The organism is Streptomyces litmocidini (genome assembly GCF_014649755.1).
In the GTDB taxonomy this organism is placed as follows: domain Bacteria; phylum Actinomycetota; class Actinomycetes; order Streptomycetales; family Streptomycetaceae; genus Streptomyces; species Streptomyces litmocidini.
Genome location: NZ_BMTQ01000001.1, coordinates 1 through 115,343 on the forward strand (window position 1 = coordinate 1; position 115,343 = coordinate 115,343).

Sequence of the window (115,343 nt, forward strand, 5' to 3'; positions counted from 1 at the left end):
GTCGACTACTTCGAGAACAGCGGCCTGCCGTTCGTCATCGCCCTCAACGGCTTCGACGGCAACCAGCCCTACCAGCCGGAGGAGGTCCGCGAGGCCCTCCAGATCGGCCCCGACACCCCCATCATCACCACCGACGCCCGCCACCGCGCCGATGCCAAGAGCGCCCTCATCACCCTCGTCGAGCACGCCCTCATGGCCCGCCTGCGGTAGCTGTCCCCGGCGTTTCACGAGGAAGGCCGCGTTCCCCGCCCGGGAACGCGGCCTTCCTCGTGAAACCGCCTCCGCGCCCCGCCGCGTCCACCACGTCGACCGGGGGCGGGAGGCGCCCCGCACGCCCGAGTCCGCCCGGCCCCCGGACGGCCCCTGGCGCGCCGGGACTCCCCGGCCCCAGGAGTCCGGGGGGAAGCCGGAGTCCGGGGGAAGCCGAAGTCCGGGGGGAAGCCGGAGTCCGCGCGGAAGCCGGAGGAGGGCCGACGCCCGGAGGCCAGGGGTTCCGACGGCCGTTCCGGGCCCGACGGGACGCCCGCGCCCGGGACGCGACGCGAGCCCGGCCGGCGGCAGGAGGAGCCGGGGCGGACGGGGCGGTGGGCGCCTCGGCGGGTGCGAAGGCGTCGGTGTCGGCGTCCGCCCCGCACGGCTCGGTACCGCGACCGGGCCCGCCTCCCGGGCCGGGCACGGCGGCCGGTCGGGTAAGCCCGCCGGGGCCGGGGCGCCCGGCACGCCCCGCACGCCCCGCCCGTCCCGCACGCCCCGCCCGTCCCGCACGGCGAGCACGCCCCGCACCGCGAGCACGCCCCGCGCCCCGGGAGCGTCGGCCGGTCCCGCCACCTCCGCGCCCCCGGCCGGTCCGGCTCCCTCCGGCGGTTCCGCCGGGGCGTCGGTTCCGCCTCCTCGGCCCGGCACTCCCCCGACCGCGACGAACCCGTACAACGCCACGTCCTCGGACGACGAGCCCGCCACCCCCGCGACGAAGCCGCTCACCGGGGGGGGAGACCACGCTGGGCTGCGTGGCCGTGCTGATCCTGGTCGGCATCGTGGGCACCGTGATCTGGGGCGTCATCGCGCTGGTCCAGACGATCTGGCCGTAGGCCGCCGTCCGGACGTGACGGAGGGCCGGAACCCGATGACACCGGGTTCCGGCCCTCCGTCACGCGGACTGCCGCGGGATCAGCGCCAGCTGTGCGGCGCGCGGAAGCCGTGTTCGCGCTCCAGGCGGCGCCAGCCGGCCTGGGTGCGGCCGCGGTGGGTCTCCTCGGCGGGCTGGGAGGCGGCGCGGGCGAGCAGCACGGCCGTGATGGCGGCGAGCTCCTCGGGGTCGGCGGTGCCCTTCTCGACGCGGAGAAGGTTGGCGGGCGTGGTCACGTGGATGACTCCTCTTACTGAGGCGGGTTGCCGTGCTTGCGGGACGGCAGGTCGGCGTGCTTGGTGCGGAGCATCGCGAGGGACCTGATGAGCACCTGGCGGGTGTCGGCGGGGTCGATGACGTCGTCGACCAGGCCGCGCTCCGCCGCGTAGTAGGGGTGCATCAGCTCGGCCTTGTACTCCTTGACCATGCGGGCCCGCATGGCGTCGGGGTCCTCGGCCTCCGCGATCTGCTTGCGGAAGATGACGTTGGCGGCGCCCTCGGCGCCCATGACCGCGATTTCGTTGGTGGGCCAGGCGTACGTCAGGTCGGCGCCGATGGACTGGGAGTCCATCACGATGTAGGCGCCGCCGTAGGCCTTGCGCAGGATCAGGGAGATCCGGGGCACGGTCGCGTTGCAGTACGCGTACAGCAGCTTCGCGCCGTGCCTGATGATTCCACCGTGCTCCTGGTCGACGCCGGGCAGGAAGCCGGGTACGTCCAGAAGGGTGACGATCGGGATGTTGAAGGCGTCGCACATCTGGACGAAGCGCGCGGCCTTCTCGGAGGCCTCGATGTCGAGGACGCCGGCCAGCGACTGGGGCTGGTTGGCGACGATGCCGACGACCTGGCCGTCGAGGCGGGCGAGCGCGCAGATGATGTTGCGGGCCCAGCGCTCGTGGACCTCCAGGTAGTCGCCGTCGTCGACGAGCTCCTCGATCACCTTGTGCATGTCGTACGGGCGGTTGCCGTCGGCGGGCACCAGGTCGAGTAGCACGTCCGAGCGGCGGTCGGCCGGGTCCTCGGAGGGGACGGTCGGCGGGTTCTCGCGGTTGTTCTGCGGGAGCATCGACAGGAGGTAGCGGACCTCGGCGATGCAGGTCTCCTCGTCGTCGTACGCGAAGTGCGCGACGCCGGAGGTCTCGGCGTGGACGTCGGCGCCGCCGAGGCCGTTCTGGGTGATCTCCTCGCCGGTGACCGCCTTGACGACGTCCGGGCCGGTGATGAACATCTGCGAGGTCTCGCGGACCATGAAGACGAAGTCGGTCAGCGCGGGGCTGTAGGCGGCGCCGCCGGCGCACGGGCCGAGCATCACCGAGATCTGCGGGATGACGCCCGAGGCCCTGGTGTTGCGCTGGAAGATGCCGCCGTATCCGGCGAGGGCGGAGACGCCCTCCTGGATCCGGGCGCCGGCGCCGTCGTTCAGGGAGACCAGCGGGGCACCGGCCGCGATGGCCATGTCCATGATCTTGTGGATCTTGGTGGCGTGGGCCTCGCCCAGCGCGCCGCCGAAGATCCGGAAGTCGTGCGCGTAGACGAAGACCGTGCGGCCCTCCACCGTGCCCCAGCCGGTGATGACACCGTCGGTGTACGGCTTCTTCGCCTCCAGGCCGAAGCCCTGCGCGCGGTGCCGGCGCAGCTGCTCGACCTCGTTGAAGGAACCAGGGTCGAGCAGCAGCTCGATGCGCTCACGCGCCGTCAGCTTGCCCTTGGCGTGCTGGGCCTCGGTGGCGCGCTCACTCGGGCCACGCAGCGCCTGCTCGCGCAGGACGTGCAGCTCGGCCACTCGGCCACGGGCGTCAGCGGGCTCGCTCGGGATCTGGTCCACAACGGTCATGTACCGACCCTACGAAGTCATGCAAGAAAACCCCGCCGTCGACTCCGTACAGTCTCGCGTGTCGAATCCTGGTGGGGCTGGACAGAACCCGGTCGCGTCCAGCCCGAGTCAACAGCCAGGAACCCCTTGTGTTTGTAGGGTTCCGACATAGACCTAGAGCAGAACCTCGCAACCATGGGTCGCACCCCCGGTACCGGGGGTGATCCGCAGCCGCAGCGAGGACCCGGTGGCGAGGACCTCCACCGAGGGGTCGTGGCGGACCACCCGGCGGACCGGACGGTTCCACACCAGCTCCAGCGGCTGCCCGGTGCGCGGCGGCTCGGAGACCCTCAGGTCCAGGACGGAGCGGCGGCGCCGGACGAGGACGCTCGCGGGCGCGGTGACCGTGAGCGGTCCCACCGTACCGGCCTGCCAGAGGTTCGCGGCGGTCAGTCCGAGCGACGGGACGGCGATCGCCTGCCGCTCGGCGGTGTTGTCGAGAACGTGCAGCCAGTCGGGGTCGGCGGCGCGGGCGGCGAGCGTACGCGGGGAGGCGCCCGGCATCAGGAGGTAGGCGTACGAGGCGGCGACCGGGTCGGTGCCGTGGTCCAGCCAGAGGGTCTGGTAGCGGCGGGTCCGGCGCTCGGTGGAACTGGTGGTGTTGATGTCGCTCCAGGCGCCGGTCCGGTCCTCGCGCAGGGTTCGGAGGTTCCCGGCCCCCTGCGGGAAGACCCAGCCGCCGTGCCCCTCCAGGTGCGCCCAGCCGTCGCCGGTGGTGAGGGCCTGGGTGCCGGACTCCCCCAGGAGGCGGTTGTCGACGACCGTCTCGACGGGCACGCCGTCGGTCGCGGTGATCCCGGCGCCCAGGCAGATGACCGCGTCCGCCGCGCAGAACCAGGACTTGCGGGCCTCCAGGGTGGAGCCGAGGCCCTTGAGGTGCTGGCCGACGGCCGCGTACTCGCCGTCGGTGGTCCCGCCGACCCAGCGGACGGCCGGCCGGGGCGCGCCCCACTCGCCGCCCGCCCGGTCGGCGAGCCGCTTGGTGGAGACGGTGGTGCCGGGGAGCCGGTACGGGTCGACGGTGGGCCAGAACCAGTCGGTGTACTGGTCGCCGAGGTCCGGGGTCCACCAGGAGAGCATCCCGGCGCCGGTGTGCCAGCCGCGCGGGTTCTCGCCGTTCCCGCACTCGTAGTGCGTGATCCGGTTCGAGGCCATGGAGAGGTTGGCGGCCCAGCCGGGGCGGCGGTGGACGGCCCGGTCCATGGCGGGGAACAGCCGGTGGCCGGTGGGCTCGGGGGCGGCCGGTACGGGCGACGCGGCCACGGCGTGCAGCCGGGCCAGGTCGGCGACGCCGAACTGGCGGGCGGCGAGGATCGGGGAGACGGTGTCGCGCTCGATCCACCCCTTCACGCGCGCGTGCCACCGGTCCCGCTCGGCCGGCGACGCCCCGCCCGCGAGGAGGGCGATGGCCGCGATGACGCCCTGGCCGTGGAAGTGGTCGGACCGCATGATCCGCCGGTCGTCGTTCTTGAGGTAGCCGCGGCTGATCGCGCGCCCGTTGACGCTGTCCATCATCAGGCCGTCGTGGATGAAGGGGGCGTAGGCCTTCTCGACGCTGTCGAGGACGATCTGCCGGTTCGGGTCGGTGACGGCCCAGGTGGACCCGGCGAGGAGGGTGAAGAGCCGGCCGAGGCCGTCGAGCATGACCTGCCCGTAGGTGCCGGAGTAGGCGACCCAGGTGTGCTGGACGAAGGAGCCGTCGGCGTAGAGGCCGTCGCCCTGGGTGACGTACGGGAAGACGGGCGAGAGGGCGTCGCGGGCGAGGGCGATCTTGGCGGGGTTCGCGCCGAGGACCCCGCGCAGGGCGACGGAGCGGCAGAGGTCGACGCGGTTGGCGCCGGTGGAGGTGCCGGAGTAGTTCAGGAGGACCGAGTCGGGCACGAAGTGGTCGACGGCGGCGCAGGCGGCGGCGACGCGTTCGGCGCCGAGGCGGGAGTGGAGCGCGGCCACGATGTCCATGAGGAGGCGGGGGCTGCCTATCTGCCACTCCCACCAGTTGCCGTAGCGGGGGGCGCCCGCCCGGTAGACGGTGGCGGAGAGGTGGTCGAGGCCGCGCAGCACGTCGGCGAGCAGGCCCTCGTCGCCGGTGAGGCCGGTGCCGGGCTGGACGTACGCCTGGGTCATGGTCCACAGGCGGCCGTAGCTCTGGGAGATGCCGGCCGGCGGGTCGAAGGGGGCGTCGGGCCAGAGGGAGGCGGTGGTGGCGGCCATGCTCGCGCGGAAGGCACGCGCGAGCGTGCCCGTCTCGGCGAGCCGGCCGGCGTAGGGCTCGGCCCCGGCGTCGAAGCCGGAGCCGAGCTGGAGGTCGAGCCAGCGGAGCCGCAGCGCCTCGAACTCGTCGGCCGGGTCGGCCGCACGGGCGGCGGGGAGCGGGAGCGCGAGGGCCGCGGCGGTGGCGCCGGCCGTGCTCAGGAAGGTGCGGCGGGACCAGAGGGGCAGGGACACGGGAGCCTCCCGGGGGAAGTGGTGGAGACCGGTCGGCGCCCGGTGTAACACCCTGTTTCCGACGCAATCAATGAGCACGGCAAGCGCTTGCTGCCCCTATGGGGCGTCAGCTCCCGCAGTGGAAGCGGGCGCTCCCCCAGTCCGCGTGGTCGTTGCCGTTCCCGTCGTCGCCGTCGCCGGCCACCAGGTCGACGTAGGAGGCGCCGGTGACGTCGGCGGTGAGCGACCAGGCCGGGTCGGCGGCCCTGAGGACCGGGGACCCGGCCTTCTCCGTACCGTCCGCGAGCACGCTGAACCGGACGCTGCCGCGGGTGGTCTGGACGTCGTCCACCCCGACCTCGGCGGTGAACGAGGTGCACCGGCCGCCGAGGTAGTAGCGGACCTTCGCCGGGGCGTGGGTGCCCAGGCCCTTGGCGTACGTCACTCCGCCGATCCGCAGCGGGGAGCCGTCGCCGGCGCCGGTCTCGCCGTTGGAGAGGTCCCGCTCGACGGGTCCCCAGCCGTTGGCGGCCGAGGTCCAGTCGAGGTCGCTCGCCCAGCTGTCGGCGGTGGGCGGCGGGGGCAGGGTGCGGACGGTGGTGGCGGCGGCGAGCTTCCGGGGCTGCCCGTCCAGGCCGTACGCGACGGAGGCGCCCAGCGAGTAGGGCTGGTGGGCCGCGTCCACCGGCGGGGTCACCTGCCAGGTGGCGGTGGTCCGCTCGCCCGGGGCGACCGTGCCGAGGGCGACGGGCGCGGCGGGTTCGGCGGTCCAGCCCTCGGGGAGGGTCAGGACGGCCTGGGCGCCGGTGGCGTCGGAGGCCTCGTCGTTGGCGAAGGTGGCCGTGACCCGGTTCGGCCGGCCGGGCTCCAGCGTCTCGGGCGCGGTGACGGTGAGCGTGCCGCAGGCGGCGCGCTCGGCGGCCGGGCCGAGGTCGGTGACGGTGAAGCCGTCGAGGACGAAGTCGGCGCCGTCGGGGGCGTCCCCGCGCTTGCGCAGCCCGGTCCAGGTGTCGCCGCAGCCGGCGGTGACGGTCTCGGCGAAGTGCCCGGTGGTCCTCTGCTGTCCGAGGGGTGTGCGGCGGGTCTCCACCGGGGTGCCGTTCACGCGGTCGTAGCCGGTGACCCACTCGTACGCGCCCGCGTGGCTGGACTGGTAGTCGTACTCCACGCGGTAGTCGTGGCCGTCCTTCATGGGGACGGTCCAGGGCGCGGTCCGGTAGACGAGTCCGCTGTTCTCGTCGTGGGACTTGAGGCTCTCGGCTCCGCCGACGACGTCGTCGATCGCCTTTCCGTTCCAGCCGGCCCGGGTGTACGGGGCGTGCAGCTGGGCGATGTGGGTGCGGGGGTCGGTCGTGCCGCCGGCGTCGCCCTTGAGGAAGGGGCCCCAGCCCTGGTCGACGGCTTCGAAGTCCTCGTACGCGACCGTGCCCGCCTTCGTCGCCGGGGCGTTGGCGACGATCCGCACGTCGTCGATCCGGACGGTCGCCGCGCTGCCGCTCGCGGCCTGGACGCGCAGCGGGGTGGAGCCGTCGGCGGGGGCGGTGAAGGTGACCTTGGCGCGCTGGAAGCGGGTGCCGTTCCAGTCGGAGGCGGCGACCCGGTCCTCCAGGGCGGAGCGTTCGACGGTGACCGCCCGGCCGCCGACGGACAGGGTGGTGGGGCGGGTCTTCCCGGGCTCGACCTCGATGAGGGCGGAGGCGGTGTACCGCTCGCCGGGGGTGAGGCCGGTGATCTGCTGGCGGACCGAGGCGGTGGCGGTGCCGCTCAACTCGGCGCTGTTGCGGCCCCGGTCGTCGGTGTCGCGGGCGACGGTGCCGGTCTTGGTCCAGGCGCCGAGCCCGGCGTCGTTGAATCCGGGGTCCTTCACCGGGGTGCCCTGACCCCACTGCGGGGCGGCCTGGGCGGGGGCGGCGGCGGGGTAGAGGACGTAGGGCTGTCCGGCGGTGGCGTCGAGGGTGATCCGTCCGCCGGAGGGGCGCACGGTGGCGGTCCTCACGCGCCCGTTGTCGGTGAGCTCGTACACGGTGTACGCGCGCGTGCCGCCGGGGACGGCCCAGCTGGTCGTCCCTCCGGCCCTGTTGTAGTGGTAGAGCTTCTTGCCGCCGTCCCAGGGGAGCAGGTAGCTCTCGCCGTCGAGGACCTTGCGGCCGTTCTCGTAGAAGGTGCGGCGGCCGTTCTCGACGGTGCCGCGGACTCCTCCGGTGAAGGTGATGTCGTCGCCGTTCCAGCGGGTGATCTTCTGGTGCTGGAGGTACTTGGCGGGCAGGTTCCGCTGCCAGACGTTGGCGGAGAAGGCGTTCCAGTCGGTCTCGCCGGTCCAGCCCTCGAAGTCGACGAGGGCGGTCTGGCCGAGGACGGGGTGGTTGTTCCAGACGTCCTTCTCGCCGTTGCGGATGAAGCGGATGATCTGCGAGTTGAGGCCCTTGTTGGTGGCGCCGCCGTAGTCGAGGTCGTTGGCCCAGTGGGACCAGAGGGAGGCCCGCTCGAACTTCTCGGACCACTCGGTGGCGACGTTCCAGCCCTGCGCCCGGACGGCCTGCATCGTCTTGTCGGCGATCCAGCCGTGCGTGTAGTAGACGTCGATGTAGAGCATCGACAGGTTGGGGTCGGTCTCGTCGCGGAGCTGCTGGAAGCGGCGGGCGAGGTCGCCGCTGTTCACGTCCCGGCGCTGGTCGATGTAGTAGCTCTGGTTGAGCCAGTTCCAGCCGGGCTTCGTCCTGTCGACGAGGGTCTCGTCGAAGTGGTGGGCCTCGGGGTACGCCTCGGTGGCGTTGACGTGGACGCCGAAGCCGGCTCCCCACTTCTTGCCCTCGCGCAGGAGGGTGTTGAGGTCGGCGAGGCCGCCGGCCCGCTTGTTGTAGTTGCCGCCGTAGTCGGGGTGGGCGGAGTCGTGGCCCTCGGAGCCGTACCCCTTGAGCAGCGCGAACTGGCCGAGTCCGTCGGTGGAGAGCGAGATCCGCTTGACGTCGTCGAGGGTGCGCAGGAAGGGGTGGGTGGCCTGGGAGGCGAAGTTGAAGGGGATGTGGGCGACGACCCGGTCCGGCGTCCGGTCGCTGCCGGGGGCCTTGACGCCGATCGCGCGGAAGGCGATGGCGCCGTCCTGCCAGTCGGTGGCGCCGTCGCCGTTGGCGTCGGGGGTGACGACGACCTTCGCCCAGGGCAGGCCGTCGCCGCTCTCGGGCCGTGGGGCGCCGGCGCCGCGGTAGGTCCACTGGCCGGACCAGACGCCGACGCGGGTCTCGGTGCCGCTCCTGCGGGCCTGGTGCCAGAAGCGGGCGCCGTCGCGGGCGGAGGCGCCGGAGGGCTTGTCGTAGCTGGAGTTGGACTCGACGGCGGCGGCCAGCCGTCCGGTGTTGACGATCGCGTAGCTCGCGCCGACCGGGGCGGTGTCGGCGGCGGTGGCGGCGGTGACCTCCGCGAAGACGTCGGCGGTACGGGTGGAGTCCGGGTCGAGCCGGGTGAAGGCGGTCGCGGCGCCGGTGTCCGAGGAGCCGACGGAGACCAGGTCGTGGCCGGGGATGTCGATCGTGCCGACGCGGAAGGCCTCGGTGTCGCGGACGGCGGTCACCTCGAAGGTGGTGGTCCGGTCGTCGACGCCGAGCCGGGCGTCGATCTCGACGCCGGGCAGGTCGGGGAAGACGAGGGTGTACGCGGCGGACGTGGCGGTCAGGACGGGTGCGCCCCCGGCCCGGACGGCGTGGGCGGTGCCGTTGAGCACGATCTGCGTCACCGGGGCCGTGCTCCCGAGGAGGCGGGCTCCGCTCGCCCGGTCGGTGTACGACAGGACGCGGGGGAAGTCCTCGGCGACGGCGACGGAGAGCCGGTCGGAGCCGATGACGGCGCCGGCGGTGGGGGTGGCCGTGGCGGTGGCGGTGGTCTCCTCTTCGGCGAGGGCGGGGCCGGACAGGGCGAACACGGTGGCCGACGCGGCGGCGAGCGCGCAGACCGCACGGATCCTTCGCGGGTTTCGCGGGTTTCGCGGGTGAGGGAGGGACATGCGCACTAGTTGGCCCCGCCCCGGGAGCACCGTCAACGAGATCGCGCCGCGCGGGCCCCTCCAGTCCAAGAACCCCCTCCGGTTAGTCCAAGTGACCCCCGGAGGGGGCGCTTCGGCGGTGGTACGGGTCAGCAGCCGCCGCAGTTGTAGAAGGTGACGTCCCAGTGGCTGCCCTCGTCGGCGTAGACGTTGCCCGCGCCGGACTTCCACTGCGGGGCTCCGTCGCCGCGCAGCCCGATGTAGGCGAAGGTGTTCTTGATGTAGCTCCCGAGGCAGGTGTACTTGCTGAAGTCCAGCTTGTAGCCGTTCCAGTGCGAGTACGTGCCGCTCGCGTGGCCGACCTCGGTGCCGCCGGTGATGTTGAGGGCGCAGCCGCTGGCGCTCTTGAGGGTCTGGGCGCCCTGGGCGGTGGCGAGGTTGAGCTGCTCGAAGGACGTGCAGGTGGAGTTGTAGCGGTCCGAGCAGTTGCCGGACGAGGACCAGGTGATTCCGGAGGACCGGAACATCGAGGTCGCGGTGGCGTGGCTGATCTTGGTGACGGCGTGGGCGTCGGTGGTGCTGGTGAGGGCGCCGAAGCCGGGGGCGAAGAGGGCGCCCAGGACGAGGGCGACTGCGGTGAGGACGGAGCGGAGCTTCACGGGGGTTCCTCCTGCGGGTGACCGTGACGGCTGGGGACGGCTGTGCAGGTGGTGCTCGTCGCGCAGGGAGATGGTGCCGCAGTTCTACGCGCGTCCGCCAGAGGGCGTCGGTGACAGCGTGACGCCGTCCGGGTGAACGACTCCCCAGAGATGTTGAATGTTGAACGGAATAGGGCTACAGTCATTCTCGTTGAAGTTTCAACAAACACCGACAAGGAGCACGTCATGGGTCTCTTCGGCCGCAAGAACACCGAGTCCGCCGTCGCCACCGCCACCCTCCCCGTGGACCCGGCCCTCGCCGCCCTCACCGGCGACTACACCATCGACCCGGCGCACAGCAGCATCGGCTTCACCGTCCGTCACGCGATGGTCACCAACGTCCGCGGCGCCTTCGCCGAGCACGAGGGCACGCTGAAGATCGACGGCACGAACCCGGCCGCCTCCACCGCCGCGATCGACGTCAAGATCGCCTCCATCGACACCGGCATCGCGGACCGCGACGGCCACCTGCGCAGCGGCGACTTCTTCGACGCCGAGCGGTTCCCGCTGATGTCCTTCCGCTCCACCGAGGCGGCGCAGCTGGGCGGCGACACGTTCCGGATCACCGGCGACCTGACCATCAAGGACGTCACCAAGCCGCTCTCCATCGACCTGGAGTTCAACGGCACCGCGACGGACGTCTACGGCAACGAGCGCGTCGGCTTCGAGGGCTCGGCCGAGATCCTGCGCTCCGAGTGGGGCCTGACCTGGAACGCGGCCCTGGAGACCGGCGGCGTCATGGTCAGCGACAAGGTCAAGCTGAACTTCGACATCTCCGCGATCAAGAACGCCGCCTGACCCTGCCGCCGGCCCCTCCCCCGGCCCCGTCCGGCCCACCGGACGCACGAGCGCGCCCGCCCTCCGCAGCAGCGGAAGGCGGGCGCTCGGCGTTCTCCGCCTCCCCGGGCGCGGTGGAAGGGGCGAAGGGCGCCCGGTCCCGCCGGTCGACGCCGTTGTCAGTGGCGGCCGTTAGCGTCGTCGGCATGGAATTCCGCATCGACAGCGCCGTGTTGACCGACGCCGTGGCCTGGGCCGCGCGCGTCCTGCCGGCCCGCTCCCCCCTGCCCGTCCTCGGCGGTCTGCTCCTGGAGGCGGCGGACGGCCGGCTGCGCGTCTCGGGCCTGGACCACGAGGCCTCGGCCCGCGTCGAGGTCGAGGCCGACACGGTCGTCGAGGGCCGGGCCCTGGTCCTCGGCCGACGCCTGTCCGACATCTGCAAGGTGCTCCCCCGGGGCGGCGCCGAGCTCGCCGTGGAGGGCGGCCGCCTCTCGGTGACCTCGGGCGACGCCCGCTTCGGCCTCTCGCTGCTGCCCCTCGACGACTACCCCGCCGCGCCCGTCCTGCCCGAGGTGCGCGGGCTCGTCGACGGGGACGCCTTCGCGGCGGCGGTCGGCCAGGTCGCCGTGGCCGCGGGCCGGGACGACTCGCTGCCCGTCCTCACCGGGATACGGCTGGCCCTGGACGGCACCACGATGACGCTGGCCGCCACCGACCGCTACCGGTACGCGGTCCGCACCCTGGAGTGGAAGCCGGAGGCCGGTGCCGAGGCGGAGTGCGCGGACGTGGTCGTCCCGGCCCGCCGACTCACCGAGATCGCCCGCTCCCTCGCGGGCGCGGGCCCGGCCCGCCTCGCCCTCGACTCCGGCTCCCTCGGCTTCGAGAGCGCCGGGACCCGCACCACCACCCGCCTGCTCGACGGCCGGCTCCCCCGCCACGACAAGCTCTTCGCCCTCGGCGAGCACGCCCTCGCGGCCACCGGGCGGGCCCCGCTGACCGAGGCCGTCAAGCGGGTCGCGGTCGTCGCCGAGGGCGACAGCCCGGTCCAGCTGGCCTTCTCCCCCACCGCCCTCCACCTCCAGGCGGGCTACGAGGACGACGTGGCCTCCCAGCGCCTCCCCGCCGCCCTCACGGGCGCGGAGTCCCTGACGGTCGCCTTCAACCCGAACTACCTCCTGGACGCGCTGACCTCCCTGGCCGCCCCCGAGGTCCACTTCCACCTCCTGGGCCCGGGCCAGCGGGCCCTCCTCACCGACGGCCCGGAGGGAACCCACCACCACCTGCTGATGTCGGTGAAGCCGCTGGTCTGAGCCGCCCGGAGGGGCCGCTAGAACCCACCGCCCCCGTCGAACCCGCCTCCGCCGTCGAACCCGCCTCCCCCGTCGAACCCGCCGCCGCCCCCGAAGTCGCCCGAGCCGAAGTCGCCGGCGCTGAAGTCGCCGCCCTGGAAGTCCCCGAAATCGCCGCCGCCGTACTCGGAGGCGTACGCCGGGGTGGCGAGCATGGAGCCGAGCATGGTGCCCACGAGGAGGCCGGGGAGCATGCCGCCGCCGAAGTAGCCGCCGGCCCAGGGGCCGTAGGCGGGGCCCGCCTCCCAGTAGGGGCGGCGCCCGGCGTCGGTGTCGACGGTGCGGGCCACGGGGTCGAGGCCGTCGTCGAGGCGGGCCGCGTCGGCGGCGCAGACCGGGACCTGGCGGGGGGCGCCGCCGGGCGGGATCCAGGCCCGGTCCTCGGTGGCGGGGCCGTGGCGGGGGTCGAAGAAGCACGGGGGCCGGCGCTCGGGGAGCGGGCGGGACTCGCGGCGGGCGGCCAGGACGGCGAGGGAGAAGCGGCCCTCCTCCAGTGCCTGGGTGACGCCGCGGACGTCGTGCGGGCGGACGGCCGAGGCCATGAGGGACTTGGCCTTGTCGTACGAGTCGAGGGCGCGCTCGTAGTCGCCGCGCATGGCGTCGTCGGCGCCGCGCTCGGCGGGGTGGAAGTCGAGGCGTTCGAGTTCCTCGCCGAAGGCGGTGATGTCCTCGTCGACGACGACCCGGAGCCGGTCGAGGGCGGCGCGCTCCTCGGCCTCCTTGCGGCGCCTCTTCTGCCGGACGACGGCGTAGGCGCCCGCGCCGCCCGCGACGACGACCGCGCCGAGGACGGCGAGCCCGGCGACGGGGACCCCGGAGTCCGTGCCGACGACGCCCCAGGAGGCCGGGGCGGAGCCGCGCAGGGCGGGCAGGGCCTGGTCGACGAAGTCGTTGAGTTCGGTGGCGGCGTCGACGCCGGGCTGCCGTACGGAGGCGACGAGGTTGTCCACGGCGGCCGGGGACATCACGGAGCGGTCGACGCCCGCGTCGAAGCGGTCGCCGAGGCGCACCGCGTACAGGCCGGCGATGCCGGTCCGGGCGCGCAGGTCGTCGATGAGGCCCTTGGGCGGGAACTGCGCGTTCGCGGGCAGGACCGCCACGAAGAGCGGCTTGTCCGCGTCCTTGATCTTCTGCGCGAGGGCCTTCGCGTCGGCCGTGGAGAGCTGGCCGGCGGCGCCCGGGTCGACGTAGACCGGGCCCTGTCTCAGGGCGGCGGCCGCGTCGGACACGCCCGTGGCCCTGGCGCCCGCGGTGGGCGCCAGGACCAGGAGCAGGAGCAGGAGCAGCCCGCCGAGGGCCGACCCTGTGGACATCGCCCTGGTCCTCATGGTTCGACGCTACCCGAACCAGACCGAACCAGACATAGGGGGACTATTCTGCGGGGTCGATGCCCGCGCGCAGCAGTCCGTACGTGAAGGCGTCCTCCAGGGCCTGCCAGGAGGCGGCGATGACGTTCTCGCCGACGCCGACCGTGGACCACTCGCCGTCGCCGTCGCTGGTGGTGACGAGGACCCGGGTCGTGGACTCGGTGCCGTGACGGCCCTCCAGGATGCGGACCTTGTAGTCGACCAGCTCGAACTTGGCGAGCGGCGGGTAGATCCGGTCGAGGGCCACCCGCATCGCCCGGTCGAGGGCGTTGACCGGGCCGTTGCCCTCGGCGGTGGCGACGATCCGCTCGCCCTTGGCCCAGAGCTTCACGGTCGCCTCGTTGGCGTGGGTGCCGTCGGGGCGGTCCTCCACGATCGCGCGCCAGGACTCCGTACGGAAGTAGCGGCGGGCCCGGCCCTCGGCCTCCTCGCGGAGCAGCAGCTCGAAGGAGGCGTCGGCGGCCTCGTACGTGTAGCCCTTGAGCTCGCGCTCCTTGACGCGCTCGACGACGCGGGCGACGAGGTCGCGGTCGCCGCCCAGGTCGACGCCGAGCTCCTTGCCCTTGAGCTCGATGGAGGCGCGGCCGGCCATGTCGGAGACGAGCATCCGCATGGTGTTGCCGACCAGCTCGGGGTCGATGTGCTGGTAGAGGTCGGGGTCCACCTTGATCGCGGAGGCGTGCAGTCCCGCCTTGTGGGCGAAGGCGGAGACGCCGACGTACGGCTGGTGGGTGGAGGGCGTGAGGTTGACGACCTCGGCGATGGCGTGCGAGATCCGCGTCATCTCGGCGAGCGCGCCCTCGGGGAGGATCCGCTTGCCGTACTTGAGCTCCAGGGCCGCGACGACGGGGAAGAGGTTGGCGTTGCCGACCCGCTCGCCGTAGCCGTTGGCGGTGCACTGGACGTGGGTGGCGCCCGCGTCGACGGCGGCGAGGGTGTTGGCGACGGCGCAGCCGGTGTCGTCCTGGGCGTGGATGCCGAGGCGGGCGCCGGTGTCGGCGAGGACGGTGGCGACGACGGCCTGGATCTGGGCGGGGAGCATGCCGCCGTTGGTGTCGCAGAGGACGACGACGTCGGCGCCGGCCTCGTGCGCGGCGCGGACGACGGCCTTGGCGTAGTCCGGGTTCGCCTTGTAGCCGTCGAAGAAGTGCTCGCAGTCGACGAAGACCCTGCGGCCCTGGGCGGTCAGGTGGGAGACGGTGTCGCGGACCATCTCCAGGTTCTCGTCGAGGGTGGTGCGCAGGGCGAGCTCGACGTGCCGGTCGTGCGACTTGGCCACCAGGGTGATCACCGGAGCGCCGGAGTCGAGGAGCGCCTTGACCTGCGGGTCCTCGGCGGCGCTGCCGCCGGCCCTGCGGGTGGCGCCGAAGGCGACGAGCTGCGCGTTCTCGAACGCGATCTCCTGCCGGGCGCGGGCGAAGAACTCCGTGTCGCGCGGGTTGGCGCCGGGCCAGCCGCCTTCGATGAAGCCCACGCCGAACTCGTCGAGGTGCCGGGCGATGGTCAGCTTGTCCGCGACGGTGAGGTTGATGCCTTCACGCTGCGCCCCGTCGCGCAGGGTCGTGTCGAAGACATGGAAACTGTCGTCGAGGCGCGATCCCTCGGCGTTCTCCGTGGTCATGGCTGTGTTGGCTCCTGTCGGATGTGGCTCCGGAAGGTATGGATCCACTTGCCCCCATTCTCACGCGCCGTCCGCTTCCGGCGTGGGTGGGGCCGGAAAACGAAAAAACCCCTCGCGGGTGCGAGAGGTCTGCGCGCGGGTCTGGGGCACGGTGTCCACTGCCGCGGGGGTCGTTCCGCGGTTCAGTGGCCACTGCGGACCGGCGCGCTGCTGCCGATAATCATCGTGGTAGCGAGCACGCCGGAAGTCTGGCACAGGTCCGGGGTCAGCGGGACGGCGGTCTCACGATACGGGCAGTTGATCTCGCGGACGCTCGGAGCGGGCGGCGCCCACCCGGCCCAGGTCGATGTCCCGGGTCTCCCGCATCGTGAGGTAGACGACCAGGGAGACGGCCGCGCAGCCCGCGACGTACCAGAAGAAGCCCGACTCGACGCCGGCGTCCTTGAACCAGAGCGCCACGTACTCGGCGGTGCCGCCGAAGAGGGCGTTGGCGACGGCGTACGGCAGGGCGACGCCGAGGGCGCGGATGCCGGTCGGGAAGAGTTCGGCCTTCACGCAGGCGTTGATGGAGGTGTAGCCGGTGACGACGACCAGCGCGAGGAGGGAGAGGCCGAGGGCGGGCCAGAAGGAGCCGGCGTGCTTGAGCATCGTCAGGATCGGGACGGTGAGGAGGGTGGAGCCGAGCGCGAAGGTGATGAGGAGCGGGCGGCGTCCGATCCGGTCGGAGAGCCGGCCGGCGAGCGGCTGCAGGCAGGCGAAGACGATCAGGGCGCAGAAGGAGACCAGGGTGGCGGTCTGCTTGGGCAGCCCGGCGGAGTTGGACAGGTACTTGGTGAGGTACGTGGTGTACGTGTAGTAGGCCACGGTCCCGCCCATGGTGAGCGCGACGACGAGGAAGGCCTCGCGCTTGTGCGCCCACAGGGCCTTGAGGGTGCCCTGCTGTCCCCGGGCGACGCCGGAGTCGGCGGTCTCCTCGTACACCTCGGTCTCCAGCATGGTGCGGCGCAGCCAGAAGACGACGGCCGCGCCGAGGGCGCCGACGACGAACGGGATGCGCCAGCCCCAGGCGTGGAGGGCGTCGGCGGACAGGGTGTGCTGGAGGACGAGCAGCAGGCCGAGGCCGAGGATCTGGCCGGCGGTCATCGACACGTACTGGAAGCTGGAGGCGAAGCCGCGGTGCCGCGGCGCGGAGGCCTCGGTGAGGTAGGTGGCGCTGGCCGCGTACTCGCCGCCGACGGAGAGTCCCTGGAGGAGGCGGGCGACGAGGAGGACGACGGCGCCGCCGTACCCGGCGACCGAGTAGGTCGGCGCGATCGCGATCAGTACGGCGGAGGCGGACATCAGCGTCACGGTGAGGGTGAGCGCCGCCTTGCGGCCCTTGCGGTCGCCGACCCGGCCGAGGAGCCAGCCGCCGACGGGGCGCATGAAGAAGCCGACGGCGAAGATGCCGGCGGTGTTCATGAGCTTGGCGGTGTCGTCGCCCTCGGGGAAGAAGGCTCCCGCGAAGTAGGTGGCGAAGCTCGCGTACACGAACCAGTCGAACCACTCGACCATGTTGCCGGCGGAACCGACCCAGATCTTCTTCCAGTGCTCTCGTCCCATGGGCAGGAACCGTGCCGGAGACCAGGCGGGGGCGACAAGGCCGCGGCCCGCAACGATCGGGTGTACTTACGTGCGTTGCGGTCGCGCGAGCAGGTCCTGCTCGATGAACTCCCGTACGTGCGCGAGGACCTGCTCCCGCCCCGTGCCCGGGATGCCGACGGCGACGTGCACGCTGAAGCCGTCGAGCAGGGCCCGCATCCGGGTGGCGAAGCGGTCCGGGTCGACCGGGCGGAACTCCTCCCGCGAGACCCCCTCGGCGAGGATCGCGACCAGGTCCCGGTGCCAGGCCCCCTCGATGGCGGCCTGCCGGGCGCGGGCGTCGTCGTCGGCGTTCTGCGAGCGGTTCCAGACCTCCAGCCAGAGGGTCCAGTGAGGGTCGCGGGGCCCGTCGGGCACGTACACGTCGACGTACCCGTCGAGCCGGTCGCGTGCCTTCCCCGGCCGGGACAGCAGCGCGCTGCGCTCGGCCCCGAGCCGCCCCTCGCTCCACTCCAGGGTCTGCAGCAGCAGCTCGTCCTTGGTGCGGAAGTAGTAGAGGAGGTGCCCGCTGCTCATCCCCACCTGCCGCCCGAGCCCGGCCATGGTGAGCCCGTCGAGCCCCCGCTCGGCGATGGTGTCCATGGCCGCGGCGAGCACGTCCTCGCGGGGCGGGGCGGCCTGGTTGCGCCGGCGGGGGTGGGACGGGGAGGGGAGGGGGTCGCTGCTCTGACTCACTCGTACGTTCTACCCGATCGGCCCGGTCCCGGTGTCCCGGACCCATGCGTCCCTGCGCGCCCGCAGCTCCCGGATCCGGTCGGGGCCGGGCTCGCCGGCTGCGGCCTCGGCGAATCCCTGCGCGCCGAACGCGCCGTCGGTCACGAGGGCGAGGTCCTCCGCGGAGAGCTCCTCCGCGAGCAGCGCGGAGAGTGCCGGGAGGTCGCCCTCGAAGACCCCGTCGCGGTCCATCTCGCGCAGGCGGCGGACGGTCCGGACGAGGTCGGGCCGCAGGGTCGTCCAGCCGCGGGAGGCGGCGATCTCGCGGTCCACGTGCTCCATGAACCAGCGCACGACCTCGTACGGGACGGGGTGGTGCCCCGACACGGGGTCGACGCACACGGTCGGCCCGCGCTCCGGGTCCTCGTCGGGCACGACGGCCGTCAGCAGGGTCCGCCGGTCGGCGACCCGGCCCAGTTCCAGGTACCAGGCGTCGTCCGGTACGGAGTACAGGATCGTGATCGCGTAGTCGCCGCCCTCGTGGCGCATCACCGGCATGGCCGCAGGCTGTCACACGGCCCGCGGCCCGACCACCGGATTTCAGACCTTCGGCTGCTGCTGCGTGATGCAGTGGATGCCGCCGCCGCCCGCGAAGATCGTCCGGGCGTCGACGAGGACGACCTCTCGCTCAGGGAAGAGGCGGCGGAAGATCTCGGCGGCCAGTTCGTCGTGGGGGTCGTCGAAGGCGCAGAGGACGACGCCGTCGTTGCACAGGTAGTGGTTGATGTACGAGTAGTCGACCCAGTCGCCCTCCTCGTCCTTGAGGACGGTCGGGGCCGGGATCTCGATGACCTCCAGGGCGCGGCCCCGGGCGTCGGTCTGGCCGCGCAGGATGTCGACGTACGTCCGGGAGCGCTCGTAGTCGGGGTGGGCCGGGTCCTGCTGGCTGTGGACGAGGACCGTGCCGGGGCGGGCGAAGGCGGCGACGATGTCGACGTGGCCCTGGGTGCCGTACAGGCCGTAGTCACCGGCGAGGCCGTGGGGCAGCCAGATCGCCTTCGTCGTGCCGAGCTTGGCGTGGACCTCCTGCTCGACCTGCTCGCGGGTCCACTCGGGGTTGCGGCCGGAGCCGAGCTGCACGGTGTCGGTGAGGAGGACGGTGCCCTCGCCGTCGACGTGGATCGCGCCGCCCTCGTTCACCAGCGGAGAGGACAGCACGGGGACCCCCGCCACGTCCGCGACATGGCGGGCGATCTTGGAGTCGTGCTCCCAGCGGGCCCAGTCCTGGGCGCCCCAGCCGTTGAACACCCAGTCGACGGCGGCGAGTTCGGTGCCGTTCGTGACGAAGGTCGGGCCGATGTCCCGCATCCAGGCGTCGTCGAGCTCGCGCTCGACGAGCTCGACGTCCGGGCCGAGGAGGGCCGCTGCCGACTCCGCGTCGCCGGGCGCGACGACCATCGTGACGGGCTCGAAGCGGCGGACGGCGCGGGCCACCGACGCCCAGGCGGTACGGGCCTCGGCGAGCTCCTCCTCGTTGGTGAAGGTGGGGTTGGTGCTGGGCCAGGCCATCCAGGTGCGCTCGTGGGGGGTCCACTCGGCGGGCATGCGGTACGAGGTCATGAGTCGGGTCCTAGAGGAAGTAGAGGCGGTTGAGGGAGACGGACTCGGCCGCCTCGGAGCGGATCGGGGAGCCGTCGAGCGAGACGAGGCCCGTGCGGCCGTCGACCTGGACGTCGCCGACGCGGGAGTTGAGCCGCAGGTCGGCGGGGCCGATGCCGCGGGTGCCGCGCACGGCGACCCGGCGGCGCCGGGTGGGCATCGCGTCGGAGCCGAGGTCGACGGCGGCCTGCGCGACGAACGCGACGGAGATGTCGGCGGGCGTGGCGCCGTGCGCGCCGAACAGCGGTCCGAGGACGAGCGGTTCGCAGGTGTCGGTGGCGGCGTTCGGATCGCCCACGACCCCCCACGCGGGGAAGCCGTTCTTGATGACCATCTGCGGCTTGGCGCCGAAGAACTCCGGCCGCCACAGCACGATGTCGGCCATCTTCCCGACCTCGATCGAACCGATCTCGTGGGCGAGGCCGTGGGCGATCGCCGGGTTGATGGTGAGCTTGGCCATGTAGCGCAGCACGCGCGCGTTGTCGTCGTGCGCGCCGTCGCCCTCCAGGGGTCCGAGCTCGGCCTTCATCTTCCCGGCCATGGCGAAGGTCCGGCGTACGGTCTCGCCGGCCCTTCCCATCCCCTGCGCGTCGGAGGAGGTGATCCCGATCGCGCCGAGGTCGTGCAGGACGTCCTCCGCGCCCATCGTCCCGGCCCTGATCCGGTCGCGGGCCATCGCCGCGTCGCCGGGCAGGTCGGTCTTCAGGTCGTGGACGGAGACGATCATCCCGTAGTGCTCGGCGACGGCGTCGCGGCCGAAGGGGAGCGTGGGGTTGGTGGAGGAGCCGATGACGTTCGGCACGCCCGCCATCTTCAGGACGTTGGGGACGTGTCCGCCGCCGCAGCCCTCGATGTGGAAGGCGTGGATCGTACGACCCTCCAGGACCTTGAGGGTGTCCTCGACCGACAGGCACTCGTTCAGGCCGTCGGAGTGCAGGGCGACCTGGACGTCGTGCTCCTCGGCGACCCGCAGCGCGGTGTCCAGGGCTCGGGTGTGGGCGCCCATGTCCTCGTGGACCTTGAAGCCCGACGCCCCGCCCTCGGCGAGCGCCTCCACCAGCGGCGCCGGGTCCGAGGAGGAGCCGCGGGCGAGGAAGCCGATGTTGACCGGCCAGGCGTCGAAGGCGTTGAAGGCGTGCTTGAGCGCCCACGGCGAGTTGACGCCGACGCCCCAGACGGGGCCGAACTCCTGGCCGATGATCGTGGTGACGCCGCTGGCGAGCGAGGCCTCCATGATCCGCGGGGAGAGCAGGTGGACGTGGGTGTCGACGGCTCCGGCGGTGGCGATCAGGCCCTCGCCGGAGACGATCGAGGTGCCGGTGCCGACGACGACGTCGACCCCGTCGAGGGTGTCGGGGTTGCCGGCCCGCCCGATGGCGTGGATCCGGCCCTCGCGGATGCCGATCGACACCTTGCGGATGCCCTGCACGGCGTCGATGACCAGGACGTTGCTGATGACGACGTCGCAGGTCTCGCGGACGGCGGCGGCCTTCAGGTGGAGTCCGTCGCGGGCGGTCTTGCCGAAGCCGGCCAGGAACTCGTCCCCGGGCTTCTGGGAGTCGGACTCGACGCGGACGACGAGCCCGGAGTCGCCCAGGACGACGCGGTCCCCGGCGCGGGGGCCGTGCACGGATGCGTACTCGTACGGGTCCATCAGTCGTTCTCCTCGTCGGGCAGAACGCCCAGGTAGCCGCAGGCCCGCGCCCTGCGCAGCGCCTCTTCCTTCGCGCCGGGCGCGTCCAGCGGGCCGTCGACCAGCCCCGCGAAGCCGATGGCGACGCGGGCGCCGCCGATCGGGACGAGCCCGACCTCGGCCTCGCCGCCCGGGTCGAAGCGGAAGGAGGCCCCGGCCGGGATGGCGAGGCGCATGCCGTAGGCGGCGGCCCGGTCGAAGTCGAGCCGCGGGTTGACCTCGAAGAAGTGGAAGTGGGAGGTCACGCTCACGGGGACCGTCGCGGTGTTCCGTACGGAGAGGGTGAGCGCCGGTTCGGACCGGGGGTGCCCGGGGCCGGGCAGCAGCGCGCCGGGGGCCTCGGCGCCCAGGCCGCCCCCGCCGATCGGGTCGGAGACGACCGCGAGCCGCGAGCCGTCGTCGAAGACGGCTTCGACGTGGACCTCGGTGACCACGTCGGCGACGCCGGGCAGGACGTCGTCGGGGCCGAGGACGGAGCGGGCCGCCTCGATCGCCTCGGCGAGTCGCTTGCCGTCGCGGGCCGCCTCGCAGACGGTGTCCGCGATGAGGGCGGTCGCCTCGGGCACGTTGAGCCGCAGGCCCCGGGCCCGGCGGGCGCGGGCGAGCTCGGCGGCACCGAAGAGAAGCAGCCGGTCGCGTTCCGTGGGGGTCAGTCTCACGCCCCAAACACCTCCTGCAATTGCGACACGTTTGAGTGACACTCTAAATGTTGAGACGCGTGCTTCCAAGCATTGACGTCGTCGACAGGCGTAGGTCACATTGAGCGCCGCTCTAAAACTGTCCCCGTCCCCCGCAGGGAGTGCTCATGCCGATAGAACAGCGCGGAGTCGACACCATCCCCGAAGCGGAACGCACCAGCGGCCCCCGCGACCTCGTCTCGATCCTCCTCGGCTCCAACCTCTGTCTGGGGGTGATCGTCTTCGGCTGGCTGCCGGTCTCCTTCGGACTCGGCTTCTGGGCCTCGGTGACCTCCGTCGTCACCGGCACCCTCGTCGGCGTCGCGGTCACCGCCCCCCTCGCCCTCGTGTCCCTCCGCACCGCGACCAACCTCTCCACCTCCTCCGGCGCCTTCTTCGGCGTCCGCGGCCGGCTCGTCGGCTCCGTGGTGGGGCTGCTGCTCTCGCTGGGCTACACCGCGCTGACCCTCTGGATCGGCGGCGACGTGATGGTGGGCACGCTCTCCCGCCTCGTCGGCCTGCCGACCGGCGGCGCCGTCCACGCCCTCGTCTACGCGTTCCTCGCCGCCTGCACGGTGGTCGGCGCGGTGTACGGCTACCGGCTGCTGCTCCGGCTGAGCAAGGCGCTCGCGATCGGCATGACGGTGCTCCTCGCCATCGGCCTCGTCGCCTACGCCGGGGACTTCACCACGGCCGCCGTCCCGGACACCCCGTACCTGCTCGGATCCTTCTGGCCGACCTGGCTGCTCTCGGCCGTGGCCGCGGGACTCAGCGGACCGGTCGCCTTCATCACCCTGCTCGGCGACTACACCCGGTACGTCTCCCCCGAGCGGTACAGCGCGAAGACCGTGTGGCGGGCCACCTGCCTGGGTCTGACCGTCGGCCTGCTCGTCCCCCAGCTCTTCGGCACGTTCACGGCCCTGGCGGCGCGCGGCGGCCTGGACTACGCGGGCCCGCTCGTCGGCGCGTCGCCCGTCTGGTACCTCGTACCGCTGCTGATCTCCGCCACCGCCGGCTCCGTCGGCAACGCCGGACTGATGCTGTACTCGATGGGCCTCGACCTCGACGCGATCCTGCCGAAGGCCACGCGCGCGCGTGCCACCCTCGTCGTCGCGGCGGTGGCGACGGCCTTCGTCTTCGCCGGCCACTTCGCCTCGGACGCCCAGACGGCGATGACCTCGTTCGTGCTGCTGCTCACCGCGATCGGGACCCCCTGGGCGGTGATCACCCTGATCGGGCACGCGCGCTGCGGCGGGACGTACGACCCGGAGGCGCTCCAGGTCTTCAACCAGCGCTCGCGCGGCGGGATCTACTGGTACTCGGCGGGCTGGCACCCGCGCGCCACCGTCTCCTGGGCGGTCGGCGCGGCGGTCGGCCTGGCCGCGGTGTCGACGCCGCTCTACGAGGGGCCGCTACTCGCCCTGACCGGCGGGATCGACTGCAGCTTCGTCCTCTCGGGCATCGTGGGCGGAGCGCTGTACGCCGTCCTGACGCCGAACGGGGCTCCCGGGACCGTGACGGCCCCGGAAGCCCTGGCGACGACGGAGTAGCTAACCCCACCGGCTCACTTGCCGAGCTCGTGCATCCAGCCGTGCGTGTCCTCGGCCTTGCCGGTCTGGATGGCGAGCAGCGCCTCGCGCAGCTTCATCGTGACCTCGCCGGGCTCGCCGCCCGACTGCCGCCACTCGCCCCGGGCGGACTTGACCAGACCGACCGGGGTGATGACGGCGGCGGTGCCGCAGGCGAAGACCTCGGTGAGGGTGCCGTTCTCGGTGTCGGCCTGCCACTGGTCGATGGAGACGCGGGCCTCCTCGGACTCGTAGCCGAGGTCCTGGGCGACCTTGAGGAGCGAGTCGCGGGTGATGCCCGCGAGCAGGGAGCCGGTGAGGGTGGGGGTGACGATCTTGTTCCCGTACACGAAGTACAGGTTCATGCCGCCGAGTTCCTCGACCCACTTGTGCTCGACCGCGTCGAGGTAGCAGACCTGGTCGCAGCCCTTGGCCGCCGCCTCGGCCTGCGCGAGCAGGGAGGCCGCGTAGTTGCCGCCGGTCTTGGCGTCGCCGACGCCGCCGGGGACGGCGCGGACGCGGTCCTCCGAGGCCCAGATGGAGACGGGCTTCACGCCGCCCGCGAAGTACGGGCCGGCCGGCGAGGCGATGACGACGAACAGGTACTCGTTGGCCGGGCGGACACCGAGGCCGACCTCGGTGGCGATCATGAACGGACGCAGGTAGAGCGAGTCCTCGCCGCCGTGCGCCGGAACCCAGGCCTCGTCCTGCCGGACGAGCGCGTCACACGCCTCGACGAAGGTCTCGACCGGCAGCTCGGGCATGCCCAGCCGGTGGGCGGAGGCCTGGAAGCGGCGGGCGTTGGCGTCGGGCCGGAAGGTGGCGACGGAGCCGTCGGGGCGGCGGTAGGCCTTCAGGCCCTCGAAGATCTCCTGCGCGTAGTGCAGGACGTTCGTGGCCGGGTCCAGGGAGAGCGGGCCGTACGGCACGAGCTGGCCGTCGTGCCAGCCGCGGCCCTCGGTCCACCGGATGGTGACCATGTGGTCGGTGAAGTGGCGGCCGAATCCCGGGTTGGCCAGGATCGCCTCGCGCTCCGCGTCGGACAGCGGGCTGGAGGAGGGCTTGAGCTCGATCGTGGGCGTCGTCATGAGTGCGTGTCCTTCACCGGTTGTGATGGGGAGGACCGCGCGCACGGCGCCGTCGGGGACTGTCGTCCCTGACGAGTCGGCGTCCGGGCATGCCCGTGTGCCGCGGCCCCACGTTCGATTATCGCTCGCGGGGACCGGTGCGGAAAACGGGTGCGCGCGGTCCGGGGTTCGGGGGGCGCCCCGCGGCCGCGCAAGGAACAGCCGCCGGGCGCTGGTGCGACCCGGCGGCTGCTGTGTGGTGTCAGTCGGCGCGGGTCAGCTCGCTACTCGCGCGGCGAGCGCGTCGCCGATCTCGTCCGTCGTGCGGAAGGAGTCGCCGCGCTCGGTGAGGTCGGCCGCGACGGCCTCCTCGACCCGGGCGGCCTCGGCCTCGTAGCCGAGGTGGCGGAGCAGGAGGGCGACGGAGAGGACGGTGGCCGTGGGGTCGGCCTTGCCCTGGCCCGCGATGTCCGGCGCGGAGCCGTGGACCGGCTCGAACATGGACGGGAACTCGCCGCTCGGGTTGATGTTGCCCGAGGCGGCGACGCCGATGCCGCCGGAGACGGCCGCGGCGAGGTCGGTGATGATGTCGCCGAAGAGGTTGTCGGTGACGATCACGTCGAAGCGGGCCGGGTCGGTGACGAGGAAGATCGTCGCGGCGTCGACGTGCAGGTAGTCGGTGGTGACCTCGGGGTACTCCTGGGCCACCTTGTGGAAGGTGTCCGTCCAGAGGTGGCCGGCGAAGGTCAGCACGTTGTTCTTGTGGACCAGCGTCAGCTTCTTGCGCGGGCGGGCCTGGGCGCGGGCGAAGGCGTCCCGGACCACGCGCTCGACACCGAAGGCGGTGTTGACCGAGACCTCGGTGGCGACCTCGTGCGGGGTGCCCTTGCGGATGGTGCCGCCGTTGCCCGTGTACGGGCCCTCGGTGCCCTCGCGGACCACGACGAAGTCGATCTCGGGCTGCCCGGCGAGCGGGGTGGCCACGCCGGGGAGCAGCTTCGAGGGACGCAGGTTCACGTGGTGGTCGAAGGCGAAGCGGAGCTTCAGCAGGAAGCCGCGCTCCAGGACGCCGGAGGGCACCGACGGGTCGCCGATGGCGCCGAGCAGGATGGCGTCGTGCTTCTTGAGGGAGGCGAGGTCGGCGTCGGTGAGGGTCTCACCGGTGGCGTGGTAGCGCCTGGCGCCGAAGTCGTACTCCTCGGTCTCCAGCTTCACGTCCTGGGGAAGGACGGCCGCGAGGATCTTGAGGCCCTGGGCCACGACCTCCTGGCCGATGCCGTCGCCGGGAATGACTGCGAGATTGATGCTGTGAGACATGTCGGCACCCTACTCTTCGTCCCATCGTCTGACACGTTCCGTCCGCCATGTGGACGAAGCGCCATGTCGCGGGACGGGATCCGGGGCGGGATCAGTGACCGGTGGAGCCGCCGTTGTCGCGGCGGTCGAGGGCCCGCTGGAGGGCGGCGGCGGCGTTCTGGCGGGCCTCGTCGCTGGGACGGTTGGCGGAGTGGCGGACGCGGCGGGCGGTCTGAGCGGCCATGGGGGATCGACTCCTCGAGATCAGTGGTGATCCGGACGTGCGGAGATCAGTGGTGATCGAAGGCGCCGGAAGGGGCGGGGAGCGCCGCCACAGGGATTGCCTGCGCAGGGCGTCGCGCTCTCGGCCGCCATTCGCTTGATGAAGCGAGACGTTCGGCTCCTACAAAGCTAGGGCAGGCTTCCGCATCTGTCTCCACAGTTACTCGGACTTCCTACTATCTGAGACGGCGCCGCACCCTCCGTGCCGCACGGTTCGCCTACCTAGATTGCTTTCCTACCTAGGTAGTGATCTGATGTGCCCATGGCCGCAGACCGCAGATCCAGCTGGCTCAAGGGCGTCCTCGACCTGCTCGTCCTCTCCTGCCTGACCGACGGAGAGAGCTACGGGTACGAGATCGCGAAGGCGCTCGACGGGGCGGGCCTGGGCGAGATCAAGGGCGGGACGCTCTATCCCGTACTGAACCGCCTGGAGCAGGCCGGGCTGGTGGAGGCCGAGTTCCGCGCCGCCGAGCGCGGGCCCGGGCGCCGCTACTACCGGCTCACCGACCCGGGCCGGGCGCACCTCACGGCCGAGAGCGAGGCCTGGTCGGAGTTCCACCGGGCCGTACGGACGCAACTGCACGCAGGGGGAACCGCATCATGACCACCGACGCCTACTTCGCCGAGCTGACCGACGCGCTGCGCGCCGCGGGGGTGCCCGAGGAGCAGATCGCGCGGACGACCGACGAGCTGCGCGGGCACCTCGCGGAGACGGGGACCTCCCCGGAGGAGGAGTTCGGGCCGGCCGAGGGCTTCGCGGCCCGGCTGGGCGGGCCGGTCCCGGCCCCCGGGGAGCCGGACGGGGCGGCGGAGCACTGGACGTGGACCGCCGACCTCTTCAACGACCGCCGGATGCTGGACGTCCACGGCGCCCAGGGCTGGGAGGTGGAGGGCCTGGACTCCCTCGGCCGCTTCGTCTGCCGCCGCGCGCCGGGGGTCGCGCTCGCCTGGGAGTACCGCCGCGAGGTGATCACCGGGCGCAGGCGGGCCCGCGTCCTCGACGAGCTCACGCCGGAGGGCTGGGAGCTGTGCGGCGAGTGGCTGGTGTACGGCTACTTCAAGCGGCCGCGCGCGGCGACGGCCGGGCCGGCGGGCGCCGTGGAGGCGCCGCCGGCAGCCCCGCACCGGTGGCTGTTCCTGAGCCGCCGGGGCAAGGCGGCGCTCGCGGTGTGGTGCGTCCTGGTGGGCGGCGCGCTGACCTCGTTCCTCGCCGGAGGGATCGGGCCCTCCGGGCTCGCGATCGCGGTCGCCGTCGTTTCGTCGCTCTCCGCCGTGTACACCTCCCGCCTGGAGACGGCGGCGGGCGACGCCCGGAAGAAGGCCACCGACCGGCGCTGACGCGTCCTCACGTCACGTCGCCGTCCCGCCGGTCGAAGGCCGGCGGGACGGCGGGGCCCGGCAGGGTTCCTCCACCGGCGGGGCGCAGGAGGACGAAGCCCTCCCCCTCCTCGGCGGGGCGGACGACCCCCGGGCCCGAGCGCTTCGAGGCGTCCCTCGCGGAGCCGCCGGCCGCGCGCCCGGTAGAGCGCGGCCCCCTCGGCGGAGGCGCCGAGCGCCCCGAAGGCGTACGCCCCGTCGGTCACCCGCTCCGGCCCGGCCGTCACCCCGCCGCCGAGCCCCCGCCGTCGGCGGTCCCGCCGTCGGCGGTCCCGCCGGACGGCGACCCCTTCCACGCGTCCGACGCGGTGCGGGCACCCCCGGTGGAGCGCCCGGCGCCGCACGACGGCGCCGTGGGCGGCGATGCCCCCCCCACAGACACCTAACCGCTGAATAACCATTGACAGGTTAGGTTCGCTCCTGATTGAGTCGCCCCATAACCGGTGAGCGACAAATGAGGGGTTAGAACAATGTCCGTGCTGCCGACCCACCACCGCACCGTCACCGTCCGGGGCCACGAGATCGCCTACCGCGAGGCCGGACCGGCCGACGCCCCCGTACTGCTCCTGCTGCACGGCTTCCCCACCAGCTCGCACATGTTCCGCGACCTGATCCCCCTGCTCGCCGGCTCCCACCGGCTCATCGCCCCCGACCACCTGGGCTTCGGCCGCAGCGCCGCACCCTCCGCCGCCGACTTCGACTACACCTTCGCCGGACTGGCCGCGCTCACCGCCGAGTTCACCGAGGCCCTCGGCCTGGACCGGTTCGCGCTCTACATCCAGGACTACGGCGCCCCCATCGGCCTGCGCCTCGCCCTCGCCCACCCCGAGCGGATCACCGCGATCGTCACCCAGAACGGCAACGCCTACGAGGAGGGACTCGGCGCCGAGGCCTGGGCCCCCGTCCTCGCCCTGATCGAGGAGCGCACCCCCGAGACCGAGGGGCCGGTCCGCGCCATCCGCTCCCTGGACGGCATCCGGTGGCAGTACGAGACGGGCGTCCCCGCCGCGTACCGGGACCTGCTCAGCCCCGACGCCTGGCACCACGACGCGGCCCTGATGGCCCGCGAGGGCCAGGACGACATCCAGCTGGGCCTGATCGCCGACTACGGCTCCAACTTCGCCCTCTACCCGGCCTTCCAGGAGTACTTCCGCACCTCCCGGGTCCCCCTCCTCGCCGTCTGGGGCGAGGGCGACCAGGTCTTCGTCCCCGCCGGCGCCGAGGCCTTCCGCCGCGACCTCCCGGACGCCGAGGTCCACCTGCTGCCCACGGGCCACTTCGCCCTGGAGACCCACGCGCCGCAGATCGCCTCACTGATCGGCGACTTCCTGGGGCGCCGCCTGTCCTGACCCGCTCTCCGGCCCGGCGGACGGAGACGGGCCGGGGCCCAGGGCCCCGGCCAGCCGAAGGCACACCCGGACGCGCTCGGAGGGGGCGCAGTCGGACAGCATCGCCCGTACGTGACGGACGATGAGCAGGTCCCGGACGGTCCGGGCCACCGCCGGCAGCACCCCCAGGGCGAGAACCACCAGCGCGAACACCACGTCCCCCCTCACAGGTACCGTCGCAGGTTGGTCGCGGCGATCCGGTCGCGGTCCGCCGCATCGCCGTCGCGGCACCATGACGGGTTCAGACAGCGGAGGACGACGCTGGCGTCCCCCAGGTCGATCCGCTCCTCATGAGGCTCGCGGGCGAAGGCGGGTCGGAAGTCGATCGACTCGGTCCCGGTCTCGATTCCGCTGCCGCGCAGGGCGGCGGCCAGCTCCCCGGCCGGCATGCCGCAGCACCACTCGAGAACGATGTCGTGGTGGTGGTGGGTGTACGTGTTGACCCACCCGTGCGAGGAACCGGCGCGGTTGATCAACAGGGGCCTGCGAAGGACCCTGCTGAAAAGCAGGTCCCGGGCCCCGGGGGTCCAGTGGAGTCCGCCGTCCGTGTTCCAGTCGGCGAGCTCGTCGCTCTCGGCGCGCGAGAGCCGGTCCGGCTCGTCCCGCCAGACCGGGGACAGCCCTTCTCCGACGGCCGGGAGCACCGGCCCGCCCCGGACGTCCAGCCCCTCCAGCCGTAGACGGGCGGAGGACCCGGCGTCAGCCAGGAACCAGTCACCGGCACGACGGCGCACCCGCAGACCGGCCACTCCCCGCAGACCGCCGTAGTCCGCGTCGAACACGGGGAGGAGATCGGCCAGCATCCGCCTCGCCATGACCGGATGGAGACACAACGTGATCCGCTCGCCCTCCAGCCGCACTCCCCGCAGCCCGAGGACGGCACTGTCGAGCTGCCGGTCGCGGAGAGCATCCGCCAGGGTGTGCGCGACACGGGCCTCGAAGCACCTCTGCTCGGCCGTGGCGGCGTCGGGAACAGGCCGACGCAGTGAAACGAGGCCTTCCGCCGCCGAGGTGAGGCAGAGGTTGTACCCCATACCGGTCGCACGACTGCACACGGTGGCCGCGCGCTTCCGATTGCTCTGTCGTTTGGACATACGTCTCCCCGTGACCCTGCCCGGCACGATCACTGAGGGCGCACGTACATCCTGACAACCACGCATCGCCGCAGGTGGGTTCGTGAGAGCCCTTCGCTCCCCTTGGGTGTTGCCGGGACCCCAAGGTCTGGAACGCGTCCCCATGCCGACGCCCCGTCAGGCTAACGCATGAGAACCGCCCCCGTCCTGGATTGGGGGGCCAGGAGGGGGGCGGTGATCAGGAGCCTCCACGAGGCGGGGGCGTCAGCCCATGTGCGGGTAGCCGTACTCGGTCGGCGGGACCAGCGTCTCCTTGATGGCGCGGGTCAGCGTCCAGCGCATCAGGTTCTGCGGGGCGCCGGCCTTGTCGTTGGTGCCGGAGGCGCGACCGCCGCCGAAGGGCTGCTGGCCGACGACGGCGCCGGTCGACTTGTCGTTGATGTAGAAGTTGCCCGCGGCGAAGCGGAGCTTCTCCATCGTGTACGCGGCGGCCGCGCGGTCGCCGGAGATGACCGAGCCGGTGAGGGCGTAGTCCGAGACCGACTCCATCTGGGTCAGCATCTCGTCGTACTTGTCGTCCTCGTAGACGTGGACCGCCAGGATCGGGCCGAAGTACTCGGCCTTGAAGACCTCGTTCTCCGGGTCGTCGCAGACGATGACGGTCGGACGGACGAAGTAGCCCACCGAGTCGTGGTAGGTGCCACCGGCGATGATCGTGCAGCTCGGGTCGGCCGCGGCACGGTCGATCGCCGCCTTGTTCTTGGCGAACGAGCGCTCGTCGATGACGGCGCCGATGAAGTTCGACAGGTCGGTGACGTCACCCATGGCGATGCCGTCGACCTCGGCCGCGAACTCCTCCTTGAAGCCGTCGTTCCAGATCGACGCCGGGACGTAGGCGCGGGAGGACGCGGAGCACTTCTGGCCCTGGAACTCGAAGGAGCCACGGGTCAGCGCCGTCTTCAGGACGGCGCGGTCGGCGCTGGGGTGGGCGACGACGAAGTCCTTGCCGCCGGTCTCGCCGACGATCCGCGGGTACGAGCGGTACTTCTCGATGTTGTTGCCGACCGTCTTCCACAGGTGCTGGAAGGTCTTGGTCGAGCCGGTGAAGTGGATGCCGGCCAGGTCGCGGTGGTTCAGGGCCACCTCGGAGACGGCGATGCCGTCGCCGGTCACCAGGTTGATGACGCCCTTCGGCAGGCCGGCCTCCTCCAGGAGCTCCATGAGGAGCACGGCGGAGTGGGTCTGCGTCGGGGACGGCTTCCAGACCACCACGTTGCCCATGAGGGCGGGGGCGGTGGGCAGGTTGCCCGCGATGGCGGTGAAGTTGAAGGGGGTGATCGCGTAGACGAAGCCCTCCAGCGGGCGGTGGTCCAGACGGTTCCACACACCCGGGGAGTTCGCCGGCGGCTGCTCGGCGAGGATCTGGCGGGCGTACGCCACGTTGAAGCGCCAGAAGTCGACGAGCTCGCACGGGGTGTCGATCTCGGCCTGCTGGGCGGTCTTCGACTGGCCGAGCATGGTGGACGCGGCCAGCGTCTCGCGCCACGGGCCGGCGAGCAGCTCGGCGGCGCGCAGGATGATCGCGGCGCGGTCGTCGAAGGACATCGCGCGCCAGGCCGGGGCGGCGGCCAGGGCGGCGTCGATGGCGTCCTGGGCGTCCTGCTCGGTGGCGCCGCGGAAGGTGCCGATGACGGCCTTGTGGTTGTGCGGCTGGACGACCTTGAACTCCTCGCCGCCACCGAGGCGCTTCACGCCACCGATGGTCATCGGCAGCTCGCGCGGGTTCTCGGCCAGCTCCTTGAGCTTGGTCTCCAGGCGGAGGCGCTCGGGGGAACCGGGGGCGTAGCTGTGCACCGGCTCGTTGACCGGAGCGGGGACCTGGGTGACAGCGTCCATGAGTCTCGATACTCCTTGTGAGAGGTGGGCTCAGCCCTTGGTGAGGATGGAGCGGACGAAGAAGAGGAGGTTGGCCGGCTTCTCCGCGAGGCGGCGCATGAAGTAGCCGTACCAGTCGGTGCCGTACGCGGTGTAGACGCGCATGCGGTGGCCCTCGGCGGCGAGCCGGTTCTGCTCCTCGCTGCGGATGCCGTACAGCATCTGGAACTCGTACTCGTCCAGCTTGCGCCCGGCGCGGCGGGCCAGCTCCTGGCCGATGGAGATCAGGCGCGGGTCGTGCGAGCCGATCATCGGGTAGCCCGTGCCGTCCATCAGGATCTTCATGATCCGGACGTACGCCTTGTCGATCTCGGCCTTGTCCTGGAGGGCGACGGAGGCGGGCTCCTTGTAGGCGCCCTTCACGATCCGGACGCGGGAGCCGTTCGCGGCGAGGCGTCGGGCGTCGTCCTCGGTGCGGAAGAGGTAGGCCTGGATGACGCAGCCGGTCTGCGGGAAGTCCTTCCGCAGCTCCTCGTGGATGGCGAACATCGAGTCGAGGGTGGTGTGGTCCTCGGCGTCCAGGGTGACGGTGGTGCCGATCTCGGCGGCGGCGGCGACGACCGGGCGCACGTTGGCGAGGGCCAGCTCGTGGCCGTTCTCGAGCGACTGGCCGAACATCGACAGCTTCACGGACATCTCGGCGCGGGCGCCGAGGCCCAGCTCCTTGAGGCGGCCGATGAGCTCCAGGTAGGCGTCCCGGGCGGCGTACGACTGCTCGACGGTGGTGATGTCCTCACCGACGACGTCGAGGGTGACCTCCAGGCCGCGGCCGCTCAGCTCGGAGACGATCGGGACGACGTCGTCGACCGTCTCGCCGGCGATGAAGCGGGCGACGACCTGCTTGGTCCCGGGGGCGGCCGAAACGAGACGGCGCATCTTGTCGCTGCGCGACGCGGCGAGGATCACGGGACCCAGCACGGGAACCTCCAGAAGGACAGGGTGACGAAAGGTGCCCTACCCGGTCTTTTGCAAAGAACCGGGAACAGCACGAAGAACCACCGTGAAACCTATGGACCGCTCCGATCGTCCGCCATCTACAGCTGTCACGCATCCGTGCACGGCATCTCATACACATGTCTGAGCGGGTGCGAGAATGGCGCCGTGAAGGGCGATTACCAAGAACTGGTGGACGAGATCTCCGCGCTGCTGGGCGCACCGGCGACGCTGGAGAACCGCGACTTCGGGCTGATCGCCTTCGGCGCCCACGACAGCGACGACGACACCGCGATGGACCCCGTCCGGACGCGGTCGATCCTGACCCGGAAGTCGACCCCGGCGGTCCGCGCCTGGTTCGAGGGCTTCGGCATCACCCGGGCGACGGGCCCCGTCCGCATCCCGGCCGCTCCGGACGCCGGGGTGTTCCGGGACCGCCTCTGCCTGCCCGTACGCCATCGGGGGGTCGTCCTCGGGTACGTCTGGCTGCTGGACGCCGAGCCCGGCCCCACGCCCGCCCAGCTCACGGCCGCGATGGAGGTCGCCACCCGGATCGGCGCGCTCCTCGCCGACGAGGAGCGCGCGGACGCCGACCTCTCGCGCGAGTTCGCCGCGGCCCTGACCGCCGGACGCGGCTGGCAGAGCGACATGGCCGTCGCGGCGCTCAGGGTGGCCCTGGGCCCCGGCGCGGACGGTCTGCACACCGTCGTCTGCGTGACCCCCTGGCGGGGCGAGGCCCCTTCGATCCGGGCGGTCCCGGGCGCGGCGGCGGTCGCCGTGCTCCCCGAGGGCGAGTCCCTCGCCGTCCTCGTACGGCTGCGCACGGTCGAGGACCTCTCCCCCGCCCACACGGCCGCCGACCGGCTGCGCGCCGCCGCTCCCGCCGGCGTCGCCACCCCCCGCCGGGGCCTCGCGGAGCTCCCGGCGGCCTGGCGCGAGGCCAACACGGCGGCCCGCGCCGCCACGGCCCAGCCGACGCTCGGCCCGGTCGCGGAGTGGGCCGGGATCGGCCCGTACCGCCTGCTGGCGGCGCTGTACCACCCGGAGGTCGACCCCGTCGTCGCACCGCTGATCACCCCCGCCCACGCCGAACTGGCCCGCACCGCCGAGGCGTTCCTCGACAACGCGGGCCAGGCGGGCCGCACGGCGGCGGCCCTGGGCATCCACCGCCAGACCCTCTACTACCGGCTGTCCCGGGTCGAACAGCTCACGGGCCTGGACCTGGACAACGGCGAGGACCGCCTCCTGCTGCACATGTCCCTGAAGTCGGCCCGGCTCTGAACGTCGCGGCGACCCGCCTCCGAGCGCCGGTGCCAGGCCCCTACCGGCCCTCCATCAGCACCTTGAGCCCCTCGGTGAGGTCGTCGGCGCTGGGGGCCGTCTCCGGGTCGACCATCCACTGGATCATGACGCCGGTCGCCAGGGCCTGGAGCAGCAGTCCGGCCGCCCGGGCCCCCTCCGGGTCCGCCTCCGGGTCGATGCCGAGCATGCCCTCGGCGATGCCGAGCCGGCCCTCCCGCTGCGGCTCCTTGATCGCCTCGCGCAGCTTCTCGTCGTCGTCGAGGCGGGTGACGACCTCGGTCTGGAGCTTCCAGACCGGGCGGCTGGCCTCGGCGGCGCCGATGAGCTGCGCCCACATCGCGCGGAAGCGCTCGTACGGGTCGGCCGGAGGGCGTTCGGCTTCCCGCCGCCCGTCCGGGACGGCGACCCGCTCGCCCCACTCCTCGGTGAGGCTCAGGAAGGCCTGCTGGAGCAGGGCGTCCTTGGAGCCGTAGTGGTAGCCGATGGAGGCGAGGTTGGTTCCCGAGGCGGCGACGATGTCGCGCGCCGTGGTGCGCCCGTACCCCTTCTCCAGGAGGCAGCGCTTGGCGCCTTCGAGCAGGTCTTCCTTGTGTCCCATGACAGCACTGTACCCGGCCGCTAGACGCTTGTGTAAGACGAGCGTCTAGCGACCGGGTACGCGTCGGGCGTGCGTCAGATCAGGTTGACCGAGCGGGCCGAGGTCGCGCCGATCTCCTCCGCGATCTCCGCGAGGACCGGGGCCGGCAGCGTGTCGTCGACGGTGAGCACGACGAGCGCCTCGCCGCCCTCCTCCGCGCGGGAGACCTGCATGCCGGCGATGTTCAGGCCGGCCTCGCCGAGGATCCGGCCGACCGTGCCGACGACGCCCGGGCGGTCCTCGTAGCGCAGCACCACCATGTGGTCCGCGAGCGCGAGGTCCACGTCGTAGTCGCCGACCGCGACGATCTTCTGCAGGTGCTTCGGGCCCGCGAGCGTGCCGGAGACCGAGACCTCCTGGCCGTCGGAGAGCGTGCCGCGCACGGTGACCATGTTGCGGTGGTCGGGCGACTCGGAGCTGGTGGTCAGACGCACCTCGACACCGCGCTCCTGCGCGAACAGCGGGGCGTTGACGTACGACACGGTCTCGTCGACCACGTCCTCGAACACGCCCTTGAGCGCGGAGAGTTCGAGCACCTTCACGTCGTGCTGGGTGATCTCGCCGTAGACCTCGACGTCGAGGCGGGCCGCGACCTCGCCCGCGAGGGCGGTGAAGATCCGGCCGAGCTTCTCGGCGAGCGGCAGACCCGGCTTCACGTCCTCCGCGATGACACCGCCCTGGACGTTGACCGCGTCCGGGACCAGCTCGCCCGCGAGCGCCAGGCGCACCGACTTGGCGACGGCGATGCCGGCCTTCTCCTGGGCCTCGTCCGTGGAGGCGCCGAGGTGCGGGGTGCAGACGACCTGGTCGAGCTCGAAGAGCGGGGAGTCCGTGCAGGGCTCCTTCGCGTACACGTCGAGGCCGGCGCCGGCGACCCGGCCCTCCTTGATCGCCGAGTACAGCGCGGCCTCGTCCACGATCCCGCCGCGCGCGGCGTTGACGATGCGGACGGAGGGCTTGACCTTGTGCAGCGCCTCGTCGCCGATGAGACCGAGGGTCTCCGGGGTCTTCGGCAGGTGGACGGTGATGAAGTCGGCGACCTCCAGGAGCTCGTCCAGGGCCAGCAGCTTCACCCCCATCTGGGCGGCGCGGGCCGGCTGCACGTAGGGGTCGTACGCGACGATCTTCATGCCGAAGGCGGACATGCGCTGGGCGACCAGGACGCCGATGCGGCCGAGGCCGACGACACCGAGGGTCTTCTCGCTCAGCTCGACGCCCGTGTACTTCGAGCGCTTCCACTCGCCGTTCTTGAGCGCGGTGTTGGCCTGCGGGATGTTGCGCGCGGTGGCGACGAGCAGGCCGCACGCGAGCTCGGCCGCGGTCACGATGTTCGACGTGGGGGCGTTGACGACCATCACGCCGGCCTTGGTGGCGGCGGAGACGTCGACGTTGTCCAGTCCGACACCGGCGCGGGCGACGACCCGCAGCTTCCCGGCGGCGGCGATGGCCTCGGCGTCGACCTTGGTCGCGGAGCGGACCAGGATCGCGTCCACATCGGCGATGGCGGGGATCAGCTCGGCCCGGTCGGCGCCGTTGCAGTGCCGGATCTCGAAGTCCGGGCCCAGGGCGTCGACGGTGGCGGGCGACAGCTCTTCAGCGATGAGTACGACAGGTTTCGAGCTCACGTGAGTCCTCACAGAGGCAGTGCGGACGGCCGTCCCGACGGCCGCAGGCGGTGGAGGGGGCTTGCCGCGTGAAAGCGCACGACGCTGTGGGCCAGACGCGATGTTGTTGAGAAGTGTAGTGGTGCGCGGGCGCCGTTCATGCGCCTCGTTGGAAGGATCACCCGTCCGTGGTTGGACGGGGTGTCCAACGATGCGGCAAGGGGCCGGACACGATGTCCGGCCCCCGCCGTGAAGGCTTACGCCTCCTCGTCGTTCACCCAGCTCATGAGCTTGCGCAGCTCCTTGCCGGTGGTCTCCAGGAGGTGGTTGGCGTCCTGGGTCTTGTACTCGTTGTACTTCTTCAGACCGCCGTGGTACTCGGCCATCCACTCCTTGGCGAAGGTGCCGTCCTGGATCTCCGCGAGGACCTTCTTCATCTCGGCCTTGGTGGCGTCGGTGATGATCCGCGGGCCGGTGACGTAGTCGCCCCACTCGGCGGTCTCGGAGACCGACCAGCGCATCTTCTCCAGACCGCCCTCGTACATGAGGTCGACGATGAGCTTCAGCTCGTGCAGGCACTCGAAGTAGGCGATCTCCGGCTGGTAGCCGGCCTCGGTCAGGGTCTCGAAGCCCGCCTTGACCAGGGCCGCGGTGCCACCGCAGAGGACGGCCTGCTCACCGAACAGGTCGGTCTCGGTCTCCTCGGTGAAGGTCGTCTTGATGACGCCGGCGCGGGTGCCGCCGATGCCCTTGGCGTACGAGAGCGCCAGCGCGAAGGCGTTGCCGGTGGCGTCCTGCTCGACGGCCGCGATGCACGGGACGCCGCGGCCCTCCTCGTACTGACGGCGGACCAGGTGGCCCGGGCCCTTCGGGGCGACCAGGGCGACGTCGATGCCCTCGGGCACCTTGATGAAGCCGTAGCGGACGTTCAGGCCGTGGCCGAAGAAGAGCGCGTCGCCCTCCTTCAGGTGGTCCTTGATGGACTCCTCGTAGACCTGGGCCTGGATCGGGTCCGGCGTCAGGATCATGATGAGGTCGGCCTCTTCGGCCGCCTGGGCGACGGAGACGACCCGCAGGCCCTGCTCCTCGGCCTTGGCCTTGGACTTCGAGCCCTCCTGCAGACCGACGCGGACGTCGACACCGGAGTCACGGAGCGACAGCGCGTGGGCGTGGCCCTGGCTGCCGTAACCGATCACCGCGACCTTGCGGCCCTGGATGATGGACAGGTCGGCGTCGTCGTCGTAGAACAGCTCGGCCACTGGATTCTCCTTGAGGTGCTGGTGTTGCGTCCCACCGTACGGCGGGGAGCGGGAGGAAAGTTTTCGGGTCTCGTCAGTCGGACCGCCGGGCGGACCGGCGGTCTCGCGCGGTCGACGTCAGGCGCTGCGGTCGAGGGCCCGCAGGGACCGGTCCGTGATGGACCGGGCGCCACGCCCTATGGCGATCGTGCCGGACTGCACGAGCTCCTTGACGCCGAACTGCTCCAGCATCTTGAGCATGGCGTCGAGCTTGTCACTCGAACCGGTGGCCTCGATGGTGACCGCCTCGGGCGAGACGTCCACGGTCTTGGCGCGGAACAGCTGCACGATCTCGACGATCTGGGAGCGGGTCTCGTTGTCGGCCCGGACCTTCACCAGGACGAGCTCGCGCTGGATCGCGGCGCTGGGCTCGAGTTCGACGATCTTCAGGACGTTGACCAGCTTGTTGAGCTGCTTGGTCACCTGCTCCAGGGGCAGGTCCTCGACATTGACCACGATGGTGATGCGGGAGATGTCGGGGTGCTCGGTGACGCCCACGGCGAGCGAGTCGATGTTGAAGCCGCGGCGGGAGAACAGGGCGGCGATCCGGGCGAGGATGCCGGGCGTGTTCTCGACGAGAACGGAGAGCGTGTGCTTGGTGGACATGTCTGGGTCTCTTCCTTTTCGCTCTGCGCGCTCAGTCGTCTTCGCCGTCGCCGAAGTCGGGGCGGACGCCCCGCGCGGCCATGACCTCGTCATTGGAGGTGCCGGCGGCGACCATCGGCCAGACCTGGGCGTCCTCGTGGACGATGAAGTCGATCACGACCGGACGGTCGTTGATCGCGTTGGCCTCGGCGATGACCCTGTCCAGGTCGGCCGGGTCCTCACAGCGCAGGGCGACGCAGCCCATGGCCTCGGAGAGCTTGACGAAGTCGGGGACGCGGGTGCCCTTGTTCGCCTGGACGTCGTCCGGGCCGGAGTGCAGGACCGTGTTGGAGTAGCGCTGGTTGTAGAACAGCGTCTGCCACTGCCGGACCATGCCCAGGGCGCCGTTGTTGATGATGGCGACCTTGATCGGGATGTTGTTCAGGGCGCAGGTGACCAGTTCCTGGTTGGTCATCTGGAAGCAGCCGTCGCCGTCGACCGCCCACACCGTGCGGTCCGGCATGCCGGCCTTGGCGCCCATCGCGGCGGGGACCGCGTAGCCCATCGTGCCCGCGCCGCCGGAGTTCAGCCAGGTGGCCGGCTGCTCGTAGTCGATGAAGTGCGCGGCCCACATCTGGTGCTGGCCGACGCCCGCGGCGAAGATCGTGCCCTCGGGGGCGAGCTGGCCGATCCGCTGGATGACCTGCTGCGGCGAGAGGCTGCCGTCCTCCGGCAGGTCGTAGCCGAGCGGGTAGGTCTCGCGCCAGCGGTTCAGGTCCGACCACCAGGCGCTGTAGTCGCCCCGGTTGCCCTCGCTGTGCTCGGCCTGGACGGCCTGGACCAGGTCGGCGATGACCTCGCGGGCGTCACCGACGATCGGGACGTCGGCGGCGCGGTTCTTGCCGATCTCGGCCGGGTCGATGTCCGCGTGGACGATCTTGGCGTACGGGGCGAAGCTGTCGAGCTTGCCGGTGACGCGGTCGTCGAAGCGGGCGCCGAGGGCGACGATCAGGTCGGCCTTCTGCAGGGCGGTGACGGCGGTGACCGCCCCGTGCATGCCCGGCATGCCGACGTGCAGCGGGTGGCTGTCCGGGAAGGCGCCGAGCGCCATCAGGGTGGTGGTGACCGGGGCGCCGGTCAGCTCGGCGAGGATCTTCAGCTCGGCGGTGGCGCCGGCCTTGATGACGCCGCCGCCGACGTACAGGACCGGCCGCTTGGCGGCGGTGATCAGCTTCGCGGCCTCGCGGATCTGCTTGGCGTGCGGCTTGGTCACCGGGCGGTAGCCGGGCAGGTCGGTGTGCGGCGGCCAGGTGAAGGTGGTCTTCGCCTGGAGGGCGTCCTTGGCGATGTCGACCAGGACCGGGCCCGGGCGGCCGGTGGAGGCGATGTGGAAGGCCTCCGCGATCGTCCGCGGGATGTCCTCGGCCTTGGTGACCAGGAAGTTGTGCTTGGTGATCGGCATCGTGATGCCGCAGATGTCCGCCTCCTGGAAGGCGTCCGTGCCGATCGCCTTCGAGGCGACCTGGCCGGTGATCGCGACGAGCGGGACCGAGTCCATGTGCGCGTCGGCGATCGGGGTGACCAGGTTGGTCGCGCCGGGGCCGGAGGTCGCCATGCAGACGCCGACCTTGCCGGTGGCCTGGGCGTAGCCGGTGGCGGCGTGGCCCGCCCCCTGCTCGTGGCGGACGAGGATGTGACGCACCCGCTGCGAGTCCATCATCGGGTCGTAGGCGGGGAGGATCGCGCCGCCGGGGATGCCGAAGACGGTGTCGGCGCCCACTTCCTCGAGAGAACGAATGAGGGACTGCGCACCCGTGACGTGCTCGACGGTGGTGGCGGGCGTCGCGCCGTTGCGGGGCCGCGGCTGCGGATGGTGCCCGGTGGCCTGCTCGGTCATCAGCATCTCTTCTCGAGGCAGAGGGTTTTTGCGAGGTGTTTTGCGGGGTTTTGCTGCGTTTTTGGGGGGAGCCGGTGCAACAAAAAACCCCTCGTGCCGTGAGGCAAGCGAGGGGAGCGCGTCGGGTGCGTTCTCAGCGGGACCTGCGGGGGTCCTGCCTCAGCCGACGCGCTTTCCAAGTACGAGAATTCGGGTGCGCATGGCACTGACCCTCCCTCTCCGCCCTCGCCACTGTCAAGTGGGTGGGACAGGCGTCTCAGTATGTGGTCGGATCGGGGGACGGTTTCCGACACGGACGGGGACCGCTCCGGGCAGCGGGTACTCGTCCCGCACGAGGGCCCTGCGCAGGCGGTACTCGTCGAGCGGGCCCGAGAAGGCCATGCCCTGGGCGTGGCTGCAGCCCATCGCGCGCAGGGCGACGACCTGCTCCGGGACGTCGACGCCCTCGGCGACGGTCTGCAGGCCGAGCTCGTCGGCGATGCGCAGCACCCCGCGCGTGATCTTGCGGAGCCGGGCCGACTCGACCACGCCCTCGACGAGGCCCCGGTCCAGCTTCAGTATGTCCACGGGGAGCCTCCGCAGGGCGTGGATCGCCATGTGTCCGCTGCCGAATCCGTCGAGCGCGATCCGCACCCCGAGCCGGCGCAGCGTGATCAGTCGCTGTTCCAGCTCGTCGAGCGAGGTCCGGGGGTCGCTGTCGGCGAGTTCGACGATCAGCGAGCCGGACGGCAGCCCGTGCCGGGTGAGCAGCGACTCGATCGAGCCGGGCGACAGCGAGTGGTCCAGGAGGCGCCGGGCGGAGATCCGGATGGAGACGGGCGCGCGGTGACCGATTCCCACGCGTTCGGCGGCCTGCTGCACGGCCTCCTCCAGGAGCCAGCGGCCGAGCTCCGCGGTGCGCTCGCCGTCGTCGGTGACGCGGAGGTACTCGGCCGGGGTGAAGAGGATGCCCTGGCTGGAGCGCCAGCGCGCCTGGGCGCTGACGGCGGAGATCCGGCCGGTGGCGAGGTCGACGACCGGCTGGTGGAGCAGGGCGAACTCGCCGTCGTGGAGGGCGGTGCGCAGCCGGGCGGCCAGCTCGGTCCGCCGGACCACCTCGGCCTGCATCTGCGGGGCGTAGAGCTCGACGCGGTCCTTGCCGGCGGCCTTGGCGCGGTACATGGCCAGGTCGGCGTTGCGCAGCAGCTCACCGGCCTCGATGCCCGGCTCGGCGAAGGCGACGCCGATGGAGGCGGCGACCCGCACCTCGTTGCCCCCGTCGACGCGGTAGGGCTGGGAGAGGGTGAGCCGGAGCCGGTCGGCGATCTCCTGGACCTGGCTGCGGCGGGCCGCCCGGTCGCGGCCGCCGTCGCCGAGGATGAGGGCGGCGAACTCGTCGCCGCCGAGCCGGGCGGCGGTGTCCCCGGCCCGTACGGAGTCGTGGAGGCGGCGGGCGGCCTGGACGAGGAGGTCGTCCCCGGCCTGGTGGCCGAGGCGGTCGTTGACCCCCTTGAAGCCGTCGAGGTCGATGAAGAGCACGGCGGTGCCGTGGTCGGAGGAGCGGCGGCCGCCGAGCGCCTGGCGGACCTTGCGGGTGAACAGGGCCCGGTTGGGCAGGTCGGTGAGCGGGTCGTGCTCGGCGTTGTGCTGCAACTGGGCCTGGAGGCGGACGCGTTCGGTGACGTCCCGGCTGTTGAAGATCAGGCCGCCCTGGTGCCGGTTGACGGTCGATTCGACGTTGAGCCAGTCCCCGCGGCCCGAGCGGAAGCGGCACTCGATCCGGGTGGTGGGCTCCTCGGCCGGTGAGGCGGCCAGGAAGCGCCGCACCTCGTGGACGACGGCGCCGAGGTCCTCGGGGTGGATGAGGGAGGCGAGTTCGGTGCCGATGAGCTCGTCGGCGTCGCGTCCGTACACGCCGGAGGCGGCCGGGCTGACGTAGCGGAGCATCCCGGTGGGCGCGGCGATCATGATGACGTCGCTGGAGCCCTGCACGAGCGACCGGAAGTGGTTCTCCTTCTGGGCCAGCTCGTGGGTGAGGGCGATGTTGTCGAGGAGCATGATGCCCTGCCGCACGACGAGGGCGAGGACGACCGCGCAGCCGGTGAGGACGACGACGCGGTCGACCCGGCGCCCCTCGACGACGTTGTAGAGGATGCCGAGGGTGCAGACCGCCGCGGCGAGGTAGGGGGTGAGGGCGGCGAGCGAGCCGGCGACCGGACGGCTGTGGAGCCGGGGACCGCGCGCGGCGGCCGCGCCGTCCGGCGGGCGGCGCACGCCCCAGGGCGCGTAGGCGAGCAGCAGCGAGCCGGCGAACCAGCCGGCGTCGAGGAGCTGGCCGGAGGCATAGTTCTCGCGGAGCAGCGGCGAGGTGAACAGGGCGTCGCACAGCACGGTCAGGGCGAGCGCGGCGATCGCGGTGTTCGTCGCGGAGCGGTTCGCCTGCGAGCGCCGGAAGTGCAGGACAAGGACCATGCTGACGAGCACGATGTCGAGCAGCGGGTACGCCAGCGACAGCGCGGCCTGGGCGACGGACTCGCCCTCGAAGTGCGCGGTGCGGGCGAGGGCGAGGCTCCAGGAGAGCGTGAGCAGGGAGCCGCCGATGAGCCAGGCGTCGAGTCCCAGGCACACCCAGCCGGCCCGGGTGACGGGCTTCTTGGCGAGGACGAGGAGGCCCACGATGGCGGGCGGCGCGAAGAGCAAGAAGCAGAGGTCGGCGACGGAGGAGTCCGGCACGTCGGTGCGGAGCACGACCTCGTACCAGCCCCATACGGCGTTCCCCGCGGCCGCCATGAAGGAGGAGAACGCGAAGAGCAGCCAGGCGGGGCGGGCGCCGTCGCGGTGCGCGCGCCCGTAGAGGAAGCAGGAGACGGCGGCGGCGAGGGCGGCGGCGCTGAGCCCGAAGTCGCCCATGAAGAAGGCCAGTCGGGGGGAGCCCCAGCCGAGGGACGCGCCGGTGGTGTAGCCCGCGCAGACGAGTCCGAGGGCGATCTGGGCGGCGGTCCCGCCGAGGCGGGGGCGCTCGGGGTCCGGGTGGCCGGGGCCGCCACCGACGGGGTGGCGCGTGATGACCGCCCCGGGCGCGCTCACGGGACCCTCCGGTGCCGCGCCGCCGCACCCGGCCGCGTCGTGCGACCGCGCCGACGGTTCGCCGGTGTCCCCGGGGGCGTGCCCGTCACGGCCCCGGGCGTCGCGGTCGTGGGCCTCGTGCCCGTGCGCGTCCCGCGGCGCGGCGGGGCGTGGCACCCGGTGCGGCGCCGCCTGGTCCGGCACCGGGGGCACGAGGCCTGCGGTGAGGCGTGGCAGGATCGCCGGCGGCGGCGTCGCCGCGTCGGATCGTCGGTCCTCCGGCCGTGCTTCACCCGTCGCCCCCCTCGGAATCTGATGACCCGTCACTTCGCTCCCCAGCGTCAGCCCGTTCTCGACGCAGTCCCCCGCCACGGGACGATACACCAGGACCGTCACTCAGGGACAGGGCCGCAGTACTCTCCGTGACGATCACCGGACTCGTGCGCGGCGCGTGTCGGGGCGCACGCCACCCGGTCGGCCGAACGCGGCCCTCCGGTCAGCCGGTGGTGAGGAGGACGTTGGCCAGTTCCTCGCCCGCCGCGAACCGCCGCAACTGTCCCGCGATCAGCCGCTTCGCCCTCGGCATGAAGGCCGAAGTGGAACCTCCCACATGGGGACTGATCAGGACACCGGGAGCGTGCCACAGCGGGTGCCCGGCCGGCAGCGGTTCGGGGTCGGTGACGTCGAGCGCCGCCGTGATCCTGCCGCTCTCGACCTCCTTGAGCAGCGCGTTCGTGTCGACGACCGGGCCCCGGGCGACGTTCACGAGGAGCGCGCCGTCCTTCATCCGCCCCAGGAACCCGGCGTCGGCGAGGTGCGTGGTCTCGGGCGTGAGCGGAGTGGAGAGCACGACCACGTCCGCCTCCGGCAGCAGCGCCGGCAGGTCCGCCAGGGCGTGCACCGGGCCGCGCTCTGTGGTGCGCGCGGAGCGTGCGACGCGCGCCACCCGCGCGCACTCGAAGGGTGCGAGCCGGTCCTCGATGGCGGCGCCGATCGATCCGTACCCGACGATCAGGACGGACTTGTCGGCGAGCGCCGGGTAGAAGCCGGCGCGCCACTCCTCGGCGTCCTGGCCGCGCACGAATCCCGGGATGCCCCGCAGCGAGGCGAGGACCAGGGCGAGCGTCAGCTCGGCGGTGCTGGCCTCGTGGACGCCCTTCGCGTTGCAGAGGGCGACGCCGGGCCGCAGCGAGCCGATGCCCGGCGTGACGTGGTCGATGCCGGCGGACAGGGTCTGCACGACCCGGAGGGAGGTCATCCCGGCCAGCGGCCGTACGGCGATCTCCGAGCCCTTCATGTACGGGACGACGTAGAAGGCGCAGCGGGCCGGGTCGGCGGGGAAGTCGGGACCGCCGTCCCAGAAGCGGTAGTTCAGGCCCGACCCGCCGGGCGCGGGGAGCCCCTCGATCTCGTCCGCCGGGACGGGAAGCCACACGTCAGCGGTCGTGTCTTCGAATCTCATGACCGGGAGGCTATGCGAAGAATCCGGCGCGCCATTGGTTACTTTGGGGGCGGCACAGGGAGGGGTACCGGCAGGTGGAGCGCAGGACTATCGGGGCGACGGCGCTCGACGTGGGTGCGATCGGCCTGGGGTGCATGCCGATGAGCTGGGCGTACAGCCGTTCGGAACAGCGGGGGGACCGCTCGCTGCGGACCGTGCACGCGGCGCTCGACGCCGGGGTGAGCCTGCTCGACACCGCCGACATGTACGGCCCGTTCACCAACGAGCTGCTCGTGGGACGGGCGTTGAAGGAGCGGCGCTCCGACGCCTTCGTCTCGACGAAGTGCGGACTGCTCGTCGGCGACCAGCACGTGGTCGCCAACGGCAGGCCGGGGTACGTGCGCCGGGCCTGCGACGCCTCGCTGCGGCGGCTCCAGACCGACGTGATCGACCTCTACCAGCTGCACCGGGCGGACCCCGAGGTGCCGGTCGAGGAGACCTGGGGCGCCATGGCCGAGCTGGTGTCGGCGGGCAAGGTGCGGGCGCTCGGTCTCTGCGCCGTCGGCGCGCGGGCGGCCCGGCGCGGAGCCGACCTGCACGAGGGAACGATCCGTCAACTGGAGCGGATCCAGCAGGTCTTCCCGGTCACGGCGGTGGAGGCGGAGCTGTCGGTGTGGTCGCAGGAGGCGCTGGCGCGGCTCCTGCCCTGGTGCGCGGCGCGCGGGGTCGGCTTCCTGGCGGCGATGCCGCTGGGGAACGGCTACCTGACCGGGACGCTGACCCCCGGCGGCGGCTTCGAGCGGGACGACCCACGGGCCCGGCACCCCCGGTTCACCGCCGAGATGATGGCGGCCAACCAGCCCATCGTGGCGGGACTGCGCCGGGTCGCCGCGCGGCACGGCGCGGAGGTCACGCCCGCACAGGTGGCGCTCGCGTGGGTGCTGGGCCGGGGGCGGCACGTCGTACCGGTGCCGGGGGCGAAGCAGGAGCGGTGGGCGGTGGAGAACGCCCGGGCGGCCGCGCTGCGGCTGACGGCGGAGGACCTGACGGAGATCGCCGCGCTTCCGGCGCCGCGCGGGTCCTGGGACTAGGGGGCGTCCTGCCGGTCGGGCCGGGCTCCCGGGGCCTCGCGCGATCCGGGAGACGGGCCCTGGGCGCCGTACGGGACGGGCGGGGTATCAAGGAGGGGTGGGACACCGCTCGACTCGTCGAAGGGGGACCGGCCCGTGCGCCGTCCTGTCGTGCAGAAGGCCCTGTGGGGCGCCGCCGTGCTCGTGCTGGTGACCGGCTGTTCCCCGGGGGACGCCGGAGGGGGACCGCGCACGGGCCCGCCGTCCGTGTCCGCGCGCCCGTCCGCCTCCGCCTCCCCGTCCGCCGCCGCCCGGGTGTCCGTGGCGGGCACGCTCGCCGAGGGGCTGAAGTCGCCCTGGGGGCTCGCGGAGCTGCCCGGCGGGGACCTGCTCGTCTCCTCCCGGGACGAACGGACGATCACCCGGGTCGACGGGCGGACCGGCGCGAAGACCCCGCTCGGCGAGGTGCCCGGGGTGGTGCCGGGCGGTGAGGGCGGGCTCCTGGGGCTCGCGGTCCGGGACGGGTGGGTGTACGCGTACCTGACGGCCGCCTCGGACAACCGGATCGTGCGCATGCGGTACGGCGGCGGGGAGGGCGACCGGATCGGCCCGCCGGAGCCGGTGTTCACCGGCATCCCGAAGGGGTTCGTCCACAACGGCGGGCGGATCGCGTTCGGGCCGGACGGGATGCTGTACGCGGGGACGGGCGAGACGGGCCGGACCGGGCTGGCCCAGGACCGGTCCTCGCCGGGCGGGAAGATCCTGCGGATGACCCCGGAGGGCGGGCCCGCGCCGGGCAATCCCTTCCCGGGCTCGGTGGTCTACTCGTACGGCCACCGCAACGTGCAGGGGCTCGCCTGGGATCCGGAGGGCCGGCTGTGGGCGGCCGAGTTCGGACAGAACACCTGGGACGAGCTGAACCTGGTGGAGCCGGGACGGAACTACGGCTGGCCGGTGGTCGAGGGGAAGGCCGGCCGGGCCGGGTTCGTGGACCCGGTGGCCCAGTGGCCGACCTCGGAGGCGTCCCCGAGCGGGATCGCGTACGCGAGGGGCGCGATCTGGATGGCCGGGCTCAGGGGCGAGCGCCTGTGGCGGATCCCGGTCTCCGGGGCGGAACGATCCGGGGAGCCCGAGGCGTTCCTGAAGGGTGAGTACGGGCGCCTGCGGACGGTCCTCGCGGCGGGCGACGGGCGGCTCTGGCTGGTGACCAGTGAGACCGACACCCGGGGGACGCCCGGCCCCGGGGACGACCGGATCCTCCGGCTGGGGGTGAGGTGAGGAGGCGGTGGCCGTGTTCGGCGGACTGGAAGAGATCTTCGCGCCCTCGCGCAGGCACATCGAGGAGGAGCGCCGCAGGGAGGCCCTGACCAGGGAGGACCCGGGGGACGCGGATCCCGCGCGCGGTCCGGTGGACCTGGCCTCGGGCCGGGTGACGATACGCCTCCCCCGCCCGCCGGAGGTCTCCGGCGCGGCGGGGGACGCGGGGTCAGAGGGTGAGGTCGAGGAGGTGCAGGCGGTGGGCCAGGGCGGCGGCCTCGCCCCGGCCGGCGACGCCGAGCTTGGCGAGGATGTTGGAGACGTGGACGCTGGCCGTCTTCGGTGAGATGAACAGCTCCTCGGCGATCTGGCGGTTGGTGCGGCCGGCCGCGACCAGCCGCAGCACGTCCTGCTCCCGGGGCGTCAGGCCGAAGCCGTCCTCCCCGGGATCCGCCGGGGCCGGGGCCCGCTTCTCGGGGGCGAGGGAGAGGCGGGCGCGGGCGGCGAGGAGTTCCACGTCCTCGCGCAGCGGCCGGGCGCCGAGGCGGACGGCGGTGGCGTGGGCCTCGCGGAGCAGGGCCGCCGCCTCCTCGCGCCGGCCGCCCTCGACGAGCAGGGCGTCCGCGAGGCGCCGGCGGACGCGGGCCAGCTCGTAGGGGCGTTCGAGGGGCTCGTGGGCGGCGACGACCTCGGCCCAGCGGGCGGCGGTCTCGCGGCCCTCGGCGCGGGCGAGCTCCTCGGAGACCTGCCGGGAGCAGGCCTGCCAGATCGGGGCCGGGGCGGCGAGTTCGCGGACGCAGCGGCGGACCAGCGCGAGCGCCTCGGCGCGGCCCTCCTCGGCGGCGGGCAGTCCCCGGCTGTCGGCCTCGGCGGTGACGGCGGTGAGGACGAGCGGCCAGCCGTAGCGGTGGGTACCGGGCGGGAAGCCGGCCTCCGCCGTGGCGGCGAGCTGCTCCCGTACGTCCGCGAGGCGTCCCTCGGCGGCGGCGACGGCGATCGCCACCTGCGCCATGGGCAGGGTGTACTGCGGGATCGGGTCGCGGGTGCCGTAGCGCGTGCGGGCCTCGGCGAGGTGCTCGGCGGCCCTGGCCGGTTCGCCGCGGAAGACGGCGAGGTGGGCGAGCTGGAGCAGGGCCGTGCCGCCGGGCTTGCTGCTGCTCGCCCCGGAGCGGAGCAGCAGCTCGGCCTCCTCCTTGCTGCGGTCCCACTCGCCGAGCGAGAGGAGCGACTCGGCGAGGTTGGCGCGGATCCAGCCCGCGCTGTCGACGAGTCCGCGGGAGCGGGCCAGTTCGATGCCCGTGGTGGCGGCCTCCACGGCCTCGCGGGAGCGGCCGAGCGACTCCAGGGCGGAGGAGAGGTTCACATGGGCGCGGGCGGCCTCGTGGAACTGGCCGAGGGCGACGGTCCGTTCGCGGGCCTCGCGCATCGCGGCGAGGCCGCCCTCGGCGTCCCCGGCCGACACCAGGATGGTGCCGAGGGTGATCCGGGCGTTCAGTTCGATCGGTTCGGCCTGGACGAACCGCGCGTACTCGACGGCGCGTTCGGCGGCGGCGAGCGCCTCGGGGCCGGGGTTGCGGAGCATGCCCCAGCCGGCCGCGCCGACCAGGACGGTGGCGTGGACGGCGGACGGCGGGAGGCCCTTGACCAGTTCCTGGGCGCGGGCGATCTCCGGCCAGCCGTCGCCCCGGCCGAGGTTGGACTGGAGGCGGGACATCTCCGTCCAGAACCAGGCGGCGCGCAGGGGGTCGTTCTCGTCGCCGTCGAGGATCCGGAGCGCCGTCCGGCAGATCTTCGCGGCCCGTTCCCGCTCTCCGCTGAGGCGGGCGGCGACGGCGGCCTCGGCGAGCAGGTCGAGGTAGCGCAGCGAGGTGGTCTCGGGGTCGCAGCCGCAGGCGGGGTACGCGTCGGCGTAGTCGATGGGGCGCAGGGACCCGCGCGTCTCGGCGGGCACCTTGTCCCACAGCTCCATGGCCCGTTCCAGGAGGCTGAGCTGCTCGGCGTAGGCGTGGCGCTTGCGGGTCTCGACGGCGGCCTGGAGGACGGCGGGCAGGGCCTTCTCCGGGGCGTGCGCGTGGTACCAGTACGTGGCGAGCCGGGTGGTCCGCTCGTGGGGGCGGACGAGTGCGGGGTCGGCCTCCAGGGCCTCGGCGTAGCGCCGGTTGAGGCGGGAGCGTTCGCCGGGCAGCAGGTCGTCGCTGACGGCCTCGCGGACGAGGGAGTGGCGGAAGCGGTAGCCGTCGCCGTCGGGGACGGCGAGGAGGATGTTGGCGCCGACGGCGGCCCGCAGGGCCTCGATGAGTTCGTCCTCGGGGAGCCGGGCGACGGCGGCGAGCAGTCCGTACTCGACGGTGGAGCCGCCCTCGGCGACGATCCTGGCGACGCGCTGGGCGGCTTCGGGGAGCGTCTCGACCCGCACGAGCAGGAGGTCGCGCAGGGAGTCGCTGAGCTGGCCGGCGGCGCAGCCGGCCTCGTGGGAGACGACGAGTTCCTCGACGAAGAAGGCGTTGCCGTCGGAGCGTTCGAAGACCTCTTCGACGAGTCCGGGGTCGGGTTCGGCGGCGAGGATGCCGGTGAGCTGGCGGTGCACCTCGGTGCGGGTGAAGCGGGAGAGTTCGATGCGGCGGATGGTGCGGAGCCGGTCGAGTTCGGCGAGGAGGGGGCGCAGTGGGTGGCGGCGGTGGATGTCGTCGGCGCGGTAGCTGGCGACGACCACGATCCGGCCGCGGCGCAGGGTGCGCAGGAGGTAGGTGAGCAGGTGCCGGGTGGAGGCGTCGGCCCAGTGCAGGTCCTCCAGGACGAGCACGACCGTGCGGTCGGCGGCGAGGCGTTCCAGGAGGCGCACGGTCAGTTCGAAGAGCCGGGCGGTGGAGTCCTCGTCGGAGGGCTCGTGGCTGCCGGGGTCGCCCAGTTCGGGCAGCAGGCGGGCGAGTTCGCCCTCGTGGCCGTCGGCGGCGGCGGTGAATCCTTCGGGGAAGCGGCGGTGGAGCGCGCGCAGGGCGGCGGCGAAGGGCGCGAAGGGCAGGCCGTCGGCGCCGAGTTCGACGCAGCCGCCGAGGGCGGTGACGGCGCCCTGGTCGCGGGCCGTGTCGAGGAACTCCTCGATGAGCCGGGTCTTGCCGACGCCGGCCTCGCCGCCGATGAGCAGGGCCTGGGGCTCTCCCGCGGTCGCGCGGGAGAGCGCCTCGGTGAGGGCGGTGAGTTCGCCGGCGCGACCGACGAAGACGGGGCTGACTGACCTGGTCTCCACGGCGCCGAGCATCGCACAGACTTCCGTGCCGTCGCTCATACGGGGGTCACGCGGCCCGGACGAAGCGACCGCGACCGCCGTCGGCCGTCCGCCCCTCCGCGGCGCGGCCTCCGAACCGGCGGCCGAAGAGGCGCAGTCCCTTGTGGGCCACCGCGGCCTCGTGGGCGAGGCGGTGGGCGGCGGCCTCGGCGATGAGCTCGGCGTGGTGCATGGTGTGGAGTTCGTACTCGAACATCGTGTGCTCCCTGGGTCTCTCGGTTTCGGTATCGCTCTCTTGCGATGCCTCTACTTTCGTTTCCCAGGGGGTGCCGTCACATCGGGCGAGTGCCGCATGTTCGGGGTACGGGGGTCCTTAGGAGGGTCCCAGGGGTGCCTTAGGCGATGCCCCAGGAGCCTCAGGGAGGGCCCTGCGGACTTCGGAGAAGGGACTCAGGACGCCTTGGCCGCGCGCCATTCGGGGGCGAGGACGGCCCAGACCTCCGTGTCCGTGCGGGCGCCGCGGTACAGGTAGTTCTCCCGCAGCACGCCCTCCTTCGTCATGCCGAGGCGGCGGGCGACGGCGATGCTCGGGAGGTTCTTCGTGGAGGCGAGCCATTCGACGCGGTGGATGCCGCGCTCCTCGATCGCCCAGTCGACGATGACCCGGCAGGCCCGGGTGATCAGGCCCCTTCCCGCGGCGGAGGGCTCCAGCCAGCAGCCCGCCTCGGCGGTGCCGTTCGCGGCGTCGAAGGTCCGGAAGAGGACGCCTCCGACGAGGGTGCCCCCGCTCCAGATGCCGTAGAGGCGTCCGGTGTCGCTCGCGGCCTTCTCGGCGTACGAGGTGAGGTAGGCGCGGGCGGAGTCGAGGTCCGTGACGACGTCGGGGAGGCCGATGTGCTGCCCGATGAACTCGCGGCCCCGGTCCATGTGGGCGAGGAGTTCCCCGGCCTGCCAGGGCTCCAGGGGCCTGAGCTCGGCGCCGTCGTCACCCAGCGATATCGCGAACATCGTCGTTCCTCTCCTCCGCGGCCGGAGCCGTCGCACGCTGTACGGGGATCTTCGCACGTGTGTCGGCGGCCTCGCGGCACTCGGGAGGTTCGATGCTGATCCGGGGCAGCAGCCGGTCGAGCCACTTCGGCAGCCACCAGTTCGCGCCGCCGAGCAGGTGCATGAGGGCGGGGACGAGGAGGGTGCGCAGGACGAAGGCGTCGAGGGCGACGGCCGCCGCGAGTGCGATGCCGAACATCGCGATGACCCGGTCGCCGGAGAGGACGAAGGCCAGGAAGACGGAGATCATGATGACCGCGGCGGAGTTGATCACGCGGCTGGTCTCGGCGAGGCCGACCCGGACCGCCCGGCGGTTGTCGCCGGTTTCCAGCCACTCCTCGTACATCCGGCTGACCAGGAAGACCTGGTAGTCCATGGAGAGTCCGAAGAGGACGGAGACCATGATCACGGGGAGGAAGGGTTCGATCGGTCCGGCGCTGCCGAGGCCGAGCGGTTCGCTCCCCCAGCCCCACTGGAAGACCGTGACGACGATGCCGAAGGCCCCGGCGACGGCGGCGACGTTCATGACGGCGGCCTTGAGCGGGATGCCGATCGACCGGAAGGCGAGCAGGAGCAGCAGACAGCCGAGCGCGATGACGACGCCGACGAAGAGCGGCAGCTTGCCGACGATGATCTCGGCGAAGTCGTCGTACGAGGCGGTGACGCCGCCCACGTGCACGTCGAGGGAGGTGCCCGCCCCGGCGTTCGGGAGGACGTCGTCGCGGAGCCGGTCGACGAGCTCGCTGGTCGCCTTGGACTGCGGCGAGGAGTCGGGCACGACGGTGAGGACGGCGGTGTCGCCCGCGCTGTTGTACGTGACCGGGGAGACGGACGCGACGCCCTTGGTGGCGGTGAGCTCGGCCGGCAGCCGGTCGAGGGCGACCCGGTCGTCGGCGCCGTCGAGGCCGGCGACGAGGGTGAGGGGCCCGTTGACGCCCGGCCCGAAGCCGTCGGCGAGCAGGTCGTACGCCTTGCGCGTGGTGGTGGCGGCCGGGCCGTTGCCCTGGTCGGAGGTGCCGAGGTGGAGCGAGAGGGTCGGCAGCGCCAGGACGCCCATGACGAGGACGGCGACCGCGCCGAGGACCTTGGGGTGCCGCTCGACGAAGGCGGACCAGCGGGCGGCGAAGCCGGTGGGCAGCTCGGGCTGCGGTCCGCGCTCGGCGAGCGTCCGGCGTTCGCGCCGGGACAGCGCCCGCGTGCCGATGAACGAGAGCAGCGCGGGCAGCAGGGTGACGGAGGCGGCGACCGTGAGGAGCACGGTGAGCGAGGCGGCGATGGCGACGCCGTTGAGGAAGCCGAGCCGCAGGATGAGCATGCCGAGCAGGGCGATGCAGACGGTGGCGCCGGCGAAGACGACGGCGCGGCCGGTGGTGGCGACGGCGGTCTCGGCGGCCTCCGCGACGGAGAGGCCGCGTTTCAGGCCTCTGCGGTGGCGGGTGACGATGAAGAGGGCGTAGTCGATGCCGACGCCGAGGCCGACGAGCATCCCGAGCATGGGGGCGAAGTCGGCGACGGTCATCAGATGGCCGAGGAGCACGATCCCGGAGTACGCGATGCCGACGCTGACGAGCGCGGTCGCGATCGGGAGCACGGAGGCGGCGAGCGAGCCGAAGGCGAGGAAGAGGACGACGGCCGCGACGGCGACGCCGACGATCTCGGCGACGTGTCCGCCGGGGGCCTCGGTGAGGGCGACGGCGCTGCCGCCCAGCTCGACCTGGAGGTCGTCGGTGGCGGCGGCCTTGGCGGTGTCGACGAGGGCCTTGGCCTGGGCCTCGGGGATGTCGTCGGCCTGCGCGTCGAAGGTGACGGTGGCGTAGGCGGTGTGCCCGTCCTCGCTGATCTGTCCCGGGTTGTCGTCGTACGGGTCGGTGACGGCGGCGATGCCGGGGAGGTCGGCGACCTCGTCGAGCATGTCGCCGACGCGCTCCTCGACGGCGTCGGCGCGGACGCTGCCGCGTTCGGTGTGCCAGACGATGGTGTCGCTGTCGCCGCCGAGGCCGTGGAAGCCCCGGTCGAGGAGGGCGGTGGCCCGGCCGGACTCGGTACCGGGGACCTCGTAGTCGTTGGAGTACGCGCTGCCCGCGAGGGTCGCGCCGGCGGCGGTCCCGCCGAGGGCGAGGAGCCAGAGGAGAACGACGACGAGACGGTGCCGGAGGCACCACCGTGCGATTGCGGCCAAGGGACGTGCTCCTGACTGGATCTGTACGCGCGCCCCCACTGTCGCAGCCAAACGTGATCGTTTGCCCCTTTCGTGGCGATCCTCACAGGATGCGTCGCGGGGCCGGGGACCGAGGTCCCCGGCCCCGCGGGGGCTCAGCCGGAGACGCTCGGGCGGCCGTTCTCGATGTGGCCCATGAGCCGGCGGCGGAAGCCGCCGGGCGTGGTCACCTCCAGGTCGTACCAGCCGTGCGCGTCGGCGGCCGAGTGCACGACCGTACGGGTCTTCCCGGGCTTCACCGTGACGGTGCGGGTCCAGCCGGCGAGGTCGCGCTCGTCCCCGTACCCGAGCGGCCGGACGGTGAAGGCGAGCGGGGCGGAGCCGGTGTTCCGCACGGTGAGGTGGAGGTCGCGCTCGTGGTGGTCGATCCGGGTCGCGAGCTCGGCACCACCCGCCGCGGGGCCCTCGAACTCGCGCCGGAAGCCGTTGGGGCCGGTGATCGTGAAGCGGTAGTGATCACCCGGGACGGGGACGGTCCACTCCCCCTCCCTCCTGACGTCCCGGTGCTGCGGAACGGCGAACTCGCCCGCGTACGGGTAGAGCGCGAAGTGCGCGCTCGCCCTGCCCCGGTTGCTGAGCGCGACCGTCACGGAGCCGGAGCCGGAAGCGGAACCGGGGCGGGATCCGGGGCCGGTCGTCGCGAAGGCGTCCGGCTGGTACGGCAGCGGGCGGGCGGGCCGGACGCCGGGCTCCTGGACCGGCATCTTCTGCACGGCCGGGGGCTGAGGCCGCCAGCGGCCGGTGAACGGCGGGATCGGGCCCGGCTGTTCGACGGGCGGCTGCCGGCGGGCCCGCTCGAAGTCGAAGGCGGAGGTGAGGTCGCCGGTGACGGCCCGCCGCCAGGGGGTGATGTGGGGCTCCGCGATCCCGGTCAGCTTCTCCAGGAAGCGGATCACGGAGGTGTGGTCGAAGGTCTCGGAGCAGACGTAGCCGCCGACCGACCAGGGGGAGACGACGAGCAGCGGGACGCGGATGCCGAGGCCGGTGGGCAGGCCCTTCCAGCGCTCGTCCGTGTCGTCGGCGGGCGGGACCGGCGGCGGGACGTGGTCGAAGAAACCGTCGTTCTCGTCGTAGTTGATCAGGACGACGGTGTGGCGCCAGACGTCCGGGTGCGCGCCGAGGGCGTCGAGCACCTTGTAGACGAGGGTCGCCGAGGCGACCGGCGAGGAGGCGCCGGGGTGCTCGGAGTCGATCGCGGAGGGGACGAGGTAGGAGACCTCGGGGAGGGTGCCGGCGGCGACGTCGGCGCGGAAGGCGTCGGCGAGGGTGCCGCTCTCGACGCGTCGGAGCCCGCGCTCGAAGAGGGAGCGCTCGGCGGCGGTGAGGGTGGCGACGCCCTCCTCCAGGAGGCCGAGCAGCCTGGCCCGCTCGGCGGGGTCCTCGGTGTCGCGGACGGCGGCGTAGAAGGACTCCATGAAGGTGTGCCCGCCGGTGGCGGCGAGCGCCTTGCGGGCGATCTTCTTGAAGGTGGTGAAGAACTCGATGTTGTTGTCGGTGAAGTTCTCCCACTCGGTGTACGTCTTCCAGCTCCGTCCGGCGGCTTCGAGCCGCTCGGCGTAGGTGGGCCAGCCGTAGCCGGGGTGGGTGTCCTCGGCATAGGCGGCGTTGGTGACGGCCCGGCTGCCGTCGGCCTCGAAGCCGGTCCAGCCGGACCAGAGGTGGTTGCGGTTGGGGCTCGTCGAGCTGTGGATGGACGAGTGGTACGCGTCGCAGATGGTGAAGGTGTCGGCGAGCTCGTAGTGGAGCGGGATGTCCTGCCGGTCGTAGTACGCCATGGTGGCGGCGGTCTTGGCCGAGACCCAGCCGTCCATCCAGCCGCCGCGCCAGGCCTTGCCGCCGCCGCTCCAGGAGTGGTCGAGGTCGCCGATGTACTGCAGGTCCTTCTGCTGGGTCTCGGCGGCGCCGCGGATCGGGAAGGGCAGCACGGTCCGGCCGAGTGCGGCCGGCTGCTCGAAGACCGGCTTGCCCGAGGGCAGTTCGATGGCATTGCGGTCACCGAATCCGCGAACGCCGCGGAGGGTGCCGAAGTAGTGGTCGAAGGAACGGTTCTCCTGCATCAGGATCACCACGTGCCGGATCGCCGCCATCCCCCCGGCCGGAGGCTCCGCGGCCATCGCCGCCTGCAGCGACGGCGGCAGCAGCGAGCCTGCCGCGGCGACGCCGAAGGCCCCTCCGCCGAGAGCGAGCATCCTTCTGCGGGAAATCTCCGGGGACAAGACCGACCTCCAGTCGACGGCCAATGGTTCGCCTTCGAGCCATTGGGTGGTTCGCCGGGGACGGTAGTGAGACGGGATGGCCACGAGAAGGCCCGACGGGGGCGCGGGGGTGAACGTCCACGAGATCGAGACGGAAGTCCAAGCGATTTCCGGCCACGCCCGCCACCGCGCCCCTCGTCCAGGAGCCGGCCGGACCCGCCGGACGGCTCGCGGACGGCCGGGGCGCCGTCGCCGCTGTCGTGGACCTCGACGCGGAGGGGGCCGGGACGCTCCAGGAAGAGGTGGAGGCGGTGCCCGCGACCCGGCGGGCCGTGGAGCCGTACCGCGCGGCGCACGCCGGGAACCCCGCCGCGTACGCCTCCGACCTGGCCCGGGTCCTCAACGACCTCGGCCGTTTCCTCGCGCTCGACGGGCGCTGGGAGAAGGCCCTCGTGCCGGTCGTCGAGGCGATCGCCCTGGCGGAACGGTCCGCCGCCGCGAACCCGCCCGCGTACGGGGCGTTCCTCGGGCTCCTGCGGCGGACCCGGGACGGCTGCCCGCGGGCGCCGGGCCGCCGACCGTACGGCGAAGGGGGCGGCCCCGCACCGGAAGTCCGGTGCGGGGCCGCCCCCTTCGAGCCGTACGAGAAGAACGGGATCAGCCCTCGCTGACGCCCAGCTTCTCCAGGATCAGGTCCTTGACCTTCGCCGCGTCGGCCTGGCCGCGGGTGGCCTTCATGACCGCGCCGACCAGGGCGCCGACCGCGGCGACCTTGCCGCCGCGGATCTTGTCGGCGATGGCCGCGTTGCCCGCGATGGCCTCGTCGACGGCCGTGCCGAGCGCGCCGTCGTCGGAGACGACCTTCAGACCCCGCTTCTCGACGACCTCGTCCGGGGTGCCCTCGCCGGCGAGGACGCCCTCGATGACCTGACGGGCCAGCTTGTCGTTGAGGTCGCCGGCCGCGACCAGGGCGGAGACCCGGGCCACGTCGGACGGGGTGATGGGCAGCTCCTCCAGGGAGACGCCCTTCTCGTTGGCGTTGCGCGCGAGCTCGCCCATCCACCACTTGCGGGCCGAGGCCGCGTCCGCGCCCGCCTCGGTCGTGGCGACGATCGCGTCGACCGCACCGGCGTTGAGGATGGCCTGCATCTCCACCTCGGAGACGCCCCACTCCTCGCGGAGCCGGTTGCGGCGCACGCGCGGCAGCTCGGGCAGGCCCTTCCGCAGCTCCTCGACCCACTCGCGGGCCGGGGCGACGGGGACGAGGTCGGGCTCCGGGAAGTACCGGTAGTCCTCGGCGTTGTCCTTGATGCGGCCGGAGGTGGTGGTGCCGTCGTCCTCGTGGAAGTGACGGGTCTCCTGCACGATCGTCCCGCCGGAGGACAGGACGGCCGCGTGGCGCTGGATCTCGAAGCGCGCCGCGCGCTCCACCGAACGGAGCGAGTTGACGTTCTTCGTCTCCGAGCGGGTGCCGAAGGCCTTGGTGCCGTTGCGGCGCAGCGACAGGTTGACGTCGCAGCGCATCTGGCCCTTGTCCATGCGCGCCTCGGAGACGCCCAGGGCGCGGATCAGCTCGCGCAGCTCGGCGACGTACGCCTTGGCGACCTCGGGGGCCCGCTCGCCCGCGCCCTCGATCGGCTTGGTGACGATCTCGATGAGCGGGATGCCGGCCCGGTTGTAGTCGAGCAGCGAGTGGGAGGCGCCGTGGATGCGGCCGGTCGCGCCACCGATGTGGGTGGACTTGCCGGTGTCCTCCTCCATGTGGGCGCGCTCGATCTCCACGCGGAAGACCTCGCCGTCCTCCAGCTGGACGTCCAGGTAGCCGTTGAAGGCGATCGGCTCGTCGTACTGGGAGGTCTGGAAGTTCTTCGGCATGTCCGGATAGAAGTAGTTCTTCCGGGCGAAGCGGCACCACTCGGCGATCTCGCAGTTCAGCGCGAGACCGATCTTGATCGCGGACTCGACGCCGATCGCGTTGACCACCGGCAGGGAGCCGGGCAGGCCGAGGCAGGTCGGGCAGGTCTGCGAGTTGGGCTCCGCGCCCAGCTCGGTCGAGCAGCCGCAGAACATCTTCGTCTTGGTGCCGAGCTCGACATGGACCTCCAGGCCCATGACGGGGTCGTACTCGGCGAGCGCCGCTTCGTACGACAGCAGTTCAGTGACGGTCACGGTGAGACTTTCCCTCTCAGCCCAGCAGGACGTCGTCGTCGCCCAGGCGCTTCAGCTCCCGGTAGAGGATCGCCAGGCCGGTAACGATGGCGGCGGCGGACACGGCGGAGTCGATCAGCCGCAGCATGTCGTGGTCGTTGCGGGCCAGCTTGGCCTGCTTCGCGACGCTGACCGCGCCGAACGCGGTCGTCGCCAGCGAGACGTAGATGCCGGTCTTGGACTTCTTGAAGTTCTTGGCCTTCTTTGCCATGGCACTCACAGCGACGGAGCCTCCTCGAGCAGCGGGTGTCCCCACTTTTCCACGAAGGCGGCCTCGACGGCGGCGCCGACCCTGTAGAGCCGGTCGTCCTTCATGGCGGGGGCGATGATCTGCAGGCCGACCGGCAGACCGTCCTCGGGCGCGAGGCCGCAGGGCAGCGACATGGCGGCGTTGCCGGCCAGGTTGGTCGGGATGGTGCACAGGTCCGCGAGGTACATCGCCATCGGGTCGTCGGCGCGCTCGCCGATCGGGAAGGCGGTGGTGGGGGTCGTCGGGGAGACGATGACGTCCACCTCCTCGAAGGCCTTCTCGAACTCGCGGGTGATGAGGGTGCGGACCTTCTGCGCCGAGCCGTAGTACGCGTCGTAGTAGCCGGAGCTCAGGGCGTAGGTGCCGAGGATGATGCGGCGCTTGACCTCGTCGCCGAAGCCGGCCTCGCGGGTGAGGGCGGTGACGTCCTCGGCCGAACGGGTGCCGTCGTCGCCGACCCGCAGGCCGTACCGCATCGCGTCGAAGCGCGCCAGGTTCGAGGAGCACTCGGACGGCGCGATCAGGTAGTACGCCGACAGGGCGAGGTCGAAGGTCGGGCAGTCCAGCTCGACGACCTCGGCGCCGAGCGACGTGAGCAGCTCGACGGACTCGTCGAAGCGCTGCACGACGCCGGCCTGGTAGCCCTCGCCGCGGAACTGCTTGACGACGCCGACGCGCATGCCGGCCACCGAACCGTTGCGCGCGGCCTCGACGACCGGCGGGACCGGGGCGTCGATGGAGGTCGAGTCGAGCGGGTCGTGCCCGGCGATCGCCTCGTGCAGGAGGGCCGCGTCCAGGACCGTGCGGGCACAGGGGCCGCCCTGGTCCAGGGAGGACGAGAAGGCCACCATGCCGTAGCGGGAGACGCCGCCGTAGGTCGGCTTGACGCCGACGGTGCCGGTGACGGCGGCGGGCTGGCGGATGGAGCCGCCGGTGTCCGTGCCGATGGCGAGCGGGGCCTCGTACGCGGCGAGGGCGGCCGAGGAGCCGCCGCCGGAGCCGCCGGGGATCCGGGTCAGGTCCCAGGGGTTGCCGGTCGGACCGTAGGCGCTGTTCTCCGTGGAGGAGCCCATCGCGAACTCGTCCATGTTGGTCTTGCCGAGGATGACGACGTCGGCGGCCTTGAGGTTCTTGACCAGGGTCGCGTCGTACGGCGGGATCCAGCCCTCCAGGATCTTCGAGCCCACGGTGGTCGGCATGCCGACGGTGGTGAAGATGTCCTTGAGCGCGAGCGGCACACCGGCGAGCGGGCCGAGCTTCTCGCCCCGGGCGCGCTTCTCGTCGACGGCGCGGGCCTGGGCGAGGGCGCCCTCGCGGTCGACGTGCAGGAAGGCGTGGACCTTCTCGTCGACGGCCTCGATGCGGGCGAGGTGGGCCTCGGTGACCTCGACGGCGGTCAGCTCGCCGGCGGCGATCTTCCCGGCGATCTCGGCCGCGGTGAGCTTGATGATGGTGTTGTCCGTCATGACTTCTTAGTCCTCCCCCAGGATCTGCGGCACCTTGAAACGCCGCTGCTCCTGGGCCGGGGCGCCGGAGAGCGCCTGCTCGGGGGTGAGCGACGGACGGACCTCGTCCGCGCGCATGACATTGGTCAGCGGCAGCGGGTGGGAGGTCGGCGGTACGTCTTGGTCGGCGACCTCGGAGACGCGGGCGACAGCGCCGATGATGTCGTCGAGCTGACCGGCGAAGTGATCGAGTTCTTCGCCCTTCAGCTCCAGACGCGCCAGCCGTGCGAGGTGGGCGACCTCCTCGCGCGTGATGCCAGGCATGCGGATCCTCACGGGGTGAGTTTGATGGTGTTGGCCCAATCCTATGGGGCCGGTGCCGCTGCCCGTGAAACGGTTTGCCCCCGAGGGGCCGGGGCTCACTGCACGACCTGGCCCGACGGCTGGTCCAGGTCGACCTGGGCGGCGATGTCGGCGGGGCGGCGCCAGCCGTGCTCCCCGCGGGCCAGGAGCCAGGCGGTGGCCTCCTCGGGCGGCATCGCGGCGGCGACCAGCCAGCCCTGGACGGCGTCGCAGCCCAGGTCGCGCAGGCGCTCCCAGGTCTCGTCGTCCTCGACGCCCTCGGCGACGACGAGGAGGCCGAGCGAGTGGGCGAGGTCGACGGTGCAGCGGACGATCTCGGCGTCCTCGGTGTCGACGGCGAGCCGGGCCACGAAGGAGCGGTCGATCTTCAGTTCGCTGACGGGCAGGCGGCGGAGGTGGACGAGGGAGGAGTAGCCGGTGCCGAAGTCGTCCAGGGACATCTTGACGCCGTGGCCGGTGAGGCCGTTCAGCGTGTCGGCGGCCCGCTGGGGGTCCTCCAGGAGCACGTGTTCCGTTATCTCCAGCTGGAGGGCGCCGGCCGGGACGCCGTGGCGGGCGAGGCGGGCGGCGACGGCTCCGGCGAAGCCGGGGGTGTGGACGTCGCGCGGCGAGACGTTGACGGCGACCGGGACGTTGAGGCCCTGGGCGCGCCAGCGGGCGACCTGGGCGAGCGCGGTCTCCAGGACGTACTCGGTGAGGTGCGGCATCAGGCCGGAGGACTCGGCGATGGCGATGAACTCGTCCGGCGGGACCTTTCCGCGCTCGGGGTGGACCCAGCGGACGAGCGCCTCCAGGCCGGCGACCTGGCCGTCGAAGCGGACCTTGGGCTGGTAGTGGAGTTCGACCTCGCCGGCGTCGAGGGCGCGGCGGAGGTCGCCGAGGAGGCCGAGCCGGTCGGGGGTGTTGGAGTCGCGCTTGGACTCGTAGACCTCGACGCCGGTGCGGTCGCGCTTGGCCTGGTACATGGCGACGTCGGCGCGGCGCAGCAGGCCCTCGGCGTCGAGGGCGTGGTCGGGGAAGACGGCGACGCCGGCGCTGGCCTCCAGGACGAGGGTGAGTCCGTCGAGGTCGAGCGGGGAGGAGAGTTCCGCGACGAGGTGGCGGGCGACGCGCTGGGCGCTGGTGGTGGAGTCGGCGGTGGGCAGCAGGACGGCGAACTCGTCGCCGCCGAGCCGGGCGGCCTCGGCGCCGCGGGGCAGGGCGAGGCGGAGCCGTTCGGCGATCTGGAGGAGCAGCCGGTCGCCGGCGAGGTGCCCGAGCGTGTCGTTGACGGATCTGAAGCGGTCGAGGTCGATCAGGACGAGGGCGGCGCGGACCCCTTCGCCCTCGGCCTCCTCCAGGGCGGTCCAGGCCCGCTCCAGGAGCCACTGGCGGTTGGGCAGGCCGGTGAGCGGGTCGCGGAGCTGCTCCTCGGCGCGGGCGCGGGCGATCCAGAGGGTGGAGTCGAGGGCGATGAGGGGGACGGCGAAGAGCGGCAGGACGACCGGCCGGGTGGCGGCGACGACGCAGATGAGGGGGGCGATGCCGAGCAGGGCGACGGCGACGAGGCCCTGCCGGAGGAGGGCGGAGCGGGCGATGGTGGGCAGCCCGCGGCCCTGGGGGGCGAGCGTGTACCACAGGAGGAGGCGGGTCACCACGAGGTAGGCGCCGGCGGCGAGGACGGCTTCCGGGAGGTCCGCGATCGTCCAGTCGAGGGGCTGCCAGGGCCGCTCGACGGTCGGTACGTCCCCGAAGAGGGCGAGGACGAGGGCGGCGGCGCCGACGCCGAGGACGTCGGCGGCGCCGTGCAGGAGGCCCTGGCGCCAGCGGTGCCGGCGGGCGGCGCCGACCAGGGTGACGACGGTCAGCGAGACGAGTCCGGCGGGCACCCAGCCGTAGAGCAGGAGGACGGCGAGGGTGAGGGCGGCGCCGGAGCCGGTGCCGCCCCACCAGCGGTCCCGGCCGAGGGCGACCAGATGGCCGACGATGAGGCCGGTGAGGACGGCGAGGGACCAGCCGGCGACTCCGCCGGGGAAGAGCCCGTGGCCGCCGCTCAGGGCTCGCTGGAGCCCGGCGACGAGCACGACTGCGGCGATGCCCACCACGGCTGCGGGCAGCCGGGAGGGGAAGCCCGGCGGGACCACACGGCCGTACGGCCGTGGGACCGGGGCGGCGCTCTCGGTCGGTTCCATTCCCGTCCCTCTCACAGGCGGCGGTGCCGTCGGTGTGCGATGGGCCGCGGTGACGCGGCCGTCCGTCGTCCGGCCCCGTACGTCCGGCGCGCGGCCGCTGTCGGGCGGCCGCACCTGGTACCACGGGGCCGATGTCCTGACGCCATGCCCGGCAGAGCCCTCACGCGGGCGTGCAGGACTGGACGCACGGTCACCACACTAGGCCGCCGAGGGCGTCGACGGGCAGCGCTCTCCCTCTCTTGCCCGAATGCGACCAGGCCACCCGTAACGATCTGGTATGCGCCGAACGGGTGAGCCTCCGCGGCTTCCGGGGGGCTACTCGGCGACGGGCACCGCGGCCTCCCGAGCCGCCTCGGGTCCCTGTTCGAGCAGGACGGAGAAGCCTTCCTCGTCCAGAACCGGAACCTTCAGCTGCATCGCCTTGTCGTACTTCGAACCAGGGTTTTCACCGACGACCACGAAGCCGGTCTTCTTCGAAACGGAACCGGTCACCTTCGCTCCGAGCCGCTGGAGCGACTCTTTTGCGCCATCCCTGGTGAACTTCTCCAGGGTGCCGGTCACCACGACCGTCAGCCCCTCCAGCGGACGCGGCCCCTCGTCCTCCCCGGCCCCCTCGTCCTCCAGGGCGACCCCGGCGGCACGCCACCTGCGCACGATCTCGCGGTGCCACTCCTCCGAGAACCACTGCTTCACGGCGGCCGCGATGATCCCGCCGACCCCGTCGACGGCCGCCAGCTCCTCCTCGCTCGCCTGCTCGATCCGCTCCAGGGAACGGAACTCGCGGGCCAGCGCCTCGGCCGCGACCGGCCCCACGTGCCGGATGGAGAGCCCGTTGATGAAGCGGGCGAGCGGCCGCGTCTTCGCCGCCGCGATGTTCTCCAGCATCGCGAGCGCGTTCTTCTTCGGCTCGCCCTTCTGGTTGGCGAAGACCGTGACGATCTTCTCCTCTCCGGTCTTCGGGTCCCGCTTCGGCAGCCCGCTGCTCGGGTCGAGGACGTACGCCTTGATCGGCAGCAGCTGCTCGATGGTCAGGTCGAAGAGGCCGCCCTCGTCCACCAGCGGCGGCTCGACCGGCTCCAGGGGGCGGGTCAGCGCCGCCGCGGCCACCATGCCGAAGCTCTCGATGTCCAGGCACTGCCGCCCGGCCAGGAAGAAGAGCCGCTCGCGCAGCTGGGCCGGGCACGTCCGGCCGTTCGGGCAGCGGAGGTCGATGTCGCCCTCCTTCATCGGCTTCAGCGGCGTCCCGCACTCCGGGCACTCGGCGGGCATCACGAACTCCCGCTCGGTGCCGTCCCGCAGGTCGGCGACCGGACCGAGGATCTCCGGGATCACGTCGCCGGCCTTGCGCAGCACCACGGTGTCGCCGATGAGGACGCCCTTGGCCTTCACCACCTCCTGGTTGTGGAGGGTGGCGAACTCGACCTCGGAGCCGGCCACGGTCACCGGCTCGACCTGGGCGTACGGGGTGACGCGGCCGGTGCGGCCGACGCCGACCTTGATGTCGACCAGCTTGGTGTTGACCTCCTCCGGCGCGTACTTCCAGGCGATCGCCCAGCGCGGGGCGCGCGCGGTGGAGCCCAGCCGGCCCTGGAGCGGGATCTCGTCGAGCTTGACGACGACCCCGTCGATCTCGTGCTCGACGGAGTGGCGGTTCTCCCCGAAGTGCGCGATGAACTCCCGCACCTCGGCGAGCGAGTCGACCACCTTGTTGTGCCGGGCCGTGGGCAGGCCCCACTCGCGGAGCAGTTCGTACGCCTCCGAGAGCCGCGAGATCTCGAAGCCCTCGCGGGCGCCGATGCCGTGCACCACCATGTGGAGCGGGCGGGAGGCGGTGACCTTCGGGTCCTTCTGCCGGAGCGAACCGGCGGCCGCGTTGCGCGGGTTGGCGAAGGGCTTGTCGCCGGCCTCCACCAGACGGGCGTTGAGCCCCTGGAAGGCCTCCATCGGGAAGTAGACCTCGCCGCGGATCTCCACGAGCTCCGGGATCCGGTCGCCGCGCAGCCGCTCCGGGATGTCGGTGATCGTCCGGACGTTGGGCGTGATGTCCTCGCCGGTGCGGCCGTCGCCGCGGGTGGCGGCGCGGGTCAGCCGCCCGTGCTCGTAGGTGAGGTTGACCGCGAGGCCGTCGACCTTCAGCTCGCACAGGTAGTGGAAGTCGGGGGTGCCGACGTCCCGCGCGACCCGCTCCGCCCAGGTGGCCAGCTCCTCGTCGTCGAAGGCGTTGTCCAGGGAGAGCATGCGCTCCCGGTGCTCGACGGCGGTGAACTCGGTCGCGTACTGCCCGGCGACCTTCTGGGTCGGCGAGTCCGGCGTCCGCAGCTCCGGATACTCCTCCTCCAGCGCCTCCAGCGCGCGCAGCAACGTGTCGAACTCGCCGTCGCTGATGACCGGCTGGTCCTTCACGTAGTACCGGAAGCGGTGTTCCTCGACCCGCTCGGCAAGGTCGGCGTGCTTCTCCCGTGCCTCGGCGGGCAGGGCCCCCTGTTCGACTGCCACCGTTTCGTCCTTCCGCTACTCAGGGTTGTCCGCGAGCGACCGTGCCGCTCTGACGCAGTGGGCGAGCGCCGCCCGGGCGTAGGCGGGCGACGCGCCCGCCAGCCCGCACGAGGGCGTGACCACGACGGACTCCGCGAGAGTCCCCGGATTCAGCCCCAGCCTGCGCCACAGCGTCCTGACACCCATGACGCTACCGCCCGGGTCCGACAATGCCGTGTCCGTGGACGGCACCACACCGGCCAAGAGCTTCGTCCCGCCCTCCACCGCCTCGCCGATCGCCTCCTCGTCACGTTCGGTGAGGAGCGAGAAATCGAACGAGACGCCCGCCGCCCCGGCCCGGCGCAGCAGTGCGAACGGCACGTCCGGCGCGCACGAGTGGACGACGACCGGGCCGTCGTGAACGGCCATCACGTCCCGCAGGGCGCTCTCCACGACCTGCCGGTCGACGGCCCGGTGGGTGCGGTAGCCGCTGGCGGTGCGGACCTGCCCGCGCAGGACGGCGATGAGCGAGGGCTCGTCGAGCTGGAGCACGATCCGCGCGCCCGGGACGCGCCTGCGCAGTTCGGCGAGGTGCGCGCGGAGGCCCTCGGCCAGCGAGCCGGCCAGGTCCCGGCAGGCGCCGGCGTCCCCGAGCGCGGCCTCGCCGCCGCGCAGCTCCAGGGCCGCGGCGAGCGTCCACGGGCCCACGGCCTGGACCTTGAGCGGGCCCTCGTACCCCTGGGTGAACTCCTCCAGGGCGTCCAGGTCCTCGCCGAGCCAGGACCGGGCCCGCTTGGTGTCCCGGCCCGGCCGGTCGCTGATCCGCCAGCCGCTCGGCTCCACGTGCGCGTAGAGGTCGACGAGCATCCCGATCGTGCGGCCGATCATGTCGGCGCCGGGGCCGCGCGCGGGCAGCTCCGCGAGGAACGGGAAGTCCTCGAAGGAACCGGCGACCGTCTTCGCCGCCTCGCGCGCGTCGCCGCCGGGCAGGGAGCCGACGCCGGTGGCGGGCCCCCAGAGCTTGCTGTCGTCCATGTCTACCGCCCCGGACGCACGGTCAGGTCGTTGATCTCCGCGTCGCGCGGCAGGTCGATCGCGGTGACGATCGCCGTGGCGACGGACTCGGGGTCGATCCACCTCGACGGGTCGTACTCCTTGCCCTCCTGCTGGTGGACCTTCGCCTGCATGGGGCTGGCGGTCCTGCCCGGGTAGACGGAGGTCACCCGCACCCCGTTGGCGTGCTCCTCGTGGCGCAGGGAGTCCGCGAGGGCCTTGAGGCCGTGCTTGGACGCGGCGTACGCGCCCCACTCGGCGTGCGCGTTGAGCCCGGCGCCCGAGTTCACGAAGACGACGTGCCCCTGGGAGACCCGCAGTTGCGGCAGGAAGTGGCGGGTCAGCTCGGCCGGGGCGACCAGGTTGACGTTCAGCTGGTGGTGCCAGGTCTTCGGGGTCAGCTCCCCGACCGGCCCGAGGTCGACGACACCCGCGATGTGCAGCAGGCCGTCCACCCGGTCGGGCAGGCTCTGGTGCGAGAAGGCCCAGGACAGCCGGTCCGGATCGGCCAGATCCCCGACGAGCGTCCGGGCTCCGGGGAACTGCGCGGCGAGCTCCTTGGCCCGCCCCGCGTCGCGCGCGTGGAGCACGAGCTCGTCCCCGCGCGCGTGAAGGCGGCGCGCGACGGCCGCGCCGATGCCGGAACCCGCTCCGGTGATCACATGTGTAGCCATGGGAGCCATGCTCCCATCAGCGGGAGCCGATCCCGGCCTCCAGGTGTGCGAGGGCCGCCCGGCCGTCGTCCGCGAAGAAGGCGAGGTCCGTGAGGGGGAGGGGGAGGAAGCCCTCGTCCTCCATGCGGCGGAACTGGGCCTTGAGGCCGTCGTAGAAGCCGGCCGTGTTGAGGAGGACGACCGGCTTGGAGTGCTTGCCGTGCTTCTTCAGTTCCAGGATCTCGGTGGCCTCGTCGAGGGTGCCCGTGCCGCCGACCATGACCACGATCGCGTCGGACTTGGCGAGGAGCAGGGCCTTGCGCTCGGCCAGGTTCCCGGCGATGACCATCTGGTCGGCGTTCGGGCGGGCCTTGTGGGCGAGGAAGTCGACGGAGACGCCGACGAGCCGGCCGCCCGCCTCCTGGACGCCGTCCGCGACGACCTTCATCAGGCCGGTGTCGGAGCCGCCCCAGACGAGGGTGTGGCCGGACTTGCCGAGGAGCGTGGCGAAGTCGCGGGCCGGGCCCGTGTACCGCTCGTCGAGGTCGGCGGCGGAGAGGAAGACGCAGATGTTCATGGGCCCCACCGTAAGGCGCCGCGGAAAAAGTCCGGCGGGCGGCGATGAGTTCCGGTGACGGCTCCGGTCTGCCCTGCCATGGACGAGGTGAGCACCATGCCGAGCGGGGTCCGGGGCCGGGTCGTGTCGCGGGACGGGACGGAGATCGCGTACGAGCGGTACGGGGACGGCCGTCCCCTCGTGCTGGTGGGCGGGGCGGACGGCGGCACCGGGAGGGCGCTCGCCGGGCTGCTCGCCCGGCGCTTCTCCGTCGTGACGTACGAGCGGCGGGGCGCCGGCGCGGTGGAGCGGGAGATCGAGGACCTGGCGGCCGTCCTGGCGGCGGCGGGGCCGGGGGCGGCCGTGCACGGCACGGAGACGGGCGGGGTCCTCGCGCTCGCGGGGGCGGCGGCCGGGCTCCCGGTGGGCGCGGTGTCGGTGTACGAGCCGGAGCCGCTCGCGGACGGGCTCCTCCGGGCGGTCCACGCGCGCGTGCTGGTCGTCGACGGGGGCGCGAGCCCGGCGAAGACCCGGCAGGCGGCCCGCGCCCTGACGGCGGCGCTCCCCCGGGCCCGGCACCGCACCCTGACGGGCCAGACGCACGAGGTGGCCCCGCACGTGCTGGCGCCGGTCCTGGAGGAGTTCCTGGACGAATCCGCTTAGGCGGGCGCGGTCGTGCGGCGGGCCGTCGTCGCGATCGTCGCCGAGCCGACCACGCGCGTGCCGTCGTACAGGACGATCGCCTGGCCGGGGGCGACGCCGCGGACCGGCTCGTCGAAGGTGACGCGGAGCTCGCCGTCCTCCAGCGCCGCGCTCACCGGCGTCTCGCCGCCGTGGGCGCGGAGCTGGGCGGTGTAGCGGCCGGGGCCCTCGGGGGCGGTGCCGCACCAGCGGGGCTTGATCGCGGTGAGGGCGGTGACGTCGAGGGCCTCGGCGGGGCCGACGGTGACGGTGTTGTTCACGGGCGAGATGTCGAGGACGTAGCGGGGCTTGCCGTCCGGGGCCGGGTGCCCGATCCGCAGGCCCTTGCGCTGGCCGATGGTGAAGCCGTAGGCGCCCTCGTGGGTGCCTACCTTCGTCCCGGCCTCGTCGACGATGTCGCCCTCGGCCCTGCCCAGGCGGGCGGCGAGGAAGCCCTGGGTGTCACCGTCGGCGATGAAGCAGATGTCGTGGCTGTCGGGCTTCTTCGCGACCGCGAGCCCGCGCCGCTCGGCCTCCGCCCGGATCTCGTCCTTGGTGGTGAGGGTGTCGCCGAGCGGGAACATCGCGTGCGCGAGCTGCTTCTCGTCAAGCACGCCGAGGACGTACGACTGGTCCTTGGCCATGTCGGAGGCCCGGTGCAGCTCGCGGGTGCCGTCCTCGTTCAGGACGACGGTGGCGTAGTGGCCGGTGCAGACCGCGTCGAAGCCGAGGGCGAGCGCCTTGTCGAGGAGCGCCGCGAACTTGATCTTCTCGTTGCAGCGCAGGCACGGGTTGGGGGTGCGGCCCGCCTCGTACTCCGCGACGAAGTCGTCGACGACGTCCTCGCGGAACCGCTCGGCGAGGTCCCACACGTAGAAGGGGATGCCGATGACGTCGGCCGCCCGGCGCGCGTCGCGCGAGTCCTCGATCGTGCAGCAGCCGCGCGCTCCGGTGCGGAAGGACTGCGGGTTCGCGGAGAGGGCCAGGTGCACGCCGGTGACGTCGTGACCGGCTTCGGCGGCGCGGGCGGCGGCGACGGCGGAGTCCACTCCGCCCGACATGGCGGCGAGGACGCGGAGGGGGCGCTGGGGCGGAGTCTGAGTCATAGCCCTACCAGGGTACGGGGCGCCGGGAACCGCGGTCGCGGTGATGAGCGTTCTCCGTGGCATGGGGAGCGAGCCTGAGGGCGCGGGGAGCGGGGCGGGCGGGCGGCGAGTGGGCCGACGGGCCGTGCTGATCGGCGGCGCGGCCGCCGCGGTGGGCACGGTCGCGCTGGCCGGGGACGAGCTGGGGCGCCTGTGGTGGCGCCTGCCGGGGATGGAGAAGAAGCGGGTCGAGGGGGAGCTCGATCACAAGGGCGCCGAGTGGACGTCGGCGGCGCGGGCGAACTGGCGGCGGGCCGACCGGCCCGACGACTACACGATCGACCGGATCGTGATCCACGTCGTCCAGGGCAGCTACGCGTCCGCCCTGAAGGTCTTCAAGGATCCGGCGCACGGGGCCGCCGCGCACTACGTGGTCCGCAGGGACGGCCACGTGGCGCAGATGATCCGCGAGCTCGACGTGGCCTTCCACGCCGGGAACCGCGACATGAACGAGCGGAGCATCGGCATCGAGCACGAGGGCTTCGTCGACCGGCCGCAGGACTTCACGGCGGCGATGTACGAGGGTTCGGCGCGGCTCACGGCCGACATATGCGCCCGGTACGGGATGCCCGTGGACCGGGAGCACATCATCGGGCACGTCGAGGTCGAGGGCACCGACCACACCGATCCCGGTCCGCACTGGGACTGGGACCGGTACCTCCGTCTCGTGCGGAGGGCCCGGGCGGCGCTCGGCTGAGGCCGGCGGTCCCCTCGACCGGGGCCGGCGGTCCGCTCGACCGGGGCCGGCGGTCCCCTCGACCGGGGCCGGCGGTCCGCTCGACCGGGGCCGGCGGTCCGCTCAGCTGAGGCCGGCGGTCCTCGCGCGTTCCACGGCCGGGCCGATCGCCTCCGCGACCGCCGCCACGTCCTCCTTGGTGGAGGTGTGGCCGAGCGAGAACCGCAGGGTCCCCCGGGCCAGGTCCGGATCGGTGCCGGTGGCGAGCAGGACGTGGCTGGGCTGGGCGATGCCGGCGGTGCAGGCGGAGCCGGTGGAGCAGGCGATGCCGGCCGCGTCGAGCAGCAGGAGCAGGGAGTCGCCCTCGCAGCCGGGGAAGGTGAAGTGGGCGTTGGCGGGGAGCCGTTCGACGGGGTCGCCGCCGAGGATCGCGTCGGGCACGAGCGCCCGGACGGCGGCGACGAGTTCGTCGCGCAGGGCGCCGACCTCGCGGGCGAACTCCCCCTGCCGCTCGGCGGCGAGCCGGGCGGCGACGGCGAAGGCCGCGACGGCGGGCACGTCCAGGGTGCCGGAGCGGACGTGCCGCTCCTGGCCGCCGCCGTGCAGGACGGGTACGGGGGTGTGCTCGCGGCCCAGGAGCAGGGCGCCGATGCCGTACGGGCCGCCGATCTTGTGGCCGGAGACCGTCATCGCGGCGAGGCCGGAGGCCGCGAAGTCGACCGGGACCTGGCCCACGGCCTGGACGGCGTCCGCGTGCAGGGGGACGCCGAACTCGGCGGCGACGTCGGCGAGTTCGCGGACCGGCATGATCGTGCCGATCTCGTTGTTGGCCCACATGACGGTGGCCAGGGCGACGGACTCGGGGGCGTGGGCGATCGCCTCGCGGAGCGCGTCCGGGTGGACGCGGCCGTGGCGGTCGACGGGCAGGTACTCGACCCGGGCGCCCTCGTGCGTGGCCAGCCAGTCGACGGCGTCCAGGACGGCGTGGTGCTCGACCGGGCTGGCCAGGACGCGGGTGCGGCGGGGGTCGGCGTCGCGCCGGGCCCAGTACAGGCCCTTCACGGCGAGGTTGTCCGCCTCCGTGCCGCCGGAGGTGAGGACGACCTCGCTCGGCCGCGCGCCGAGCGCGGCGGCGAGCGTCTCGCGCCCTTCCTCGACGGTCCGCCGGGCGCGCCGTCCGGCGGCGTGCAGGGAGGAGGCGTTGCCCGTGACGGCGAGGTGGGCGGTCATCGCCTCGATCGCCTCGGGCAGCATGGGCGTGGTCGCGGCGTGGTCGAGGTAAGCCATGGTGGGTCGATTCTACGAGCCCGTTCGGCGGGGGCCGCCGCGCGGCCCGTTCGCACCGCCCCGCGCGGCGGTTCAGCCGCGTGGCGCGCGGGCCAGTTGGCGGGACTGGGCCACCAGGCGGTCCGCGCTGTCCCAGACCTCCGCGTCCTCCTCCAGGAAGCCGCCCGCCAGGTTCCGGGTGGTGATCGAGACCCGCAGCGGGCCCGGTGCCGGACGGCAGCGCACGTGGGTCGTGAGCTCCACCGTCGGCGTCCAGCCCTTGAGCCCCAGCTCGAAGGAGGTCGGCGGCAGCGCGTCGACCGCGAGCAGCAGGGAGAGGGGGTCCGGCTCCCGGCCGTCGGCCAGGCCGAACCAGGCGCGCATCTCGCCCTTCCCCGACGGCGCTCCGACCGCCCAGCCCACGCACGCCGGGTCGAGGCGGAGGTCGAGGCGGTCGGCGATCGCCGAGGAGCCGGGGATCCTCGGGGCCGGGTTGTCGGCCGCGCTGAAGCAGTTCTCGATCGGGGCCATCGCGGGGGGCGTCGCCGCGGTGCGGACGTCGTCCGGGAGGGCGTCGAGGTCTCCGTACGAGGCGAGGACGCGGATGCGCTCGACCTCGGTGCCGTCCTCGGCGTACTGGAAGAGCGAGGCCTGCCCGGTGGAGAGGGTCCGGCCGGTACGGACGGTCTCCGTCCGGATCACCGCGGGGCCGGGCGCGGACGGCGTCAGGTAGTGGGCCGAGATCGTGAACGGGTCGGGGTGCGGCAGGTGGTCGCCGAGAGCGCGGCCGAGCAGGGCGAGGAGATAGCCGCCGTTGACGGCGTGGATGATCGTCCACCCGGCGGAGAGGTCGGCGTCGTAGACGCCCGGTTCCCGGAGGGTGACGGCGGTGTCGCGGTCGAACTCGTACGTTCCGACGGCGGTCGGCTCGGTGCTCGTGCTCATGTTTCCGACGGTACCGCAGCTAGCTACTGAGCGGTAGCTTTCTGTGCGTCCTCCTCCCGCGCGGAGGAACGGCGGTTCCAGGCGCGGGGCGCGCGCCAGTGGTACCGCATCGCGAGGAGGCGGAGCGCGAAGGCCGTGACCACGGCGGCGCCGCTCGTGAGTCCGTTGAGGACGTCGAAACGGATGCAGAGCACGACCGTCGTCGCGCCCACGATCGCCGGGACGGCGTACAGGTCCCGGTCCCAGCGCAGCAGCGACGGCACCTCGTTCGCCAGCACGTCCCGCAGCACGCCGCCGCCGACGGCGGTCGCGAGCCCCAGCGCGGCGGAGGAGGTCAGGCCGAGGCCGTAGTCGTACGCCTTCGTCGTCCCCGTCACGCAGAACAGCCCCAGGCCCGCCGCGTCGAACACGTTGACGGCGGCCTGGGTGCGCTCGACCTCCGGGTGGAGGAAGAAGACGAGGACCGTCGCGATCAGCGGCATCAGGAAGTAGCCGAGGTCGGTGAAGGCGGCGGGAGGCACCGCGCCGATGACCAGGTCGCGGAAGAGACCGCCTCCGAGGGCCGTGACCTCGGCGAGGACGGCGATGCCGAAGACGTCGAAGTTCTTGCGGACGGCGAGCAGCGCTCCGGAGATGGCGAAGACGAAGATGCCGACGAGGTCGAGGGCGTGTTGGACGGAGGGGGTGAACAGATCGTGGACGTGGAGCACGGGCCCATTGTCCCGGTCGTCCCGGTGGGGGCGGAACGGAGGCCCCCGTCGCCGTGGCGCGACGGGGGCCTCCGTTGCCGGTCACTCGTTGCCGGTCACTCGCCGGAGGCGTTCTCCTCGGCGGCGGCCCCGGCTTCCGGCTCGGCGGTCTTCGCCGGCTCGGCGGTCTTCGCCGGCTCGGCGGCCTCCGCCGGTGCCGCGGCCTTCGTCTCCTCCGGCGCCTTCGTGATCGTCACCTCCACCGACTCCCGCGCCCCCGGGACCGTCACGCCCTCCGCGTTCTCCGGGTGGTGGCAGGCCACCCGCTGGCCCGGCCGGAGTTCCAGGAGCGGCGGCTCCTGGGTCTTGCAGAGGTCCGTCGCCTTCCAGCAGCGCGTGTGGAAGCGGCAGCCCGCCGGCGGGGCGATCGGGGACGGGACGTCGCCCTTGAGCAGGATGCGCTCGCTCTTGACGCCGCGGCGGCGCGGGTCCGGGACCGGGACCGCGGACATCAGGGCCCGGGTGTACGGGTGCATCGGGCTCTCGTACAGGGACTTGCGGTCAGCGAGCTCGACGATCTTGCCGAGGTACATCACCGCGATGCGGTCCGAGACGTGCCGGACGACCGAGAGGTCGTGCGCGATGAACACGTAGGTGAGGCCCAGCTCCTCCTGGAGGTCGTCCAGGAGGTTGACGACCTGCGCCTGGATGGAGACGTCCAGGGCCGAGACGGGCTCGTCCGCGACCACCAGCTTCGGCTTCAGTGCCAGCGCGCGGGCGATGCCGATGCGCTGGCGCTGGCCGCCGGAGAACTCGTGCGGGTAGCGGTTGTAGTGCTCCGGGTTCAGGCCGACCAGGCCGAGGAGGCGCTGGACCTCCTTCTTCACGCCGCCCTCGGGCTCGACGCCCTGGAGCCGGAAGGGGGCCGAGACGATCGTGCCGACCGTGTGGCGCGGGTTCAGCGAGCCGTACGGGTCCTGGAAGATCATCTGGACGTCGCGGCGCAGCGGGCGCATGGCCGACACGCCGAGGTGCGAGACGTCCGTGCCCTGGAACTCGATCTTCCCGCCGGTGGGTTCGAGCAGACGCGTGATCAGCCGGCCCATCGTGGACTTGCCGCAGCCGGACTCGCCGACGACGCCGAGGGTCTCGCCGGGGTAGACCTCGAAGTCCAGCCCGTCGACCGCCTTGACCGCCCCGGTCTGGCGCTGGAGCAGGCCCTTCCGGATGGGGAAGTGCTTCTGCAGGCCGGTGACCTTGAGGAGGGGTTCCATAGTCTCGCTCACAGCTTCGGCGCAATCTCTTCGGTCCAGATGCGGGTGCGCTCCTCCTGCGGCATGTGGCAGGCGGAGTGGTGGCGCTCTCCGACGAGGGCCAGCTCCGGGCGCTGGGTGCGCGTGATGCCGCCCTTGGGGACGTCCGCGTACGGGCAGCGCGGGTTGAAGGCGCAGCCGCTGGGAACGTTGATGAGGCTGGGCGGGTTGCCCTTGACCGGGATGAGCCGGTCGGTCTGCTCGCGGTCGATGCGGGGCATCGAGCCGAGCAGGCCCCAGGTGTAGGGGTGCTGCGGCTCGTAGAAGACGGACTCGGCCGGTCCGCGCTCGACGCACCGCCCGCCGTACATGACGAGGATGTCGTCGGCGAGCTCGGCGACGACGCCGAGGTCGTGGGTGATGATGACGACCGCGGAGCCGAACTCCTTCTGCAGGTCCCGCATCAGGTCGAGGATCTGCGCCTGCACGGTCACGTCGAGGGCCGTGGTGGGCTCGTCGGCGATGAGGAGCTCGGGGTTGTTGACGAGCGCCATGGCGATCATCGCGCGCTGCCGCATGCCGCCGGAGAACTCGTGCGGGTAGTTGTCGAACCGCTTGGCGGGCTCGGGGATGCCGACCCGGTCGAGGAGTTCGACGGCCCGCTTCTTCGCCGTCTTCTTGTCGACGTCGTGGTGGATGCGGTACGCCTCCACGATCTGGTTGCCGACGGAGTAGTACGGGTGCATCGCGGACAGCGGGTCCTGGAAGATCATCGCCATCTCGCGGCCGCGCATCTTGCGGACCTCTTCGGGGTCGGCCGAGAGCAGCTCGCGGCCGTTCAGCCAGATCTCGCCGGAGATCTTCGCCTTCTGCCGGCCGTACTGGCCGACGGTGTGCAGGCCCATGATGCCGAGCGAGGTGACCGACTTGCCGGAGCCGGACTCGCCCACGATGCCGAGGGTCTTGCCCTTCTCCAGCTGGAAGCTGAGGCCGTCGACCGACTTGACCAGACCGTCGTCGGTCGGGAAGTGGATCTTGAGGTCGCGTACGTCGAGGAAGGCTTCGGAGGGGGCGGACTTCCCGGTGTCGACGGGCTCTCCCACCGCCGCGCCGGTCTTCGTCAGCTTGTCCGTCATGCGAGCCTCACTCGGGGGTCGATCACGGCGTACAGCAGGTCCACGATGAGGTTGGCGACGACGACGCAGGTCGCGGTGATGAGCGTGACGGCCAGGATCAGCGGCAGGTCGCGCTCGCTCACGCCGCGGATGGCCAGGGCGCCGAGGCCGTGGAGGCTGAACGCGGTCTCGGTCAGGATCGCGCCGCCCACGAGGGCGCCGAGGTCCATGCCGAAGATGGTCAGGATGGGGGTCATGGTGGAGCGCATGGCGTGCTTGCCGAGCACGACCGACTCCGGCAGACCCTTGGCCCGCGCGGTGCGGATGTAGTCCTCGCCGAGGACCTCCAGCATGGTGGCGCGGGTGAGCCGCGCGTACATCGCGGCGTACAGGAAGGCCAGGGTCACCCAGGGCAGCAGCAGACCGCCGAACCAGCCGCCGAAGGACTCGGTGATCGGCACGTACGTGGCGTCGACCCACTTCAGCTGGGTGCGGAAGACGAGCATCGCCAGCATGGCGGTGAAGAAGATGGGGAGCGAGACGCCGGCCAGCGCGGTGATCATCGCCGTGCGGTCGACGATCGTGCCCCGCTTGAGCGCGGAGACCACGCCCGTGGAGACGCCGAGCACCAGCCACAGCACGGCGGCGCCGAGCACCATGGAGAGGGTGACCGGGAAGGCGTCGATCAGCATCGACCAGACGTCCTGCTCGCTGCGGAACGAGTAGCCGAAGCAGGGCGCGGCGCAGTGGATGGTGTCGCCGCCACCGGTGTAGTCCCGGCCGACGAAGATGCCGGAGACGAAGTGCCAGAACTGCACCAGGAGCGGCTCGTCCAGGCCCAGCTTCTGCCGGACGGCCTCGATGGAAGCCGGATCCGCCTGCTTGCCGACGAACATCGCGGCAGGGTCGCTGCCGGTCATCTTGGGGATGAGGAAGAAGATGCTGAGCGTCACGAGCGTGACGACGAGCAGCATCACGACGACTGCGAAGAGCCGTCGGATTATGTATGCAAGCATGCGGTCGGCCGGTCGGCGGCCGGGAACCCGATCGGGTTCCCGGCCGCCGGGGCGGCCATCACCTGCCCTTCGGACCTGGCGGCGGGTGGTGCGCCGGTGAAGCGGGTCGGATTACTTGACGACGCCGAGCGACGCGTAGTCGTAGCGGCCGTTGTAGGCGTCCGCCGTGTAGACGTTGGTCAGCCGGGAGCTGCGCCAGATGATGTTCTTCTCGTGGGTGAAGGGCAGGTAGACCGCGGCCTCCGACACCTTCGTGTTGATCTGCTTGTAGATCTCGCCGGCCTTGTCGGGGTCGGTCTCCTTCAGCGCCTTGTCGAACAGGCCGTTGATGGCCTTGTCGTTCAGCTCGGAGAAGTTGTTGTTGCCGCTCTGCAGGATGAAGCGGCCGTCGACCAGCGGCTGGAGGAAGCCCTGACCGGTCGGGAAGTCGGCGCCCCAGCCCATGATGATGATGCCGTAGCCCTTGTCCTTGACCACCTTCGGCGAACCGATGATGCCGGAGGTCTGGGCGCCGTCGAACTGGTCGATCTGGGCGTCGATGCCGACGGCCTTCAGCGACTGCTGGAGGGACTCGGCGGTCGCGATCTCGATCTTCTTGTTGTTGCGGACCGCGATCGTGGTCTTGAAGCCGTTCGGCTTACCGCACTTCTTCAGCGCCTCCTTGGCCTTGGCCAGGTCCGGGGCGCCGCCGAGCTTGTTGTACGGGTCGGCCTTCGGGTCGGCACCCTTGATCGCCGGCGGCAGCATGTTGGAGGCGATGTCGCCACCGGCCTGCGGGCCGCCACGGGCGGTCTGGAGGGACTTCGAGTCGGCCGCGTAGATGATGGCCTTGCGGCACTCGATGTTGGGGATCACCGTCTGCGGGAAGACCGCGTAGCGGATGAAGCCCGTCTGCGGGTTGTCGACGTTGCCCTTGTGCTGCTGGAGCACCTTCTGGCGGGCGGCGGAGCCGATGCCGGTCGCGTTGATGTCGACGTCGTACTCGCCCTCGACCAGACGGTTGTCCATGTCGTCGGCGTTCGTGGTGAAGGCGACGCTGATCGTGTCCGGCAGGGCCTTGCGGACGTTGTCGGTCTTGGCGTCCCACTTGTCGTTGCGGACGAGCTTGAGCGACTTGTTCGGCGTGTACGACTGCCACTTGTACGGGCCGGAGGAGAACGGCTTGAGGGTGTACTTGGCCTTGGTGTCCTTGTCCTGGCGGACCGGGGAGGCCGCCGGCATGGCCAGCATCTGCAGGAAGTCGCCGTTGGCGGCCGGCAGCTTGAAGACGATGGTCTTGTCGTCCGGGGTCTCGATCGCCTTCAGGCCGAGCTTGTCCGTGGTGGTGTCCTTGTAGGGACCCTTGTACTCGCCCTTGGGGTCGAGGACCTGCTGGAGGTAGATCGGGCCGCCGGAGAGGACGTCCTGCGCCCAGACGCGCTCGATGCCGTACTTGATGTCCTTGGAGGTGATCGGCTTGCCGTCCTCCCAGGTGACCCCGTCCTTCAGCGTGAAGGTGTAGGTCAGGCCGTCGGCCGAGACCTTGCCCGTGTCGGTGGCGAGGTCCGGGACCAGCTCGGTCGAGGCGGCGCCCGGCGCGGCCTTGAAGGTGACCAGCTGGCGGGTGTAGTAGCGGGCGAAGTCCCACATGAAGCCGTAGTAGCCGCGCTGCGGGTCCCAGAAGTCGGCGTCCTGCGAGCCGATGAACTTCAGCTCGCCGCCCTTCTTGTCGGAGACGTTGGCGACCTTGTTCACGCCGGCGTTGAAGCCGGGCGCGCCGGCGCCCTTGCCACCGCCGTCGCCGCTGCCACCGCCACAGGCGGTGGTGACGACCATCGTGGCCGCGGCAAGCAGCGCGCCCGCGGCGATTCTGCGCTGAGAGCTCTTCAGCATGGGTCCAGCAACCTCCGGGATAGTGGCGGCCGTTACGGCGGTCCGCCGATTGGGGTGGGCCTCCTGTCGCCAGCGGCAGGGGCGGGTCTTGCGTGTCGTCGGCGAACGGTCAGCGGGAGCCCTTCGGGTCGAGCGCGTCACGCACGCCGTCGCCGAAGAGGTTGAACGCCAGAACGGTGATGAAGATCGCGAGGCCGGGGATCACCATGAAGAGGGGATCCGCCTCGTAGGTGGTGATGGCCGTCGACAGCATCTGCCCCCAGGAAGCGGTGGGAGGCTTCACGCCCGCGCCGAGGAAGCTGAGCGCCGCCTCGGTGAGGATGTTGGTGGGGATCATGAGGGTCGCGTAGACCATGATCGGGGCGATCAGGTTGGGCAGCAGCTCGCGGCGCAGGATGTAGAGGCGGCCGGCGCCCAGGCTCTGGGCGGCCTCGACGTACTCGCGGTTGCGCAGCGAGAGGGTCTGGCCGCGGACGATGCGGCCGACGTACGGCCAGCCGAAGAAGCCGATCACCACGACCAGGGCGGCGATGCGCACGCCCGATCCGTCCAGGCCGAGGAGCTCGTTGGGCAGCACCGAGACCAGGGCGATCGTGAACAGCAGCTGCGGGAACGCGAGCATCACGTCCATGATCCGGCTGAGGGCCGCGTCGATCCAGCCGCCGAAGTAGCCGGCGACGACGCCGAGGACCGTGCCGAGGAAGACCGCGAAGACCGCCGCGAGGAAGGCGACGAGCAGCGAGATCCGGGCGCCGTAGACGATCCGGCTGAAGACGTCGCGGCCGTTGACGGGCTCGACGCCGAACAGGAAGTCGCCGTTGACGCCGCCCCAGGAGCCGATCGGCGTGCCGAACAGCGGGTCGATCTGGTCCTCGTGGAACTCGTCCGGCGGGTGGCCCAGGAGGCCCACGATGACCGGCGCGAAGATCGCGACGAGGATCAGGAAGATGACGACGAAGGCGCCCGCGAGGGCGAGCTTGTCGCGCTTGAGACGGGTCCAGGCGATCTTCCAGGGCGAGCGCCCCTCGATCGCCCTGCCGGACGCGCCGGAGTTGTCCGGTGTGCCGGGAGCGTCGGGCGCACCGTCGACGGTGGCGGTCGCGTCGCCCGCACTCGTCTCGTGCAGTGGTGCCGTCATCGTGGTGAGGACCCCTCTCGGCCGCCGGTAGCCGGCCCTTGCCCGCCGCGTGGTGAGCGGCTCCGTGGAACAACCTGCTGGACATCGGCTCGAAAGGAACCGAACGCCCCGTGTTCCGGGGAGTCTTCAATGGGCTCGCGATCACCCGCCAGCCCTGGCGGGGAATGTTTGCTCAAACGTGATGCGGTGCTGCGACTTCCGTTATCCGGACGCCCCGATCATGTGAGCGGACCAACCGGGGCCCTCTTGCCCGCAATCGGACATGTCGCTCAACCAGTGCCTTGAGCTGTCGAATTGGGGTGAACGAAGGCCTCCGGAGCGGACTCCGGAGGCCTTTGCCGACAAGTGGGACACCAGGGGCGTCTCAGTATCCGGACGGCGTCGGCGGAGGGTACCCGTATCCCGGTACGGCGGCGGAACCGCGTCCGGCGTGCGCCTCGCGGTCGTAGAAGGGACGCGCGTTCGCCCGCAGCCACAGGGCCACCGGGTCGTACGCGTCGGAGAGCGCGACCGTCGAGACGGGCAGCCCGTCGGGGACGGTGCCGATCGTCTGGCGCATCATCGAACGGACCTCGTCGACGGCGGCCGGCGAGGTGTCGTACAGGTCGAGGCCGATGGCGAGGTACGGGGAGCCGAGCGCCGGCTGCACCCAGCCGCGGCGCAGCGCCCGGACGGCCGGGGTGCGGTGGGCGTTCTGCGTGAGCAGGGCGTAGAACTGCGGGATCTCCAGGGCGGGCTCGGTGACGCGCAGCGGACCGGCGGGCATCCGGTCGAGGCCGGTGGCGATCCGGCGCAGGTCGGCCCAGGGGACGCCGACGCCGCCGCCGGGGGCGTGCGGATTGAGCCAGACGCCCCAGCGGTCCGGGTAGAGGGCGCGGGCGATGTCGCGGCCGGTGACGAGCTCGTGGGCGCGGTTCCAGCCGGAGGCGGCGAGCTCCTGGGCGGAGGTGACGCACGGCGCGTAGCCGTGGCCGTCGACCTCCATGTTCCCGTACTGGGCGTCGGGCGAGCCGGGGGCGCCCTGCCAGAGCAGCATCCACAGCTCGCCGTCGGCGAGGGCGTGCAGCAGCTGCTCGTACGCGTCGTAGCGTCCGGGTGCCACCTGGCGCAGCATGTGCTCGACCCGTCCTCCGGTCGCAGCGGTGCCTGACGCACTCACCCTGGGTTCCGCCCCTCTTCCGTCCACCACGTACGTCTGTCCAGCGATCGAGTCGGTTCAGCGATCGAGTCGGTTCAGCTTAAACAGCGGGCCGCTCAGACGCCGCCGCGCTGGTAGAAGGGGCGCACCCGCTCCAGCATCCAGTCGCCGACCGGGTCCTGTGCCATGTCGAGCAGGATGAGGTTGACCGGCCAGGCGACCTCGACCCGGCCGAGGGCCCGGCCGAGGGCGTCCAGGGGCGCGGTGCGGTCGGCGCCCTCCCAGTGGGAGAGCTGGACGCCCACGAAGAGGGCGGGTTCGGTGCCCTCCACGCTGGCGAGGACGCGGCGGGCGGTGGCGACGATGCCGGTGGCCTCGAACTCGGCGGAGGCGGCGGCGAGGAAGTCGACCGGGTCGTCCTGCCAGTCGGGCTCGAAGAGGCGGACGCGGCCGCCGCTGGCGGGCCCGTCGAGCGGGGTGCGGCCGACGCGGCAGAGCTCGGCGACGGCGGGCGGGGGCAGCGGGACGCCGACGGCGCCGCCGGGGTTCACGGCGATGCCGAGCTGCGGGGGCAGGCCCCGGGCGAAGTCACGGGCGGGGGCGACGGTGAAGGACATGTGGTCGCCGACGCAGGCGCGGAACTGCTGCTCGGAGCTGAAGACGGGCACGTAGGCCGCGCCGTCGAGCTCCATGGTGGCGAGGTCGAGTGCCTGGCTGTCGGGGCCGCCGCCGTTGGGCAGGGGCACCCAGACCGGGCTGCGGCCCAGCACCTCGACGAGGCGGGCTCCCGCCTCGGGGTTGCCCAGTGAGGCGGCAAGGACCTCTTCGAGCTCGTTGCCCGGCCACGTCACGTCCACGGTCGCGTTTCCCCTTCTCGCACGGCCTTCCGCACCGGCCGCCCGACAGCACCCTAACGCCGCCCCGCCGCCGCCGTGGCCGGAAGGGAAGGGTACGGGCGTCCCGGGACGGCCGGACGTCTCCGCCCCCGGACGCTCCGTCCCTCAGGCCGCCTGCCGGAAGCCGATGCTGCGGAGGGAGTCGGCGGCGGCCCGGTCGAGGAGGGTCACCGAGGCGCAGCCGTGCGGGAGGCTGCCCGACTCGGCGGCCCGCAGGAGCCGGCCGACGGCCCGCCGGTGGCGCCCGAAGGCGTACGCGGAGACTCCCCGGCCGCGGGCGTGCTGGCCGGCCCTGGCGGTGTCCGGGGTGACGTCGAGGAGGAGCAGGTGCAGGGCGCGGCCGCGCCGTCTCGCCTCGCGGGCGAGCCAGGCCCGCACCCAGGACTGGGTGCCGCAGTCGTGGACGATCGCGCTCGCGCCGGAGCGCAGGACGCGGCGCAGGGCGGCGTAGTGCGCGATCCGGACCAGGGGGCGGTAGAGGGCGTAGGGCAGGAGGCGGGGCACACGGGCCTCCCAGCGCTCGCGGACGTCCTGGGAGTCGATGGCGCCGCCCCGGGCGGCGCGCTTCATCAGGGTGGACTTGCCGCTGCCGGGCAGCCCGGAGACGACGACGAGGTCGCCGGCGGCGAAGGTGAGGGAGCGGGGGCCCCGGCCCTCGCGCTCGCGCAGGTCCCGCAGGAGGCGTCCGCGGCTCCGGGCGCGGGCCCGCTGGGACGGTATGCCGGTGCTCGCCGCGTACGCGCCGGTGTGCTGGATCCTCATCGCGCTCCCCCCTGTCGGGTCTCAGGAGACCTGAGGAGACCCTTGCCCATGAAGTGTAAAGAAATGGTAATGGCGCGCAAGCGATTTGCCCCGCCGACACCGCGTGCGATGATGTGCGCGCCAGGCGCGCACAGTCGCCGTACAACCGCATACCGGCCGCTCGAATCCGCGCGGGAGAGTTCCGGACCGCCGAGCGCGTCCGGGCGCCGAAGGAGCAAGACCCTCCCTTGAATCTCTCAGGCCCCGTACCGCGTGGATGAGGCAGATCTGAAAAGCGGGACACCTCACCGTGTCCCCACCCAAGGTGCAAGCCGACTTCTCGGCGCCGGTCCCCGGTGACGAGATGCCCTCGGTGAACCTCTCAGGTTCCATGACAGATGGGGAGGACGTCCTCGCCCGTCATGTGTTTTCGTCACCGATCACGCCCTTGGGACCCGGGAGCCACCCCATGAGCACTGCCCCCCGCCTGACCGCCCTCGATGCCCTGCATCGTTCGCTGGGCGCGACCATGACCGACTTCGCCGGCTGGGACATGCCGCTGCGGTACGGCAGCGAGCGCGACGAGCACAACGCCGTCCGCACCAGGGCCGGCCTCTTCGACCTCTCCCACATGGGCGAGATCACCGTCACCGGCCCGCAGGCCGTGGAGCTGCTCGACCACGCCCTGGTCGGCAACATCTCCACCGTCGGCGTCGGCCGCGCGCGCTACACGATGATCTGCCGGGAGGACGGCGGCATCCTCGACGACCTGATCGTCTACCGCCTCGACGAGGCCGAGGACGCGTCTCCCCGGTACATGGTCGTCGCCAACGCCTCCAACGCCCAGGTCGTCCTCGACGCCCTGACCGAGCGCGCGGCCGGCTTCGACGCCGAGGTCCGCGACGACCGCGACGCGTACGCCCTGATCGCGGTCCAGGGCCCGGAGTCCCCCGGCATCCTGAAGTCGCTCACCGACGCCGACCTGGACGGCCTCAAGTACTACGCCGGCCTGCCCGGCACCGTCGCGGGCGTGCCCGCCCTGATCGCCCGCACCGGTTACACCGGCGAGGACGGCTTCGAGCTGTTCCTGAAGCCCGAGCACGCCGAGGGCGTCTGGAAGGCGCTGACCGAGGCGGGCGAGGGCGTCGGCCTGATCCCCTGCGGCCTGTCCTGCCGCGACACGCTCCGCCTGGAGGCGGGCATGCCGCTGTACGGCCACGAGCTGACCACCGCCCTCACCCCCTTCGACGCGGGCCTGGGCCGGGTCGTGAAGTTCGAGAAGACGACCAACGGGGGCCGCTTCGTCGGCCGCGAGGCACTGGAGAAGGCCGCCGAGCGCGCCGAGACCGCCCCGCCGCGCAAGCTGGTCGGCCTGATCGCCGAGGGCCGCCGCGTCCCGCGCGCCGGCATGTCCGTCGTCAAGGACGGCGAGGTCGTCGGCGAGGTCACCTCCGGCGCCCCGTCCCCGACGCTCGGAAAGCCGATCGCGATGGCGTACGTGGACGCGGCGCACGCCGCGCCCGGCACCCAGGGTGTAGGTGTGGACATCCGCGGCACCCACGAGCCGTACGAGGTCGTCGCGCTGCCGTTCTACAAGCGCCAGAAGTGACGCAGTCGTCCCACCGCGCGTCTCACCCCGTAAGACCCACGTTCATCAGTACTCCCCCGATCCAGGAGAATCAGGTCATGAGCAACCCCAACCAGCTGCGCTACACCAAGGAGCACGAGTGGCTGTCGGCCGCCGAGGACGGCGTCGCGACGGTCGGCATCACGGAGTTCGCGGCCAACGCGCTCGGTGACGTCGTCTTCGCCCAGCTCCCCGAGGTCGGCGACACCGTCACCGCGGGCGAGACCTGTGGCGAGCTGGAGTCGACGAAGTCGGTCAGCGACCTCTACTCCCCCGTCACGGGCGAGGTCGTCGCGGCCAACCAGGACGTGGTGGACGACCCGTCCCTGGTGAACACGGCTCCGTTCGAGGGTGGCTGGCTGTTCAAGGTGCGCGTCACGGGTGAGCCGGACGAGCTGCTCTCCGCCGACGAGTACACCGCGTTCTCCGAAACCGGGAACTGAGACCGGGCCCGAGACCCCTAGGGATCGATTCATGTCGCTTCTGAACACTCCCCTCCACGAGCTGGACCCCGACGTCGCCGCCGCCGTCGACGCCGAGCTCCGCCGCCAGCAGTCCACCCTCGAGATGATCGCCTCGGAGAACTTCGCTCCGGTCGCGGTCATGGAGGCCCAGGGCTCCGTCCTCACCAACAAGTACGCCGAGGGCTACCCGGGCCGTCGCTACTACGGCGGCTGCGAGCACGTCGACGTGGCCGAGCAGATCGCCATCGACCGGATCAAGGACCTGTTCGGCGCCGAGTACGCCAACGTCCAGCCGCACTCCGGCGCCTCCGCGAACCAGGCCGCCCTCTTCGCGATCGCCCAGCCCGGCGACACGATCCTGGGTCTCGACCTGGCGCACGGCGGCCACCTCACCCACGGCATGCGCCTGAACTTCTCCGGCAAGCAGTTCAACGTGGTCGCGTACCACGTGGACGAGGCCGGTCTGGTCGACATGGCCGAGGTCGAGCGCCTCGCCAAGGAGCACCGCCCGAAGGTGATCATCGCCGGCTGGTCGGCGTACCCGCGTCAGCTGGACTTCGCGGAGTTCCGCCGGATCGCCGACGAGGTCGAGGCCTACCTGTGGGTCGACATGGCCCACTTCGCGGGCCTCGTGGCCGCGGGCCTGCACCCGAACCCGGTCGAGTACGCGGACGTGGTGACCTCCACCACGCACAAGACGCTCGGCGGCCCGCGCGGCGGCATCATCCTGGCGAAGAAGGAGTTCGCGAAGAAGCTGAACTCCTCGGTCTTCCCCGGTTTCCAGGGCGGCCCGCTGGAGCACGTGATCGCGGCCAAGGCCGTCTCCTTCAAGGTCGCGGCCTCGGAGGAGTTCAAGGAGCGCCAGCAGCGCACCCTGGACGGCGCCCGCGCCCTGGCCGAGCGCCTGGTGCAGGACGACGTCACCGCCCACGGCGTCTCCGTCCTGTCCGGCGGCACGGACGTGCACCTGGTCCTGGTGGACCTGCGCGACTCCGAGCTCGACGGCCAGCAGGCCGAGGACCGCCTCCACGAGGTCGGCATCACGGTCAACCGGAACGCCGTTCCGAACGACCCGCGCCCGCCGATGGTCACCTCGGGCCTGCGCATCGGCACGCCGGCGCTCGCGACCCGCGGCTTCCAGGCCGAGGACTTCGCCGAGGTCGCCGACGTCATCGCCGAGACCCTGAAGCCGGGCTTCGACGCCGACAAGGCCGCGGCCCTCAAGGCCCGGGTGACCGCGCTGGCCGACAAGCACCCGCTGTACCCCGGCCTGAAGTAATTTCGTACGCTTTAGTTCCGGTTTCATTCGTACGAAAGCTCCGGGGCACCGCGCACACTGGACAGTGAGCGCGGTGCCCCGCCCCGTGTTCAGCCTTTCTGCTCCACCCCGGCAGACAACGGCGTCTAGCCCCCACAAGGAGTCCTCCCGTGGCCATCTCGGTCTTCGACCTGTTCTCGATCGGCATCGGTCCTTCGAGCTCCCACACGGTGGGCCCCATGAGGGCTGCCCGGATGTTCGCCCGCCGCCTGAAGAACGAGGGCCTGCTCGCCCACACGGCCTCGATACGGGCGGAGCTGTACGGCTCGCTCGGCGCGACCGGCCACGGCCACGGCACCCCGAAGGCGGTCCTCCTCGGCCTGGAGGGCAACTCGCCGCGCACGGTCGACGTGGAGGGCGCCGACGACGAGTTCGAGCGGATCAGGGCGAGCGGACGGATCAACCTGCTCGGCGCCCACGAGATCCCGTTCTCGTTCGACGACGACCTGATCCTGCACCGCCGCAAGGCCCTGCCGTACCACGCCAACGGCATGACGGTCTTCGCGTACGACGCCGAGGGCGGCCTCGTCCTGGAGAAGACGTACTACTCGGTCGGCGGCGGCTTCGTCGTCGACGAGGACGCGGTGGCCGGCGAGAACCCGATCATCCCGGACGACACCGTCCTGAAGTACCCCTTCCGCACCGGCGACGAGCTGCTCCGCCTCACCAAGGAGACCGGCCTGTCGATCTCCTCCCTGATGCTGGAGAACGAGAAGGCCTGGCGCACCGAGGAGGAGATCCGCGCGGGCCTCCTGGAGATCTGGCGGGTCATGCAGGCCTGCGTCTCGCGCGGCATGTCCCGCGAGGGCATCCTGCCCGGCGGCCTGAAGGTCCGCCGCCGCGCCGCGACCTCCGCCCGCAAGCTGCGCTCCGAGGGCGACCCGAAGGCACACGCGATGGAGTGGATCACCCTCTACGCGATGGCCGTGAACGAGGAGAACGCGGCGGGCGGTCGGGTGGTCACCGCCCCGACGAACGGCGCGGCCGGCATCATCCCGGCGGTGCTGCACTACTACATGAACTTCGTGCCCGGCGCGGACGAGGACGGCATCGTCCGCTTCCTCCTCGCGGCCGGCGCGGTCGGCATGCTCTTCAAGGAGAACGCCTCGATCTCCGGCGCCGAGGTCGGCTGCCAGGGAGAGGTCGGCTCGGCCTGCTCGATGGCGGCCGGCGCCCTCGCCGAGGTCCTCGGCGGCTCCCCCGAGCAGGTGGAGAACGCGGCCGAGATCGGCATGGAGCACAACCTGGGCCTGACCTGCGACCCGGTCGGCGGCCTGGTCCAGATCCCGTGCATCGAGCGGAACGGCATGGCGGCGGTCAAGGCGGTCACGGCGGCGAAGATGTCGATGCGCGGCGACGGCAGCCACCTGGTCTCCCTCGACAAGGTCATCAAGACCATGAAGGAGACGGGCGCCGACATGAGCGTCAAGTACAAGGAGACCGCGCGCGGCGGTCTCGCGGTGAACATCATCGAGTGCTGAACCGTTCACCCACGAGGAACGGCCCGCCCCGGGGCTCCCGGGGCGGGCCGTTCCCTTCCCGCCCGGCGGGAGGGTCAGGCCTTGTTCAGGTGGCCCCAGAACTCGTCCCAGGACAGCACCCCGTCCCCGTTGTCGTCGCGCTGCTTGATGAGCGCCTCGGCGACCGTCTCGGTGACGTGGAAGTCGCCCAGCTGCGCCATGACGTGCTTGTACTCCGCGGCGGTGATGAAGCCATCGCCGTCCACGTCGAACTTGTTGAATGCCGTACGTGCCGACTCGATGTCCGCCACTGCTTCCGCCCCTTCTCGGTGCTGTTCTGTCGGGGGTCAGATTAGCTGGCCCGCCGCTGTCCGATGATGGGGGTATGAGCAGTGATGTGGCGGAGCTCCTGGCGGCGGCGGCACGCGGGGCGTTCCCGCCCCCGGACGGTTCGACGACGGTGGTGCCGCAGCCGGGCCCCCGGGACGCGGGGGTGCTGGCCTTCACCGCCCATTCGGTGGTCTTCACGGAGGCCGACCCGGAGTGGGTGCGGGGGGCGCTGGCGGCCACGTCGGGCGACCCGCTCGCGGCGAGCATGAACCCGGGCTTCCTGCTCACGCTGATGGCCCGCACCGGCCGGCACATGAACACCGTCGACCTGCTCACGGTGGCGGACGCGCTGCCGGGCCCTCCCCCGCTGGAGCTCCGCGAGATCGACGACCCGGGGCACCCGCGGGTGGCGCGGGCGCTGAAGTTCCGCGACGACGTCCGGGTGTGGGCGGCCGACGGCGGTGTCCTCGTCCTGGGCCGGGGCGTGGCGGGCCGCTGGGAGGCGGCGGTCGAGGTGGACGAGGAGGTGCGCCACCGGGGCCTGGGACGGGCCCTGGCGACGGCGGCCCGCCACCTCGTCCCGGGCGAGGTGGTGTGGGCCCAGCAGGCCCCGGGCAACGCCCGCAGCGTCCGCGTCTTCCAGGCGGCGGGCTACCGCCCGGTGGCCTCGGAGGCGCTCCTCGTCGCCGGCTGAGCGGCCGCCGGAGGAACCGGCCGCGCCCGCTACCGGAAGATGCCCGTGTGGCCGAGGGAGTAGCGGCCCGGCTGGGGGTAGACGGCGAGGCCGTGGGGGCCGCTGCCGACGGGGATGCGGGCGAGCTGCTTGCCGGTGGTGGTGTCGATCGCGTACACCTCGGAGTCGTAGCGTCCGGAGAGCCACAGGACCTTGCCGTCGGCGGAGACGCCGCCCATGTCGGGGGAGCCGCCCTTCGGGAGCCACCACTTCTTGGTGAGCTTGTTCTTCGGGAAGTCGAAGACGGAGACCGAGCCCTCGCCGCGGTTGGAGACGTACATCTCGCGCGAGTCGCGGCTGATGTAGAGGCCGTGGCAGCCCTTGCCGGTGGGGAGCAGGGTGGGGGTGGTGAACTTCTCACCGTCCAGGACCCACATGCCGTGGGCCATCATGTCGGCGACGTAGAAGGTCTTGCCGTCCGGGGAGATCTTCACGTCCTGCGGCATGGCGCCCTCGAAGGGCAGTTTCTGCTGGCCGATCACCTCCATCTTCTCGGTGTCGACCTTGAGGAGTTCGCCGGAGAACTCGCAGGAGACGACGAAGTAGCGGCCGTCGGCGGAGAAGTCGGCGTGGTTGACGCCGTAGCAGCTGACGGGGACGGACTTCTTCCGTTCCATGGTGTGCGGGTCGCGGAAGACGAGTTCGCGGTCGAGCGAGGCCATGACGACGGCGTACTTGCCGTCGGGCGTGAAGTAGAGGTTGTACGGGTCGTGGACCTCGACGGGCTTGCCGGCGACGCCGGTGGCCGGGTCGATGGGGGTGAGCGTGTGGCCCCGGTCGTTGTTGACCCAGAGGGTCTTCATGTCCCAGGAGGGGACGACGTGCTGGGGCTGGAGGCCGACCGGGATGGTCTCGACGACCTGGTAGGTCGCGGGGTCGATGACGGAGACGGTGTTGGAGTTGGTGTTGGGGACGTAGACCCGGGAGGGGAAGTTCCGTACCACCGGGGAGAGCCGACCGGGCCGGTCGGCGGCGTAGACGTCGTGCGGGTCGAGCAGGGGCGGCATCCCGGGGAGCCCGGCGGGGGCGGTGGCCCGCCCGGGCACGGCGGGGGCGGCCTTCTTCACGGGGGCGGCGCCCTCGGGGTGGTTCGCGGCGCCGCAGCCGGCGAGGGCGACGAGGAGGGCGGCGGCGAGGAGGGTCCTGGATCTCTTCTTGAGGTGTGCCATCAGCTCAGCAGCTCCGTGGTGGTGACCGCGCTCAGGCCGCGGCGGTCGAGATCGGCGAGGAGGAGGGGCAGCGCGGCGGCGGTTTCCGGGTAGCCGAAGTGCAGGCTGACGACGGACCCGGCGCGGACCGGCCCGGTGACGTTGCGGACGACGGCCGCGGCGCCGGGCGAGGTGAAGTCGAGGGAGTCGACGTCGTACGAGAGGACGTGCGGGTATCCGGCGCGGCGGGCGGCGCGCAGGACGGCGGGGGCGGCGTTCCGGGTGCGGGAGGGGCGGAACCAGGTGCCGACGGAGCCGGTGAGCCGGCGCAGCCGGTCGGCGCAGGCCTCGATCTCGGCGAGGGCCCCGGCCTCGGTCATGGCGTTGACGTCGATGTGGTGCTGGGTGTGGTTGCCGAGGTCGTGGCCGCCGTCGAGGACGCGGCGGGCCATGTCGGGGTGCCGGTCGAGCCAGCTGCCGACGGCGAGGACGGTGACGCGGGCGCCGGCCTCCTCCGCCTGGGCGAGGAGCCGCCGGGCGAGGGCGGGGTCGCCCTGGCCGTGGAAGGTGAGGGCGACCCGGGGCCGGTCGCGGGGGCCGTGGGCGATCTCGTCCGGCTGTCCGGGGAAGCGGCGGGGGGCCGGGGCGACGACGGGCGCGGGGGCGGGGCGGTGCCCGGCGGCGGGGGGTCGCCCGGTGGCCGGGGGGTGCCCGGAGGGGGCGGGGCGGGGTTCCGTGCCGCAGGCGGTGGAGAGGGCTCCCGCGAGGGCGGCGGCCGCGCCCGCGCGGAGGGCTCCTCGGCGGTCGGTCGGCTTCACGCGACCATTCAAGAGGGAGGGCGGCCGATTGGCGGTGATTAGGCCAATTCAGGACGTTTGCAGGTACGCATCGGGCGTCCAGGATGCGGACGGGCCCGGGAAACACCCGGCGAACCGCATAGTCATTCACTGTTTACAAGGTGAGTGCTGGACGTCACCAACGATTCATAATTAAATCATCCTGTTTTGCCCCCTCATGTCCCGGTAGGGACTTTTGGCGACAAGGCCCCCCGTCTGCCATAGTCGGAGACACGACCTCCATTGACCCGGGCCAGGTCGACCCAGCGGCCGTGGATACACCCCCCTCGTCCACGGCGCTCCACACGGAAGCCCCCACGCGTCCCACCACGACGCACGGGGGCTTCCGTGCGTCCGGGGCGCGTCAGCGGTCCGAGACCCTCATCTCGAACCAGGTCGTCTTGCCGCGCGGCGCCAGGTCCACGCCCCAGCGGTCGGCCAGCTTGTCGACGAGGAAGAGCCCGCGGCCGCTGATGTCGAGCTCGTGCACCGGCATCAGGCAGGGCAGCCCCCGCGAGGGGTCGCGCACCTCGATCCGGATCCAGCCGCGGCGCCGCTGCAGCCGCAGCGCGAAGACGCGGGCACCGGTGTGCCGGACGGCGTTCCCGACGAGCTCCGAGACGAGCAGCACCGCGTGCTCGGCGAGCTGCGGGCCGAGCCCCCACTGCCGCAGCAGGACGTGCTGGGTGAGCCTGCGGGCCACCCACGCGGACTCGGGACGGGACGGCAGCCGGACGTCCTCCTCGGCCGGATTGCCGTACAACTCCACTGCTCCGGCGGCCTGTTCGTCGTCCGCGGCCGGTGACCACCGCGGTGCGGCGGCGCTCACGCGCTGCCCCGGTTGTTCCGTACCCTCCAGGCCCGCCATGCCCCCCATCATGGCCGCCCGGAGCCCTCCGTGGGGGCCGTTCCGGTGGAATCGGCCCCCACTCGTGAAGGATCGTCAGGCGAACTTCGCCTTCCCCGGGCCCTCCTCGACGAAGCTGCGCATCCCGGTCTCGCGGTCCTCGGTCGCGAACAGGGCGGAGAACCAGGTGCGCTCGATGGCGAGACCGGTGTCGATGTCGGCCTCCAGACCCTGGTCGATCGCCTCCTTCGCGGCCCGCAGGGCGACGGCCGGGCCCCGCGCCAGCCTGGCGGCCCAGGCGTGCGCCTGCTCGTACACCTCGGCGGCCGGGACGACCCGGTCGACCAGACCGAGCGTCAGCGCCTCGTCGGCCTTCACCATCCGGCCGGTGAAGATGAGGTCCTTGGCCTTGGAGGGGCCGACGAGCCGGGACAGGCGCTGGGTGCCGCCCGCGCCGGGGATCAGGCCGAGGAGGATCTCCGGCTGGCCCAGCTTGGCGTTGTCGGCGGCGATCCGGTAGTCGGCGCAGAGCGCGAGCTCGCAGCCGCCGCCGAGCGCGTAACCGGTGATCGCGGCGACGACCGGCTTCGGGATGCGGGCGACGGCGGTGAAGGAGTCCTGGAGGGCGCGCGAGCGCTTGACCATGGCCACGTGGTCCATGACCTGCATCTCCTTGATGTCCGCGCCGGCCGCGAACACCTTCTCGCCGCCGTGGAGGACCACGGCCCGCACGTCGTCGCGGTCGGTCGCCTCCTGGGCCAGCTCGCGCAGCCGGTCCTGGGTGGCGATGTCCAGGGCGTTCATCGGGGGGCGGTCGAGGCGGATCGTGCCGACGCCATCGGCGACTTCGAGGTTCACAGTCATGGAAGGAAGGTTAGTGGCCGTTAACGACGAGGGGCCCGGTGCCGTTGCTCACAGCACCGGGCCCCTTCGCGGGAGCTCTAGGCGATCCACTCCGACCAGTCCATGTTCCAGCCGTTGAGGCCGTTCTCCGGAGTGATCTGCTTGTCCTTGGAGTTCTTCACGATCACGACGTCGCCGATGATCGAGCGGTCGTAGAACCAGGCGGCCGGCGTCGAGCTGTCGCCCGCGCCCCGCGCGTCCTCCAGGCCGACGCAGCCGTGGCTGACGTTGCTGGAACCGAAGGTGGAGGACGGCGCCCAGTAGTTGCCGTGGACGAAGGTGCCCGAGTTGGACAGGCGCATCGCGTGCGGCACGTCCTTGATGTCGTACTCGCCGCCGAAGCCGACCGTGGCCCCGTTCATGCGGGTCACCTCGTACTTCTCGCTGATGACCATCTGACCGTTGTACGTGGTCGTGGAGGGCGCGCCCGCGGTGATCGGCAGCGTCTTGATGATCTGGCCGTCCCGCTCGACCTTCATCGTCTTGGCGCTCGCGTCGACGGTGGAGACCTGACGGCGGCCGATGGTGAAGGAGATCGACTTCTTCTGCTTGCCGTAGACGCCGGGGCGGCCCTCGACGCCGTCCAGGTTCAGCTCGACCGTCACCTTGGTGCCGGCGGCCCAGTAGTCCTTCGGGCGGAAGTCGAGGCGGTCGTTGCCGAACCAGTGGCCCTCGATCCGCACGGCCGGGACGGCCGTCACCCTGATGGCCTTCTCGACGGCCTCGGGGTCGGTGATGCCCCGGCTGAAGTTGATGGAGACCGGCATGCCGACGCCGACGGTCGAACCGTCCTCGGGCGTGTACTGGCCGATGAAGGTGTTCTTCGGGACCAGCGTGGTGAAGGTGGTGTCCTTCGCCGACTCGCGGCCCTCGGAGTCCTTCGCGATCGCGTGGACCTTGTACCGGGTGGCCGCGGCCAGGTGCGCCTTCGGCGACCAGCTGGCGCCGTCCGCGGCGATCTCGCCCTCGATCCTGGCGCCCTTGGAGTCGGCGACCTCGACCGTGGTCAGCTTGCCCTGCGCCGCGGTGACCTTGAGGGCCCCACGGGTGGCGACCGAGTCGGCGCCGTCCTTCGGAAGGACCGTCACGACCGCCTGGGAGGCCGCGTTCTCCTGCTTGCCGCCGCCCTGCGCCGCCGGGCCCCGGCCCCCCGCGCCGCCGGCGGTCCCACCGCCGCCGCACGCCGTCAGGACCAGGAGCAGCGCCCCCGCCGCCAGGGCCTGCAGCCCGACGCCCCCGCGTCGGCCGCGCCGCCCCGTCGTCCCTACCGATGCCCCCGATATCGGCTGCCCGTTCACTGTGGTCTTCTCCCCTCGGACGGCCTGGCTGTGCCACGGCCCCACCCCCGTGCGCATTCACTCGCGCACACAGCGCCAGACAATCACACCGCAGGACACGAAAGTTCCTCGTGAATGTCACCGTTCGGCACCAGTCGACGTGATACGGGGCCCCCGGTCTCACCGCAGCGCGGAGCCCGCCCTCCACCGGTCCCAGTCCAGGTTCCAGCCGCCGAGGCCGTTGTCGGGGGCGACCTCCTTGTCGCGGGAGTTGACCACCTCCACCACATCGCCGACGAGCGTCCGGTCGAAGAACCAGCCCGCGGGCGAGTCCGCGCTGCCGCCCTTCTCGTCCCGGAGGCCGACACAGCCGTGGCTGACGTTGGCGGAGCCGAAGGTGGAGGACGGCGCCCAGTAGTTGCCGTGCAGGAAGGTCCCCGAGTCGGTCAGCCGCATCGCGTGCGGCACGTCCTTGATGTCGTACTCGCCGCCGAAGCCGACCGTCCTGCCGTCCATCCGGGTCACGTCGTACAGCTCGGTCACGACCATCTTCCCGTTGTACGTGGTGGTCTTCGGCGCGCCCGCCGTGATCGGCACGGTGGCGAGGACCTCGCCGTCCCGCCGGACCTCCATCGTGTGCGCCTCGGCGTCGACCAGGGAGACCTGGGAGCGGCCGACGGTGAAGCCGACCTTCTTGCGCTGGATGCCGTACACCCCGGGCGCCCCCTCGACGTCCCGCAGCGCGAGCTCGACGGTCACCTTCGTGCCGGGCCGCCAGTACGCGGCGGGCCGGAAGTCGAGCCGCTCCTTGCCGAACCAGTGGCCGACGACCTCCACCGGCGGCTCCGAGGTGACCCGGACGGCCCGCTCGACCTCGGCCCGGTTCTCGATCGGCCGGTTGAAGCCGAAGGAGACGATCATGCCGGTGCCGACCGTGGAACGGTTCTCCGGCTTGAAGTAGCCGATGAAACGGGAGGCGGGGACGACGGTGGTGAAGGTGGTGTGCCGGGCCGAACGGCGCCCGTGCCCGTCGAGCGCGACCGCGTCCACGCTGTACTTGGCGGCCGGCGCGAGCCGGGTGCCCGGCCGGGGCCGCCAGCGCAGCCCGTCCGCCGAGACCTCCCCGGCGACCTCGCTCCGCAGACCGTCCTCGACCCGCACGACCGTCACCCGTTCCAGGCGTCCGCCGTCCACCTCCACCTCGACGGGCCCGCCGGTCGGCACCGCCCGGCTGCCGTCCTCCGGAGTCACCCGGATGACGTCTCCCGGAGCCCGCGCCGTGCCCGGCAGGCCGATGCCGACGCCCCCCTCGCCGTCCGCCCCGGTGCAGCCCGCGAGACCCGTCGCGAGCCCCGCCACCAGTCCCGTCACCACGAGGGTCCGCCTCGCCCGCTCCCACACAAGTGTCACGCCCGGCCCAACGACGGCCACCCTCCAGGGGAAACGTGCGTGCGGGTCATGTTGGGAGCACGGCCGTGCGGGCAGAACAGGGAGAGAACCACGCGCGGGAGCGGCGGCCGGGACGCCGCCGCTCCCGCGGGTGCGAGTCCGACGAGCCGCGGGAGGCCGGGACGGTGGCGAGCGCAGCCGAGCAGGAGGCGGTGTCCGAGCATGCCCTGGAGCGGGCCGTGCCACCGGTGTGGCCGGGGGCACCGACCCCCTTGGGGGCCCGCTGCCGGGTCGGGCCCGGCGGGGTGACGGGCACCAACTTCGCCCTGTGGGCGGGCGGGGCGGAGGCCGTGGAGCTGTGCCTCTTCGACGCCGACGGCACGGAGACGCGGCTCCGGCTGACCGAGCTGACGCACGAGATCTGGCACGGCTTCGTGCCGGGCGTCGGACCGGGACAGCGGTACGGCTACCGGGTGCACGGCCGCTGGGACCCGTGGACGGGCGCCCGCTGGAACCCGGCGAAACTGCTCCTCGACCCGTACGCCCGGGCCGTCGACGGCGACTTCGCCGCGCTGCCCCCGGAGGCGTACGGACACGTCCGGGACTGGCCGCAGCAGCACGTGGCCGACACCGTCCGCGACGAGCGGGACTCCGCCCCGCACGTCCCCAAAGGGGTCGTCGTCCACGACGACGACGACTGGTCCGACGACCGCAGGCCCAAGACGCCCTGGCAGGACTCGGTCATCTACGAGCTGCACGTCAAGGGCTTCACGAAACTGCACCCCGGCATCCCCGAACACCTGCGGGGCACGTACGCGGGGCTCGCCCACCCCGCCGCGATCGACCACCTCGCGCGCCTCGGGGTGACGGCGGTCGAACTCCTCCCGGTCCACCAGTTCGCCCACGAGGACCACCTCCTGCGGCGCGGGCTGCGCAACTACTGGGGCTACAACTCGATCGGCTACTTCGCCCCGCACGCCGGCTACTCCTCCTCCGGGACCACCGGGCAGCAGGTCGGCGAGTTCAAACGGATGGTGCGGGCACTGCACGCGGCCGGGATCGAGGTCATCCTCGACGTCGTCTACAACCACACCGCGGAGGCGGGCGAGCTCGGTCCCACGCTCTCCCTCAAGGGCATCGACAACCGCGGCTACTACCGCCTCCAGTCCGACGCCCGCCGGTACGCCGACTACACGGGCTGCGGCAACACCCTGCACGTCGTGCAGCCGCAGGTCCTCCGCCTCATCACCGACTCGCTGCGCTACTGGGTGACCGAGATGGGCGTCGACGGCTTCCGCTTCGACCTCGCGGCGGCCCTCGCCCGCTCCTTCCACGACGTCGACATGCTCTCCCCCTTCCTCGCCGTCATCGCCCAGGACCCGGTCCTGCGCCGCGTCAAGCTCATCGCCGAACCCTGGGACGTCGGCAACGGCGGCTACCAGGTCGGCGCCTTCCCGCCCCTGTGGACCGAGTGGAACGACCGCTACCGGGACGCCGTCCGGGACTTCTGGCGCGGGGCGCTGCCCGACGTCCGGGACCTCGGCTACCGGCTGTCCGGCTCCAGCGACCTGTACGCCTGGGGCGGACGCCGTCCGTACGCCTCCGTCAACTTCGTCACCGCCCACGACGGCTTCACCCTCCGCGACCTGGTCACGTACGAACGCAAGCACAACGAGGCCAACGGCGAGGGCAACCGGGACGGCACCCACGACAACCGCTCCTGGAACTGCGGGACGGAGGGCGAGACCGACGACCCCGCGATCAACGCCCTGCGCCTGCGCCAGCAGCGCAACCTCCTCACCACCCTCCTCCTCTCCACCGGCGTCCCGATGCTCGTCGCCGGCGACGAGATGGGCCGCACCCAGGGCGGCAACAACAACGCCTACTGCCAGGACAACGAACTCGGCTGGCTCGACTGGACCCTGCCGGACGCTCCCGGCCGGGCCCAGCTCCTCGCCCTGACCCGCCGGCTCCTCGCCCTCCGCCACCGCCACCCGGTGCTGCGCCGCCGCGCCTTCTTCTCCGGCCGGCCGCAGGCCGCGGACGGGCTGCGGGACCTGGCCTGGTTCACCGCCGAGGGCACCGAGATGACGGAAGGGGACTGGTACGCGCCGACGGCGACGATCGGCCTCTACCTGTCGGGCCGCGACATCCCGGGGCGGGACGCGCGGGGCGAGCAGATCACCGACGACAGCTTCCTCGCCGTCCTCCACGCCGGCCACCGCCCCCTGGACTTCCGCCTGCCGGGCCCGCCGTGGGCGGAGTCGTACGAACTGGTCGTCGACACGGCGCGGGACGACCAGTCGACGGCCCCGGCCACCCGGCACCCGGGCGGGGGGACGCTGGCGGTGGGGGGACGGTCGGTGGTGCTGCTACGGGTCCGGGCGTGAGGGAGCGGTCCGGTCCCGGTCGGCCCCGGCGGATCCGGGGCCGAGTTCCCCGACGCGCCGGGAGAGCGCGGCGGCGCGGGCGGCGCGGCCGGGACGCTCGGACCCGTCGGCGCGCAGGCACGGCTCGGCGTGCCCGGCGGGGAACCCGGGGCGGTCGGCGTCCAGGTCGGGCCCGGCGCGGAAGGCCTTCCCGGCGGCGGCGTCGCGACCTTCGAGCGTCGTCATGTGCTGTGCCGCCCCTCGTACGTGCCCCCCGCGGGGTCGCGCACGTCTCCGACGTGCGGCCTCACGGGGTCGAGAGCGGCCGGTCCGGAAAATCGGATGAGGGGTGTCAGTGGCGAACCGTATGGTCGGACCTGATGCCCGAGAAACCGATCCCCCCACGTCCCGACCGTTCGACGGTCCGCGTCCTGCTCCGTCTCCGGCCGTACGTGCGGCCCGTGCGGGGGCGGCTGGTCACGGCCGCGGTCGTCGCGGTCGTCGCCTCCTGTCTGTCGCTCGTCATCCCGATCGTCCTGAAGTGGCTGGTCGACGGACCCGTCACGGACCGGGACCCCGGGGGCGTCTGGCTCGGCGCGCTGTACCTGCTGCTCCTGGGGATCGCCGAGGCCGTCCTGTTCGGCTTCCGCCGCTGGCTGGTGGCCCGCCCGCTGTCCTCCGTGGAGGCCAGGATGCGGGCCGACCTGTACGGCAGGCTCCAGCGGCTCCCGATCGCCTTCCACGACCGCTGGGCCTCCGGGCAGCTGCTCTCGCGCGGCACGACGGACCTGATGCTGGTCCGGATGTTCCTGGCCTTCCCGCTGACGTTCCTGCTGGTCAACGGCGTGACGATCCTGGCCGGCTATGTCCTCCTCCTGTCCCAGGACCGGACCCTCGGCCTCGTGCTCCTCACCCCCGTGCTCCCCCTCGTGGTCCTCAGCAACCTCTTCGAGCGCCGGTACGGGGTGGTGGCGCGCCGGGCCCAGGACCAGGTCGGCGACCTGACGACGGTCGTCGAGGAGAGCGTCCTCGGCATCCGGATCGTGAAGGGCTTCGGCCGCCACCGCAGCCAGGCGAAGGCGTTCCGCGAACTCTCCGGACGGCTCCGCGGCACGGAACTGGCCAAGGCGCGACTGCTCGCCATGATCTGGGCCGTCATCACCGCCCTGCCGGAACTGGCCATCGGGGCCGCGCTCGTGCTCGGCACCGTCCGGGTCGCCGACGGGAACCTGTCGGCGGGCACCCTCGTCGCGTTCCTGTCGACGGCCCTGGCGCTGCGCTGGCCGGTGGAGTCGATCGGCTTCCTCCTCGCGATGAGCCAGGAGGCGGCGACCGCGACGGAACGCTACTTCGAGGTGATGGACGCCGAGGAGGAACCGGACACGGCCGAGGACACCCATGGCCGTCGTCACCCGGACGGGGTCCGCTTCGAAGGCGTCACCTTCCGCTACCCGGACGCCCCCGAGGGGACGCCCCCCGTCCTGGACGGCGTCGACCTCCACGTCCGCCCCGGCGAGACCCTGGCCCTGGTCGGCGGCACCGGTTCCGGCAAGACGACCCTCACGGCCCTCGTGTCGCGCCTGCACGAGGCGACGGCCGGCCGCATCCTCCTCGACGGCGAGGACATCGCCCTCATGGAACGGGACAAGCTCCGCTCCCTCGTCTCCATGGCGTTCGAGGAGCCGACGCTGTTCTCCGCGAGCGTGGGCGAGAACGTCCTGATGGGCGCGGAAGGAGCCGGCGAACCGGAGCTGCGCCGCGCCCTGGGCGTCGCCCAGGCGGACGGCTTCGTCGACCGGCTGCCCGAGGGGACCGCGACCCAGGTCGGCGAGCAGGGCCTCAGCCTCTCCGGCGGCCAGCGGCAGCGGCTCGCCCTGGCCCGCGCGGTGGTCGGCAAGCCCCGGTTCCTGGTCCTGGACGACCCGCTGTCGGCGCTCGACGTCCACACGGAGGCCCGGGTCGAGGCGGCCCTGCGGGAGGTCCTCAGGGAGACGACGGCCCTGGTCGTGGCGCACCGCCCGTCGACGGTGATGCTCGCCGACCGGGTCGCGCTGCTCTCGCGCGGCCGGATCGCGGCCGTGGGCACCCATCAGGAACTGCTGCGCAGCAACGCCGAGTACGCCTGGCTGATGTCCGGCGAGGGAGACGAGGCCCGATGACGGACACGACGCTCGCGAAAGCACCGCGACGGAAGCCCCCGTCCGGACCGGCCGACCCCTTCGACCGCGACGACCTGCCCGCGCCTCCGGGCGCGACCGGAGCCCTGCTCCGTTCCCTCCTCGCCCCCCATCGCGCGCGGGTCGTGATCGCGGCCCTGATCCTCCTCGTCCGGGAGGCGGCGCTGCAGGCGGGCCCGCTGCTCGTCGCGTACGCCATCGACCGCGGCGTCCCGGCCTTCCGCGCGGGGGACCACGGCCCCGTCGTCGCCGTGGCCGTCGGCTACCTCCTCTGCGCCGTCCTGTCGAGCGTCCTCCAGTACGCCTTCGTACGCGGAGCCGCCCGCATCAACCAGGACGCGCTGCTCGACCTGCGCGGCCGGATCTTCCGGCACTCCCAGCTCCTCAGCGTCGACTTCCACGAGCGCTACACCTCGGGCCGGCTGATCTCCCGCTCGACCACGGACGTCGAGTCCCTCCGGGAACTGCTCTCGGAAGGCCTGCAGGAACTGATCGGCGTGGTCCTCTCCTTCGTCTCGATCTCCCTGGTCCTCCTCTGGCTGGACCGGGGCATCGGAGCGGTGGCGGTCGCCTCCTTCCTCCCCCTCCACCTCCTCGTCCGGCTCTACCGGCGGCGCGCGGGCCGGGTGTACGCGGAGCGTTCCACGGCCATCGCGGCCGTGATCGTGAAGTTTGCGGAGACGATGAACGGCATCCGCCCGGTCAGGGCGTTCCGCCGCGAACGGGCCAACGACACGGAGTTCGCGGCGCTCAACCACCGCCACGAGCGGAGCAACGGCGACGCCCTCCTCGAAATGGCCCGCTACGTGACCGGCTCCCGCCTGGTGGCGAACACGGCGGTGGCCGGAATGTGTCTCTGGGGCGCGTACCGGGTGGCGGCCGGAGCGCTCGAACTGGGCGTCCTCGCCGCGGCGGTCCTCTACATGCGCCGCCTGTACGACCCGATCGACCGCCTGGGCATGTTCCTGAACTCGTACGAGTCGGCGGCGGCGTCCCTCGGCAAGATCGCCGGCCTCCTGGCCCAGGAACCGGGGGTCCCGGAGACGACAGCGCCCCGCGAGCTCCCCCACCGCACGGGAGCGCCCGGCAGGGAGGTCGTCTTCGACTCGGTGGGGTTCGCCTACCGGACGGGCGGCGAGGTCCTTCCCCGCTTCGACCTGACGATCCCGGCGGGCCAGACGGTGGCGGTGGTCGGCGCGACGGGCGCGGGCAAGTCGACGCTGGCGAAACTGCTGGCCCGCTTCTACGACCCGACGGAGGGCCACATCAGGCTCGACGGGGTGGACCTCTGCGACCTCACGACCCCGGACCTCCGCCGCGGGATCGTGATGGTCACCCAGGAAGCGTTCCTCTTCTCGGGCACGGTCGCGGAGAACATCGCGATCGGCCGCCCGGACGCGACCCGCGAGGAGGTCGAACGGGCGGCGAAGGCCATCGGGGCGCACGAGTTCATCACGGGCCTCCCGGACGGCTACGACACGGACGTCCGCAAGCGCGGTGGCCGGATCTCGGCCGGGCAGCGCCAACTGGTGGCCTTCGCCCGCGCGCTGCTGGCGGACCCGGCGGTCCTGATCCTGGACGAGGCGACCAGCTCCCTCGACGTGCCGGGCGAGCGGGCGGTGCAACGGGCGATGGACACGGTCCTGGCGGGCCGTACGGCGGTGGTCATCGCCCACCGCCTGTCGACGGTCGAGGTGGCGGACCGCGTCCTGGTGATGGAGTCGGGCCGGATCGTCGAGGACGGTCCCCCGTCGGTCCTGGTGAAGGGCGACGGCCACTACGCGGGCCTGCACCAGGCGTGGCGGGACAGTCTGGTGGGGTGAGGGGGAGCGGGGGACGGGCGGGGGGCCGTCGCTCCGGCGTCGGCGCCGGCCCGCCGGACGGCACGCAGAGGGAACGGAATCAGCCACGGCCCGACATGATGCAGCCGGGCGGTCGGCAAGCCCCCCACGCGGCCCCCACCCCTGACGACGGCGCCGCCCCGGGCCCGGAAGGCTCTTCGAATTCGGCCTCCGCGGAACCCCGGGCGACGTCCTGACCATGATCGAGGAAACGTCCGGTTAACGAACACGGACATTCGGACAGCGGACGATTTCCGGCCAACTTCCCGTCGCAGTCCTGACAGGTCCCCGTCATTCCTGTCAGTCTCTCCCCGGTTCTTCGCACCACCGTTCACCGCGTCACCCGAACGGGTTCGGACCCCCTGGGCCCCGATCCGCCGGGTTCCGCGTCACCAGCACCTGCTCCACAGCTCTCCTTGCTCCGCCCGGACGGGCTCACCCAAGTCCGCCGGTACCCCCCTCGCCTAAGGAGTCTGCGTGAGATCCACGCCCAGCCGTCGTGCCACCGCGACCGGCGCTCTGATCGCCGCCGCCGCCATGCTCACCCTCGGCGTCCAGTCCGGCACCGCATCGGCCGACACCTTCGCCGCGGCCCCCGCGGCGCAGTCCGCCGGCAAGGTCAACCCCGGCAAGCTGCCGGCCGACCTCTCCCCGGCCCAGCGCGCCGCGCTGATCAAGGCCGCCCAGGCCGACTCGGCCACCACGGCCAAGTCCCTCGGCCTCGGCGCCCAGGAGAAGCTGGTCGTCCGCGACGTGGTCCAGAACCGCGACGGCTCGACCTACACGCGCTACGAGCGCACCTTCCAGGGCCTCCCGGTGCTCGGCGGCGACCTCGTCGTCGCGGAGACCAAGGCCGGCGCCACCACCTCGGTGACCAAGGCCACCCGCGCGGACATCACCAAGGTCGACGTCGCCGCCGCGACCGTCGCCCCGGCCGCCGCCGAGAAGCAGGCGATCGGCCGCGCCAACGCCGAGGGCGCCAAGTCCACGGCGGCCAGCCGCGCCCCGCGCAAGGTCGTCTGGGCCGCGAACGGCACGCCCGTCCTCGCGTACGAGACCGTCGTCGGCGGCCTCCAGCACGACGGCACCCCGAACGAGCTGCACGTCGTGACGGACGCGAAGACCGGCGCGAAGCTCTACGAGTGGCAGGCCATCGAGACCGGCATCGGCAACACGCAGTACAGCGGCCAGGTGACCCTCGGCACCGCGCCCTCGTACACGCTGACCGACACCACCCGCGGCAACCACAAGACGTACAACCTCAACGGCGGTACGTCGGGCACCGGGACGCTGTTCACCAACACCACGGACACGTGGGGCAACGGCCTCCCCTCCAACAAGGAGACCGCGGGCGCGGACGCGCACTACGGCGCCGCCCTCACGTGGGACTACTACAAGAACGTCCACGGCCGCTCCGGCATCCGCGGTGACGGCGTCGGCGCGTACTCCCGCGTCCACTACGGCAACGCCTACGTGAACGCGTTCTGGTCCGACTCCTGCTTCTGCATGACGTACGGCGACGGCACCAACAACACCAAGCCGCTCACCTCCATCGACGTGGCCGCGCACGAGATGACGCACGGCGTCACCTCCAACACCGCGGGCCTGGTCTACAGCGGCGAGTCCGGCGGCCTCAACGAGGCCACCTCGGACATCATGGCGGCGGCCGTCGAGTTCTACGCCAACAACGCCAACGACAAGGGCGACTACCTCGTCGGCGAGAAGATCGACATCAACGGCAACGGCACGCCGCTCCGTTACATGGACAAGCCGAGCAAGGACGGCGCGTCCAAGGACTCGTGGTACTCGGGCATCGGCTCCATCGACGTCCACTACTCCTCGGGCCCGGCGAACCACTTCTTCTACCTGCTCTCCGAGGGCAGCGGCGCCAAGACCGTCAACGGCGTGAGCTACAACTCGCCGACCTCCGACGGCCTCCCGGTCACCGGCATCGGCATCGACAAGGCCCGCCTGATCTGGTTCAAGGCGCTCACCACCAAGTTCACCTCGAACACCAACTACGCCGGTGCCCGCACCGGCACGGTCGCCGCGGCCACCGAGCTGTACGGCGCCGGCAGCGCCGAGGTCGCGGCCGTCGAGAACGCCTGGGCCGCGATCAGCGTCGGCTCCCGCCCCGGCGGCGGCGGCGGTGGCGGCACGGTGTTCACCAACGACGCCGACGTCTCCATCCCGGACAACGGCGTCGCGGTCACCTCGACGGTCAACGTCACCGGCGTCACCGGCAACGCCCCGACCAACCTCCAGGTCGGCGTGGACATCGTCCACACCTACATCGGTGACCTGGTCGTCGACCTCATCGCCCCCGACGGCTCGGTCTACAACCTGAGCAACCGGGCCGGCGGCAGCGCCGACAACATCAACCAGACGTACACCGTGAACGCCTCCTCGGAGGTCGCCAACGGCGCCTGGAAGCTCCGCGTCCAGGACAAGGCGTCGGTCGACACCGGCTACATCAACAGCTTCAAGCTGACCTTCCCGTAAGCCGCACCACACGGGAGCGGGCGCCCGGAGGGATCCTTCCCTCCGGGCGCCCGCGCGTCCGCGCACCCTGCATACCCTGGGCGCATGATCAGGGTGCTGCTCGCCGACGACGAGACGATGATCCGGGCCGGGGTGCGGGCCATCCTCGCCACCGACCCCGGGATCGAGGTGGTGGCCGAGGCCGGTGACGGGCACGAGGCCGTCGAGCTCGCCCGCGAGCACCGGCCGCACGTCGTCCTGCTCGACATCCGGATGCCCCGGCTCGACGGGCTCGGCGCGGCCGAGGAGCTGCGCAGGACGGTACCGGGCGCGGCCGTCGTCATGCTCACCACCTTCTCCGAGGACGCCTACGTCGCGCGGGCGCTCGGCAGCGGCGTCAGCGGCTTCCTCCTCAAGTCCGGGGACCCGCGCGAGCTGATCGCCGGGGTCCGGGCCGTGGCCGGGGGCGGCGCCGCGCTCTCCCCCACGGTCGCCCGGCGGGTCATCGACACCCTCGGCGGCGAGCGGTTCACCCGCGCGGCCGAGGCGCGGGCCCGGCTGGAGCCCCTCACGGGCCGGGAGCGGGAGGTCGTCGCCCTCCTCGGCGCCGGGCTCTCCAACCAGGAGATCGCCGCCCGCATGCACGTCGTCGAGGGCACGGTGAAAGCACACGTGAGCGCCGTCCTCGGCAGGCTCGGCCTGCGCAACCGGGTGCAGCTCGCGGTCCTGGCGCACGAGGCGGGCCTGGTCCCCGATGCGTGAGCGCGCCTTCGACCTGGGGCTGTGGCTGCTCCTCTGCGTGCCCGTCCTGCTGCGGTCGGACCCGGACGACGGCGGGAGCTGGACCCAGGTCGCCATCGGCGTGGCGGCCCTCGGCGGCTGCGTCGCGGCCGGCCGACGGTGGCCGCTGGTGCCGATCGCGGTCGTGGTCGCGGCGAGCCTGCCCGCGAGCCCGGAGCTGTTCACCCCCTCGTACAGCCTGGCGCTCGTCGCCTTCGGCTATCTGGCGGGGCGGCGGCAGGAGCAGACCCGGGCGGCGCTGTGGCTGTTCGCCGCGATCGCGGCGGCGGGGCTCGTCCTGACGGTCGTCGCGCACGCCTCCCTCGGCCAGTGGTTCACCCTGCTGCTGTCGCTGGCCCTCGCGGTCGTGGCGCCCTGGCTGATCGGCCGCTACATGCGCCAGTACGACCGGCTGGTGCGCAGCGGCTGGGAACTGGCCGACCGGATGGAGCGGGAGCAGGCGGCCGTCGCCGACCGGGAGCGGCTGCGGGAGCGTTCCCGGATCGCGGGCGACATGCACGACTCCCTCGGCCACGACCTGGCCCTGATCGCGGTCCGCGCGGGTGCCCTGGAGGTCGATCCGGCACTCGGCCCCGCCCAGCAGCACGCGGCCGGCGAGCTGCGGCGCGCGGCGGCGGACGCGACGGCCCGGCTGCGGGACATCATCGGCGTCCTGCGCGAGGACGACGCCGGGGCGCCGACGACCCCGCCCGGGGAGACGGTCGAGGAGCTGACGGCCCGCGCCCGGGCCTCCGGGCTGGCCGTCACGCTCGCCGCGGCCCCGGTGCCGAAGCTGCCGGGGATGTCGGGCCTCGCCCTGCACCGGGTGGTCCAGGAGGGCCTGACGAACGCGGCGAAGCACGCGCCCGGCGCGGCGGTCTCGGTCGCGGTCGCCGAGGACGGGGCGAGCGTGCGGGTCCGGGTGGTGAGCGGACCCGGCACCCCGCCGGACGACACCGCGCCGACGGACCGTGCGCCGGACGCCCCGGCCAGCCCGGTCCGGGCCCCCGGCGGCACGGCCCGGCCCTCCGGGGGCACGGCCCGTCCGGGCCACTCCCCCGGCGGCGCGGCACAGAGGAACCAGGCCCCCGGCGGCACCGCGCGCCCGGGCCCCGGAGGGGACGGCGGGGCCGGCGGGACCGGGCTCGTCGGCCTCGACGAGCGGGTGCGGCTCGTGGGCGGATCGCTGGCGCACCGGGCCACCGGGGACGGCGGTTTCGTCCTGGAGGCCGTCCTGCCCCGGAACGCCCCGGCGCCGCTGCCGGCCGCGCCGCGCTCCGCGCGGGAACTGGACCGGGCCCGTCGCGAGGTCCGCAAGGGCCTCGCGCGGGCGATCTGGATCCCGCTCGCGCTCCTCGCCGGCCTCGGCCTGCTGATGGTGGGCGTCGCCCTGTGGACGCAGGCCCGGTCGTACCTGGAGCCGGAGGACTACGCCCGGATGCGGGTCGGGCAGTCGCTCGCGGAGATCGCCGAGGTCTCCGACGGGCTGCCCGACCGCCCGCTGGACGGCCGGCCGCAGCGCGCCCCGGCGGAGCCGTCCGGCATGGACGAGTGCCGGTACTACCGGTCCACGATGCTGGCCGCGATCCCGGTGTACCGGCTGTGCTTCGTCGACGGGCACCTCGCCGACAAGGCGAGGGTCCCGTAGGGGGTCCGGCTACCTCAGGAGCACCCCCGCCCCCTCCCCCGTCGTCTCCGACGGCAGGGCCACGAGGCCGAGCTCGGCCGGCCGGGCGAGCAGCGGATGGGCGGGCAGGACGCGGACCGTGCAACCGAAGGAGCCCGTCCGGTCGAGCTCCAGGGTGCCCGCGTAGGGCAGACGTCCCTCCAGGTCGGGTCCGCCCGCCGGCTTGAGGGTGACGGTCCGGGTGGCGGTGAGGGTGTCGTCGGCGTCCACGCGGCCGGTGACGGCCTGGACCTCGACGTCGTCGGGGCCGAGCGCGCCGAGCGCCACCCGGACCCGGACGACGGGCGTGGCGCCCAGCTCCGCGTCGTCGAGGTCGTCCGCGAGCCCGTCGCCGACCTCGACGTGGTCGACGGCCACCCGGGGCCAGGCCTCCCGGACCCGGGCCTTCCAGGCGGCGAGGTCCCGCGCCCGGGCCGGGGTGAGGGCCCGGCGGGCACCGGCGGCGGGCACGTACAGCTCCTCGACGTACTCGCGGACCATCCGGTCGGCGAGGACCTTCGGGCCGAGGTCGGCGAGGGTGCGCCGGACCATGGCGGTCCAGGCGGCCGGCACCCCGTCGGGGCCCCGGTCGTAGAAGCGGGGGGCGACCCTGCGTTCGATCAGCTCGTAGAGGGCGGCGGCCTCCAGGTCGTCGCGGCGGTCCTCGTCCGCGGCGGCCGCGCCGTCGGCGGTGGGGATGGCCCAGCCGAACTCGGGCCGGAACCACTCGTCCCACCAGCCGTCGAGGACGGAGAGGTTGAGGCAGCCGTTGAGGGCGGCCTTCATCCCGCTCGTCCCGCAGGCCTCCAGGGGACGCAGGGGGTTGTTGAGCCAGACATCGCAGCCGGGGTAGAGGCCGCGGGCCATCTCCATGCCGTAGTCGGGCAGGAAGACGATCCGGTGCCGGACGCGGGGGTCGTCGGCGAAGCGGACGAGTTCCCGCACGAGCCGCTTCCCGCCGTCGTCGGCGGGATGGGCCTTGCCGGCGACGACGAGCTGCACGGGCCGCTCGGGGTGGAGGAGGAGGGAGCGCAGCCGGTCCTTGTCCCGCAGCATCAGGGTGAGCCGCTTGTACGAGGGAACGCGGCGGGCGAAGCCGATGGTGAGGACGTCGGGGTCGAGGACGGACTCGGTCCAGCCGAGTTCGGCGGCGGCCGCGCCGCGCTGCCGCCAGGAGGCCCGCAGCCGTTCCCGTACGTCGGCGACGAGCCGCTCGCGGAGGGTGCGGCGCAGTTCCCACAGCTCGTGGTCGCTCGCGTCGGGGTCGAGCCGGGCCACTTCGGGGGCGACCCAGGTGGGGGCGTGGACGCCGTTGGTGATGGAGGTGATCGGCACCTCGTCGGCGTCGAGGCCCGGCCAGAGTCCGGCGAACATGGAGCGGCTGACGGCGCCGTGGAGGGTGGAGACGCCGTTGGCGCGCTGGGCGAGGCGCAGGCCCATGGCGGCCATGTTGAAGACGCCGGGTTCGCCGCCGAGCGGGGTCTCGTCGCCGAGGGCGAGGATCCGGCCGAGGTCGACGCCGGGGAGGGCGCCGTCGTCGCCGAGGTGGCGGGCGACGACGGCCCGGTCGAAGCGGTCGATGCCGGCCGGGACGGGGGTGTGGGTGGTGAAGACGGTCCCGGCCCGGACGGTCTCCAGTGCGCTGTCGAAGTCGAGTCCCTCGCCCTGGAGTTCGCGGACGCGTTCGAGGCCGAGGAAGCCGGCGTGGCCCTCGTTGGTGTGGAAGACCTCGGGGGCGGGGTGGCCGGTGAGCCGGGTGTAGGTGCGGACGGCGCGGACGCCGCCGATGCCGAGGAGCATCTCCTGGAGGAGCCGGTGCTCGCTGCCGCCGCCGTACAGCCGGTCGGTGACGGACCGTTCGCCGGGGGCGTTCTCCTCGACGTCGGAGTCGAGCATGAGGAGCGGGACGCGGCCGACCCGGGCGATCCACAGGTGGGCGTGGAGGCTGCGGCCGCCGGGCAGCGCGAGGGTGATCCGGGCGGGGCCGCCGTCGGCCTCCCGGAGCAGGGCGACCGGCAGTTCGCCGGGGTCGAGGACGGGGTACTGCTCCTGCTGCCAGCCGTCCCGGCCGAGGGACTGCCGGAAGTAGCCGTGCCGGTAGAGCAGGCCGACGCCGATCAGCGGGACGCCGAGGTCGCTCGCGGACTTGAGGTGGTCGCCGGCGAGGATGCCGAGGCCGCCGGAGTACTGGGGCAGGGCAGCGGCGACGCCGAACTCGGGCGAGAAGTAGGCGACGGCGGCCGGGGCGTCCCCGGACAGGCCCTGGTACCAGCGGGGGGCGTGCAGATAGTGGTCGAGGTCCTCGGCGGCGGCGCGCAGCCGGGCCAGGAAGTCCTGGTCGGCGGCGAGCGCGGCGAGGCGGGGCGTTTCGAGGGCGCCGAGGACCCGGACGGGGTCGGCGCCGGTCAGGCCCTCGGGCGCGAGGGCGTCGAAGAGCGCCCGGGTGGGCTCGTGCCAGGACCAGCGCAGGTTGTGCGCGAGGTCGGCGAGGGGTCGAAGGGTGTCGGGGAGGACGGGACGCACGGTGAATCGACGGATTGCCTTCACGTTGTCCACCTTCGCAGGCGAGTACGGAGCGGAGCGGGCGCACCACGCTGTGCGTCCGGCGTGCCGCTCCGACGGTAGGGCACGACGTGCCCTCGGGCCACGGGGCGTCAGGCGGTGGGCACCGCCACGTCGTACGGGGAGCCCTGGTTGACGGCGGCCGGGTCGAAGGCGCCGGTGGCGGCGTACCGGCCGGCGATGGCGGCGAGTTCCTCGGCGGGGATGACCTGGTGGATGTCGGTGAAGCCGTGCGGGGCGCGGGCGTGGGCGAGGTCGATGACGACCTCGGGGCCGAGCCGCCGGTTGGCGTGCTGGAGGGCGGTCATGGCGGGGCGGCGCTCGCGCTCGTACGCGGCGAGGCCCTCGGCGGGGTCGTCGGGGTGCCGGGCGAGGGCGTGGGCGAGGGCGCGGGCGTCCACGATCGACTGGGTCGCGCCGTTGGAACCGATGGGGTACATGGCGTGGGCGGCGTCGCCGATGAGGGTGGTGCGGCCGTGGGTCCACCGGTCGAGGGGGTCGCGGTCGACCATCGGGTACTCGTGCGCGGTGTCGGCGGCGCGCAGGACGGCGGGGACGCTGACGCCGTCGAACTCCCAGCCCTCGTAGTGCGGGAGGAAGGTCTCGACGGGGACGGCGCGGTTCCAGTCGCCCCGCTGCCGCTCCTCGCCGCCGGCGGCCGGGGTGTCGGCGGGGCGGGCGAGCGCCCAGTTCACGAGGACCTCGCGGCCGGGTCCGGTGGGCCGGCCCACGGGGTAGACGACGGCCTTCTGCCGGTCGTCGCCCGCGATGAGCATGAAGGAGCCCACGGCCCGGGCGGGCATCCGGGACACGCCCCGCCACACGAGCATCCCGTTCCACGGGGGGCCGCCCTCGGCCGGGTTGAGGGCGGCGCGGACGGCGGAGCGGATGCCGTCGGCGCCGACGAGGACGTCCGGTTCGAGGGAGGCCCGGCCCCGGACGGGTCCTTCGCGGTGCTCCAGGCGCAGCCGGGGCCGCCCGCTCGGGAGCGGTTCGACGCCGGTCACCTTGACGCCGGTGACCAGGGCCGTGCTGCCGAGCCGGGCGCGGACGGCGCCGGCCAGGACCTGCTGGAGGTGGCCGCGGTGGACGGACAGCTGGGGCCAGCGGTAGCCGGCGCCGAGGCCGCGCGGTTCCCGGGATATCAGGCCGCCCGAGCGGTGGTAGTAACGCAGCTCGCGGGTGCGCAGGGCGCCGGCCTCCAGGGCGTCGAGGAGGCCGAGCGCGTCGAGTTCGCGGACGGCGTTCGGCATCAGGTTGAGCCCGGCGCCGACGGGGCGGACGGCCGCGGCGGCCTCGACGACGGTGATCCGCTCGAATCCGGCGGCGTGCAGGGCGAGGGCGGCGGTGAGACCGGCGATGCCGCCCCCGGCGATGAGGATGTGGGGGCTGTGGCCGGGGTGGGCGCCGGCGCGGGGGGCCGCGGCGGCGTGGGGGGACGTGGAGGCGTGGGGGGACATGGAGGCTGCTCCTTCGCGCGGTTACGCGGCCGCGGGGCCGACGGGGGTCACGGCGGGGCGGCGCCGCTCGGTCGCGCGGCGCACCATGGTCTCGTTCTCCCTGGTCAGGTCCAGGATCGAGCGCAGCAGCGCGACGGGGGCACCGCCGCTGCCCTCCTCGTACAGGCGTACGCCGTCGCTGTACGCCTTGCGGGCGATGCCGAGGTGGCGGGCCCGGAAGGTCTTCAGGATCCGCAGGACGCGGCCGAGCGCCTCGGCCGAGGCGGTGAGCGCGGGCGGCAGCCGGTCGGCGCCCTCCCAGCTGACGGCCGCCGACAGCTTGCCGACGGCGGAGACCCCGCCGCGGTGCCGGGCGTGGAAGGCGCGCCAGGACGGCAGGGCGTACGGCAGGGACTCGGTGAGGAAGGCGTCGTAGGCGGTGTCGGAGCGGTCGCACTGCCACAGCGTCAGGTCGACCAGCCAGAGCGGGACCTGGGCGGCGGCCGGGCCCAGGTAGTCGCGGCCCGCGATCTCGACCTCCTCGAAGTAGGGGCGGAGGGTGAGCGCGAAGTGCTCGGGCGGGACCTGCGCGACCGTGAGGTCGATGGAGTCCACCATCGTCCCCACGTGCCCGGCGATCCGGTGGAGGGCGGTGGCGAAGCCGGGGTCGTACGGTTCGAGGCGGGCGACCCGGGCGCAGTCGTCGAGGGCCGCGACGAGTCCGGGGAACACCATCCGTACGGCGTCCTGGAGACGGGCCTCGGTGGGGTGGCCGGTGTAGGTGCGACGGCGGGGGCCCTCGGGGTTCCAGGTGGTGTAGTGGTGGACGGTGTCGCGGGGCACCATGTCGGTGCGGCGGCCGAGGAGTTCCAGGACGGGCAGGGCCTCGGGGACCGCGTGCAGCGGCTGCACGCCGTGCCGTTTCAGGGAGCCGAGCAGGATGCCGAGGTCCCGCATGGCGGCGAGCGCGCCGCCGACGCTCCACTGCGCGGCCCGGTCGATGTCGGGGACCAGGGCGCGCAGGGCGACGGTCAGGGCGGCGACGTCGGCCCGCGCGTTCATCGCGGGCACCGCGGCGAGCAGGGCGTCGGCGCCCAGCGGGTCGGCGGCGCGTATGTCCTCGGTCGTGTGACGCGGGTCGCCGAGCAAAGGGGGCCTCTATTCTTCGGGGCTCGGTGCGCCGGGGGAAGGGGGGCTCACCGGCCGGGCGGTCATGGGGTGGGCATCGCGTCGTGGGGGGCGGTGGGGTCAGTACGGGTCGGGCACCCGGTCCTTCGGTGCCGCGGCCCGCGCCGGGAGGTGCGGACGCACGGAGAGCAGGGCGGCCAGGGCGGCGAAGGCGGCGCCGGTGAGCAGGGCGGCACGGCAGCCGGCGGTCTCGGCGGTCGTGCGGAAGGCCCGGCGGCGGGCGACGAGGTCCTCGTACGAGCGGGGGACGGCCCCGGCCCGGCGCACCCCGCCCCGGACGAGGACGGGGCGGTGCACGGGGTGGTCGGCGAGGTCGAGGAGTCCGGCGAAGGAGGCCGCGGTGGCACGGAAGGCGGGAGGGGCGGTGACGTCCTCGACGCGCTGCCCGTCGAGCCGGACCTCGCGCCCGTCGCGCAGTCCCTCCGGATACTCCTGCCCGGACCTCGTCACCGGTGTCTCGCCTCTCCTCGGGGGTCGCGGCTGTGCCGGTCCCGAGCCTCTCCGGGCGGCCCCGGCCGGACAATGAACGTCCGTCCAGGGGTCCTTAAGAACCGTCCAGGAGATCCCGAAGATGTCAGGTCGGGCGGCCCGGAGGCGCCGGCCGGTCCCGGCCGGGGGCGGATCAGGCGGCCCTGGCCTCTCCCGACCGGTACTCGCCGGGGGTCATCCCGAACCATTTGCGGAAGGCGAGGTGGAAGCCGACGGCGCTGCGGTAGCCGACCCGCTCGGGCACGGCGGACTGCGGGAGGGAGGTCTCGGTGAGCAGCCGGCCGGCCTCCTGCATGCGGCGGGCGGAGAGGTACCGGGCGGGTGACTCCCCGACGAGCTCGCGGAAGGCGGCGGTGAACGCCGAGCGGGACATGCCGACCTCGCGGGCGAGGGAGTCGATGGTCCACGGCTCGGCGAACCGGGTCGCCATCATGACGACCGCCCTGCTGATCCCGGGGTGGCGGAGCAGCGGCAGCGAGGCCGGGTTGTCGGCGAGCTCGCGGAGCAGCGGGCGGAGCGCGAGGACGAGCGCCATCTCGAAGGCGCGCAGCGTGATGACCCGGTCGCCGGGGCCGACGGGCCGGTCGGGAGCGGCGAGCAGCCGGAGGGTGTCGCGGAGCAGCGGCTCGCGGTCGACCTGGTGGCGGTCGAGGACGAGGGCCCAGGGCAGGGAGGTGTGGAGGCCGGTGGCGACGCCGGCGTCGTAGTGGAGCCCGGCGCACAGGAGGCGGCCCTCGGGCCCGTCGCCGCCGATGACGATCTCGCCGGAGGTGCCGGGCCGTCGTTCGGGCAGGACGGCCTTGAGCGGGACGCCCTGGCGATCGGGCCGGTCGGAGAGGCGGTGCGGGGCTCCGGTGGGGAAGACGGCGAGGTCGCCGGCGCGGAGTTCGACGGGGGTCTCGTCGTCGGCGGTGATCCAGCAGGCGCCCTCGACGACGTAGTGGAGGACGGCGCAGCCGTGTTCGGCGTCCCCCTCGATGGCCCAGGGGGCGCGGACGTGCCAGCGGCTGTCGAAGACGCCGGTGAGCCGGAGGGGTCTGAGGAGTTCGCTCAGCAGGTCCTCGTGCTCGCCCTCGCGGGGAGGGTCGAGGGGGTCGCGCTGGTCGTGACGGTCGGTTCCCACGGTTTCCATGGACGATCCTTCAACTTCCGCCCCGGTTTGTTAATTGAACGGACGAAGCGGCCGCGGCGAGCCTGGAGGGACGCCGGCACGGCAACGGTGACAGCCTATCGAAGGGCCTCAGACACACATGTCCAGTGAGATTCCGATGCGGGTGGCGGTCGTGGGCGCGACCGGCTTCCAGGGCGGCGCGGTGGCCCGCCACCTCGCCGAGCGCCACCACCGGGTGCGGAGCCTGACCCGGCGTCCGGAGGCGGACCGGCCGCCGCTCCCCGGGGCCTTCTTCCTCACCGGCGACCTGGGGGTGCCGGGCGATGTGCGGCGGCTCTTCGCGGGGACCACGCACGCGTTCGTCACGATGCCGCTGGTGTACGACGAGGAGCGGGTGGAGGCGTACGCGCGGAACGTCGCGGAGGCCGCGCTCGCGGCGGGCACGTCACGCCTCGTGTTCAACTCCAACACCAGGCTGCCGCTGGGTCCGACGGACGTCGCCGCCTTCGAGACGCGGCGGCTCGCGGAGCGGGTGCTGCGGGACAGCGGCGTGCCGCTGGTGGTGCTCCGGCCGCCGGTGTACCTGGACAACCTGTTCTCCCCGTGGAACGGGCCCGCCCTGGTCGACGAGGGCGTCCTCGCCCATCCGCTGCCGGAGTCCGCGCGGACGGCGTGGCTGTCGCACCGGGGCCTCGCGGAGGCGGCGCTCGCGGCGCTCACCCGGGAGGACCTGGAGGGCCGGACCTTCGACATCGGCGGGGACCGCGCCCTGACGGGCGGGGAGCTGGCGGCGGCCTTCGGGCGGGGGCTGGGCCGGACGGTGCGGTACGAGGAGCTGGATCCGGCCGTGTTCGAGCGGGGCCTGGCACGGCTGCTCGGCCCGGCGACGGCGGCGGGGGTCGCGGGGATCTACCACTACATGGCGAGCGGCGCGGATCCGCTGCTGATGGCGGACGACGACGGGGTGTCCTCGGAGGTCCTCGGCGTGGAGCCGGCCCCGGTGGAGGAGTGGGTGGCCCGCCGGCCCTGGCAGGTGTGGTCCTCGGACGCGGAGGAGCCGGACGCCGGTCTGCGCCGCTGAGCCCCGCGCTGGAACCCGGCCCCGCCCCCCTCGGGCGGGGCTTTTTCCTGTCCGGTTCTCGTCCGGGCCCCGTCCTTGCCCCCGCCCCTACGCCCTAGTAGTTAACAAAGCGCCGGATTGCCCACCCGACAACCGTGGGAAGGCTCCACCGGTACCACCGACCGAACCCGTCTCTCCCGAGCGATCCGTTCCCCTCGGTTCATCCCTGTGGACCCGCCATCCGAGTGAACGCGGACAGGAGCCGTCATGCCCGCAACCCGCCGGCCGTCGACGGAGCTAGAAAGAGCGCACCACCACCCGCACCCCCGTAACCCGTCAGGTGATGCTGTGAATCCGCTCATGGGACGCATTCCCGTACTGGACGTCCGCCCTCTGGTCGACTGCGGCCGGCGCCCCGCGAAGGCGGTGGCCGGAGAGACCTTCGAGGTGACGGCGACCGTCTTCCGCGAGGGCCACGACGCGGTCGCCGCCAACGTCGTGCTGCGCGGCCCGTCGGGCCGGCCCGGCCCCTGGACCCCGATGCGCGAACTGGCCCCGGGCACCGACCGGTGGGGTGCCGAGGTCACCCCGGACGTCGAGGGCCTGTGGACGTACACCGTGGAGGCCTGGAGCGATCCGGTGGCCACCTGGCGCCACACGGCGAGGATCAAGATCCCGGCCGGGATCGACTCCGAACTGGTCCTCGCCGAGGGGGCCGAGCTGCACGAGCGGGCCGCGAAGGGCGTCCCGAAGAAGGGCGGCGGCCGGGAGGCCGTGCTCGCGGCGGCGGACGTGCTGCGCGACGTGTCCCGGCCGGCGGCCGTGCGGCTCGCGGCGGCGCTGGCCCCGCAGGTGGTCGACGCCCTGGACCGTCACCCGCTGCGCGAACTGCTCTCCTCCTCCCCCGCCTTGCCGCTGCAGGTGGAGCGGGAGCGGGCCCTGTTCGGCTCCTGGTACGAGTTCTTCCCGCGCTCGGAGGGCGTGCGGAAGGTCAAGGGGCGTACGGTGCCCGGGAACTTCCGCACGGCGGCCGAACGGCTCCCGGCGGTCGCGGCGATGGGCTTCGACGTGGTGTACCTGCCGCCGGTGCACCCGATCGGCGAGACCCACCGCAAGGGACCGAACAACTCCCTGTCGGCGGGACCGAACGACGTCGGCGTGCCGTGGGCGATCGGTTCCCCGGAGGGCGGGCACGACGCGCTCCACCCGGACCTGGGGACCTTCGAGGACTTCGACGCCTTCGTGGCGCGGGCCCGGGAGCTGCGCCTGGAGATCGCCCTGGACTTCGCGCTCCAGTGCTCCCCGGACCACCCGTGGGTGGAGAAGCACCCGGAGTGGTTCCACCACCGGCCGGACGGTTCGATCGCGTACGCGGAGAACCCGCCGAAGAAGTACCAGGACATCTATCCGATCGCGTTCGACAAGGACATGGACGGGATCGTCGCGGAGACGGTGCGGGTGCTGCGGTTCTGGATGGACCACGGCATCCGGATCTTCCGCGTGGACAACCCGCACACCAAGCCGGTGGTGTTCTGGGAGCGGGTGATCGGCGAGATCAACCGGGCGGACCCGGACGTGATCTTCCTGGCGGAGGCGTTCACCCGCCCGGCGATGATGCGGACGCTCGGCGCGATCGGCTTCCAGCAGTCGTACACGTACTTCACCTGGCGCAACACCAAGGAGGAGCTGACGGAGTACCTCACCGAGCTGTCCGGGGAGACGGCCGCGCAGATGCGGCCGAACCTCTTCGTGAACACCCCCGACATCCTGCACGCCTACCTCCAGGAGGGCGGCCGGCCCGCGTTCGAGGTGCGGGCGGTGCTCGCGGCGACGCTGTCGCCCTCCTGGGGCATGTACGCCGGGTACGAGCTGTGCGAGAACACCCCGCTGCGGGAGGGCAGCGAGGAGTACCTCGACTCGGAGAAGTACCAACTGCGGCCGAGGGACTGGGAGTCGGCGGAGCGGTCCGGGGCGACGATCACCCCGCTCATCACCGCCCTGAACCGGATCAGGCGCCGCCACCCGGCACTCCGCAGGCTGCGGAACCTGACCTTCCACGACGTCGACAACCCGCAGGTGATCGCGTACTCGAAGCGCTCGGGTTCGAACATCGTCCTGGTGGTCGTCAACCTCGACCCGCACCACACCCAGGAGGCCTCCGTCTCGTTGAACATGCCGGAACTCGGCCTCGACTGGCACGAGACCGTGCCGGTGCGCGACGAGCTCACCGGCGAGACCTATCACTGGGGCAGGACCAGCTACGTGCGCCTGGAACCGGGTGTCGCACCCGCGCACGTCCTCGTCCTGCGACCGTCCCCGCAGACCGGAGGGTCACCCACCTCATGACGACTGTCAACGAGCCCGTCCCCGACACCTTCGAGGACACCCCCGCCAAGGACCGCGATCCCGACTGGTTCAAGCGGGCGGTGTTCTACGAGGTCCTCGTCCGCTCCTTCCAGGACAGCAACGGCGACGGCGTCGGCGACCTGAAGGGCATCACGTCCCGGCTGGACTACCTCCAGTGGCTGGGCGTGGACTGCCTCTGGCTTCCACCGTTCTTCAAGTCCCCGCTGCGGGACGGGGGCTACGACGTCGCCGACTACACCTCGGTGCTCCCCGAGTTCGGCGACCTCGCCGACTTCGTGGAGTTCGTCGACGCGGCCCACCAGCGCGGCATGCGCGTGGTCATCGACTTCGTCATGAACCACACCAGCGACCAGCACCCGTGGTTCCAGGAGTCGCGGCGCGACCCGGACGGCCCGTACGGCGACTACTACGTCTGGGCGGACGACGACAAGCAGTACGCCGACGCCCGGATCATCTTCGT

The 115,343-nt window shown here is 72.6% G+C and carries 93 protein-coding genes, 1 pseudogene and 1 riboswitch (1 of these 95 running past the window's edge); of the genes and pseudogenes, 29 read left to right on the plus strand and 65 right to left on the minus strand.

What is annotated here, in order from left to right:
• Positions 1-210: pseudogene (locus IE180_RS00005) on the plus strand (ATP-binding protein); the annotation flags it as partial.
• A 957-nt stretch (positions 211-1,167) separates the two neighbouring features.
• On the opposite strand, the gene IE180_RS00010 reads toward IE180_RS00005, so the two are convergent.
• From IE180_RS00010 to IE180_RS00030, 5 genes are all read right to left on the minus strand, one after another.
• A complete protein-coding gene (locus IE180_RS00010) occupies positions 1,168-1,362 on the minus strand; it encodes an acyl-CoA carboxylase subunit epsilon (RefSeq protein WP_190154636.1) in 195 nt (64 codons plus the stop codon).
• A 14-nt stretch (positions 1,363-1,376) separates the two neighbouring features.
• On the minus strand, positions 1,377-2,960 hold the full coding sequence (locus tag IE180_RS00015) for an acyl-CoA carboxylase subunit beta (protein ID WP_190154637.1): 1,584 nt from the start codon (positions 2,958-2,960) through the stop codon (positions 1,377-1,379).
• 153 nt (positions 2,961-3,113) lie between these two features.
• Positions 3,114-5,438, minus strand: a complete 2,325-nt coding sequence (locus IE180_RS00020) for a polysaccharide lyase 8 family protein (RefSeq protein WP_190155177.1) — start codon at positions 5,436-5,438, stop codon at positions 3,114-3,116.
• A 112-nt stretch (positions 5,439-5,550) separates the two neighbouring features.
• Complete coding sequence (locus IE180_RS00025; RefSeq protein WP_190154638.1) at positions 5,551-9,420, minus strand: endo-alpha-N-acetylgalactosaminidase family protein; 3,870 nt, start codon at positions 9,418-9,420, stop codon at positions 5,551-5,553.
• A gap of 128 nt (positions 9,421-9,548) precedes the next feature.
• Positions 9,549-10,058 carry a hypothetical protein gene (locus IE180_RS00030; protein WP_190154639.1) on the minus strand — a complete coding sequence of 170 codons (510 nt, stop codon included), beginning with the start codon at positions 10,056-10,058 and terminating at the stop codon, positions 9,549-9,551.
• 225 nt (positions 10,059-10,283) lie between these two features.
• Here IE180_RS00030 and IE180_RS00035 point away from each other — a divergent pair, with 225 nt between their 5' ends.
• Positions 10,284-10,895, plus strand: a complete 612-nt coding sequence (locus tag IE180_RS00035) for a YceI family protein (protein ID WP_190154640.1) — start codon at positions 10,284-10,286, stop codon at positions 10,893-10,895.
• A 185-nt stretch (positions 10,896-11,080) separates the two neighbouring features.
• The gene (gene dnaN / locus IE180_RS00040) at positions 11,081-12,184 is read left to right on the plus strand and encodes a DNA polymerase III subunit beta (protein WP_190154641.1); all 1,104 of its coding nucleotides are present in this window, start codon (positions 11,081-11,083) and stop codon (positions 12,182-12,184) included.
• Between the two features lie 17 nt (positions 12,185-12,201).
• Here the strand turns inward: dnaN and IE180_RS00045 are convergent, their stop codons facing one another.
• The 8 genes from IE180_RS00045 to ureA all read right to left on the minus strand — a co-directional run bounded on the left by IE180_RS00045 (position 12,202) and on the right by ureA (position 21,517).
• The gene (locus IE180_RS00045; RefSeq protein ID WP_190154642.1) at positions 12,202-13,551 is read right to left on the minus strand and encodes a hypothetical protein; all 1,350 of its coding nucleotides are present in this window, start codon (positions 13,549-13,551) and stop codon (positions 12,202-12,204) included.
• A 43-nt stretch (positions 13,552-13,594) separates the two neighbouring features.
• Entirely contained in the window at positions 13,595-15,211 is a 1,617-nt protein-coding gene (gene cimA, locus IE180_RS00050) for a citramalate synthase (protein ID WP_190154643.1), read from the minus strand.
• Between the two features lie 282 nt (positions 15,212-15,493).
• Positions 15,494-16,813, minus strand: a complete 1,320-nt coding sequence (locus IE180_RS00055; RefSeq protein ID WP_190154644.1) for an MFS transporter — start codon at positions 16,811-16,813, stop codon at positions 15,494-15,496.
• 66 nt (positions 16,814-16,879) lie between these two features.
• A complete protein-coding gene (locus tag IE180_RS00060) occupies positions 16,880-17,434 on the minus strand; it encodes a TetR/AcrR family transcriptional regulator (RefSeq protein ID WP_308434351.1) in 555 nt (184 codons plus the stop codon).
• Between the two features lie 102 nt (positions 17,435-17,536).
• Positions 17,537-18,064 carry a hypothetical protein gene (locus IE180_RS00065; protein WP_190154645.1) on the minus strand — a complete coding sequence of 176 codons (528 nt, stop codon included), beginning with the start codon at positions 18,062-18,064 and terminating at the stop codon, positions 17,537-17,539.
• 42 nt (positions 18,065-18,106) lie between these two features.
• A complete protein-coding gene (locus IE180_RS00070) occupies positions 18,107-19,126 on the minus strand; it encodes an agmatine deiminase family protein (RefSeq protein WP_190154646.1) in 1,020 nt (339 codons plus the stop codon).
• Positions 19,127-19,136: 10 nt separating this feature from the next.
• Complete coding sequence (locus tag IE180_RS00075; RefSeq protein WP_190154647.1) at positions 19,137-20,819, minus strand: urease subunit alpha; 1,683 nt, start codon at positions 20,817-20,819, stop codon at positions 19,137-19,139.
• Positions 20,819-21,517 carry an urease subunit gamma gene (gene ureA, locus IE180_RS00080; protein WP_190154648.1) on the minus strand — a complete coding sequence of 233 codons (699 nt, stop codon included), beginning with the start codon at positions 21,515-21,517 and terminating at the stop codon, positions 20,819-20,821. The genes IE180_RS00075 and ureA overlap by 1 nt, the downstream gene beginning before the upstream one ends.
• Positions 21,518-21,663: 146 nt before the next feature.
• On the opposite strand from ureA, the gene IE180_RS00085 reads away from it, so the two are divergent.
• Positions 21,664-23,085 carry a cytosine permease gene (locus IE180_RS00085; RefSeq protein ID WP_190154649.1) on the plus strand — a complete coding sequence of 474 codons (1,422 nt, stop codon included), beginning with the start codon at positions 21,664-21,666 and terminating at the stop codon, positions 23,083-23,085.
• A gap of 14 nt (positions 23,086-23,099) precedes the next feature.
• Here the strand turns inward: IE180_RS00085 and IE180_RS00090 are convergent, their stop codons facing one another.
• The 3 genes from IE180_RS00090 to IE180_RS37055 form a co-directional block, all read right to left on the minus strand.
• The gene (locus IE180_RS00090) at positions 23,100-24,191 is read right to left on the minus strand and encodes a branched-chain amino acid aminotransferase (protein ID WP_190154650.1); all 1,092 of its coding nucleotides are present in this window, start codon (positions 24,189-24,191) and stop codon (positions 23,100-23,102) included.
• 255 nt (positions 24,192-24,446) lie between these two features.
• Positions 24,447-25,487 (minus strand): 3-isopropylmalate dehydrogenase, encoded by a 1,041-nt coding sequence (locus tag IE180_RS00095; RefSeq protein ID WP_190154651.1) that lies wholly within the window; start codon positions 25,485-25,487, stop codon positions 24,447-24,449.
• A 91-nt stretch (positions 25,488-25,578) separates the two neighbouring features.
• Positions 25,579-25,710 carry a hypothetical protein gene (locus IE180_RS37055; protein ID WP_256341282.1) on the minus strand — a complete coding sequence of 44 codons (132 nt, stop codon included), beginning with the start codon at positions 25,708-25,710 and terminating at the stop codon, positions 25,579-25,581.
• A 300-nt stretch (positions 25,711-26,010) separates the two neighbouring features.
• Here IE180_RS37055 and IE180_RS00100 point away from each other — a divergent pair, with 300 nt between their 5' ends.
• The 3 genes from IE180_RS00100 (at position 26,011) to IE180_RS00110 (ending at position 28,474) form a co-directional block, all read left to right on the plus strand.
• Positions 26,011-26,352, plus strand: coding sequence for a PadR family transcriptional regulator (locus IE180_RS00100; RefSeq protein WP_190154652.1), 342 nt, complete (start codon positions 26,011-26,013; stop codon positions 26,350-26,352).
• On the plus strand, positions 26,349-27,086 hold the full coding sequence (locus IE180_RS00105; protein WP_190154653.1) for a hypothetical protein: 738 nt from the start codon (positions 26,349-26,351) through the stop codon (positions 27,084-27,086). Before IE180_RS00100 ends, IE180_RS00105 begins: the two co-directional genes overlap by 4 nt.
• 509 nt (positions 27,087-27,595) lie before the next feature.
• Complete coding sequence (locus tag IE180_RS00110; RefSeq protein ID WP_190154654.1) at positions 27,596-28,474, plus strand: alpha/beta fold hydrolase; 879 nt, start codon at positions 27,596-27,598, stop codon at positions 28,472-28,474.
• Positions 28,475-28,677: 203 nt separating this feature from the next.
• On the opposite strand, the gene IE180_RS00115 is transcribed toward IE180_RS00110, so the two are convergent.
• On the minus strand, positions 28,678-29,328 hold the full coding sequence (locus IE180_RS00115) for a hypothetical protein (RefSeq protein ID WP_190154655.1): 651 nt from the start codon (positions 29,326-29,328) through the stop codon (positions 28,678-28,680).
• 6 nt (positions 29,329-29,334) lie between these two features.
• Between IE180_RS00115 and IE180_RS00120 the strand changes: the two genes are divergently transcribed.
• The gene (locus IE180_RS00120) at positions 29,335-29,502 is read left to right on the plus strand and encodes a hypothetical protein (RefSeq protein WP_190154656.1); all 168 of its coding nucleotides are present in this window, start codon (positions 29,335-29,337) and stop codon (positions 29,500-29,502) included.
• A gap of 348 nt (positions 29,503-29,850) precedes the next feature.
• Here IE180_RS00120 and pruA read toward each other — a convergent pair whose 3' ends face one another.
• Both pruA and IE180_RS00130 read right to left on the minus strand, forming a co-directional pair.
• Positions 29,851-31,482: an L-glutamate gamma-semialdehyde dehydrogenase gene (pruA, locus tag IE180_RS00125; protein WP_190154657.1), complete on the minus strand. Its 1,632-nt coding sequence runs from the start codon at positions 31,480-31,482 to the stop codon at positions 29,851-29,853.
• 30 nt (positions 31,483-31,512) lie between these two features.
• Entirely contained in the window at positions 31,513-32,439 is a 927-nt protein-coding gene (locus tag IE180_RS00130; protein ID WP_190154658.1) for a proline dehydrogenase family protein, read from the minus strand.
• Positions 32,440-32,622: 183 nt separating this feature from the next.
• Between IE180_RS00130 and IE180_RS00135 the strand changes: the two genes are divergently transcribed.
• A complete protein-coding gene (locus tag IE180_RS00135; protein ID WP_190154659.1) occupies positions 32,623-33,735 on the plus strand; it encodes a PucR family transcriptional regulator in 1,113 nt (370 codons plus the stop codon).
• 40 nt (positions 33,736-33,775) lie between these two features.
• Here IE180_RS00135 and IE180_RS00140 read toward each other — a convergent pair whose 3' ends face one another.
• The 7 genes from IE180_RS00140 to IE180_RS00170 all read right to left on the minus strand — a co-directional run bounded on the left by IE180_RS00140 (position 33,776) and on the right by IE180_RS00170 (position 44,284).
• Positions 33,776-34,354, minus strand: a complete 579-nt coding sequence (locus tag IE180_RS00140) for a TetR/AcrR family transcriptional regulator (RefSeq protein WP_190154660.1) — start codon at positions 34,352-34,354, stop codon at positions 33,776-33,778.
• 74 nt (positions 34,355-34,428) lie between these two features.
• Complete coding sequence (serA, locus tag IE180_RS00145) at positions 34,429-36,018, minus strand: phosphoglycerate dehydrogenase (protein WP_190154661.1); 1,590 nt, start codon at positions 36,016-36,018, stop codon at positions 34,429-34,431.
• Between the two features lie 236 nt (positions 36,019-36,254).
• Entirely contained in the window at positions 36,255-37,256 is a 1,002-nt protein-coding gene (gene ilvC / locus IE180_RS00150) for a ketol-acid reductoisomerase (RefSeq protein WP_123455533.1), read from the minus strand.
• Between the two features lie 117 nt (positions 37,257-37,373).
• Positions 37,374-37,901: an acetolactate synthase small subunit gene (gene ilvN / locus IE180_RS00155; RefSeq protein ID WP_030222540.1), complete on the minus strand. Its 528-nt coding sequence runs from the start codon at positions 37,899-37,901 to the stop codon at positions 37,374-37,376.
• 31 nt (positions 37,902-37,932) lie between these two features.
• Positions 37,933-39,783: an acetolactate synthase large subunit gene (locus IE180_RS00160; RefSeq protein WP_190154662.1), complete on the minus strand. Its 1,851-nt coding sequence runs from the start codon at positions 39,781-39,783 to the stop codon at positions 37,933-37,935.
• 228 nt (positions 39,784-40,011) lie between these two features.
• Positions 40,012-42,843, minus strand: coding sequence for a putative bifunctional diguanylate cyclase/phosphodiesterase (locus tag IE180_RS00165; protein WP_190154663.1), 2,832 nt, complete (start codon positions 42,841-42,843; stop codon positions 40,012-40,014).
• A 475-nt stretch (positions 42,844-43,318) separates the two neighbouring features.
• Positions 43,319-44,284, minus strand: a complete 966-nt coding sequence (locus IE180_RS00170) for a 2-hydroxyacid dehydrogenase (RefSeq protein WP_190154664.1) — start codon at positions 44,282-44,284, stop codon at positions 43,319-43,321.
• Positions 44,285-44,358: 74 nt separating this feature from the next.
• On the opposite strand from IE180_RS00170, the gene IE180_RS00175 reads away from it, so the two are divergent.
• The 3 genes from IE180_RS00175 to IE180_RS36090 all read left to right on the plus strand — a co-directional run bounded on the left by IE180_RS00175 (position 44,359) and on the right by IE180_RS36090 (position 46,936).
• Positions 44,359-45,354 carry an aldo/keto reductase gene (locus IE180_RS00175; RefSeq protein WP_190154665.1) on the plus strand — a complete coding sequence of 332 codons (996 nt, stop codon included), beginning with the start codon at positions 44,359-44,361 and terminating at the stop codon, positions 45,352-45,354.
• A 135-nt stretch (positions 45,355-45,489) separates the two neighbouring features.
• Positions 45,490-46,611, plus strand: coding sequence for a PQQ-dependent sugar dehydrogenase (locus tag IE180_RS00180; RefSeq protein WP_190154666.1), 1,122 nt, complete (start codon positions 45,490-45,492; stop codon positions 46,609-46,611).
• A 13-nt stretch (positions 46,612-46,624) separates the two neighbouring features.
• The gene (locus tag IE180_RS36090) at positions 46,625-46,936 is read left to right on the plus strand and encodes a DUF6191 domain-containing protein (RefSeq protein WP_229860224.1); all 312 of its coding nucleotides are present in this window, start codon (positions 46,625-46,627) and stop codon (positions 46,934-46,936) included.
• Here the strand turns inward: IE180_RS36090 and IE180_RS00185 are convergent.
• The 5 genes from IE180_RS00185 to IE180_RS00205 all read right to left on the minus strand — a co-directional run bounded on the left by IE180_RS00185 (position 46,820) and on the right by IE180_RS00205 (position 55,270).
• Positions 46,820-49,876 (minus strand): helix-turn-helix transcriptional regulator, encoded by a 3,057-nt coding sequence (locus IE180_RS00185; RefSeq protein ID WP_190154667.1) that lies wholly within the window; start codon positions 49,874-49,876, stop codon positions 46,820-46,822. The two genes, IE180_RS36090 and IE180_RS00185, sit on opposite strands and share 117 nt — an antisense overlap.
• 7 nt (positions 49,877-49,883) lie before the next feature.
• The gene (locus IE180_RS00190) at positions 49,884-50,072 is read right to left on the minus strand and encodes a hypothetical protein (RefSeq protein WP_190154668.1); all 189 of its coding nucleotides are present in this window, start codon (positions 50,070-50,072) and stop codon (positions 49,884-49,886) included.
• A gap of 194 nt (positions 50,073-50,266) precedes the next feature.
• A complete protein-coding gene (locus tag IE180_RS00195) occupies positions 50,267-50,824 on the minus strand; it encodes a GNAT family N-acetyltransferase (protein WP_190154669.1) in 558 nt (185 codons plus the stop codon).
• Complete coding sequence (locus tag IE180_RS00200) at positions 50,802-53,042, minus strand: MMPL family transporter (RefSeq protein ID WP_190154670.1); 2,241 nt, start codon at positions 53,040-53,042, stop codon at positions 50,802-50,804. Before IE180_RS00200 ends, IE180_RS00195 begins: the two co-directional genes overlap by 23 nt.
• A 134-nt stretch (positions 53,043-53,176) precedes the next feature.
• Positions 53,177-55,270 carry a phosphocholine-specific phospholipase C gene (locus IE180_RS00205; RefSeq protein WP_373302627.1) on the minus strand — a complete coding sequence of 698 codons (2,094 nt, stop codon included), beginning with the start codon at positions 55,268-55,270 and terminating at the stop codon, positions 53,177-53,179.
• Positions 55,271-55,536: 266 nt separating this feature from the next.
• Between IE180_RS00205 and IE180_RS00210 the strand changes: the two genes are divergently transcribed.
• Positions 55,537-55,947 carry a hypothetical protein gene (locus IE180_RS00210; protein ID WP_190154672.1) on the plus strand — a complete coding sequence of 137 codons (411 nt, stop codon included), beginning with the start codon at positions 55,537-55,539 and terminating at the stop codon, positions 55,945-55,947.
• On the opposite strand, the gene gatB is transcribed toward IE180_RS00210, so the two are convergent.
• The 9 genes from gatB to IE180_RS00255 all read right to left on the minus strand — a co-directional run bounded on the left by gatB (position 55,934) and on the right by IE180_RS00255 (position 66,471).
• Entirely contained in the window at positions 55,934-57,445 is a 1,512-nt protein-coding gene (gene gatB, locus IE180_RS00215; RefSeq protein WP_093873970.1) for an Asp-tRNA(Asn)/Glu-tRNA(Gln) amidotransferase subunit GatB, read from the minus strand. The two genes, IE180_RS00210 and gatB, sit on opposite strands and share 14 nt — an antisense overlap.
• Positions 57,446-57,461: 16 nt before the next feature.
• On the minus strand, positions 57,462-57,695 hold the full coding sequence (locus IE180_RS00220; protein WP_030492500.1) for a hypothetical protein: 234 nt from the start codon (positions 57,693-57,695) through the stop codon (positions 57,462-57,464).
• A 5-nt stretch (positions 57,696-57,700) separates the two neighbouring features.
• Positions 57,701-59,200: an Asp-tRNA(Asn)/Glu-tRNA(Gln) amidotransferase subunit GatA gene (gene gatA / locus IE180_RS00225; protein WP_190154673.1), complete on the minus strand. Its 1,500-nt coding sequence runs from the start codon at positions 59,198-59,200 to the stop codon at positions 57,701-57,703.
• A 6-nt stretch (positions 59,201-59,206) separates the two neighbouring features.
• Positions 59,207-59,503: an Asp-tRNA(Asn)/Glu-tRNA(Gln) amidotransferase subunit GatC gene (gene gatC, locus IE180_RS00230; protein WP_190154674.1), complete on the minus strand. Its 297-nt coding sequence runs from the start codon at positions 59,501-59,503 to the stop codon at positions 59,207-59,209.
• 95 nt (positions 59,504-59,598) lie between these two features.
• Entirely contained in the window at positions 59,599-61,713 is a 2,115-nt protein-coding gene (locus IE180_RS00235) for a putative bifunctional diguanylate cyclase/phosphodiesterase (protein ID WP_190154675.1), read from the minus strand.
• A gap of 315 nt (positions 61,714-62,028) precedes the next feature.
• On the minus strand, positions 62,029-64,209 hold the full coding sequence (gene ligA, locus IE180_RS00240; RefSeq protein ID WP_190154676.1) for an NAD-dependent DNA ligase LigA: 2,181 nt from the start codon (positions 64,207-64,209) through the stop codon (positions 62,029-62,031).
• Between the two features lie 15 nt (positions 64,210-64,224).
• Positions 64,225-65,223 carry a methionine synthase gene (locus IE180_RS00245; RefSeq protein WP_190154677.1) on the minus strand — a complete coding sequence of 333 codons (999 nt, stop codon included), beginning with the start codon at positions 65,221-65,223 and terminating at the stop codon, positions 64,225-64,227.
• 2 nt (positions 65,224-65,225) lie between these two features.
• Positions 65,226-65,924, minus strand: coding sequence for an SDR family oxidoreductase (locus IE180_RS00250; RefSeq protein WP_190154678.1), 699 nt, complete (start codon positions 65,922-65,924; stop codon positions 65,226-65,228).
• A gap of 7 nt (positions 65,925-65,931) precedes the next feature.
• Positions 65,932-66,471, minus strand: coding sequence for an LOG family protein (locus tag IE180_RS00255; RefSeq protein ID WP_190154679.1), 540 nt, complete (start codon positions 66,469-66,471; stop codon positions 65,932-65,934).
• A gap of 78 nt (positions 66,472-66,549) precedes the next feature.
• Between IE180_RS00255 and IE180_RS00260 the strand changes: the two genes are divergently transcribed.
• Complete coding sequence (locus IE180_RS00260; RefSeq protein WP_190154680.1) at positions 66,550-67,113, plus strand: alpha/beta fold hydrolase; 564 nt, start codon at positions 66,550-66,552, stop codon at positions 67,111-67,113.
• On the opposite strand, the gene mnmA is transcribed toward IE180_RS00260, so the two are convergent.
• The gene (gene mnmA, locus IE180_RS00265; protein ID WP_190154681.1) at positions 67,110-68,237 is read right to left on the minus strand and encodes a tRNA 2-thiouridine(34) synthase MnmA; all 1,128 of its coding nucleotides are present in this window, start codon (positions 68,235-68,237) and stop codon (positions 67,110-67,112) included. The two genes, IE180_RS00260 and mnmA, sit on opposite strands and share 4 nt — an antisense overlap.
• Before the next feature lie 61 nt (positions 68,238-68,298).
• Here mnmA and IE180_RS00270 point away from each other — a divergent pair, with 61 nt between their 5' ends.
• Positions 68,299-68,973 (plus strand): N-acetylmuramoyl-L-alanine amidase, encoded by a 675-nt coding sequence (locus IE180_RS00270; protein ID WP_190154682.1) that lies wholly within the window; start codon positions 68,299-68,301, stop codon positions 68,971-68,973.
• A 102-nt stretch (positions 68,974-69,075) separates the two neighbouring features.
• Here the strand turns inward: IE180_RS00270 and IE180_RS00275 are convergent, their stop codons facing one another.
• The 11 genes from IE180_RS00275 to IE180_RS00325 all read right to left on the minus strand — a co-directional run bounded on the left by IE180_RS00275 (position 69,076) and on the right by IE180_RS00325 (position 81,042).
• Positions 69,076-70,239 (minus strand): cysteine desulfurase family protein, encoded by a 1,164-nt coding sequence (locus IE180_RS00275; protein ID WP_190154683.1) that lies wholly within the window; start codon positions 70,237-70,239, stop codon positions 69,076-69,078.
• 72 nt (positions 70,240-70,311) lie between these two features.
• Positions 70,312-71,163, minus strand: coding sequence for a thioesterase family protein (locus IE180_RS00280; protein ID WP_190154684.1), 852 nt, complete (start codon positions 71,161-71,163; stop codon positions 70,312-70,314).
• A 23-nt stretch (positions 71,164-71,186) separates the two neighbouring features.
• Positions 71,187-71,873: a trimeric intracellular cation channel family protein gene (locus tag IE180_RS00285; RefSeq protein WP_190154685.1), complete on the minus strand. Its 687-nt coding sequence runs from the start codon at positions 71,871-71,873 to the stop codon at positions 71,187-71,189.
• A 95-nt stretch (positions 71,874-71,968) separates the two neighbouring features.
• The gene (locus tag IE180_RS00290) at positions 71,969-73,126 is read right to left on the minus strand and encodes an ABC transporter ATP-binding protein (RefSeq protein ID WP_229860261.1); all 1,158 of its coding nucleotides are present in this window, start codon (positions 73,124-73,126) and stop codon (positions 71,969-71,971) included.
• Positions 73,127-73,134: 8 nt separating this feature from the next.
• Complete coding sequence (locus IE180_RS00295; RefSeq protein ID WP_190154686.1) at positions 73,135-74,241, minus strand: ABC transporter ATP-binding protein; 1,107 nt, start codon at positions 74,239-74,241, stop codon at positions 73,135-73,137.
• On the minus strand, positions 74,238-75,236 hold the full coding sequence (locus tag IE180_RS00300; RefSeq protein WP_190154687.1) for an ABC transporter permease: 999 nt from the start codon (positions 75,234-75,236) through the stop codon (positions 74,238-74,240). The genes IE180_RS00295 and IE180_RS00300 overlap by 4 nt, the downstream gene beginning before the upstream one ends.
• A gap of 111 nt (positions 75,237-75,347) precedes the next feature.
• On the minus strand, positions 75,348-77,108 hold the full coding sequence (locus IE180_RS00305) for an ABC transporter substrate-binding protein (RefSeq protein ID WP_190154688.1): 1,761 nt from the start codon (positions 77,106-77,108) through the stop codon (positions 75,348-75,350).
• Between the two features lie 109 nt (positions 77,109-77,217).
• Positions 77,218-78,246 (minus strand): ABC transporter permease, encoded by a 1,029-nt coding sequence (locus tag IE180_RS00310; RefSeq protein WP_190154689.1) that lies wholly within the window; start codon positions 78,244-78,246, stop codon positions 77,218-77,220.
• 364 nt (positions 78,247-78,610) lie between these two features.
• Positions 78,611-79,405 carry an enhanced serine sensitivity protein SseB C-terminal domain-containing protein gene (locus IE180_RS00315; protein WP_190154690.1) on the minus strand — a complete coding sequence of 265 codons (795 nt, stop codon included), beginning with the start codon at positions 79,403-79,405 and terminating at the stop codon, positions 78,611-78,613.
• 95 nt (positions 79,406-79,500) lie between these two features.
• Positions 79,501-80,241: an enhanced serine sensitivity protein SseB gene (locus tag IE180_RS00320; protein WP_190154691.1), complete on the minus strand. Its 741-nt coding sequence runs from the start codon at positions 80,239-80,241 to the stop codon at positions 79,501-79,503.
• A gap of 144 nt (positions 80,242-80,385) precedes the next feature.
• Complete coding sequence (locus tag IE180_RS00325; RefSeq protein ID WP_190154692.1) at positions 80,386-81,042, minus strand: AAA family ATPase; 657 nt, start codon at positions 81,040-81,042, stop codon at positions 80,386-80,388.
• Between the two features lie 161 nt (positions 81,043-81,203).
• A riboswitch (glycine riboswitch) is annotated at positions 81,204-81,303 on the plus strand.
• A 187-nt stretch (positions 81,304-81,490) separates the two neighbouring features.
• On the opposite strand from IE180_RS00325, the gene gcvT reads away from it, so the two are divergent.
• The 4 genes from gcvT (at position 81,491) to IE180_RS00345 (ending at position 85,911) form a co-directional block, all read left to right on the plus strand.
• A complete protein-coding gene (gene gcvT, locus IE180_RS00330) occupies positions 81,491-82,630 on the plus strand; it encodes a glycine cleavage system aminomethyltransferase GcvT (protein WP_190154693.1) in 1,140 nt (379 codons plus the stop codon).
• A 77-nt stretch (positions 82,631-82,707) separates the two neighbouring features.
• Complete coding sequence (gene gcvH / locus IE180_RS00335) at positions 82,708-83,091, plus strand: glycine cleavage system protein GcvH (protein WP_190154694.1); 384 nt, start codon at positions 82,708-82,710, stop codon at positions 83,089-83,091.
• 31 nt (positions 83,092-83,122) lie between these two features.
• A complete protein-coding gene (gene glyA, locus IE180_RS00340) occupies positions 83,123-84,391 on the plus strand; it encodes a serine hydroxymethyltransferase (RefSeq protein ID WP_093873992.1) in 1,269 nt (422 codons plus the stop codon).
• A 149-nt stretch (positions 84,392-84,540) separates the two neighbouring features.
• Positions 84,541-85,911: an L-serine ammonia-lyase gene (locus IE180_RS00345; RefSeq protein ID WP_190154695.1), complete on the plus strand. Its 1,371-nt coding sequence runs from the start codon at positions 84,541-84,543 to the stop codon at positions 85,909-85,911.
• A gap of 74 nt (positions 85,912-85,985) precedes the next feature.
• Here the strand turns inward: IE180_RS00345 and IE180_RS00350 are convergent, their stop codons facing one another.
• Positions 85,986-86,201 carry an EF-hand domain-containing protein gene (locus IE180_RS00350; protein WP_030694068.1) on the minus strand — a complete coding sequence of 72 codons (216 nt, stop codon included), beginning with the start codon at positions 86,199-86,201 and terminating at the stop codon, positions 85,986-85,988.
• 74 nt (positions 86,202-86,275) lie between these two features.
• Between IE180_RS00350 and IE180_RS00355 the strand changes: the two genes are divergently transcribed.
• Positions 86,276-86,914: a GNAT family N-acetyltransferase gene (locus IE180_RS00355; protein ID WP_190154696.1), complete on the plus strand. Its 639-nt coding sequence runs from the start codon at positions 86,276-86,278 to the stop codon at positions 86,912-86,914.
• A 29-nt stretch (positions 86,915-86,943) separates the two neighbouring features.
• Here the strand turns inward: IE180_RS00355 and IE180_RS00360 are convergent, their stop codons facing one another.
• The 6 genes from IE180_RS00360 to IE180_RS00385 form a co-directional block, all read right to left on the minus strand.
• Entirely contained in the window at positions 86,944-88,122 is a 1,179-nt protein-coding gene (locus IE180_RS00360) for a YVTN family beta-propeller repeat protein (protein WP_190154697.1), read from the minus strand.
• Positions 88,122-88,919, minus strand: a complete 798-nt coding sequence (locus tag IE180_RS00365; protein WP_190154698.1) for a polysaccharide deacetylase family protein — start codon at positions 88,917-88,919, stop codon at positions 88,122-88,124. The genes IE180_RS00360 and IE180_RS00365 overlap by 1 nt, the downstream gene beginning before the upstream one ends.
• Before the next feature lie 382 nt (positions 88,920-89,301).
• Positions 89,302-89,805: an ATP-binding protein gene (locus IE180_RS00370; protein WP_229860227.1), complete on the minus strand. Its 504-nt coding sequence runs from the start codon at positions 89,803-89,805 to the stop codon at positions 89,302-89,304.
• A gap of 75 nt (positions 89,806-89,880) precedes the next feature.
• The gene (locus tag IE180_RS00375) at positions 89,881-90,648 is read right to left on the minus strand and encodes an enoyl-CoA hydratase/isomerase family protein (RefSeq protein ID WP_190154700.1); all 768 of its coding nucleotides are present in this window, start codon (positions 90,646-90,648) and stop codon (positions 89,881-89,883) included.
• Between the two features lie 77 nt (positions 90,649-90,725).
• A complete protein-coding gene (locus tag IE180_RS00380) occupies positions 90,726-91,985 on the minus strand; it encodes a L,D-transpeptidase (protein WP_190154701.1) in 1,260 nt (419 codons plus the stop codon).
• 159 nt (positions 91,986-92,144) lie between these two features.
• Complete coding sequence (locus IE180_RS00385) at positions 92,145-93,338, minus strand: L,D-transpeptidase (protein ID WP_229860228.1); 1,194 nt, start codon at positions 93,336-93,338, stop codon at positions 92,145-92,147.
• A 200-nt stretch (positions 93,339-93,538) separates the two neighbouring features.
• Between IE180_RS00385 and glgX the strand changes: the two genes are divergently transcribed.
• A complete protein-coding gene (gene glgX, locus IE180_RS00390; protein WP_190154703.1) occupies positions 93,539-95,743 on the plus strand; it encodes a glycogen debranching protein GlgX in 2,205 nt (734 codons plus the stop codon).
• Here glgX and IE180_RS00395 read toward each other — a convergent pair.
• Positions 95,726-95,968 carry a hypothetical protein gene (locus tag IE180_RS00395; RefSeq protein WP_190154704.1) on the minus strand — a complete coding sequence of 81 codons (243 nt, stop codon included), beginning with the start codon at positions 95,966-95,968 and terminating at the stop codon, positions 95,726-95,728. The genes glgX and IE180_RS00395 overlap by 18 nt on opposite strands.
• A gap of 134 nt (positions 95,969-96,102) precedes the next feature.
• Between IE180_RS00395 and IE180_RS00400 the strand changes: the two genes are divergently transcribed.
• From IE180_RS00400 to IE180_RS00420, 5 genes are all read left to right on the plus strand, one after another.
• A complete protein-coding gene (locus IE180_RS00400) occupies positions 96,103-97,881 on the plus strand; it encodes an ABC transporter ATP-binding protein (protein ID WP_190154705.1) in 1,779 nt (592 codons plus the stop codon).
• Positions 97,878-99,722 carry an ABC transporter ATP-binding protein gene (locus IE180_RS00405; protein ID WP_190154706.1) on the plus strand — a complete coding sequence of 615 codons (1,845 nt, stop codon included), beginning with the start codon at positions 97,878-97,880 and terminating at the stop codon, positions 99,720-99,722. The genes IE180_RS00400 and IE180_RS00405 overlap by 4 nt, the downstream gene beginning before the upstream one ends.
• Positions 99,723-100,217: 495 nt before the next feature.
• Positions 100,218-102,242, plus strand: a complete 2,025-nt coding sequence (locus tag IE180_RS00410; protein ID WP_190154707.1) for a M4 family metallopeptidase — start codon at positions 100,218-100,220, stop codon at positions 102,240-102,242.
• Between the two features lie 84 nt (positions 102,243-102,326).
• Positions 102,327-102,983 (plus strand): response regulator, encoded by a 657-nt coding sequence (locus IE180_RS00415; RefSeq protein ID WP_190154708.1) that lies wholly within the window; start codon positions 102,327-102,329, stop codon positions 102,981-102,983.
• Positions 102,976-104,649, plus strand: a complete 1,674-nt coding sequence (locus IE180_RS00420; RefSeq protein WP_190154709.1) for a histidine kinase — start codon at positions 102,976-102,978, stop codon at positions 104,647-104,649. Before IE180_RS00415 ends, IE180_RS00420 begins: the two co-directional genes overlap by 8 nt.
• A gap of 9 nt (positions 104,650-104,658) precedes the next feature.
• Here the strand turns inward: IE180_RS00420 and glgP are convergent, their stop codons facing one another.
• The 5 genes from glgP to IE180_RS00445 all read right to left on the minus strand — a co-directional run bounded on the left by glgP (position 104,659) and on the right by IE180_RS00445 (position 111,477).
• Positions 104,659-107,214 carry an alpha-glucan family phosphorylase gene (glgP, locus tag IE180_RS00425; RefSeq protein WP_190154710.1) on the minus strand — a complete coding sequence of 852 codons (2,556 nt, stop codon included), beginning with the start codon at positions 107,212-107,214 and terminating at the stop codon, positions 104,659-104,661.
• Positions 107,215-107,321: 107 nt separating this feature from the next.
• The gene (locus tag IE180_RS00430; protein WP_190154711.1) at positions 107,322-108,689 is read right to left on the minus strand and encodes an FAD-dependent monooxygenase; all 1,368 of its coding nucleotides are present in this window, start codon (positions 108,687-108,689) and stop codon (positions 107,322-107,324) included.
• Between the two features lie 21 nt (positions 108,690-108,710).
• A complete protein-coding gene (locus IE180_RS00435) occupies positions 108,711-109,817 on the minus strand; it encodes a monodechloroaminopyrrolnitrin synthase PrnB family protein (RefSeq protein ID WP_190154712.1) in 1,107 nt (368 codons plus the stop codon).
• A gap of 99 nt (positions 109,818-109,916) precedes the next feature.
• Complete coding sequence (locus tag IE180_RS00440; RefSeq protein WP_268255417.1) at positions 109,917-110,306, minus strand: 4-hydroxyphenylacetate 3-hydroxylase N-terminal domain-containing protein; 390 nt, start codon at positions 110,304-110,306, stop codon at positions 109,917-109,919.
• Between the two features lie 172 nt (positions 110,307-110,478).
• Positions 110,479-111,477, minus strand: a complete 999-nt coding sequence (locus IE180_RS00445; RefSeq protein WP_190154713.1) for an AraC family transcriptional regulator — start codon at positions 111,475-111,477, stop codon at positions 110,479-110,481.
• 118 nt (positions 111,478-111,595) lie between these two features.
• Between IE180_RS00445 and IE180_RS00450 the strand changes: the two genes are divergently transcribed.
• The 3 genes from IE180_RS00450 to treS all read left to right on the plus strand — a co-directional run.
• Entirely contained in the window at positions 111,596-112,537 is a 942-nt protein-coding gene (locus IE180_RS00450) for an SDR family oxidoreductase (RefSeq protein ID WP_190154714.1), read from the plus strand.
• Between the two features lie 339 nt (positions 112,538-112,876).
• Entirely contained in the window at positions 112,877-114,862 is a 1,986-nt protein-coding gene (locus IE180_RS00455) for an alpha-1,4-glucan--maltose-1-phosphate maltosyltransferase (RefSeq protein ID WP_229860229.1), read from the plus strand.
• Positions 114,859-115,343: the start of a maltose alpha-D-glucosyltransferase gene (gene treS / locus IE180_RS00460; RefSeq protein ID WP_190154716.1), read on the plus strand. The gene runs 1,213 nt beyond the window's last position; 485 of the gene's 1,698 nt are visible here — the first part of the coding sequence; the start codon lies at positions 114,859-114,861; its stop codon lies beyond the right edge, outside the window. Before IE180_RS00455 ends, treS begins: the two co-directional genes overlap by 4 nt.

Excerpts from the sequence above, each read along its gene's own strand:
- pruA (WP_190154657.1), bottom strand. The coding sequence starts at position 31,482 with ATGGACGCTGTCACCCAGGTCCCCGCTCCGGTCAACGAGCCGGTGCAC.
- IE180_RS00355 (WP_190154696.1), top strand. The coding sequence starts at position 86,276 with ATGAGCAGTGATGTGGCGGAGCTCCTGGCGGCGGCGGCACGCGGGGCG.
- IE180_RS00395 (WP_190154704.1), bottom strand. The coding sequence starts at position 95,968 with ATGACGACGCTCGAAGGTCGCGACGCCGCCGCCGGGAAGGCCTTCCGC.
- IE180_RS00085 (WP_190154649.1), top strand. The coding sequence starts at position 21,664 with ATGCCGATAGAACAGCGCGGAGTCGACACCATCCCCGAAGCGGAACGC.
- IE180_RS00325 (WP_190154692.1), bottom strand. The coding sequence starts at position 81,042 with ATGAGGATCCAGCACACCGGCGCGTACGCGGCGAGCACCGGCATACCG.
- IE180_RS00290 (WP_229860261.1), bottom strand. The coding sequence starts at position 73,126 with ATGGAACCCCTCCTCAAGGTCACCGGCCTGCAGAAGCACTTCCCCATC.
- glyA (WP_093873992.1), top strand. The coding sequence starts at position 83,123 with ATGTCGCTTCTGAACACTCCCCTCCACGAGCTGGACCCCGACGTCGCC.
- IE180_RS00220 (WP_030492500.1), bottom strand. The coding sequence starts at position 57,695 with ATGGCAAAGAAGGCCAAGAACTTCAAGAAGTCCAAGACCGGCATCTAC.
- IE180_RS00160 (WP_190154662.1), bottom strand. The coding sequence starts at position 39,783 with ATGCTGATGACCGAGCAGGCCACCGGGCACCATCCGCAGCCGCGGCCC.
- IE180_RS00450 (WP_190154714.1), top strand. The coding sequence starts at position 111,596 with ATGTCCAGTGAGATTCCGATGCGGGTGGCGGTCGTGGGCGCGACCGGC.
- IE180_RS00025 (WP_190154638.1), bottom strand. The coding sequence starts at position 9,420 with ATGTCCCTCCCTCACCCGCGAAACCCGCGAAACCCGCGAAGGATCCGT.
- IE180_RS00415 (WP_190154708.1), top strand. The coding sequence starts at position 102,327 with ATGATCAGGGTGCTGCTCGCCGACGACGAGACGATGATCCGGGCCGGG.
- gatA (WP_190154673.1), bottom strand. The coding sequence starts at position 59,200 with ATGACGGACAACACCATCATCAAGCTCACCGCGGCCGAGATCGCCGGG.
- IE180_RS00070 (WP_190154646.1), bottom strand. The coding sequence starts at position 19,126 with ATGACCTCGTACCGCATGCCCGCCGAGTGGACCCCCCACGAGCGCACC.
- IE180_RS00095 (WP_190154651.1), bottom strand. The coding sequence starts at position 25,487 with ATGTCTCACAGCATCAATCTCGCAGTCATTCCCGGCGACGGCATCGGC.
- IE180_RS00100 (WP_190154652.1), top strand. The coding sequence starts at position 26,011 with ATGGCCGCAGACCGCAGATCCAGCTGGCTCAAGGGCGTCCTCGACCTG.
- IE180_RS00360 (WP_190154697.1), bottom strand. The coding sequence starts at position 88,122 with ATGGCACACCTCAAGAAGAGATCCAGGACCCTCCTCGCCGCCGCCCTC.
- IE180_RS00075 (WP_190154647.1), bottom strand. The coding sequence starts at position 20,819 with ATGGACCCGTACGAGTACGCATCCGTGCACGGCCCCCGCGCCGGGGAC.
- IE180_RS00445 (WP_190154713.1), bottom strand. The coding sequence starts at position 111,477 with ATGGAAACCGTGGGAACCGACCGTCACGACCAGCGCGACCCCCTCGAC.
- IE180_RS00255 (WP_190154679.1), bottom strand. The coding sequence starts at position 66,471 with ATGAACATCTGCGTCTTCCTCTCCGCCGCCGACCTCGACGAGCGGTAC.
- IE180_RS00035 (WP_190154640.1), top strand. The coding sequence starts at position 10,284 with ATGGGTCTCTTCGGCCGCAAGAACACCGAGTCCGCCGTCGCCACCGCC.
- IE180_RS00455 (WP_229860229.1), top strand. The coding sequence starts at position 112,877 with ATGGGACGCATTCCCGTACTGGACGTCCGCCCTCTGGTCGACTGCGGC.
- IE180_RS00375 (WP_190154700.1), bottom strand. The coding sequence starts at position 90,648 with ATGACTGTGAACCTCGAAGTCGCCGATGGCGTCGGCACGATCCGCCTC.
- IE180_RS00105 (WP_190154653.1), top strand. The coding sequence starts at position 26,349 with ATGACCACCGACGCCTACTTCGCCGAGCTGACCGACGCGCTGCGCGCC.
- IE180_RS00310 (WP_190154689.1), bottom strand. The coding sequence starts at position 78,246 with ATGACGGCACCACTGCACGAGACGAGTGCGGGCGACGCGACCGCCACC.
- IE180_RS00205 (WP_373302627.1), bottom strand. The coding sequence starts at position 55,270 with ATGCTCGCTCTCGGCGGAGGGGCCTTCGGCGTCGCCGCGGCAGGCTCG.
- IE180_RS00060 (WP_308434351.1), bottom strand. The coding sequence starts at position 17,434 with ATGGACACCATCGCCGAGCGGGGGCTCGACGGGCTCACCATGGCCGGG.
- IE180_RS00295 (WP_190154686.1), bottom strand. The coding sequence starts at position 74,241 with ATGACGGACAAGCTGACGAAGACCGGCGCGGCGGTGGGAGAGCCCGTC.
- IE180_RS00260 (WP_190154680.1), top strand. The coding sequence starts at position 66,550 with ATGGACGAGGTGAGCACCATGCCGAGCGGGGTCCGGGGCCGGGTCGTG.
- IE180_RS00140 (WP_190154660.1), bottom strand. The coding sequence starts at position 34,354 with ATGGGACACAAGGAAGACCTGCTCGAAGGCGCCAAGCGCTGCCTCCTG.
- IE180_RS00170 (WP_190154664.1), bottom strand. The coding sequence starts at position 44,284 with ATGAGATTCGAAGACACGACCGCTGACGTGTGGCTTCCCGTCCCGGCG.
- gcvH (WP_190154694.1), top strand. The coding sequence starts at position 82,708 with ATGAGCAACCCCAACCAGCTGCGCTACACCAAGGAGCACGAGTGGCTG.
- IE180_RS00055 (WP_190154644.1), bottom strand. The coding sequence starts at position 16,813 with ATGGGACGAGAGCACTGGAAGAAGATCTGGGTCGGTTCCGCCGGCAAC.
- IE180_RS00065 (WP_190154645.1), bottom strand. The coding sequence starts at position 18,064 with ATGCCGGTGATGCGCCACGAGGGCGGCGACTACGCGATCACGATCCTG.
- IE180_RS00195 (WP_190154669.1), bottom strand. The coding sequence starts at position 50,824 with ATGTTCGCGATATCGCTGGGTGACGACGGCGCCGAGCTCAGGCCCCTG.
- IE180_RS00045 (WP_190154642.1), bottom strand. The coding sequence starts at position 13,551 with ATGAGGACCAGGGCGATGTCCACAGGGTCGGCCCTCGGCGGGCTGCTC.
- IE180_RS00270 (WP_190154682.1), top strand. The coding sequence starts at position 68,299 with ATGGGGAGCGAGCCTGAGGGCGCGGGGAGCGGGGCGGGCGGGCGGCGA.
- IE180_RS00015 (WP_190154637.1), bottom strand. The coding sequence starts at position 2,960 with ATGACCGTTGTGGACCAGATCCCGAGCGAGCCCGCTGACGCCCGTGGC.
- IE180_RS00120 (WP_190154656.1), top strand. The coding sequence starts at position 29,335 with ATGGAGACACAACGTGATCCGCTCGCCCTCCAGCCGCACTCCCCGCAG.
- gatC (WP_190154674.1), bottom strand. The coding sequence starts at position 59,503 with ATGCCTGGCATCACGCGCGAGGAGGTCGCCCACCTCGCACGGCTGGCG.
- ilvN (WP_030222540.1), bottom strand. The coding sequence starts at position 37,901 with ATGTCCACCAAGCACACGCTCTCCGTTCTCGTCGAGAACACGCCCGGC.
- IE180_RS00185 (WP_190154667.1), bottom strand. The coding sequence starts at position 49,876 with ATGAGCGACGGCACGGAAGTCTGTGCGATGCTCGGCGCCGTGGAGACC.
- IE180_RS00400 (WP_190154705.1), top strand. The coding sequence starts at position 96,103 with ATGCCCGAGAAACCGATCCCCCCACGTCCCGACCGTTCGACGGTCCGC.
- dnaN (WP_190154641.1), top strand. The coding sequence starts at position 11,081 with ATGGAATTCCGCATCGACAGCGCCGTGTTGACCGACGCCGTGGCCTGG.
- IE180_RS00370 (WP_229860227.1), bottom strand. The coding sequence starts at position 89,805 with ATGGCGGGCCTGGAGGGTACGGAACAACCGGGGCAGCGCGTGAGCGCC.
- IE180_RS00250 (WP_190154678.1), bottom strand. The coding sequence starts at position 65,924 with ATGGCTCCCATGGCTACACATGTGATCACCGGAGCGGGTTCCGGCATC.
- IE180_RS00115 (WP_190154655.1), bottom strand. The coding sequence starts at position 29,328 with ATGGCGAGGCGGATGCTGGCCGATCTCCTCCCCGTGTTCGACGCGGAC.
- IE180_RS37055 (WP_256341282.1), bottom strand. The coding sequence starts at position 25,710 with ATGGCCGCTCAGACCGCCCGCCGCGTCCGCCACTCCGCCAACCGTCCC.
- IE180_RS00235 (WP_190154675.1), bottom strand. The coding sequence starts at position 61,713 with ATGGAACCGACCGAGAGCGCCGCCCCGGTCCCACGGCCGTACGGCCGT.
- IE180_RS00305 (WP_190154688.1), bottom strand. The coding sequence starts at position 77,108 with ATGCTGAAGAGCTCTCAGCGCAGAATCGCCGCGGGCGCGCTGCTTGCC.
- IE180_RS00280 (WP_190154684.1), bottom strand. The coding sequence starts at position 71,163 with ATGAGCACGAGCACCGAGCCGACCGCCGTCGGAACGTACGAGTTCGAC.
- mnmA (WP_190154681.1), bottom strand. The coding sequence starts at position 68,237 with ATGACTCAGACTCCGCCCCAGCGCCCCCTCCGCGTCCTCGCCGCCATG.
- IE180_RS00420 (WP_190154709.1), top strand. The coding sequence starts at position 102,976 with ATGCGTGAGCGCGCCTTCGACCTGGGGCTGTGGCTGCTCCTCTGCGTG.
- IE180_RS00275 (WP_190154683.1), bottom strand. The coding sequence starts at position 70,239 with ATGGCTTACCTCGACCACGCCGCGACCACGCCCATGCTGCCCGAGGCG.
- gcvT (WP_190154693.1), top strand. The coding sequence starts at position 81,491 with ATGAGCACTGCCCCCCGCCTGACCGCCCTCGATGCCCTGCATCGTTCG.
- IE180_RS00090 (WP_190154650.1), bottom strand. The coding sequence starts at position 24,191 with ATGACGACGCCCACGATCGAGCTCAAGCCCTCCTCCAGCCCGCTGTCC.
- IE180_RS00110 (WP_190154654.1), top strand. The coding sequence starts at position 27,596 with ATGTCCGTGCTGCCGACCCACCACCGCACCGTCACCGTCCGGGGCCAC.
- IE180_RS00430 (WP_190154711.1), bottom strand. The coding sequence starts at position 108,689 with ATGTCCCCCCACGCCTCCACGTCCCCCCACGCCGCCGCGGCCCCCCGC.
- IE180_RS00245 (WP_190154677.1), bottom strand. The coding sequence starts at position 65,223 with ATGGACGACAGCAAGCTCTGGGGGCCCGCCACCGGCGTCGGCTCCCTG.
- IE180_RS00405 (WP_190154706.1), top strand. The coding sequence starts at position 97,878 with ATGACGGACACGACGCTCGCGAAAGCACCGCGACGGAAGCCCCCGTCC.
- IE180_RS00190 (WP_190154668.1), bottom strand. The coding sequence starts at position 50,072 with ATGTTCGAGTACGAACTCCACACCATGCACCACGCCGAGCTCATCGCC.
- IE180_RS00300 (WP_190154687.1), bottom strand. The coding sequence starts at position 75,236 with ATGCTTGCATACATAATCCGACGGCTCTTCGCAGTCGTCGTGATGCTG.
- cimA (WP_190154643.1), bottom strand. The coding sequence starts at position 15,211 with ATGACCACGGAGAACGCCGAGGGATCGCGCCTCGACGACAGTTTCCAT.